Source organism: Pseudooceanicola nanhaiensis (genome assembly GCF_020171315.1).
Classification (GTDB): Bacteria; Pseudomonadota; Alphaproteobacteria; order Rhodobacterales; family Rhodobacteraceae; genus Pseudooceanicola; species Pseudooceanicola nanhaiensis_A.
In genome coordinates this window covers 55,919-156,587 of record NZ_JAIUZP010000012.1, presented here as the reverse complement: position 1 = coordinate 156,587, position 100,669 = coordinate 55,919, and the positions used below count along the sequence as shown (strand labels likewise).

At 67.4% G+C, this 100,669-nt stretch carries 100 protein-coding genes and 1 riboswitch (1 of these 101 only partly in view); of the genes, 43 read left to right on the top strand and 57 right to left on the bottom strand.

From position 1 onward, the window contains the following. Both LCM32_RS19015 and LCM32_RS19010 read right to left on the bottom strand, forming a co-directional pair. The coding region (locus tag LCM32_RS19015) for a GTP-binding protein (RefSeq protein ID WP_263618245.1) at positions 1-125 on the bottom strand (125 nt) is incomplete at its 3' end. A gap of 152 nt (positions 126-277) precedes the next feature. Then, positions 278-1,033, bottom strand: coding sequence for a hypothetical protein (locus LCM32_RS19010; protein ID WP_224822662.1), 756 nt, complete (start codon positions 1,031-1,033; stop codon positions 278-280). Positions 1,034-1,179: 146 nt separating this feature from the next. On the opposite strand from LCM32_RS19010, the gene LCM32_RS19005 reads away from it, so the two are divergent. Next, entirely contained in the window at positions 1,180-2,589 is a 1,410-nt protein-coding gene (locus LCM32_RS19005; RefSeq protein ID WP_224822661.1) for a cytochrome P450, read from the top strand. A 125-nt stretch (positions 2,590-2,714) separates the two neighbouring features. On the opposite strand, the gene trmB is transcribed toward LCM32_RS19005, so the two are convergent. The 10 genes from trmB to miaB form a co-directional block, all read right to left on the bottom strand. Further along, positions 2,715-3,434, bottom strand: a complete 720-nt coding sequence (gene trmB, locus LCM32_RS19000; protein WP_224822660.1) for a tRNA (guanine(46)-N(7))-methyltransferase TrmB — start codon at positions 3,432-3,434, stop codon at positions 2,715-2,717. Positions 3,435-3,791: 357 nt separating this feature from the next. Continuing rightward, positions 3,792-4,973 (bottom strand): methionine adenosyltransferase, encoded by a 1,182-nt coding sequence (gene metK / locus LCM32_RS18995; RefSeq protein ID WP_224822659.1) that lies wholly within the window; start codon positions 4,971-4,973, stop codon positions 3,792-3,794. A gap of 8 nt (positions 4,974-4,981) precedes the next feature. Continuing rightward, positions 4,982-5,030: riboswitch (SAM-SAH riboswitch) on the bottom strand. A 10-nt stretch (positions 5,031-5,040) separates the two neighbouring features. After that, positions 5,041-6,663: an apolipoprotein N-acyltransferase gene (gene lnt, locus LCM32_RS18990; protein ID WP_224822658.1), complete on the bottom strand. Its 1,623-nt coding sequence runs from the start codon at positions 6,661-6,663 to the stop codon at positions 5,041-5,043. 155 nt (positions 6,664-6,818) lie between these two features. Further along, a complete protein-coding gene (locus tag LCM32_RS18985) occupies positions 6,819-7,739 on the bottom strand; it encodes a hemolysin family protein (protein ID WP_224822657.1) in 921 nt (306 codons plus the stop codon). Between the two features lie 26 nt (positions 7,740-7,765). After that, entirely contained in the window at positions 7,766-8,281 is a 516-nt protein-coding gene (gene ybeY / locus LCM32_RS18980; RefSeq protein WP_224822656.1) for an rRNA maturation RNase YbeY, read from the bottom strand. 73 nt (positions 8,282-8,354) lie between these two features. Beyond that, on the bottom strand, positions 8,355-9,359 hold the full coding sequence (locus tag LCM32_RS18975) for a PhoH family protein (protein WP_224822655.1): 1,005 nt from the start codon (positions 9,357-9,359) through the stop codon (positions 8,355-8,357). Positions 9,360-9,520: 161 nt separating this feature from the next. Beyond that, the gene (locus LCM32_RS18970; protein ID WP_224822654.1) at positions 9,521-9,826 is read right to left on the bottom strand and encodes a hypothetical protein; all 306 of its coding nucleotides are present in this window, start codon (positions 9,824-9,826) and stop codon (positions 9,521-9,523) included. A 12-nt stretch (positions 9,827-9,838) separates the two neighbouring features. Further along, positions 9,839-10,399, bottom strand: a complete 561-nt coding sequence (locus LCM32_RS18965) for an OmpA family protein (RefSeq protein WP_412070699.1) — start codon at positions 10,397-10,399, stop codon at positions 9,839-9,841. Between the two features lie 251 nt (positions 10,400-10,650). Beyond that, positions 10,651-10,998, bottom strand: coding sequence for a hypothetical protein (locus LCM32_RS18960; protein ID WP_224822653.1), 348 nt, complete (start codon positions 10,996-10,998; stop codon positions 10,651-10,653). Between the two features lie 247 nt (positions 10,999-11,245). Then, positions 11,246-12,571: a tRNA (N6-isopentenyl adenosine(37)-C2)-methylthiotransferase MiaB gene (gene miaB, locus LCM32_RS18955; protein WP_224822652.1), complete on the bottom strand. Its 1,326-nt coding sequence runs from the start codon at positions 12,569-12,571 to the stop codon at positions 11,246-11,248. Between the two features lie 125 nt (positions 12,572-12,696). On the opposite strand from miaB, the gene LCM32_RS18950 reads away from it, so the two are divergent. Beyond that, a complete protein-coding gene (locus LCM32_RS18950) occupies positions 12,697-13,581 on the top strand; it encodes a hypothetical protein (RefSeq protein ID WP_224822651.1) in 885 nt (294 codons plus the stop codon). 93 nt (positions 13,582-13,674) lie between these two features. Here the strand turns inward: LCM32_RS18950 and LCM32_RS18945 are convergent, their stop codons facing one another. The 4 genes from LCM32_RS18945 to fabA all read right to left on the bottom strand — a co-directional run bounded on the left by LCM32_RS18945 (position 13,675) and on the right by fabA (position 17,285). After that, positions 13,675-14,355, bottom strand: coding sequence for an FAD-binding oxidoreductase (locus tag LCM32_RS18945; RefSeq protein ID WP_224822650.1), 681 nt, complete (start codon positions 14,353-14,355; stop codon positions 13,675-13,677). A gap of 337 nt (positions 14,356-14,692) precedes the next feature. Beyond that, on the bottom strand, positions 14,693-15,481 hold the full coding sequence (locus LCM32_RS18940) for an enoyl-ACP reductase (RefSeq protein WP_224822649.1): 789 nt from the start codon (positions 15,479-15,481) through the stop codon (positions 14,693-14,695). Between the two features lie 6 nt (positions 15,482-15,487). Further along, the gene (gene fabB, locus LCM32_RS18935) at positions 15,488-16,717 is read right to left on the bottom strand and encodes a beta-ketoacyl-ACP synthase I (RefSeq protein WP_224822648.1); all 1,230 of its coding nucleotides are present in this window, start codon (positions 16,715-16,717) and stop codon (positions 15,488-15,490) included. Between the two features lie 55 nt (positions 16,718-16,772). Beyond that, positions 16,773-17,285: a bifunctional 3-hydroxydecanoyl-ACP dehydratase/trans-2-decenoyl-ACP isomerase gene (fabA, locus tag LCM32_RS18930; RefSeq protein WP_224822647.1), complete on the bottom strand. Its 513-nt coding sequence runs from the start codon at positions 17,283-17,285 to the stop codon at positions 16,773-16,775. Between the two features lie 176 nt (positions 17,286-17,461). On the opposite strand from fabA, the gene irr reads away from it, so the two are divergent. Then, positions 17,462-17,878 (top strand): Fur family transcriptional regulator Irr, encoded by a 417-nt coding sequence (gene irr / locus LCM32_RS18925; protein ID WP_224822669.1) that lies wholly within the window; start codon positions 17,462-17,464, stop codon positions 17,876-17,878. A gap of 98 nt (positions 17,879-17,976) precedes the next feature. On the opposite strand, the gene LCM32_RS18920 is transcribed toward irr, so the two are convergent. Beyond that, positions 17,977-18,582, bottom strand: a complete 606-nt coding sequence (locus LCM32_RS18920; RefSeq protein WP_224822646.1) for a hypothetical protein — start codon at positions 18,580-18,582, stop codon at positions 17,977-17,979. 213 nt (positions 18,583-18,795) lie between these two features. On the opposite strand from LCM32_RS18920, the gene LCM32_RS18915 reads away from it, so the two are divergent. The 5 genes from LCM32_RS18915 to LCM32_RS18895 all read left to right on the top strand — a co-directional run bounded on the left by LCM32_RS18915 (position 18,796) and on the right by LCM32_RS18895 (position 22,081). Beyond that, positions 18,796-19,482: a haloacid dehalogenase type II gene (locus LCM32_RS18915; RefSeq protein ID WP_224822645.1), complete on the top strand. Its 687-nt coding sequence runs from the start codon at positions 18,796-18,798 to the stop codon at positions 19,480-19,482. Beyond that, positions 19,482-20,303 carry an alpha/beta fold hydrolase gene (locus LCM32_RS18910; protein ID WP_224822644.1) on the top strand — a complete coding sequence of 274 codons (822 nt, stop codon included), beginning with the start codon at positions 19,482-19,484 and terminating at the stop codon, positions 20,301-20,303. The genes LCM32_RS18915 and LCM32_RS18910 overlap by 1 nt, the downstream gene beginning before the upstream one ends. After that, positions 20,300-21,265: a threonine/serine dehydratase gene (locus LCM32_RS18905; RefSeq protein WP_224822643.1), complete on the top strand. Its 966-nt coding sequence runs from the start codon at positions 20,300-20,302 to the stop codon at positions 21,263-21,265. The genes LCM32_RS18910 and LCM32_RS18905 overlap by 4 nt, the downstream gene beginning before the upstream one ends. 161 nt (positions 21,266-21,426) lie before the next feature. Next, complete coding sequence (locus LCM32_RS18900; protein WP_224822642.1) at positions 21,427-21,693, top strand: hypothetical protein; 267 nt, start codon at positions 21,427-21,429, stop codon at positions 21,691-21,693. Positions 21,694-21,874: 181 nt separating this feature from the next. After that, the gene (locus LCM32_RS18895) at positions 21,875-22,081 is read left to right on the top strand and encodes a cold-shock protein (RefSeq protein ID WP_222492080.1); all 207 of its coding nucleotides are present in this window, start codon (positions 21,875-21,877) and stop codon (positions 22,079-22,081) included. Between the two features lie 100 nt (positions 22,082-22,181). Here LCM32_RS18895 and LCM32_RS18890 read toward each other — a convergent pair whose 3' ends face one another. Further along, complete coding sequence (locus tag LCM32_RS18890) at positions 22,182-22,811, bottom strand: arylesterase (RefSeq protein WP_412070700.1); 630 nt, start codon at positions 22,809-22,811, stop codon at positions 22,182-22,184. Positions 22,812-22,899: 88 nt separating this feature from the next. On the opposite strand from LCM32_RS18890, the gene LCM32_RS18885 reads away from it, so the two are divergent. Both LCM32_RS18885 and LCM32_RS18880 read left to right on the top strand, forming a co-directional pair. Next, positions 22,900-23,589: an ABC transporter ATP-binding protein gene (locus LCM32_RS18885; protein WP_222492076.1), complete on the top strand. Its 690-nt coding sequence runs from the start codon at positions 22,900-22,902 to the stop codon at positions 23,587-23,589. Further along, complete coding sequence (locus LCM32_RS18880) at positions 23,586-26,159, top strand: ABC transporter permease (RefSeq protein ID WP_224822640.1); 2,574 nt, start codon at positions 23,586-23,588, stop codon at positions 26,157-26,159. The genes LCM32_RS18885 and LCM32_RS18880 overlap by 4 nt, the downstream gene beginning before the upstream one ends. A gap of 67 nt (positions 26,160-26,226) precedes the next feature. Here LCM32_RS18880 and LCM32_RS18875 read toward each other — a convergent pair whose 3' ends face one another. The 3 genes from LCM32_RS18875 to LCM32_RS18865 all read right to left on the bottom strand — a co-directional run bounded on the left by LCM32_RS18875 (position 26,227) and on the right by LCM32_RS18865 (position 29,157). Further along, on the bottom strand, positions 26,227-26,934 hold the full coding sequence (locus LCM32_RS18875) for an alpha/beta fold hydrolase (protein ID WP_224822639.1): 708 nt from the start codon (positions 26,932-26,934) through the stop codon (positions 26,227-26,229). 123 nt (positions 26,935-27,057) lie between these two features. Beyond that, positions 27,058-27,813, bottom strand: coding sequence for an alpha/beta fold hydrolase (locus tag LCM32_RS18870; RefSeq protein ID WP_224822638.1), 756 nt, complete (start codon positions 27,811-27,813; stop codon positions 27,058-27,060). A gap of 63 nt (positions 27,814-27,876) precedes the next feature. After that, positions 27,877-29,157, bottom strand: a complete 1,281-nt coding sequence (locus LCM32_RS18865; protein ID WP_224822637.1) for an MFS transporter — start codon at positions 29,155-29,157, stop codon at positions 27,877-27,879. A gap of 151 nt (positions 29,158-29,308) precedes the next feature. Between LCM32_RS18865 and thrS the strand changes: the two genes are divergently transcribed. Further along, complete coding sequence (gene thrS, locus LCM32_RS18860) at positions 29,309-31,255, top strand: threonine--tRNA ligase (RefSeq protein WP_224822636.1); 1,947 nt, start codon at positions 29,309-29,311, stop codon at positions 31,253-31,255. 49 nt (positions 31,256-31,304) lie between these two features. On the opposite strand, the gene LCM32_RS18855 is transcribed toward thrS, so the two are convergent. The 3 genes from LCM32_RS18855 to LCM32_RS18845 all read right to left on the bottom strand — a co-directional run bounded on the left by LCM32_RS18855 (position 31,305) and on the right by LCM32_RS18845 (position 33,027). Then, on the bottom strand, positions 31,305-31,739 hold the full coding sequence (locus LCM32_RS18855) for an EamA family transporter (RefSeq protein ID WP_224822635.1): 435 nt from the start codon (positions 31,737-31,739) through the stop codon (positions 31,305-31,307). Between the two features lie 108 nt (positions 31,740-31,847). Beyond that, positions 31,848-32,501: an NrsF family protein gene (locus LCM32_RS18850; RefSeq protein ID WP_224822634.1), complete on the bottom strand. Its 654-nt coding sequence runs from the start codon at positions 32,499-32,501 to the stop codon at positions 31,848-31,850. Beyond that, positions 32,494-33,027, bottom strand: coding sequence for a sigma-70 family RNA polymerase sigma factor (locus LCM32_RS18845; protein WP_224822633.1), 534 nt, complete (start codon positions 33,025-33,027; stop codon positions 32,494-32,496). Before LCM32_RS18845 ends, LCM32_RS18850 begins: the two co-directional genes overlap by 8 nt. Positions 33,028-33,199: 172 nt before the next feature. Here LCM32_RS18845 and LCM32_RS18840 point away from each other — a divergent pair, with 172 nt between their 5' ends. The 4 genes from LCM32_RS18840 to LCM32_RS18825 all read left to right on the top strand — a co-directional run bounded on the left by LCM32_RS18840 (position 33,200) and on the right by LCM32_RS18825 (position 35,783). After that, on the top strand, positions 33,200-33,508 hold the full coding sequence (locus tag LCM32_RS18840; RefSeq protein WP_224822632.1) for a DUF2282 domain-containing protein: 309 nt from the start codon (positions 33,200-33,202) through the stop codon (positions 33,506-33,508). Positions 33,509-33,583: 75 nt separating this feature from the next. Next, positions 33,584-34,450 carry a DUF692 domain-containing protein gene (locus LCM32_RS18835; protein WP_224822631.1) on the top strand — a complete coding sequence of 289 codons (867 nt, stop codon included), beginning with the start codon at positions 33,584-33,586 and terminating at the stop codon, positions 34,448-34,450. Continuing rightward, positions 34,447-35,214: a DNA-binding domain-containing protein gene (locus LCM32_RS18830; RefSeq protein WP_224822630.1), complete on the top strand. Its 768-nt coding sequence runs from the start codon at positions 34,447-34,449 to the stop codon at positions 35,212-35,214. Before LCM32_RS18835 ends, LCM32_RS18830 begins: the two co-directional genes overlap by 4 nt. Next, positions 35,211-35,783, top strand: coding sequence for a DoxX family protein (locus LCM32_RS18825; protein ID WP_224822629.1), 573 nt, complete (start codon positions 35,211-35,213; stop codon positions 35,781-35,783). Before LCM32_RS18830 ends, LCM32_RS18825 begins: the two co-directional genes overlap by 4 nt. Here the strand turns inward: LCM32_RS18825 and LCM32_RS18820 are convergent. Then, entirely contained in the window at positions 35,734-36,102 is a 369-nt protein-coding gene (locus LCM32_RS18820) for a hypothetical protein (RefSeq protein WP_222492054.1), read from the bottom strand. The two genes, LCM32_RS18825 and LCM32_RS18820, sit on opposite strands and share 50 nt — an antisense overlap. Before the next feature lie 34 nt (positions 36,103-36,136). Then, positions 36,137-36,454: an arsenate reductase family protein gene (locus tag LCM32_RS18815; RefSeq protein WP_224822628.1), complete on the bottom strand. Its 318-nt coding sequence runs from the start codon at positions 36,452-36,454 to the stop codon at positions 36,137-36,139. A gap of 211 nt (positions 36,455-36,665) precedes the next feature. Between LCM32_RS18815 and LCM32_RS18810 the strand changes: the two genes are divergently transcribed. Beyond that, the gene (locus LCM32_RS18810) at positions 36,666-36,872 is read left to right on the top strand and encodes a cold-shock protein (RefSeq protein WP_222492050.1); all 207 of its coding nucleotides are present in this window, start codon (positions 36,666-36,668) and stop codon (positions 36,870-36,872) included. A gap of 68 nt (positions 36,873-36,940) precedes the next feature. Here LCM32_RS18810 and LCM32_RS18805 read toward each other — a convergent pair whose 3' ends face one another. The 4 genes from LCM32_RS18805 to thyX form a co-directional block, all read right to left on the bottom strand. Continuing rightward, entirely contained in the window at positions 36,941-37,276 is a 336-nt protein-coding gene (locus LCM32_RS18805) for a hypothetical protein (RefSeq protein ID WP_224822627.1), read from the bottom strand. Between the two features lie 114 nt (positions 37,277-37,390). Continuing rightward, positions 37,391-37,672, bottom strand: a complete 282-nt coding sequence (locus LCM32_RS18800; RefSeq protein ID WP_224822626.1) for a hypothetical protein — start codon at positions 37,670-37,672, stop codon at positions 37,391-37,393. 100 nt (positions 37,673-37,772) lie between these two features. Then, a complete protein-coding gene (locus tag LCM32_RS18795; RefSeq protein WP_224822625.1) occupies positions 37,773-38,171 on the bottom strand; it encodes a DUF2177 family protein in 399 nt (132 codons plus the stop codon). A gap of 154 nt (positions 38,172-38,325) precedes the next feature. Next, complete coding sequence (thyX, locus tag LCM32_RS18790) at positions 38,326-39,231, bottom strand: FAD-dependent thymidylate synthase (RefSeq protein WP_224822624.1); 906 nt, start codon at positions 39,229-39,231, stop codon at positions 38,326-38,328. Positions 39,232-39,443: 212 nt separating this feature from the next. On the opposite strand from thyX, the gene LCM32_RS18785 reads away from it, so the two are divergent. The 5 genes from LCM32_RS18785 to LCM32_RS18765 all read left to right on the top strand — a co-directional run bounded on the left by LCM32_RS18785 (position 39,444) and on the right by LCM32_RS18765 (position 44,071). Next, positions 39,444-40,538: a hypothetical protein gene (locus tag LCM32_RS18785; protein ID WP_224822623.1), complete on the top strand. Its 1,095-nt coding sequence runs from the start codon at positions 39,444-39,446 to the stop codon at positions 40,536-40,538. A 71-nt stretch (positions 40,539-40,609) separates the two neighbouring features. Further along, the gene (locus LCM32_RS18780; RefSeq protein WP_224822622.1) at positions 40,610-41,995 is read left to right on the top strand and encodes a hypothetical protein; all 1,386 of its coding nucleotides are present in this window, start codon (positions 40,610-40,612) and stop codon (positions 41,993-41,995) included. Between the two features lie 116 nt (positions 41,996-42,111). Beyond that, positions 42,112-42,540, top strand: coding sequence for a VOC family protein (locus tag LCM32_RS18775; protein WP_224822621.1), 429 nt, complete (start codon positions 42,112-42,114; stop codon positions 42,538-42,540). Next, on the top strand, positions 42,534-43,283 hold the full coding sequence (locus tag LCM32_RS18770; RefSeq protein WP_318246203.1) for a DUF1194 domain-containing protein: 750 nt from the start codon (positions 42,534-42,536) through the stop codon (positions 43,281-43,283). Before LCM32_RS18775 ends, LCM32_RS18770 begins: the two co-directional genes overlap by 7 nt. Beyond that, on the top strand, positions 43,280-44,071 hold the full coding sequence (locus LCM32_RS18765) for a DUF1194 domain-containing protein (protein ID WP_224822620.1): 792 nt from the start codon (positions 43,280-43,282) through the stop codon (positions 44,069-44,071). The genes LCM32_RS18770 and LCM32_RS18765 overlap by 4 nt, the downstream gene beginning before the upstream one ends. 135 nt (positions 44,072-44,206) lie before the next feature. On the opposite strand, the gene LCM32_RS18760 is transcribed toward LCM32_RS18765, so the two are convergent. The 3 genes from LCM32_RS18760 to LCM32_RS18750 form a co-directional block, all read right to left on the bottom strand. After that, positions 44,207-44,707, bottom strand: coding sequence for a MarR family winged helix-turn-helix transcriptional regulator (locus tag LCM32_RS18760; protein ID WP_224822619.1), 501 nt, complete (start codon positions 44,705-44,707; stop codon positions 44,207-44,209). Positions 44,708-44,806: 99 nt separating this feature from the next. Then, positions 44,807-45,091, bottom strand: coding sequence for a succinate dehydrogenase assembly factor 2 (locus tag LCM32_RS18755; RefSeq protein ID WP_224822618.1), 285 nt, complete (start codon positions 45,089-45,091; stop codon positions 44,807-44,809). After that, entirely contained in the window at positions 45,088-45,486 is a 399-nt protein-coding gene (locus LCM32_RS18750; protein ID WP_224822667.1) for a helix-turn-helix domain-containing protein, read from the bottom strand. Before LCM32_RS18750 ends, LCM32_RS18755 begins: the two co-directional genes overlap by 4 nt. A gap of 87 nt (positions 45,487-45,573) precedes the next feature. On the opposite strand from LCM32_RS18750, the gene LCM32_RS18745 reads away from it, so the two are divergent. From LCM32_RS18745 to parE, 6 genes are all read left to right on the top strand, one after another. Then, positions 45,574-46,776: a pyridoxal phosphate-dependent aminotransferase gene (locus tag LCM32_RS18745; protein ID WP_224822617.1), complete on the top strand. Its 1,203-nt coding sequence runs from the start codon at positions 45,574-45,576 to the stop codon at positions 46,774-46,776. Position 46,777: 1 nt separating this feature from the next. Further along, positions 46,778-47,191: a hypothetical protein gene (locus LCM32_RS18740; protein ID WP_224822616.1), complete on the top strand. Its 414-nt coding sequence runs from the start codon at positions 46,778-46,780 to the stop codon at positions 47,189-47,191. A 237-nt stretch (positions 47,192-47,428) separates the two neighbouring features. Continuing rightward, positions 47,429-48,079: a DUF1007 family protein gene (locus LCM32_RS18735; RefSeq protein ID WP_224822615.1), complete on the top strand. Its 651-nt coding sequence runs from the start codon at positions 47,429-47,431 to the stop codon at positions 48,077-48,079. Beyond that, positions 48,076-49,182 carry a nickel/cobalt transporter gene (locus tag LCM32_RS18730; protein ID WP_412070698.1) on the top strand — a complete coding sequence of 369 codons (1,107 nt, stop codon included), beginning with the start codon at positions 48,076-48,078 and terminating at the stop codon, positions 49,180-49,182. The genes LCM32_RS18735 and LCM32_RS18730 overlap by 4 nt, the downstream gene beginning before the upstream one ends. Before the next feature lie 246 nt (positions 49,183-49,428). Next, entirely contained in the window at positions 49,429-50,796 is a 1,368-nt protein-coding gene (locus LCM32_RS18725; protein WP_224822614.1) for an MATE family efflux transporter, read from the top strand. A gap of 150 nt (positions 50,797-50,946) precedes the next feature. Further along, entirely contained in the window at positions 50,947-52,905 is a 1,959-nt protein-coding gene (gene parE, locus LCM32_RS18720; protein WP_222492023.1) for a DNA topoisomerase IV subunit B, read from the top strand. A gap of 145 nt (positions 52,906-53,050) precedes the next feature. Here the strand turns inward: parE and LCM32_RS18715 are convergent, their stop codons facing one another. Together LCM32_RS18715 and LCM32_RS18710 are read right to left on the bottom strand one after the other, a co-directional pair. Next, positions 53,051-53,731 carry an ABC transporter ATP-binding protein gene (locus LCM32_RS18715; RefSeq protein ID WP_224822613.1) on the bottom strand — a complete coding sequence of 227 codons (681 nt, stop codon included), beginning with the start codon at positions 53,729-53,731 and terminating at the stop codon, positions 53,051-53,053. After that, complete coding sequence (locus tag LCM32_RS18710; RefSeq protein WP_224822612.1) at positions 53,724-55,010, bottom strand: lipoprotein-releasing ABC transporter permease subunit; 1,287 nt, start codon at positions 55,008-55,010, stop codon at positions 53,724-53,726. The genes LCM32_RS18715 and LCM32_RS18710 overlap by 8 nt, the downstream gene beginning before the upstream one ends. 252 nt (positions 55,011-55,262) lie before the next feature. Here LCM32_RS18710 and LCM32_RS18705 point away from each other — a divergent pair, with 252 nt between their 5' ends. Both LCM32_RS18705 and LCM32_RS18700 read left to right on the top strand, forming a co-directional pair. Continuing rightward, positions 55,263-55,751 (top strand): VOC family protein, encoded by a 489-nt coding sequence (locus LCM32_RS18705; RefSeq protein WP_224822611.1) that lies wholly within the window; start codon positions 55,263-55,265, stop codon positions 55,749-55,751. 376 nt (positions 55,752-56,127) lie between these two features. Next, entirely contained in the window at positions 56,128-57,003 is an 876-nt protein-coding gene (locus LCM32_RS18700; RefSeq protein WP_224822610.1) for a branched-chain amino acid aminotransferase, read from the top strand. An 86-nt stretch (positions 57,004-57,089) separates the two neighbouring features. Here LCM32_RS18700 and LCM32_RS18695 read toward each other — a convergent pair whose 3' ends face one another. After that, positions 57,090-57,809 (bottom strand): GNAT family N-acetyltransferase, encoded by a 720-nt coding sequence (locus LCM32_RS18695; protein WP_224822609.1) that lies wholly within the window; start codon positions 57,807-57,809, stop codon positions 57,090-57,092. A 437-nt stretch (positions 57,810-58,246) separates the two neighbouring features. Between LCM32_RS18695 and LCM32_RS18690 the strand changes: the two genes are divergently transcribed. Together LCM32_RS18690 and LCM32_RS18685 are read left to right on the top strand one after the other, a co-directional pair. Further along, on the top strand, positions 58,247-58,726 hold the full coding sequence (locus LCM32_RS18690) for a hemerythrin domain-containing protein (RefSeq protein ID WP_224822608.1): 480 nt from the start codon (positions 58,247-58,249) through the stop codon (positions 58,724-58,726). Positions 58,727-58,925: 199 nt separating this feature from the next. Continuing rightward, on the top strand, positions 58,926-59,558 hold the full coding sequence (locus tag LCM32_RS18685; RefSeq protein WP_224822607.1) for an MT-A70 family methyltransferase: 633 nt from the start codon (positions 58,926-58,928) through the stop codon (positions 59,556-59,558). An 85-nt stretch (positions 59,559-59,643) separates the two neighbouring features. Here LCM32_RS18685 and LCM32_RS18680 read toward each other — a convergent pair whose 3' ends face one another. The 3 genes from LCM32_RS18680 to LCM32_RS18670 form a co-directional block, all read right to left on the bottom strand. Continuing rightward, on the bottom strand, positions 59,644-60,414 hold the full coding sequence (locus tag LCM32_RS18680) for a BglII/BstYI family type II restriction endonuclease (RefSeq protein WP_224822606.1): 771 nt from the start codon (positions 60,412-60,414) through the stop codon (positions 59,644-59,646). A gap of 108 nt (positions 60,415-60,522) precedes the next feature. Further along, entirely contained in the window at positions 60,523-62,304 is a 1,782-nt protein-coding gene (aspS, locus tag LCM32_RS18675; RefSeq protein WP_224822605.1) for an aspartate--tRNA ligase, read from the bottom strand. Positions 62,305-62,615: 311 nt separating this feature from the next. Beyond that, on the bottom strand, positions 62,616-63,356 hold the full coding sequence (locus tag LCM32_RS18670) for a YebC/PmpR family DNA-binding transcriptional regulator (protein ID WP_224822604.1): 741 nt from the start codon (positions 63,354-63,356) through the stop codon (positions 62,616-62,618). Between the two features lie 269 nt (positions 63,357-63,625). Here LCM32_RS18670 and LCM32_RS18665 point away from each other — a divergent pair, with 269 nt between their 5' ends. After that, positions 63,626-64,267 (top strand): MarC family protein, encoded by a 642-nt coding sequence (locus LCM32_RS18665; protein ID WP_224822603.1) that lies wholly within the window; start codon positions 63,626-63,628, stop codon positions 64,265-64,267. A 97-nt stretch (positions 64,268-64,364) separates the two neighbouring features. Continuing rightward, positions 64,365-66,140, top strand: coding sequence for an SLC13 family permease (locus tag LCM32_RS18660; protein WP_224822602.1), 1,776 nt, complete (start codon positions 64,365-64,367; stop codon positions 66,138-66,140). Between the two features lie 4 nt (positions 66,141-66,144). Here the strand turns inward: LCM32_RS18660 and LCM32_RS18655 are convergent, their stop codons facing one another. The 9 genes from LCM32_RS18655 to LCM32_RS18615 form a co-directional block, all read right to left on the bottom strand. Next, the gene (locus LCM32_RS18655; protein WP_224822601.1) at positions 66,145-67,923 is read right to left on the bottom strand and encodes an SLC13 family permease; all 1,779 of its coding nucleotides are present in this window, start codon (positions 67,921-67,923) and stop codon (positions 66,145-66,147) included. Positions 67,924-68,189: 266 nt separating this feature from the next. After that, complete coding sequence (locus LCM32_RS18650) at positions 68,190-69,002, bottom strand: TIGR00282 family metallophosphoesterase (protein ID WP_222493449.1); 813 nt, start codon at positions 69,000-69,002, stop codon at positions 68,190-68,192. Positions 69,003-69,084: 82 nt separating this feature from the next. Continuing rightward, positions 69,085-69,495 (bottom strand): histidine phosphatase family protein, encoded by a 411-nt coding sequence (locus LCM32_RS18645; protein ID WP_224822600.1) that lies wholly within the window; start codon positions 69,493-69,495, stop codon positions 69,085-69,087. 279 nt (positions 69,496-69,774) lie between these two features. Further along, a complete protein-coding gene (locus LCM32_RS18640; RefSeq protein WP_318246205.1) occupies positions 69,775-70,764 on the bottom strand; it encodes an ABC transporter substrate-binding protein in 990 nt (329 codons plus the stop codon). Positions 70,765-70,812: 48 nt separating this feature from the next. Next, complete coding sequence (locus LCM32_RS18635; RefSeq protein WP_224822599.1) at positions 70,813-71,658, bottom strand: ABC transporter permease; 846 nt, start codon at positions 71,656-71,658, stop codon at positions 70,813-70,815. Further along, the gene (locus tag LCM32_RS18630; RefSeq protein ID WP_224822598.1) at positions 71,655-72,572 is read right to left on the bottom strand and encodes an ABC transporter permease; all 918 of its coding nucleotides are present in this window, start codon (positions 72,570-72,572) and stop codon (positions 71,655-71,657) included. Before LCM32_RS18630 ends, LCM32_RS18635 begins: the two co-directional genes overlap by 4 nt. Before the next feature lie 69 nt (positions 72,573-72,641). Further along, a complete protein-coding gene (locus LCM32_RS18625) occupies positions 72,642-73,424 on the bottom strand; it encodes an ABC transporter ATP-binding protein (protein WP_224822597.1) in 783 nt (260 codons plus the stop codon). A 97-nt stretch (positions 73,425-73,521) separates the two neighbouring features. Further along, positions 73,522-74,982, bottom strand: a complete 1,461-nt coding sequence (gene hydA / locus LCM32_RS18620; RefSeq protein ID WP_224822596.1) for a dihydropyrimidinase — start codon at positions 74,980-74,982, stop codon at positions 73,522-73,524. A gap of 113 nt (positions 74,983-75,095) precedes the next feature. Further along, positions 75,096-76,346: a Zn-dependent hydrolase gene (locus tag LCM32_RS18615; RefSeq protein ID WP_224822595.1), complete on the bottom strand. Its 1,251-nt coding sequence runs from the start codon at positions 76,344-76,346 to the stop codon at positions 75,096-75,098. Positions 76,347-76,583: 237 nt separating this feature from the next. Here LCM32_RS18615 and LCM32_RS18610 point away from each other — a divergent pair, with 237 nt between their 5' ends. Next, entirely contained in the window at positions 76,584-77,204 is a 621-nt protein-coding gene (locus LCM32_RS18610) for a TetR/AcrR family transcriptional regulator (RefSeq protein WP_224822594.1), read from the top strand. Here the strand turns inward: LCM32_RS18610 and truA are convergent. Then, a complete protein-coding gene (truA, locus tag LCM32_RS18605) occupies positions 77,201-77,968 on the bottom strand; it encodes a tRNA pseudouridine(38-40) synthase TruA (protein WP_224822664.1) in 768 nt (255 codons plus the stop codon). The genes LCM32_RS18610 and truA overlap by 4 nt on opposite strands. Before the next feature lie 159 nt (positions 77,969-78,127). Here truA and LCM32_RS18600 point away from each other — a divergent pair, with 159 nt between their 5' ends. From LCM32_RS18600 to LCM32_RS18575, 6 genes are all read left to right on the top strand, one after another. Further along, complete coding sequence (locus tag LCM32_RS18600; RefSeq protein ID WP_224822593.1) at positions 78,128-79,543, top strand: YcjX family protein; 1,416 nt, start codon at positions 78,128-78,130, stop codon at positions 79,541-79,543. After that, positions 79,540-80,034 (top strand): GNAT family N-acetyltransferase, encoded by a 495-nt coding sequence (locus tag LCM32_RS18595; RefSeq protein ID WP_224822592.1) that lies wholly within the window; start codon positions 79,540-79,542, stop codon positions 80,032-80,034. Before LCM32_RS18600 ends, LCM32_RS18595 begins: the two co-directional genes overlap by 4 nt. Next, positions 80,031-81,083, top strand: a complete 1,053-nt coding sequence (locus LCM32_RS18590) for a YcjF family protein (protein WP_224822591.1) — start codon at positions 80,031-80,033, stop codon at positions 81,081-81,083. Before LCM32_RS18595 ends, LCM32_RS18590 begins: the two co-directional genes overlap by 4 nt. Positions 81,084-81,319: 236 nt before the next feature. Beyond that, positions 81,320-84,214 carry an isoleucine--tRNA ligase gene (ileS, locus tag LCM32_RS18585; RefSeq protein WP_224822590.1) on the top strand — a complete coding sequence of 965 codons (2,895 nt, stop codon included), beginning with the start codon at positions 81,320-81,322 and terminating at the stop codon, positions 84,212-84,214. Positions 84,215-84,808: 594 nt separating this feature from the next. Then, complete coding sequence (locus LCM32_RS18580; RefSeq protein ID WP_222493466.1) at positions 84,809-85,048, top strand: hypothetical protein; 240 nt, start codon at positions 84,809-84,811, stop codon at positions 85,046-85,048. A 120-nt stretch (positions 85,049-85,168) separates the two neighbouring features. Continuing rightward, the gene (locus tag LCM32_RS18575; protein ID WP_224822589.1) at positions 85,169-86,368 is read left to right on the top strand and encodes a UbiH/UbiF family hydroxylase; all 1,200 of its coding nucleotides are present in this window, start codon (positions 85,169-85,171) and stop codon (positions 86,366-86,368) included. Positions 86,369-86,428: 60 nt separating this feature from the next. Here the strand turns inward: LCM32_RS18575 and LCM32_RS18570 are convergent, their stop codons facing one another. The 8 genes from LCM32_RS18570 to LCM32_RS18535 all read right to left on the bottom strand — a co-directional run bounded on the left by LCM32_RS18570 (position 86,429) and on the right by LCM32_RS18535 (position 95,918). Next, complete coding sequence (locus LCM32_RS18570) at positions 86,429-88,225, bottom strand: ABC transporter transmembrane domain-containing protein (protein WP_224822588.1); 1,797 nt, start codon at positions 88,223-88,225, stop codon at positions 86,429-86,431. Positions 88,226-88,517: 292 nt separating this feature from the next. Beyond that, positions 88,518-89,180 carry a DUF1236 domain-containing protein gene (locus tag LCM32_RS18565; protein WP_224822587.1) on the bottom strand — a complete coding sequence of 221 codons (663 nt, stop codon included), beginning with the start codon at positions 89,178-89,180 and terminating at the stop codon, positions 88,518-88,520. 416 nt (positions 89,181-89,596) lie between these two features. Further along, positions 89,597-90,349, bottom strand: a complete 753-nt coding sequence (locus LCM32_RS18560; protein ID WP_224822586.1) for an ABC transporter ATP-binding protein — start codon at positions 90,347-90,349, stop codon at positions 89,597-89,599. Continuing rightward, entirely contained in the window at positions 90,346-91,203 is an 858-nt protein-coding gene (locus tag LCM32_RS18555) for an ABC transporter ATP-binding protein (RefSeq protein WP_222493475.1), read from the bottom strand. Before LCM32_RS18555 ends, LCM32_RS18560 begins: the two co-directional genes overlap by 4 nt. After that, entirely contained in the window at positions 91,200-92,135 is a 936-nt protein-coding gene (locus tag LCM32_RS18550) for an ABC transporter permease (RefSeq protein ID WP_224822585.1), read from the bottom strand. The genes LCM32_RS18555 and LCM32_RS18550 overlap by 4 nt, the downstream gene beginning before the upstream one ends. Further along, the gene (locus LCM32_RS18545) at positions 92,132-93,151 is read right to left on the bottom strand and encodes an ABC transporter permease (RefSeq protein ID WP_263618239.1); all 1,020 of its coding nucleotides are present in this window, start codon (positions 93,149-93,151) and stop codon (positions 92,132-92,134) included. Before LCM32_RS18545 ends, LCM32_RS18550 begins: the two co-directional genes overlap by 4 nt. A 51-nt stretch (positions 93,152-93,202) precedes the next feature. Beyond that, positions 93,203-94,804: an ABC transporter substrate-binding protein gene (locus LCM32_RS18540; protein WP_224822583.1), complete on the bottom strand. Its 1,602-nt coding sequence runs from the start codon at positions 94,802-94,804 to the stop codon at positions 93,203-93,205. Between the two features lie 52 nt (positions 94,805-94,856). Continuing rightward, complete coding sequence (locus tag LCM32_RS18535; RefSeq protein WP_224822582.1) at positions 94,857-95,918, bottom strand: dipeptidase; 1,062 nt, start codon at positions 95,916-95,918, stop codon at positions 94,857-94,859. 475 nt (positions 95,919-96,393) lie between these two features. Between LCM32_RS18535 and LCM32_RS18530 the strand changes: the two genes are divergently transcribed. The 3 genes from LCM32_RS18530 to LCM32_RS18520 all read left to right on the top strand — a co-directional run. Then, a complete protein-coding gene (locus LCM32_RS18530; protein WP_224822581.1) occupies positions 96,394-97,521 on the top strand; it encodes a THUMP domain-containing class I SAM-dependent RNA methyltransferase in 1,128 nt (375 codons plus the stop codon). Between the two features lie 204 nt (positions 97,522-97,725). Continuing rightward, positions 97,726-98,889 (top strand): efflux RND transporter periplasmic adaptor subunit, encoded by a 1,164-nt coding sequence (locus LCM32_RS18525; RefSeq protein ID WP_224822580.1) that lies wholly within the window; start codon positions 97,726-97,728, stop codon positions 98,887-98,889. A 1-nt stretch (position 98,890) separates the two neighbouring features. After that, positions 98,891-100,669, top strand: partial view of a MacB family efflux pump subunit gene (locus tag LCM32_RS18520; protein WP_224822579.1) — the 5' portion only. 168 nt of this gene lie beyond the right edge of the window; the window shows 1,779 of its 1,947 coding nt (coding positions 1-1,779); the start codon lies at positions 98,891-98,893; the stop codon falls past the right edge of the window.

Below are 100,669 nucleotides of genomic sequence, written 5' to 3'. Positions count from 1 at the left end.
TAGGCTTTGAATTCGCCGAAGTACTTGGTGATCGCAGCGGTCAGCGTGGTCTTGCCGTGGTCGACGTGACCGATGGTGCCGATGTTGCAGTGCGGCTTGCCGCGTTCAAACTTTGCCTTTGCCATGATGCAAGGAGCCTCTGGTTTGTGGGGCCAGCCCGGCCCGTTTCGTCTCCGGGCGGCATTTATTGGGTCCGAAGGGGAAAATCAAGCGGTCCCAGCGGAGAGAGCGTGCAAATCCGGGGGTGTGACGCTCCGGACTCGCGCCCTGATGCACGTCAGGGAAGGTTGGGACCGAGGACTTCGGGCTCGACCACCGGGGCAAAGACCGCGGAGGCGCCCGGAGTGGCCGCGGGCTGCGCCGCGGGCACCGCCTGCGCCGTCGTCGCGGGGACGGGCGTTGCCGCCGTGGTGGCTGCCGTCGTGGCCGCCGTGGTGGCAGCGGGCGCAGCCGTTGCAGGGGCCGCAGCCGCCGCAGGCGCCTTCAGCGAGGTGGGCGCCACGCTGTCGCCGAACCACTCCCGGTTCTCCAGCAGCCAGCGCTCGATTTCCTTGGCCGCGTTGCGGGCCAGACCGCGCATCTGCTCTTCCGGCTCCATCGTGTAGCCCGAGCCCATGAGCGAGTGGCCGCCGAAGGTCTCGATCACCGAAATCGTATGCGGCTTGTCGTTCAGCTTCTTGCCCAGTTCGTCATCCCAGACGGTGACATTCACCAGCAGGATCGACTTGGGCGAAAGCACCAGCGGAATGCCCGGCTGGGCGAGGACGTAGCCCTCGATGCTGGTGCCGATGTGGTAGTAGTGATCGCCATCGTAGCGGCCGAACCGCTCCTGCATGGCGTCGGTCATCGCCGTCTTCCACTCCTCCTCGGAGGCCGTGCGCGACATCGGGCCTTCCTGGGCCTTGGAGGCGACGACGATGTTGTGTCCCAGAAGAAAATCGCCAAGGTCCGGCGTCGTTCCGTCCATGTCGTTGGGGTTTGTGCAGGCAGCCGCAGCCATGCACAGGGCCAGCGGGATCAGTTTGCGGAACATCCGGGTCCTCCTTTGGGGCATGATCCGGATAGCCCAGCCATGCGTTTCATGCAATCTCCAGCCCGACCTAGGCCTTTTGCAAGGCCCTGCAAGTGGAGCGCCACAGGCGGCTTTGGCCTGTTGCACGCACGCCCTATATACGGCTCATGAGCGATACAGCCCTCCCGCCCCGCGGCGGCCCCGCCGCCCGCACGCCCGCGCCCGAGCAGCCGGGCCCCCTGCCCGTCCGCGCGCCGCTGGTGACGCAGCCGCTGGGGCTCTTCGGTTCGCTCGCCGCCGCGCGGCGCAACGTGCTGACCATCCTGCCCGAGATCGCCACCCGCCAGCCGATCGTCTCTGGCAAGATGGGGGTCCGCTGGCACATGCTGATGGACCCGGACGCGATCCGCCGCGTGCTGCTGGAGAAGGTCGAGAGCTATCCCAAGTCGGACGTGACGAAGATCCTGCTGCGCCCCGCCATCGGCGAGAGCCTCTTCATCGCCGAGGGCGCGCACTGGCGCTGGCAGAGGCGGGCCGCCGCGCCGGTCTTCTCGCACCGCAACGTGGCGGCGCTGGCCCCTGTCATGTCTGCCGCCGCCGAGGCCGCCAGCCGCCGGATCGCCGCCGCCCACGGCAAGCCGCTGGACCTCTACGACCAGATGGTGCGCGCGACGTTCGAGGTGATCTCGGACGTGACCTTCTCGGGCGGCGAGGGCTTTGAACGGGCCGGTGTGCACCGCGCCATCGACGCCTATATCGCCGCGGCAGGGCGCGTCTCGCTGCCGGATCTGCTGGGGATGCCGGAATGGGTGCCGCGCCCCGGGCGGCTGAAGAGCGGGCCCGCCCTGCGCAAGATGAAGAGCGTGGCCGACGAGGCCATCGACCGCCGCAAGCGGCAGGGAAGTTCAGAGGTGCCCGACCTGCTGGACCTGTTGATGCAGGCCGAGGACGGCGAAACAGGACGCCAGATGAACCGGGACGAGCTGCGCGACAACCTGCTGACCTTCATCGTCGCGGGCCATGAGACGACGGCCCTGACGCTGAGCTGGGGGCTCTACCTCTGCGCCTTCGACGAAGACGCGCAGGAGGCCGCCCGCGCAGAGGCCCGCGCCGTTCTGGGTGACCGGGCGGCGACGGCGGAAGACGTGGCGAAGCTGCCCCTCACCCGGCAGATCGTGGAGGAGACGCTGCGGCTCTACCCCGCCGCCGGGATCATCTCGCGTACGGCGCAGGAGGACGACACGCTCTGCGGGCGCGCGGTACGGCGTGGCGATACGGTGATGGTGCCGATCTACGCGCTGCACCGGAACCACCTGCTCTGGGAGGCGCCCGACAGCTTCCGGCCCGAACGGTTCGCAGACCGCAAGGCCATCCCGCGCTATGCCTACCTGCCCTTCGGCGACGGGCCGCGGATCTGCATCGGGGCCTCCTTCGCGCTGCAGGAGGCAGTGATCATCCTGGCCACGCTGCTGGCGCGATATCGCTTCCGGGCCGTGCCGGGGCGGGAGCCCGAGCCGGTGATGATCATCACCCTGCGGCCCGAGGGCGGTGTCTGGCTGACGGCAGAGCCGGTCTGAGTCGCGGAACCGGGGGGCCGCAGCGGCAGACTAACTGATCTGAGCGCGGCGGCCTGAGGCCGGTCTGGCCACGGTTCCTGCGTGACGGGCCCCGCAGTCTGCGGCCCAGCCCGGAGGCCGCAGCCTTAGCTCTCGCGGCGGCGGAAGGTCAGGTAATGGGGCGAGCGATCCTCGCGCAGCGCCTTCTGCTCGTAGCGGGTCGAAATCCAATCGGCCCAGGGCTCACGCCAGTCGGCAGGCCCCTCGGCCAACCACTCGAAGCCCGCCTTGGGCACTTCCTGCAGTGTCTGGCGGACATAGTCGGGAATATCCGTGGCGGCACGGAAGATCGCGCCCGGTTTCAGCACCCGCGCCAGCGGCTCTAGGTGTTCCGCCGTCACGAAGCGCCGCCGATGATGGCGTTTCTTGGGCCAGGGATCGGGGTAGAGCAGGAAGGCACGGGAGATCGAGGCCTCTGGCAGCACGTCGAAGAGATCGCGCGCATCGCCAGGGTGGACGGCAAGGTTGCTCACCCCCGCTTCGCGGATTTTCCCCAGCAGCATGGCCACGCCGTTGATATAGGGCTCGGCCCCGATGATGCCGACATCCGGGTTGCTGCTGGCCTGGTGGACGAGGTGTTCACCCCCGCCGAAACCGACCTCGAGCCAGACATCCCGGCCCCCGAAGAGCGCCTCCAGATCGAGCGGCAGCCGATCGGGGTTCTCCTCCCAGCCGACCTTGCCGGGGGAGAGCTGCGCGAGGTCCTCGTCAAGATAGGCCTCCTGCGACTTGCGCAGGCCCTTGCCCTTGAAGCGGCCATAGAAGTTGCGCCAGGGGGCGCCGGTGGGGTGTCTGTCTTCGCTCATGGGCCGCCCGATAGCCGTGTGAGACGCGGTTTTCAATGGAGAAGCACCGGCAGAGGGCCGGGCAGGAAAATTCTTCGAAGAATTTTCCCAAGAATTTTCGAAAATTCTTGGGCGCGGGTCGGCGAGCAGAGGGACGGGTGTCAGGGGCTGCCCCCGGAACGCGCGCATTTTCCGGAGCGGACGTTTCGAAACGCCCGAAGGCGCTGTCTGCGACAGCGCGGGGCTCTGCCCCCTTGCCCCGCGGGCGGGGCAATTCCCCCGGAGTATTTCGGGAAAGATGAAGGGCGGCCACTGGGAAGGATGCGAAAAGGCCCCGCCGAAGCGGGGCCTTTCGATGTGTCTCGGGGGCCTTGCGGCTCAGATTGCCTTCTTCAGCGCCTCGACGAGATCGGTCTTCTCCCAGGAGAAGCCGCCATCCTCGTCGGGCAGACGGCCGAAGTGGCCGTAGGCTGCAGTCCGCTGGTAGATCGGCTTGTTGAGGGCCAGATGCTCGCGGATGCCGCGCGGGGTCAGGTCCATGCAGCGGGCCACGGCCTTCTCGATCTCGGCCTCGTCCACGTTGCCGGTGCCATAGGTGTCGGCGTAGATCGAGAGCGGCTTGGAGATGCCGATCGCGTAGGAGAGCTGGATCGTGCACTTGTCGGCCATGCCGGCGGCGACCACGTTCTTGGCGAGGTAGCGCGCAGCATAGGCGGCAGAGCGGTCGACCTTGGTCGGATCCTTGCCCGAGAAGGCACCGCCGCCGTGGGGCGCGGCCCCGCCATAGGTGTCCACGATGATCTTGCGGCCCGTCAGGCCCGCGTCCCCGTCAGGGCCACCGATGACGAACTTGCCGGTCGGGTTGATCCACCACTCGGTGTTCTTGGTCAGCCAGTCCTCGGGCACGACCTCGCGGATGTAGGGCTCCACGATGGCGCGGATGTCGGCGCTGGTCTGGCTCTCATCCGCGTGCTGGGTCGACAGCACCAGCTGGGTGATCTCCACCGGCACGCCGTTTTCATAGCGCAGCGAGACCTGGCTCTTGGCATCGGGGCGCAGCGTCGGCTCGGTGCCGTCCTTGCGAACCTCGGCCAGGCGGCGCAGGATCTTGTGGGCGTACTGGATCGGGGCGGGCATCAGCGCCTCGGTCTCGTTCGTGGCAAAGCCGAACATGATGCCCTGGTCGCCGGCGCCCTCGTCCTTCTCGTTCGAGGCATTCACACCCTGCGCGATATGCGCGGACTGCTCGTGCAGCAGGTTGGTGATTTCCACCGTCTCGTGGTGGAACTTGTCCTGCTCGTAGCCGATGTCCTTGATGCACTCGCGCGCGATGCCGTCCACGGCCTCCATGTACTGGTGCAGCTTGTCCTGATCGCTGAGGCCGATTTCACCGCCGATCACGACCCGGTTGGTCGTGGCGAAGGTTTCACAGGCCACCCGGGCTTCCGGCTCTTCGGCCAGAAGCGCGTCCAGGACAGCATCGGAGATCCGGTCGCATACCTTGTCCGGGTGGCCCTCTGAAACGGATTCAGAGGTGAAGATGTAGTTCCGACGTGTCATGATTATGGTGCTCCATTAGTGTTGACCCACCCCGTCAGGAAGCCGTTGGGGCGGCAATTCCTCTTGCCTATGCCCCCTTTTCCGGGGCGTCAACGTCCTTCTCCGACGAATACAGCACAGTTCGGCGGCCCTGCAGGGCCGGGGCGATCAAAAGGCAGATCAGGAACAGCGCCGCGATCGGCCAGTCCCCGGTGCGGCTGTAGAGCGTGGGCGCACCGGCGGAGGGCAGCGGCATGTCGCGCCAGCCTGCCTCGTTCAGCGGCAGCGATCCGGTGACCGCGCCGCTGGCGTCGATCATCGCGGAGACCCCGGTGTTTGCGACCCGCGCCAGCGGCAAGGCCTGTTCCGCCGCCCGCAGTCGGGCCTGCGCAAGATGCTGATAAGGCCCGGAAATATTCCCAAACCAGGCGTCATTCGTGATCTGGAGCAGCATCCGGGGCCGCGCGGGGGCATCGAGGATGTCCTGCGGGAAGACCGCCTCGTAGCAGATCAGCGGCAGCGCGGGGCCGATGCCCGGCAGGTCCACAAGTGCCGGACCCGGGCCGGAGGAAAACCCGTAGCCATCGCGGGTGGCCATGCCCTGGATGCCGAGCGAGCCCAGCAGGTCACCGAAGGGAATGTACTCCCCGAAGGGCACAAGGTGGGATTTATCGTAGATCGCCTGAGGGGTTCCGTCGCGTCCCAAGAGGGCCAAGGCATTGTACCAACGCCCATTTTCGCGTCGGTTCGCGCCCACGACCACGGCAGAGCCACCCGCGTTGCGCATGATCGTGGTGGTCAGCACCTCTGCCACTTCCAGCGGCCAGGCCAGCGCGGTTTCCGGCCAGACCACCACGTCGGGACGGCGCGTCGCGGGCGGGCGGGGCGGGGCGGCGGTGAAATCCACCATCCGGTCGAAGAAGACAGCGACCATCTCGTCGCGCCACTTGTCGCGCTGCGAGGCATTGGGCTGCACGAGGCGCACAATCGGCGCATCTTCCGGGATCGGGAGGTGCGGCCGGATCGCCGTCGCCGTGCCGAAGAGCGCGGCAAGTGCCCCGCCCCAGAGCGCCAGCCGGGGCCAGGGGCGATAGAGCGCAAGGACGAGACCCGCACCCAGGGCCAGCAGCACGAAGGTCAGCCCCCCTGCCCCGGCGATCCGCGCCAGCGGCAGCAGCGGGCTGCCGATCAGCCCGTGCCCGATGGTGGCCCAGGGAAACCCGGTGAAGACATAGGCCCGCAGCAGTTCCGCCCCGCCAAGCGCGCCGGTGACGGCGAGAGCGGAGAGGAGATCGACACCCGCGTAGGCACGCCCGTCTTCCGTCCGCTCCGGTGCGGTCCGGCGCCACAGCAGCGCCTCCCGTGCGAGAAGGGCAGCGGCGCCCCAGAAGAGCGCCAGACCGAAGGCCATGAAGACCAGAGCGAAGGGCGCCATCCAGCCGTGCCGCGCCACGTCGACCATGAAGGGTTCGACGATCCAGCTGAGGGACAGGGCGAAATAGGCCCCGCCCCCGGACCAGCCGGCAAAGAAGGCCCCGCGGCGGCTGGGGGCGGCGGCGATCATCAGGAAGAGCCCGGCGGCCCCCAGCGGCGCCACGGGCCAGAGATCGACCGGCGCCTGCCCGAGCGCCAGCACGAGCCCCGCCCCGGCGGACAGACCGGCGCGGGCGCGGCGGCTGCACCCAGCGATCCAGTGAACGAGTGTCTGCATGATCCCCTGATCCGGCCCAGTTGCGCCCGTCCGTCAGGCGCCTTGCCCGACCTTTAGCAGGCCGCGAAACGGAATGCGCCCCCGGCTATGCGGGGGCGCGGTCGTTTTGGGTTAACCTGTGCGTGATCGGACGCGGTGCCGACCTGGCAGGCAGGTCAGGCCTCGGCGGCTTCAGGCGCCTTCAGCCGGACCCGCAGCCGCTTGATGCGGCGCGGATCGGCATCGACCACCTCGAACTCGTGGCCCGCGGGATGGGGCACGACCTCGCCACGGGCAGGCACCCGGCCCGAGAGCATGAAGACCAGACCGCCAAGCGTGTCGATCTCCTCCTCGTCGATGCCGTCGTCCTCGGTCATCGAGATGCCGGTGGCCGCCTCGAAATCCTCGAGCGGGGTCTTGGCGAGCGCCAGGTAGGAGCCGGAGGCTTCCTTCTGGAACGGCGCAACCTCGTCCACGTCGTGTTCGTCCTCGATCTCGCCGATGACCTGTTCGATCAGGTCCTCGATCGTCACGAGCCCGTCGACCCCGCCATACTCGTCGATCACCAGCGCCATGTGCCGACGCTCTGTCTGCATCTTCTGCAGCAGCACGCCGATCGGCATGGAGGGCGGCACGAAGAGCAGCGGGCGCAGCATCCGCTTCACGGAGAACCGCGAGGCCTTGCCGTTGAACCCGTGTTCAAGCGCGAAGTCCTTGAGGTGGATCAGCCCGATCGGCGTATCCAACGTTCCCTGGTAGACCGGCAGGCGCGTCATGCCGCTTTCGCGGAACACATGCACCAGTTCATCCCGCGTGATGGTCACGGGGACAGCCACGATTTCGGCCTTGGGAATTGCGACATCCTCGACCCGCATACGGCGCAGGTTGATCATCCCATGGGCAGGACGAGGCGAGGTGACTGGACCCGGCTGCGGCAAGCTGCGCGGATCTGTGTGGGACCGTTGGCCCCCAAAAAGCCGGCCAAGCCAGCCCTGTTGCGGTGCCGTGGCAGGCCTTGCGCCTGCGTCGGTCTCTTTCTGGCTCTGAGGCAGCGCGCTTTGCGCTGCGCTAGAAGACCCGTCGGTGGTCTCGCCCATCTTACCTTTCCATGCTGTCCGGGGAATTACCCGGCGTCTCTCGAATATGGGTCAGGGATACCCATCTTGCCAAGTATCCCGGTCTCGATAGTTTCCATCAAAGTGGCATCTTCGTCACGAATGTGATCGTAGCCCAAAAGATGGAGCGTTGCGTGAAGGATCAAATGCGTCAGATGATCCGTCAGCGGAATGCCGCCCGCCTCTGCTTCGCGCAGGCAGGTCTCCCAGGCGATGGCGATATCCCCCAGCGGCGTCGCACCGGGCTCCATCGGATCGGGCGTGGGGGCATAGGGCGCCTCGCCCGCCTCGTCCGGGGCCAGATCCTCGGCCGGCCAGGACAGCACGTTGGTGGGGGTGGGCTTCTCGCGGAACTCGGCGTTCAGCTCGGCGATGCGGGCATCGTTGCAGGCCAGAACGGCAATTTCCCAATCCGCCGGGGCAAGTTCGTGATGCGCGAGCGCGGCGAGGGCCGCACGCTCGGCGATCTCCTCAAGGTCGACGGCCTCCCAGGCCGCCTCTTCGATCATCAGGTCCGTCAGCATCTTTCCGGGTCCGGTGGGGGCTGCCGCCCCCACACCCCCGCGAGTTTTTGCGGAAAGATGAAGGGACGGGCTGTCAGGCTTCGTCGGCCTCGTAAGCCTCGATGATCGCCGCCACAAGGGGGTGACGCACCACATCCTTCGAGGTGAAGTAGTTGAAGCTGATCTTGGGGATCGTCTTCAGCAGGCGTTCCGCGTCATGCAGACCCGAGCTGACCCCGCGCGGCAGGTCGATCTGGCTGCGGTCGCCGGTGATCACCATGCGGGAGCCCTCGCCCAGACGGGTCAGGAACATCTTCATCTGCATCGAGGTGGCGTTCTGTGCCTCGTCCAGCACCACGAAGGCATTCGACAGGGTCCGCCCACGCATGAAGGCCAGCGGCGCGATCTCGATCGTCTTCTCCTCCATCATCTTCTGGAGCTGCTTGCCGGGCAGGAAGTCGTTCAGCGCGTCATAGAGCGGCTGCATGTAGGGATCGACCTTGTCCTTCATGTCGCCGGGCAGATAGCCCAGCTTCTCGCCGGCCTCGACCGCCGGGCGGGACAGGATGATCTTGTCCACAGCCCCTTCGATGAACATCGAGACCCCCACCGCGACGGCGAGGTAGGTCTTGCCGGTCCCTGCAGGGCCGATGCCGAAGGCGAGTTCGTGATTGAAGAGGTTCTGGACATAGGCCTTCTGGGCCTCGGTCCGGGGTTCGACCATCTTCTTGCGCGTCTTGATCTCCACGGTGTCGCCGCGGAACATCTCGAACTGGTTGCCGTCGCGGGTGGGCGCTTCGGGCTTGTTCATGCGCAGTTGGCGGTCGATGTCGCCGGGGCCCACTTCGCGGCCCGCTTCGAGACGGGCATAGAGCGCCTGCAGCGCCTCTGCCGCCTCCTTCGCCGCCAGGCCTTCACCGATGACGGCAAGCTGGTTGCCTCGTCGGAGAATCTGCACCGTGAGCTTCTGTTCGATCTCTGTCAGGTTGCGGTCATATTCGCCGCAGAGCTCGATCAGAAGGAAGTTGTCCGGGAACTCGACCAGGATCTCGGTGAGAGTGTCGAGGCTTGCAGGCGGGGTCAGCACAGTTGCGGTCAATCAGGACTCCTCGCTGTATATGTCCTCAGGGTGCCAAGCACCGCGCGTCATGGCAAGCGCGGATGCCAGACAGGATGTAGTTAGGCGGACTTCGGAATGCAAAATGCCGCAAGCAGAGGCTTGCGGCATTCGGGTCGTATTATGTGCGCGGCGCAGCATCGTCAGCCGTTCGACGGGTCCCAGATGCCCCGCTTGAAATCGCCGTTCGCGGTGTTCGGCTCATAGGCACCGGAGCAGACCGGCTTGCCGTAGGGATCAAGCCGCTGCGACAGGTAGCCTTCGAGGCCGTCGTCGATGATCCAGTGGTCACAACCGTTGGGATCGACCCAGATGCCGGCCTTCAGGTTCGAGACCGGGTGGCTGTCGAAGCCGCGGTCACGGCTCTTGTCGCCCGGAACGGGAATCGGGTGGCAGGCGGTGACCCCGATCAGGAGGGCGGCGCCGGCGAGGACTTTCACGCTGTTCATCTCTCCCCTCCCTTACTGGATGCAGATGATTTCGACGCGGCGGTTCTGAGCCATCCCCGCGGCGGTGTTGTTGGTGGCGCGCGGCATCCGCTCGCCGTAGCCGCGGACATCGGCGATACGCGCCCCGGTCGTGGCCGCGACCTGGGCCACCGCATTGGCGCGGTTGTAGCTCAGGCGCATGTTGTATTCGTCGGATGCCCGGCTGTCGGTATGGCCCGCGATGATGAAGGCCGTCGCCGTGGACTGCTGGAAGAACTCCGCCAGCCGCTGGCGGTTCGCCGGGCTGATGTAATATTTGTCGGTCGCGAAGAACTGATCCGAGTTCATCACGCCGCAGACGTTGCCGCGGCGGCAGACCGGGATCCCCTGACGGTTCACGTGGGGCGTCATGTAGCCCTCCGCGCCATCGTCCATGACCCAATGTTCACAGCCGTCGGGGTCCACCCAGATCCCCGGAATGTACTTCTCCGTCCGGGCCTGCGCCGGGCCAACGGCCAAAGCCGACAGGGCCAGCGCCGCGACGGTCAATCCGCCGGACAGACGACGGAGCGCGTTCAAAATGACTTTTGCCACCAGTGTCGTTCCTTTGTTACCCCCACCGGCTTGCCGCAGCGTCACCCGAAGCCTCCCCTGCGCGCGACCGGCCTGATTAATTGAAATTCAGTTTACCGAATTGTGTCTCGTTGTGAAGAAAATTCCACCAGATATTGTACCGGCTTATCCATGGGGCCGGATGTATTGATGAAAAAACTTCGGCCCCGCAAAACGGGGCCGAGGCAAAGCAAACCGATGTGGCAGCCCCGGCGCCCGGGGTGCCGCCCTCATCAACGCAGGATGTAGTTCGGCGCACCCTTTTCGCGGTAAGCCTGCGACTCATAGTAGATGCGGATCATTTCCTGCTTGAGGCCTTCCTTGTTGAAGACCAGCGCGTCATCGCGGCAGACGCGTTCCGCGATCGCATGGGCGTTCGGGTAGTCGTAGCCAAGCTCCCGCAGGCTGTCGACGAACTTGGCGTTGGGACGGTCCCAGATCACTTCCTTCCACGGGCCGCGGAAGCAGCTGACGTACACGACGTGGCCGGTTTCCGGGAACGTGTAGGCATAGTTGGACTGGGCAGCTGCGGGGGTTGCGAGCCCGAGCGCAACGGCGGCACCGGCGAGGAATTTCTTCATGTCGTGACCTATCTGATCGTGCTGGGGGCGGGTCTCGCCCGGCGCGGCCTTTCCGGCCCCGGTCCGAGCAACCGCCCATCGAAACGGGTTGTTATCAGAAGTTAACACGATCTCAATCACGGCCATAACACCGCCGTGTGAAAAGCGCCTACTGTCCAACCAGTGAGAACAATCACAAACACTCGCCAAATTAGCGCCCCATTTGAGCCACAATTTGAGCGAGTGCCCTGCCCGAAATCCGGGCAGATCAGACCAGAACGCCCGCCAGGGAGTTCGCCCCGGCGTCGATGATTCTCACCCGCGCCAGCGTGCCGGGCGCCAGCCCCTCCGCCGTCACATGCACCGCGTGCAGGTAATCCGACTTGCCCACCATCTGCCCCGGGTGCCGCCCTGCCTTCTCGAAGAGCACGCCGACCTCGCGGCCCACCATCCCCTTCATGAAGGCCAGCTGCTGCGCGTTGAGCAGGGTCTGAAGCTCGATCAGCCGGGCCGAGGCGACCTCGGGATCGACCTGCCCGCCCCGCTCCGCCGCGGGCGTGCCCGGGCGCGAGGAATACTTGAACGAGAAGCAGGCCGCGTAGTTCACCTGCCGCACGAGATCCATCGTCTCGGCGAAGTCCGCATCGGTTTCCTCCGGGAAGCCGACGATGAAATCGCCCGACAGCGCGATATCGGGCCGCGCCGCGCGAATCCGCTCGACCACGCGGAAGTAACTGTCGCGGGTATGGCTGCGGTTCATCCGTTTCAGGATCCGGTCGCTGCCGGCCTGCACCGGCAGGTGCAGGTAGGGCATCAGCTTGTCGCAGTCCCCCAGCGCCGCGATCAGCGCGTCATCCATGTCGTTGGGATGCGAGGTGGTGAACCGGATGCGGGCCAGCCCGTCGATCTCGGCCAGGGCATAGACCAGCCGCGCCAGCCCCCAGTCGCGCCCGTCGGGGCCTTCGCCGTGGTAAGCATTCACGTTCTGGCCCAGCAGGGTGATCTCGCGTACCCCGCGCGAGACAAGGTCACGCGCCTCGGTCAACACGCGGTCCACCGGACGGCTCACCTCTGCGCCCCGGGTATAGGGCACGACGCAGAAGGCACAGAACTTGTCACAGCCCTCCTGCACGGTCAGGAAGGCCGTCGGGCCGCGCTTGGCCTTGGGCCGCGCTGCCAGCTCCGCGAACTTGTCCTCTTCCGGGAAATCGGTGTCGAGCGCCTTCTGCCCGCGCCCGGCCTTCGCCTCCAGCTCCGGCAGGCGGTGATAGCTCTGCGGCCCAACCACCAGATCGACCATGGGCTGACGCAGCATGATCTCGGCGCCCTCGGCCTGCGCGACGCAGCCCGCAACGCCGATCTTCAGGTCCGGCCGCTTGGTCTTGAGCCCCCGCAGGCGGCCCAGCTCGGAATAGACCTTCTCGGCCGCCTTCTCGCGGATGTGGCAGGTGTTCAGCAGGATCATGTCCGCCTCGTCGGGCGAGTCCACGGTCACGTAGCCGTTGGGTCCGAGAGCCTCCGCCATCCGCTCGCTGTCGTAGACGTTCATCTGACAGCCGTAGGTCTTGATATAGAGTTTCTTGGCCTCGGACATCGGGGGCCTCCGCGCGGATACTGGACAGACAGGAAAGTTCGCGCGGGAATACACCGATCGACGGGTCACTTGCAATGTGCGACGAAACCACGGACCTTGGCGGCCTAGGCAGAAGGAACGGCGCAGTGGCGGATATCGAGAGGCGGTTCAGCTCCATCCAGGACTTCCTGAGCCGGGGCCGTTCGGCGCTTGCCAAGGGGCCGGTGGCGATGATCTTCGTCGAGGACGAGGTCGAGATCGACACCACCATCCGTCACCACCAGGTCGCCGGCTTCGCGCAGGTGCTGGTCTTCATGCCCGATGCCTTCGACCTGGCCGAGGACCTGCGTGCCACCACCTGCCGGATCAGCTGCGACGTGTCGCAACCCGGCGCGCTGGAGCGCCATGTGAACGCCGTGATCGCCGCGGCGCCGGGGCTATGGCTCTACTATTGCTTCAACGCGGAGTATCTTTTCCACCCGTTCTGCGAGACCCGCACCGTAGGCGAGATGCTGAGCTTCCACGCGGAGGAACGGCGCGACGCCATGCTGACCTATGTGGTGGATCTCTACACAGGCGACCTCGCCGCCCACCCCGATGCGGTCTCGCTCGACAGCGCGCATCTCGACCGCTCCGGCTACTATGCGCAGGCCCGCCGGGACGAGGCCGCGCAGGGCCACCCGAAGGAACGCCAGCTCGACTTCTACGGTGGTCTGCGCTGGCGGTTCGAGGAACATATCCCCGCCCGCAGCCGCCGGATCGACCGGATCGCGCTGTTCCGGGCCAAGCCGGGTCTGACGCTACTGCCGGGCCACGTCTTCGACGACGAGGAATACAACACCTATTCCTGCCCGTGGCACCACAACCTGACCGCGGCGATCTGTTCCTTCCGCACCGCCAAGGCGCTGAAGCGGAACCCCGGGTCGACCTTCGATATCCAGAGCTTCCGCTGGCACAATTCCGCGCCTTTCGAATGGCACTCGCGTCAGCTGCTGGACCTAGGTCTGATGGAGCCGGGCCAGTGGTTCTGACCCGGCTCGGCTGATCTTTCCGCGCGGAGGGCTCGCGTTCCCGGGGCGCACGACGTCGCACGCCCCATGGACCCGGGCAACTATGACCGACCCTCAGTCGAGGTCTTCAACGACGATCCGATCCTCGGCCACGCCAAGGTCTTCGAGTGCCGCGGTGACGTCCGCGATCATCGGCTCCGGTCCGCAGACATAGTAATGCCCGATGTCGGGCTTGATGCGGGTCGCCAGGAAATCGCGGTCGATCCTCTCGGTCAGGACGCCCTCGCCGGGGTTGGCCTCGTCGGTCACCGTGAAGATCGTCTCCAGCCCCTCCATCGCCTCCAGTTCGCGCCGCAGGATGATGTCGGCCTCGGTGCTGTTGGAGAAGATCAGCGTGCAGCCCGCCAACGTCCCGTGGATCTCAAGCCGCCGGCGCAGCACGGCGAGGAAGGGCGTGATGCCTGCCCCGCCGGCGATGAACCAGCCCGGGCCTTCGTCGTGGATCGCGCCCCAGGGCGAGGAGATGATCACCTTGTCGCCCGGCTCCATCTTGCCAATCTGCTCGGTGACGCCGTCATGCTCCGGGTAGGACTTGATCACGAAGTCGAGGCAGGTCTCATCCGGCAGGCTGACGAAGGTGAAGGGCCGGGTCTCGTCGCGCCAGCCATCCTTGTCGAGCGCCATGTCCACCGCCTGTCCGGGGGTGAAGTCGAAGCCCTCCGGCCGGCGGAAGCGCAGGCGGTGGGTGTCGGGGGTGACAGGTTCGATATGTTGCAGCGTGAGCGTATGGGTCATGGGATGCCTCCTTTGCAGGAAGAACCCGCCGCCGGGCGCCATGGTTCCCGGCCGGACAGGCCCGCGGCCCGCCCGCGCCGTCACATTGCGGAGAGCGCGCCCGGGGCTCTGCCCCGGACCCCGGGATATTTTGAGCAAGAAAATGAAAACTCCCCCGCCCTTTCGGACGGGGGAGCATTTCCTTGCGCGGTCATCGGCGTCCCCGCCTGTACCGCTCTTCCTGTCTAGCGCGAGGAGGTAAAGAAAGGCTTTCGATTTCCGTTTCTCAAATATCCCCGCCGGAGGCCTCGATCTGCCGCGCCTCAGGCCCGGCGCGACGGCCGTGCCAAACGATGGCTCAGAGATTTTCCGGCTGCGGCATGCCAAGCACGTGGTAACCGCCGTCGACGCGGATCGTCTCGCCGGTGGTGCAGGCGCCGGCATCGGAGGCGAGGTAGACGGCGGTGCCGCCCACGGCCTCCAGCGTGGCATTGGCCCGCAGCGGCGCGTTGGCCTCGGTCTGGCGGAAGGTCTTCCGCGCCCCCGAGATGGCGGCACCGGCCAGCGTCTTCATCGGGCCGGGGGAGATCGCGTTCACGCGGATGCCATCGGGGCCGAGGTCGTTGGCGAGGTAGAGCACCGCGCTTTCCAGGGCCGCCTTGGCCACGCCCATGACGTTGTAATAAGGCGTGACGCGGGTCGAGCCCTGGTAGGTCAGGGTCAGGATCGTGCCGCCCTCGGTCATCAGCGGCGCCGCCCGACGGGCAACCTCGATCAGCGAGTAGCAGGAGATCTCCAGCGAGTGCTTGAAGTTGTCGCGCGACGTGTTGATGAACCGGCCGGCCAACTCGTCCTTGTTGGAATAGGCGATGGCGTGGACGAGGAAGTCCAGCTGGCCCCATTCCGATTTCAGCCTGTCGAAGGCAAGATCGAGCGAGGCGTCATCGGTCACATCCACATCGACCAGCAGGTCGACCCCGATGCTTTCGGCCAGCGGTTTCACACGCTTGCCGAAGGCTTCGCCCTGGTAGGTGAAGGCCAGTTCTGCACCGGCTTCGGCCATGGCCTTTGCAATGCCCCAGGCGATGGAGCGATCGTTCGCCACGCCCATGATCAGGCCGCGTTTGCCGGTGAGAGGTCCGGTCATGTCAGGTCACCCGTGATATTTGGACAGCAGCATCGAGCCGTTCGTGCCGCCGAAACCGAAGGAGTTGGTCATCACCGTGTCGAGGCCCGCGTTCTCCTGGAGCGCCGTGGCGATCTCTTCCGGCTTCAGGGCCGGGTCGAGGTTCGCCACGTTGATCGAGGGGGCGATGAAATCATGCTCGAGCATCAGGAGGCAGAAGATCGCCTCCAGCGCACCCGCGGCGCCCTGCGCGTGGCCGGTCATCGACTTGGTCGAGGAAATCACCGGGGTCTGGCCTTCGCCGAAGACGCGGCGGACGGCCTCGACCTCGCCCACGTCGCCGACCGGGGTCGAGGTGCCGTGGGCGTTGATGTAGCCGACCTTGCGGCCTTCCGGCAGGGTCGAGAGCGCGAGGCGCATCGCCCGTTCGCCGCCCTCGCCCGAGGGCGCGACCATGTCGTGGCCATCGGAGGTGGCCGCGTAGCCGGTGACTTCCGCGTAGATCTTCGCGCCGCGTGCGAGCGCGTGCTCCAGTTCTTCCAGCACGACGATGCCGCCGCCGCCGGAGATGACGAAGCCGTCACGGTCCGCGTCGAAGGCGCGCGAGGCGCTGGCGGGATCGTCGTTGTACTTAGAGGACATGGCGCCCATGGCATCGAAGAGGCAGCTGAGCGTCCAGTCCAGCTCCTCGCCGCCGCCGGCGAACATCACGTCCTGCTTACCCAGCATGATCTGCTCCGCCGCGTTGCCGATGCAATGCAGCGAGGTCGAGCAGGCCGAGGTGATCGAGTAGTTGATGCCCTTGATCTTGAAGGCCGTCGCGAGGTTGGCCGAGATCGTGGAGGACATGCACTTGGGCACCGCGAAGGGCCCGATCCGCTTGGGCGAGCCTTTTTCCAGCACGGTCTGGTGCGCGGCGAACATCGAGGAGGTCGAGGGCCCGCCGGAGCCAGCCACGAGGCCGGTGCGCGGGTTGACGACCTGATCCTCGCCGAGGCCCGCGTCGGCAATGGCCTGGCTCATGGCGATATGGGCGTAGGCAGCACCGGGGCCCATGAAGCGCAGGGCGCGCTTGTCCACGTGCTCGGCCACGTCGATCTTGAGCGTGCCGGCGATCTGGCTGCGGAACCCGCGCTCTGCCATCTCGGGCGAAGCCTCGATCCCGGATTTGCCAGCCTTGAGGGAGGCGAGAACCTCCTCGGCGGTATTGCCGATCGAGGAGACGATCCCCAGACCGGTGACGACGACGCGACGCATTAGCTTACTCCCTCTCCCGCCGGGCGCACCCGGGACAGGCGTCTTCCCTACCGGTTCAGGTGGCGGCGGCTGCGAGGCCAACCTTCATGTTCTGAACGGTATAAATTTCCTCGCCGTCCGCAAAGACGCGGCCGTTGGCAACGCCCATCTTCAGCTTGCGGTCGATGACGCGGGTGAAATCGACGACATAGGTCAGCATCTTGCGGGTCGGGGTCACCATGCCCTGAAGCTTCACCTCGCCCACGCCGAGCGCGAAGCCCTGCCCCTGCATGCCGCGCCAGCCGAGGTTGAACCCGGTCAACTGCCACAGGCCGTCGAGGCCGAGGCAGCCCGGCATCACGGGGTTGCCGGGGAAGTGGCACTTGAAGAACCACAGGTCCGGGTGGATGTCGAACTCGGCCACGATATGACCCTTGCCGTGCTCACCGCCGTCGGCGCTGACCTCGGTGATCCGGTCCATCATCAGCATCGGAGGTTCCGGCAACTGCGCGTTGCCCGGACCGAAGAGTTCGCCCCGTGCGCATTTCAGCAGGTCGTCCTTGTCGAAGCTGGTCGGATAATCGGCCATTCAGGCGCGCCCCCTCGTCTCTATCCCAAATTTCACGCCCCCTCTATCATCGCAAAAACCAGCCTTGCAAGGGCGCAAAAATGCCGCGGCGTCAGGGCCACTTCCGGGAATTGGATTGAAATTCCTCTGGTTCCGGCCCTATATATTGCCCTGCAATGGATGGGAAACAAGACAGCATGGCGCCGGAAGCCTCTCTTCGCGGTACGGAATGGCTCAACGGTGCCGGACTGCGTCCGACCCGGCAACGCGTGGCGTTGGCGGCTTTGCTCGTGGGCGATGGCCGCAACCGGCATGTCACGGCGGAAAGCCTCTATGCCTCTGCCATGGACCATGGGCAGTCGGTTTCCCTTGCCACCGTCTACAACACGCTGCGCGCCTTCTGCGACGCGGGCCTGATGCGCGAGATCACGGTGGACGGGTCGAAGAGCTACTTCGACACCAACATGCACGATCACCCTCATTTCTTCTGGGAAGACGACGGGGCGCTGACCGATGCGCCCTCTGACGAACTTGTCATCTCGCGGCTGCCGAAGGCCCCCGAAGGGGCGGAGGTGGCCAAGGTCGACGTGGTCATCCGGCTGCGGCGGCGCTGAGGGGGCTGCCTGCCCCCCGCCGCTGACGCGGCACCCCCCGGGGATATTTCCGAACAGTGGATGAGATGAGGGGCCGCGCGGGCGCCGCCCCTGAGGGCTCAGACCTCGCGGATGCGGTCGCGCTGTGCCTTGACCCCGTCCTCGAACCCCTCCGCATCGCCGTAATCGAGGAAGCCGTCGTAGTGGCGGTGACGGGCCCGCACCCGGGCCGCGTGCTTGATCGGGCACCAGAAGGCCTCGGTCCGTCCTGCGATTTCCGTGACATAGGCCAGCAGCCCGTTGCAGTAGCCACAATAGGCGCAGTTCAGTTTCTGCAGCCCGTTCAGATAGGCGAGGTGATGGCGGTCGATGCGTATGTAGTCGCGGCGCGTGACCTTCGGGATGCCGTAGGCCGGGAAGCAGATCGCCTGGTAGAGCGTCACGAAGAGGTCGAGCAGCGCGAAGGGCACGATCAGGGCATAGATCACCGGTGCGGTGATCACGTAGCGCAGGCGGGTCCGGGCGAGGAAGGTGGAGAGCCGGACACGCAGGGCCCGGTGGTGCCGGCGCACGCCCTCTTCCCAGACGATGCGGCCGTTCTCGATCCGGTAGCGCAGTTCCTCGCGGCGGCGGGCGACGCTCTCCTCGATCTGGTCGTGAAGCTCTGCGATCTGGTGCTGCACCTCGGCGATCTGGGCGCGCAGGCGCTCGGCGGGACGGGACATGGGAACCCTCGTGGATGGTTGAACCGCTGATGACAGCTTAGCCCCCGGACCGGCGCTGTCACGGGGTCTTGCGCCGGGGCCCGGATCACGAGACCGGCAGACCGGGGCTTGGACACACGATTTCGGGGCCTTCCCCCCCTGTCGGCCCCGTGGCAGGGTGCACGCCATGCGGGTGCGGCACGGCACCTGCGGACTGAGCCGAGGGAGGGACTCATGCCGATCACATGCTGCATCTTCGACGCCTATGGCACGCTTTTCGACGTAGCCGCCGCCGCGCGGGACCTGTCTGCCACGGGGCGGTTTCCGGCGCTGGCCGAGACATGGCCCGCACTGGCAGAGCACTGGCGCATCAAGCAGCTGTCCTATTCCTGGCTGCGCGCCGTGTCTGGCGAGCATACCGATTTCTGGCAGGTCACCGGCGAGGCGCTCGACTGGTCGCTGGAGGCCACCGGGCTGGACGGCGACGCCGAGATGCGCGCCGCGCTGATGGCGCTTTACCATGAACTGGCCTGTTTCCCGGAGGTGCCCGCGATGCTGGCCACCCTGAAGGGACGCGGCCAGCGGCTTGGCATCCTGTCGAACGGCAGCCCGCCGATGCTGGAGGGGGCCGTGGGCTCCGCCGGGATCGGCGATCTGCTCGAGGCCGTGCTCTCGGTCGAGAGTGTCGGTGTCTTCAAGCCCGCCCGCGCGGTCTATGACCTCGTGGGGCAGGCCTATGGCGTGCCAAAGGAGGAGGTGCTCTTCGTCTCGTCCAATGGCTGGGACGCCGCCGCGGGCGCCGCCTATGGCTTCACCACCGCCTGGGTGAACCGCAAGGGCGAGCCGCTCGACCGGTTGCCCGGCCGCCCGCACCATGTCCTGACCGATCTTGCCACCCTGCCCGACCTGGAGGTCTTCTGATGCCCCGTTTCACTGCCCCTGACGGCCTGTCCCTGCACTACGAGGACGAAGGCACCGGCCTGCCGCTGCTGTGCCTCTCCGGCCTGACGCGGAACGCGCGCGACTTCGACTATGTCGCTCCGCATCTGGAGGGCGTGCGGATGATCCGCCTCGATTACCGCGGGCGCGGCCAGTCCGACTGGGGCGATTACAAGACCTATACCGTGCCGGTCGAGGCAAAGGACGCGCTCGCCCTGCTCGATCACCTCGGGCTGGAGAAGGTGGCGATCCTCGGCACCTCGCGCGGCGGGATCATCGCCATGCTGCTGGGGCTGCTGGCGAAGGACCGCCTGCTGGGCGTGGCCATGAACGACATCGGGCCCGAGCTGAACCCCGCCGGGCTGGAGGCGATCATGGGCTATCTCGGGAAGAACCCGCCCTTCAAGACCTTCGAGGAGGCCGCGCGCTTCCGCTCCACCCACATGCCCGCCTTCCCGAACGTGCCGCTGGAGCGGTGGCGCAAGGAGGTCACCCATACGAATGTCGAAACCCCCGAGGGGCTGAAGATCAACTATGACCCGCGCCTGCGCGATGCGGTGATCGAGGCGGGCGCCGAGCCCAAGGCCGACATGTGGCCGCTCTTCGACAGCCTGACGGACCTGCCGCTGGCGGTGATCCACGGCGCGAATTCGGACTTGCTGACCCATGCCGCCGTGGAGAAGATGCAGGCGCGCGACCCCGACCTGATCGTGGCCCATGTGCCCGACCGGGGTCACATCCCCTACCTCGACGAGGCCGAAGCCCTCGCCGCCCTCTCCCTCTGGCTGGAAAGACTGAAATGAACTTCGACATGATCACCGCCGCCGCCGGGCGGCTGGCGGGCCACGTGCGCCGCACGCCGCTGCTCCATGCGGCCCTCCTCGACGAATTCGCCGGCCGCCCGGTCTACGTGAAGGCCGAATGCCTGCAGCAGACAGGCAGCTTCAAGGCGCGCGGCGCGTGGTCGGCGATCTCGGCGCTGGAGCCGGAGGTGCGGGCGCGCGGCGTGATCGCCTTTTCCTCGGGCAACCACGCGCAGGGCGTGGCATGGTCCGCGAAGATGCACGGCATTCCGGCAGTGATCGTGATGCCCTCGGATGCGCCGGCGCTGAAGCTGGCCAACACCCGCGCCTACGGGGCCGAGGTCGTGACCTATGACCGCGAGAACGAGGACCGGGACGAGATCGGCGCCCGGCTGGCGGCGGAACGCGGCCTGACGCTGATCAAACCCTTCGATGAGCCGATGGTGATCGCCGGTCAGGGCACCTGCGGGCTGGAAATCGCCGAGCAGGCCGCCGAGGCCGGGATCGAGGAAGCCCCCGTTCTGGTGCCCTGCGGTGGTGGCGGCCTGACCTCTGGCATCGCGCTGGCGCTGGAGACGACCGCCCCGGGCCTGACGGTGCACCCCGTGGAGCCGGAAGGCTTCGACGACGTGGTCCGGTCGCAGGCAGCGGGCGCGATCCAGCGCAACAACCGGCTGTCCGGCTCGATCTGCGACGCGATCATCACGCCGCAGCCCGGCAACCTGACCTGGCCGCACATCCAGCGGCTCTGCGGCGCCGGCCTCGTGGTCAGCGAGGACGAGACGCTGATGGCCATGGCCCAGGCCTTCCTGCGGCTCAAGATCGTGGGCGAACCGGGCGGTGCCGTGGCGCTGGCCGCGGCGCTCACCAAGGCCCCCGGCACCGGCCCGGTGATCGCCGTCATGTCGGGCGGCAACGTCGATCCGGCGATGTTCGCGCGCGCCCTGTCCCTGCTGGACTGAAGGCTCCAGCCGATTCGCCCCGTCGCCGCCCACGCGGCGGCGGGGCGCAGACCAGACGGCGGGCCATCGGCAAAAAAGGGGCTCGATACGCCTGTCCCCCCTCAACCGGGGGTTATCCCCAGCAAAGTGACGCTCATTGGCATCGAATTTGCCACCTTCCCTTGATCTCGAACGAATACCGTCATTTTATGGGGGTGTCAGTGTTCACCGGTCACGCCCGTTTGCCAGACCCCCAAGCCCGAGATCCTGTCGTGCCTGCCGTTGTGATGCTTCTCGCCGCCCCGATTGCCATGGCCCTTCTCCTTGCGGAAACCCATTTGCTTGGATGGGCTTGGTCGACGGTCGGTCTGCTCTACGTTGCAAAAGCCACCCTGCTGCCGCTCGGCCTGTTTCTGGCGATTTCGGCACGGAGTTTGCGGGAAAAATAGGCGGAACGCCCCGTCGCAGGCCTCTTACAAAGCTTGCGCGCAACGATTCGCACCTGTATTCTGAAGGCCGCGACGTCGCCTTTATCGACCACCTGCTCCGACCCGGCTCAGTCACTCGATTTTGTTAAGACTTAGCCGACCTGCCGCAATCCCGCGGGCAGTTTTTGTAAGGAGCACGACGATGGCCACCGGCACCGTCAAATGGTTCAACACCACCAAAGGGTACGGCTTCATCGCCCCCGAAGGTGGCAGCAAGGACGTTTTCGTCCACATCTCTGCAGTCGAGCGTTCGGGTCTGACCGGCCTCGCCGACAACCAGAAAGTGTCGTTCGACATCCAGCCCGGCCGTGACGGCCGCGAGTCGGCTGTGAACCTGGCACTGCTCTGATCCGGCATCTGCCGACAGAGAACGTGATTACGGGCCCCGCGGGGCCCGTTTTCTTTTGCGCTATGCCCTGCATCCCGCCGCGCGGGGCGCGGAGGGCCGCTTATTCTACCTGCTCGATCAGCGCCTGCACCTGCGGCCCGATCCGGGCCACGATCCGCGCCACGCCCTCGCCCGTCGGATGGATGCCATCGGCCTGCATGTAGGGCGCATAGGCGCCGGGATCGGCCTCCTCCGACAGCCCGGCAAAGAAGCTGGGGATCAGGATCGCGCCATAGGCCTCGGCCAGTTCGGGATAGAGCGCGTCGAAATCGCGCTTGTAGCCCTCGCCGTAGTTCCGCGCCGCCTGAAAGCCCACCAGCATCATCGGCAGGCCACGGGCCTGCCCGACCTTGAGGATGCCCTCGATATTGGCCCGCGTGACCGCCGGGTCGATCCCGCGCAGCAGGTCGTTGCCGCCCAGTTCCACGATCATCGCGTCGACCTCGGGCGTCAGAGACCATTCGACCCGCGACAGGCCGCCCGCCGTTGTATCGCCCGACACGCCGCCGTTGATCACCGTCACCTCCGCGCCCTGATCGCGCAGCCAACCCTGTAACTGAGGTACGAAGCCTTCCTCCGGCGGCAGGCCATAGCCTTGGGTCAGGCTGTCGCCCAATGCCAGTATCGTGACCTCTGCCTGCGCTTCACGGGCGGACAAGGGGCTGAGGATTAGGCACAATCCGAGGGAAATCGCGCCCGCAGCGGCCTTGGCCCCGCGGAACCGGCCCCCATATGAGAGGCAGCCCCCGAGGGTGGCGCCAACCGCTGAAAGGACCCCGATGAACGATCCGATCCTGACCCTCGAAGGGGCTGCCCTGTCGCTGGACGGCAACGCCGGACGCGTGGACATCCTGCAGGACATCTCTCTCACCGTCCGTCGGGGGGAAACGCTGGGGCTGGTGGGGCCTTCGGGCTCGGGCAAAAGTTCTCTCCTGATGCTGATGGGCGGGCTGGAACGCGCCACCGGGGGCCGGATCGCGGCGCTGGGGCAGGACCTGACGGCGATGACCGAGGACCAGCTTGCCCGCTTCCGCCGGGAACATATGGGGGTGGTCTTTCAATCCTTCCACCTTATTCCGACGATGACCGCGCTGGAAAACGTCGCCACGCCGCTGGAACTGGCCGGCGTCGCGGATGCCTTCGACCGGGCCGAGGCCGAGCTGGAGGCCGTAGGCCTTGGCCATCGCGGCGGGCATTACCCCAGCCAGATGTCGGGCGGCGAACAGCAGCGCGTGGCCCTCGCCCGCGCCATCGCCCCCCGGCCCGAGATCCTGCTGGCGGATGAACCCACCGGCAACCTCGACGAAAGCACCGGCAAGCAGATCGTCGACCTGCTCTTTGGTCTGCGCGACCGGCACGGGGCGACGCTGGTCATGGTGACCCACTCCAACGAACTGGCCGCCCGCTGTGACCGGGTGATCCGCCTGCGCGACGGTCATGTCAGCCCGCTGGCGGAGGCGGCGGAGTGAGCGCCCCTTCCCGGCCCGCTGCCGCATCGCCCGGGGTCCTCGCCGCCCTCACCCTCGCCGCCCGCTTTGCGCGGCGCGAGTTGCGCGGGGGCTTGCGCGGCTTCCGCATCCTGCTGGCCTGCCTCGCCCTTGGGGTCGCGGCCATCGCGGGCGTCGGCATGGTCCGCGCCTCGATCGAGGCCGGGCTGGGGCGCGAGGGTGCGGCCCTGCTGGGCGGCGATGCGGAAATGTCCTTCACCTACCGCTTCGCCTCCGCCGAGGAACGCGCGTGGATGGAGACCCACGCCGCCGCCGTGTCCGAGATTGCCGATTTCCGCTCCATGGCCGTGGTCGACGGGCCGGAGGGGCCCGAGCGCGGGCTGACGCAGGTCAAGGCGGTGGACGATGCCTATCCGCTGGTCGGCGCGGTCACGCTCTCGCCCGATATCCCATTGGCCCAAGCGCTTGGCGATCAGGACGGCACCCCGGGCGCAATCATGGCGCCGCTGCTGGCCGACCGGTTGCAGATCGCCCCGGGCGATACCTTCCGCCTTGGCGAGACGACCTTCCGGCTGAGCGCCCTGTTGGAAAGCGAGCCCGACAGCGGCGCCGATGGCTTCGGCCTCGGGCCGCGCACGCTGGTGCTGCGGCAGGCTCTCGAGGGCTCGGGCCTGCTGGCGCCGGGCACGCTCTTCGACAGCCGTTACCGGCTGACCCTGCCCGAGGGCACCGCCGTCGCCCCGCTGGCCGATCAGGCGCGGGAGAATTTCCGCGACAGCGGGATGCGGTGGCGCGACAGCCGCAACGGCGCGCCCGGCATTGCCACCTTCGTGGACCGGCTGGGCGGCTTCCTGATCCTCGTGGGCCTCTCGGGGCTGGCGGTGGGCGGCGTCGGCGTCTCCTCCGCCGTACGCGCCTACCTCTCGGGCAAGACCGCCACCATCGCCACCCTGCGCACGCTGGGGGCGGAACGGCGGGTGCTGTTCCTGACCTATTTCCTCCAGATCGGCGCGCTTGCCGTCCTCGGCATCGCGATCGGTCTGGTGCTGGGCGCGGTGATCCCGCTGCTGCTGGCGCCGCTGATCTCGGCGCAGTTGCCGATCCCGGCAGAGTTCGGCCTCTACCCGCGCCCGCTGCTTGAGGCGGCGCTTTACGGGCTGCTCACCGCGCTGATCTTCACCCTCTGGCCGCTGGCCCGGACAGAGGACATCCGCGCCGCCGCCCTCTTCCGCGATGCGCTTGGCGGCGGGCGGGCCCTGCCGCCGCTACGCTACCTCCTCACCATCGCCGCGCTCTTCGCGCTGCTGCTGGGGGCCGCGGGGGCGTTTTCGGGCAACTGGGGCCTCACCCTCTGGACTGCGGGCGGCATCCTCGGCGCGCTTGTCCTGCTGACGCTGGCGGGCCTCGGCATCCGCCGCCTCGCGGGTGCGCTGCGCCCCATCTCGCGGGGCCGCCCGCCGCTTCGCTGGGCACTGGCCGCCGTGGCGGGACCGGGGAACGAGGCGCTGCCGGTGGTGCTGTCTCTGGGGCTCGGCCTCTCCGTGCTGGCCGCCGTGGGGCAGATCGACGGCAACCTCCGTGCCGCCATCACCCGCGACCTGCCCGACCGCGCGCCGAGCTACTTCTTCGTCGACATCCAGCCCGACCAGATGGAGGGCTTCCGCACCCGCGTCGATACCGACCCTGCCGTGAGCCGGGTGGAGGCCGCACCGATGCTGCGCGGTATCATCACCCAGATCAACGGCCGCCCTGCCCGCGAGGTCGCGGGCGATCACTGGGTGCTGCGCGGCGACCGGGGCGTGACTTATTCCGCGGCCCGCCCCGAGGGCACCAAGATCACCGAGGGCGCGTGGTGGCCCGAGGATTACACGGGCCCGCCGCAGATGTCCTTCGCCGCCGAGGAAGCCGCCGAGATGGGGCTGAAGCTGGGCGACGAGATCACGATCAACATCCTTGGCCGCGACATCACCGCGACGCTGACCTCCTTCCGCGAGGTGGATTTCTCCACCGCGGGCATGGGCTTCATCACCGCCATGAACCCCTCGGCCCTCGCGGGCGCACCCCACAGCTGGATCGCCACCGTCTATGCCGAACCGCAGGCCGAGGCAGCGATCCTGCGCGACCTTTCCAACAGCTATCCCAACATCACCGCGATCCGCGTCCGCGACGCCATCGACCGGGTGTCGGAGCTGCTGGGCGGCATCGCCACGGCCACCTCCTATGGCGCGGGGGCAACGCTGCTGACCGGCTTCCTCGTGCTGATCGGGGCCGCACTCTCGGGCGAACGCGCCCGGGTCTACGAGGCGGCAGTGCTGAAAACGCTGGGGGCGACACGGGCCCGGGTGCTGGCGAGCCTCGCGTGGCGATCGGGCATCATGGGGGCCGCGGCGGGGCTGGTGGCGCTGGCCGCCGGGATCGCCGGGGGCTGGGCCGTTTGCCACTACGTGATGGAGACCGACTATGCGGTGATCTGGCCCTCGGCGCTGGCCATCGTGGCGGGCGGGCTGATCGCGAACCTCGTGGCGGGGATGGTCTTTGCCTGGCGGCCGCTGGCCGCGCGTCCCGCGCGGGTGCTGCGATCGCGGGATTGAAGCGACGGTTTTTTGAGTATTTCTGGAAAGATGAAGGAGGGGGCTGCGGTCCCCTCCTTTGTGTGTGTCAGGCCGTGGCGGGCTGTTTCATCCAGTCTTCCAGCACGTCGATCAGCGCCTCGGGGGTTTCCCAGCTGGGCAGGTGACCGGCGTCGGGCAGGATCGAGAGGCGGGCCGTTGGGATCAGCTCGGCCATGAACTCGTGCCGTTTCACCGGGGTCAGCGTGTCGTATTCACCGCAGATGACTCGGGTGGGCACCTTGCACTTGCGCAGCGTGGCCTGCTGGTCGCGGCGGCGTTGCAGGGCGCGGTTCTGCCGCTCGAAGGCCTGCGGCCCGCCATCGCGGGCCATCCGCTGCCAGGCCGCGATGTAATCGGCCCGGCGCGGACCGGGGGCAAGGGCGGCGGCGGGCAGCGCCGCCTTCAGCGCATCGTCGAGCCGCCCGGCACGGGATTTCACGATCCAGGGCTCGCGGGCGGCGGCCTCCTGCGGGGTGTCGGCCAGCGGGGTGCAGGAGATCAGCGCGAGGCGCAGCACGCGATCCGGCGCGCGGCGCAGGATCTCCATCGCCACCGCCCCGCCGAAGCCGTAGCCGCAGAGAGCGAAGCGCGCGGGCAGCTGGCTGAGCAGCTCGGAGGCGATCTCCTCCATCCGCTCGCCCTGTCCCACGGGGGCCACGCTGACCACACGCCTGCGCCCCATCACCGTGGCCTGCTGGGCAAAGAGCCTCAGGTCGCAGCCGAGGCCCGGCACGAACACCAGAGGGTCAGCCATGTCTTCCATCCCGTCCTGCGCCGTCCTGCGGCGATCCCGGCCAGAGGACATGGCGCCGTGAGCAAGGTCAATGGCTTGCGCGGCGTCGCGCGCCTGCGCCAGCGGTGCATCGCCGAAACGTGATCAGCCGTCGGCGCGGCTCAGCACATCGGCGATGGCCGCGGTGATGTGAGAGAGGTTGTCGGGCGAGGAGAAGCGGTGATCCGCGCCCTTCACCAGCGTCAGGCGCATGTCCGGGCCCTCGGCCCGCTCCAGCAGGCGCAGGGCCACGGACATGTCCACATCTACATCGGCCGTGCCCTGCAGGAACCGCACCGGGAAGGGCAGCGGCAGGGCCCCGCGCAGCACGAGATGCTTGCGGCCGTCCTCGATCAGGCGCTTCGTGATCACGTAAGGCTCGCCGTACTCGGAGGGCAGCGCGACCTGCTGCACCATCTCCAGCGCCATGCGCTGCGCCTCGTCGAAGCCCGCCCACATGCTGTCCTCGGTGAAGTCCGGCGCGGCGGCGATGGTGACAAGGCCCGCGATCCGCTCGGGGATGCGCTTGGTCATCAGCAGGGAAATCCAGCCGCCCATGGAGGAGCCGACGAGGATTTGCGGCCCCTCGGTCAGCATCTCGATGGCGATTTCGGCATCCTCGGCCCAATCCCCGATGGCCCCGTCGAGGAAATCCTCCGAGCTCTGGCCGTGGCCGGAATAGTCGAACCGCAGGAAGGCGCGGCCCTCGGCCTCGGCCCAGTCCTGCAGATGCTGTGCCTTGGTCCCGGTCATGTCGGACTTGAACCCGCCAAGGAAGACCACGCCGGGGCCCTTGCCTGCGGTACGGTGGTAGGCCAGCTTGCGGCCCTGCGGCGTTTCCAGATAGCTCGGCTCGGACATGAGATCCCCCTGTTTGGGGAATATCTGGCACGATGCGCCCGGTGGCGCAATCGGCCAGCGGCGTCACATCTGCTCAACCTCGCGCAGGGTCATCGCCAGCGCCCCACCCGCAAGCGCCATGACGGCATATCCGGCAAGCGCCGCCTCGGGCCCGACGATCGAGAGGGCGCCGCCGAGGGCACCCGCCAGCAGCAGCAGCACGCCGATCACCGTGTTGGCCGCCGCGGCATAGGCGGTGCGGCTGTCCTCCGGCGCCATGTCCACGAGGTAGGTGGAGCGCGCCTGCCGCACGCCGTGATAGGCGATCATCAGGCCGAAGAGCACCGCCGGACCGGCCCAGACCGCCCCGATCATCCCCGCCCAGTCGAGCGCCAGCCCGACGGCCAGTGCCACGGCGGCAGCGGCCCCGGAGAGCGCCAGCGTCAACCGCGAGGAATAGTCGGAGAGACGGCCCCAGACATAGGAGCTGAGGAAGGAAGCGGCGGCGGAGGCCAGCAGCATCGCCCCCAGCTGGCCAAGCAGCGCGCCCTCCTGATCCTGTCCCGACAGCATCACGATCCACGGCGGCGCGAGGGAGGTGGAGACCAGCAGCCCGCGCACGAGGATGAACCGGCGCAGGTCGGCGTCATCGCGCAGCGCGGCCCAGAGGGCGAGACCCTCGCCCGCGCCCCGCTCGGCCTCGGGTTCGTCGAGCCCTGCGAAGACAAGGGCCGCCCCCAGCCAGAAGACCCCGGCAAGCGCGATGGCGATCAGCACCGGCCCGCGTTCCTGCAACAGGCCCGAGATCAGCAGCAAGGCGAAGATCACCACGCCCGCAGAGGCGGCGGAACCCGCCAGCCCCGTGACCGCGCCGCGGCGGGTCTTGGCGATCGTGCGGCCCTGCACGTCCTTGTAGGAGACGGAACAGGCCGCCCGCGCGCAGGCCAGAACGGCCAGAGCAAGGCAGATCGCCAGCCCGGCCGCCGCGCCCTCCAGCAGCCAGCCCGCCGCCGCGATGGCCAGCGCCGCGATCCCCTGCAGGGCCGAGCCCGCCGCCCAGACCCACTTGCGGTGGGCCAGCGTCTCGATCCAGTCCGCAAGCAGCACCTGCGGCAGCAGGGCGCCTGCCTCGCGGATCGGCACGAGCGCCCCGGCATAGGCCCCGGGCGCGCCAAGCGCGTTCAGCAGCCACGAGAGCACCAGCTTGGGGTCGATGAGGCCATCCGCGACCTTGGAGAGCGAGAGCGAGGCGATGTGGCGCAGCCCGTTGCGGCCCTCCGTCGCATCAATTTCGTCCGGGTCAACACCGGCGATCCGTGCAAAAGCTGCGGAGGCCGGGCTGTGCTGGATGTCCGTGGTCGTCATCGACGGTCCTTTCTGGCTTGCCCGTTTCAGGAACGGCTGGCGGCGCCAGCGGGTTCCCGCTTGACTCCCCTCCGACGACGATTCAAGTAGGGCGCACACCATAACCCGCAACCGGGCGTTCCGTGGGCGCCAAACTGACGAGGAGGCCGATATGGCACAGATCTCCCTCACATTTCCCGACGGCAATTCGCGCGAGTATCCCGCAGGGATCACCGCTGGCGAGGTTGCTGCGGACATCTCCAAATCGCTGGCCAAGAAGGCCATTTCCGCGACGGTGAACGGCGCGCATTTCGACCTTCAGTGGCCGATCACCGGCGACAGCGCGATCGCGATCCACACGCTGCAGGACGAGGTGCAGGCCAATGAGCTGGTGCGCCACGACCTCGCGCATATCATGGCCCGCGCCGTGCAGGAGCTCTGGCCCGACGTGAAGGTCACCATCGGCCCGGTCATCAAGGACGGCTGGTACTACGACTTCGACCGTCAGGAACCGTTCACGCCGGAAGACCTCGGCGCGATCGAGAAGAAGATGAAAGAGATCATCAACCTGCGCGATCCGGTGAAAACCGAGGTCTGGGATCGCGACGTGGCGGTGAAATACTATGAAGAGCGCGGCGAGCCCTACAAGGTCGAGCTGATCGACTCGATCCCCGGGGACGAGCCCCTGCGCATGTACTGGCACGGCGACTGGCAGGACCTCTGCCGCGGGCCGCACCTGCAACACACCGGGCAGGTCCCGGCGGATGCCTTCAAGCTGATGAACGTGGCCGGGGCCTACTGGCGCGGCGACAGCTCGCGCCCGATGCTGCAGCGAATCTACGGCACGGCCTTCACCTCGAAGGAGAAGCTGAAGGCCCATCTGACCATGCTGGAAGAGGCCGCCAAGCGCGACCACCGCAAGCTGGGCCGCGAGATGAACCTGTTCCACATGCAGGAAGAGGCCCCCGGTCAGGTCTTCTGGCACCCGAACGGCTGGACCATCTACACCGAGCTGCAGGACTACATGCGTCGCAAGCAGCGCCGCGGCGGCTATGTCGAGGTGAACACCCCGCAGGTGGTGAACCGCAAGCTGTGGGAGGCCTCGGGCCACTGGGGCAACTATCAGGAAAACATGTTCATCGTTGAAGTGGACGAGGATCATGCCCGCGAGAAGACGATCAACGCCCTGAAGCCGATGAACTGCCCCTGCCACGTGCAGGTGTTCAATCAGGGCCTGAAGTCCTACCGCGACCTGCCGCTGCGCATGGCCGAGTTCGGCTCCTGCAACCGCTACGAGCCTTCGGGCGCGCTGCACGGGATCATGCGGGTGCGCGGCTTCACGCAGGATGACGCCCACATCTTCTGCACCGAAGACCAGATCGAGGCCGAGACGAAGATCTTCATCGACTTCCTCGCCGACATCTATGCCGACCTCGGCTTCACCGGCTGGACGATCAAGCTCTCCACCCGGCCCGAGAAGCGCATCGGGTCGGAAGAGAGCTGGGACCGCGTCGAGGCGGCGCTTGGCAACGCCTGCAAGGCCGCCGGCTACGACTACGAGATCCAGGAGGGCGAAGGCGCCTTCTACGGTCCCAAGCTGGAGTTCACCCTGACCGATGCCATCGGCCGGGAATGGCAGTGCGGCACCCTTCAGGTGGACCCGAACCTGCCCGAGCGTCTGGATGCGAACTACATCGGTCAGGACGGTGACAAGCACCGCCCGATCATGCTGCACCGCGCCGTTCTCGGCTCGTTCGAGCGGTTCATCGGCATCCTGATCGAGAACTCGGAAGGCAAGCTGCCGCTCTGGCTGGCCCCGCGTCAGGTGGTCGTGGCCTCGATCGTCTCGGACGCCGACGCCTATTGCCTCGAGGTCGTCGAGGCGCTGAAGGCCAAGGGCATCCGCGCCGAGGCCGACCTGCGCAACGAGAAGATCAACTACAAGGTCCGCGAGCATTCCGTCGGCAAGGTGCCCTACATCCTCGCCTGCGGGATGAAGGAAGTGGAAGAGCGCACCGTCTCGACCCGCCGCCTTGGCGAGAAGCAGACCAAGACGCAGACCATGGACGAGATCGTGGCCGAACTGGCCTCGGTCACGACCCCGCCGGACAAGCGTTGAACGCGCATCCGACCGATCAAAGGGCAGCCCTCGGGCTGCCCTTTTCCGTTCAGCCGAGCGCCATCAGCACAGCGCCCGCCCCCACCAGCGTCACGCCGATCCAGCCCGTGGTCGAGAGGCTTTCGCCCAGGAAGAGCACCCCGAACAGCGCGACCAGCACGACGCTGAGCTTGTCCACCGGGGCCACCTGGCTGGCGTTGCCCAGCTTCAGCGCCCGGAAGTAGCAGACCCAGGACGCCCCCGTGGCCAGCCCCGAGAGCAGCAGGAAAAGCGCGCTGCGGGGCGGGATGCCGCGCAGGCTCTCGAATTTGCGGGTGACCACCAGGATCGTGCCCAGCACCACCAGCACCACCAGCGTGCGCAGGAAAGTGGCGAAATCGCTGTTGATGTCGGTGACGCCGAGTTTGGCAAAGATCGCCGTGAGTGCGGCGAAGACCGCCGCGAGAAGTGCCCAGAATTGCCAGCTGAGGCCAAGTGCCTCCATGATCGTCCCTCCGGTTGCGGAAGACCGATGCTAGCACGGCGCGAGGCGTAGAGGGATCACAGCCTGCGGCGCAGGGCCCGCAAGGGCGCCCCGCGCGGCGGCCAGTCTTCACCAGGTCAGCCAGCGGCGCCCGGCCCAGGCGCCCACGCCCGCGGCCATGGCGATGCCGAGGCTGTACCAGACGGAATAGAAAAGCGGCGAATCCTCGGTGCAGAAGGTCGAGTAGACCGTGGTGGCGAGGCCCCCCGCCACCAGCCCGGCCAGCGCCCCGCAGACGGGCGGGTTCAGCGGTGCCCCCCGGCGCAGGATCGAGATCAGCGCCGCCGTCACCGGCAGCGACAGGGTCACGATGGCGGGCATGCAGACCGGGATCGAATGCCCCACGAAGAGCCGCAGCCGATCGGCGGGCGCATGGGTGGCATAGGCCAGCATGAAGAGCGAGAGCGCCGCCATGGGCAGGACCCAGATCGCCTGTGCCTGCCAGCCGCGCGGGGCGGCAGGCCGGGCCGCGTTCAACGCCAGCGGCAGCGCCAGCAGCGCCAGCACGAAGGGCAGCGCCGTCTTGGCCAGCACCACGGGATCGGTCATCGCCAGCCCCAGCTGCGGGCGCGGACCGAGCAGCGTGAAGAACAGGACCAGCGTGCCCCCGAAGCCAAGCGCCATCCGGCGCAGCAACATCGCCTCGGGCGAGGCCGTGGGCGCAGGCGCCGGCTCGGCCGAGAGCTTGGCGATCAGGTCGTCGGTTGTGGTCTTCTCAGTCATCTTCCGCCTCCGCCATCCGGCGCAGTTTCGTCATTGCGCGATGGTAGGCGACACGCACCGCCCCCTCGCTCATTCCAAGGCGCGCGCCGACCTCTCCGGCGCTTTCGCCCTCGACGCCCACGGCGCGCACGATGCCCGCGGCCCGCGGGTCGATCCCGTCCAGCAGGCGGGCAAGGTCCCGCGCCGCGGTCACGTCGCCCGCGGCCTCGTCCTCCAGCGTCTCGACCACGTCCTCGATCGGGACGGCCACCCGCCGCCGGCGCGCGGCATCCGCGGCCTTGTAGCGGGCAATGGCATAGAGCCAGGGCGAGACGGGCTGATCGCTGCGCCACGTGTGGCGCTTGGCATGGACGGCCAGTAGGACCTCCTGAACGATGTCCTCCACCTCGGCCTCCACCGTGCAACGGGCGCGCGCGATCTTGCGGATCACCGGCGTCGCCTCGTGCAGGAAGCGCGCATAGCAGGGACCGTCGCCCGCTAGGGCGCGGCGTAGGAGGTCAGACCAGAGTTCGTCGCGCGTCGTCATCTGAGGGTCCATTCGCGAGGCTCTGCGGAAACGTTACAACCTTTTCGCGAAAATCCGAAATCAGATCACCGATGCGTGATAGTCTGAAATGCCCCGTAACGGTCCGGGAGAGACCGGCGAAGGGTATAGCATGGACGCCACAACGGCGCTCCCAGACATCGGAGGACCGAAGATGACCACCAAGACCACCGCAGTGACCCTTGCCAGCGCCTTCGCCGCGGCCCTCGCCGCCCAGGCCCCTGCAGCGGGTGCCGCCACCATGGAGAAGTGCTTCGGCGTTGCCATGGCGGGCGAGAACGACTGCGCGGCGGGCCCCGGCACCACCTGCGCCGGCACCTCGAAAGTCGACTACCAGGGCAATTCCTGGAAGCTGGTCGAGGAAGGCACCTGCCTGTCCATCGACCTGCCCAAGGACGATCACGGCATGGCGCGCATGGGCTCGCTCGAGCCGCTGGAGCGTGACCACCCGATGGGCGGCTGACCCATCCCGGATCGGGCGCGCCCCCTGCCGGGCGCGCCCGTCCCCACCCGTTGACCACAGCCGGAGGAGACCGCGATGCTGGACCGAAGACAGATGCAAGCCCTGCCCGCCGCCCCCGGCGTCGGCTACAAGGCGCAGCATTACACCGCGCTCGCCGCGGACCCGGGCTGTGTCGGCTGGCTCGAAATCCACGCCGAGAACTACATGGGACAGGGCGGCCGCCCGCTGGCGCAACTGCGCGCCCTGCGCGAGCGCTTCCCGATCTCCGTGCACGGCGTCGGCCTCTCCATCGGCGGGCCCGACCGGCTCGACGCGGACCACCTCGCCCGGCTGCGCGATCTCTGCCACTGGCTCGACCCGCAGAGCTTTTCCGAACACCTCGCATGGTCCACCCATGACGGGGCCTACCTGAACGACCTGCTGCCCCTGCCCTATACCGATGCCACCCTCGCCCGGGTCTGCGACCACGTGGACGAGGTGCAGGCGGTGCTGGGCCGCAGGATGCTGCTGGAAAACCCCTCCTCCTACCTCGCGTTTGACGAGAGCACCTGGGACGAGGTCGGCTTCCTTGCCGAGATCAGCCGCCGGACCGGCTGTGGCCTGCTGCTCGACGTGAACAATGTCTTCGTCAGCGCGGTGAACCTGCGCCTCGATCCCCGCGCCTATATCGAAGGCTTCGCACTGGAGAAGGTGGGCGAGATCCACCTCGGCGGCCATGACGAGGATGCGGACGACCACGGCGCGCCGTTGCTGATCGACAGCCACGGCCGCCCCGTCGCCGATCCGGTCTGGGCGCTCTTGGACCTGACGCTGGCCCGTGGCGGGCCGAAGCCGGTGCTCATCGAATGGGACACCGACGTGCCCGACTGGCCGGTGCTGGAGGCCGAGGCCGCCCGCGCGGCCCGGGCCCTCGACCGGATCGCAAGCGGGGTGCCCTCATGAACGCGCCGCCGCTCTTCCTGCCCGCTGCCTCGGAGGTGGAGGAGGCCTTCCGCGCCGCCCTCCTCGACAGCGACATGCCGGTACCCGCGGGCCTGAGCGACGGCGCAGGCCAGCCTGCCGGGCGGCGCTATGCCGTTTATCGCAACAACGTCGCCGTGGCCCTTGGCGAGGCGCTGGAAAGCGGCTTTCCCGCCGTGGCCGGGCTGCTGGGGCCGCAGAACTTCCGCATGGTTGCGGGCATCTACCTGCGCCGCCATCCGCCGACCTCTCCGGTCATGCCGCTCTATGGTGCAGGGTTCGCCGCCTTCCTCGAGACCGCAGAGGCACTCGCCCGCTGGCCCTACCTCGGAGACGTGGCGCGGCTCGAATATGCGCTGCGGCAGGCCTACCACGCCGCGGACGCAGAGCCCCTGTCGCCAGAGGCGCTGACCTCGCTGGCCACCGGGGACCTGCCGCGCACCCGGCTGCGCCTTGCGCCCGCGCTGCAGGTGGTGCGTTCGCCCTACCCGGTGATCGACATCCGCAACCGTGCCCTCGGACTGGGGCAGAGCATCGGCACCCGTGGCCAATGCGCCCTTGTTACCCGGCCCGAATTTGACCCCGTGGCCGATCCCCTACCGCAGGCCGATGCCGCCCTGCTGGATCGGCTGATGGCGGGCGACACCCTCGGCGCGGCACTGGAGGAGACGGGCACCGACCCGACGCCGCTGCTCTCCCTCCTGATCGCGCGCCGGGCGCTGACCGGACTGGAGACGACCCAATGACCGACACGACCACATCCCCTCCGCTCTTTGCCCGCACCATTGCGACCGCCCTGCCCCTGCTGGCGCGGCTGACCTTTGCCGCGGTGCTGCTGCGCTATTACTGGGGCTCTGCCCTGACCAAGGTGGGCGATGGCCCGCTGGGGTTGTTCAAACCCTCTGCCGGCGCCTATGCGCAGATCTTTCCCAACGGGTTCGAGGCGGCAGGCTATGACCCCAGCCAGCTGACCGTCTTTCACTGGGCCGTGGCCGTGGGGGGCATGTGGGCGGAATTCCTGCTACCGCTGGCCATCGTTGTGGGCCTCTACACCCGGGCGGCGGCGCTCGGCATGATCGGCTTCGTCGCGGTGCAGACCTTTACCGATCTCTTCGGCCACGGGGTTCTGGCCCATGCGCAGACGCTGGGCGCATGGTTCGACCGCGCCCCGGACGGGGCGATCCTCGATCAGAGAATGCTGTGGATCATCCTGCTTCTGACGCTGGTGGATCGGGGCGCCGGGCCCCTCTCCCTCGACGCGCTGCTCAGAAGTGCGCCCGCTCTTCGTCCGGCTTCCCGGCAGCCAGCGCCATAAGCCCGGCCACGCCGCAGAAGAACAGCGGGAAAATGGTGAAGAACCCCATGCCGAAGGCCCAGTACATGCCCCCCGCCGACAGCAGAAGCAGCACCCCGGACCAGAGCGCACGGGCGCGCGCCATCCCGGCCCCGGCGATCGCCAGCATGGGCGAGAGCACGGACATGGTGCGGATCAGCTCCACGTCGTTGACCTGGTAGAACAGCCCGTCGACCTCGCCAAAGACGTCGATGAAGGCGGTGTAGCCGTAGCTGGCCAGCCCGACCACCAGTCCCATGAGGCCCCCGATCAACCCGAGGATCAATGCCGCGTTGCGCATCCGCGCCCTCCTGCGTTACCCGTCCGGCCCCGGATCAGGCGGCGCCGAGAGCCGCCCGCACATCGGGTCCCCATCCCAGATAGAGACGATCCCCGTCGATTATAAGGGGCCGCTTCATGAGCGTGGGGTGATCGGCCAGCAGGTCCAGCGGCGGACGGCTGCGCTCCTCCTCGGCAAGACCCCGCCACGTGGTCGACCGCGTATTGAGCAGAGATGCGCCGAATTCTGCGTGGGCCTTTTGCAGGATCTCCGCGGGCACGCCCTCGGAGCGGACATCGACGAAGTCTGCGCCCTCCAAGGATTTCAGCGCCTTACGGCAGGTGTCGCAGGTTTTCAGACCGTAAAGCTTCATTGCGCGCCTCCTGTTTTGGCCCAAGATTAAATACTGTGCAGGGCCCGCATGGATTAACCAGTTTAGCTTGATTTTTACAATGCCCCATAAAATGCTGGTTGTGCGGCATGGAGAGTGCCGGGCTGCCTGTACGCTGGAACTGCAGGGGGGCCGGAGCCATGGCGCATGATCCCCGCATTTTCGGGGAACGTACGGCAAAAGGAGAGACGGAATGCCGATTGGCACCGTGAAATGGTTCAATACGACGAAGGGCTACGGCTTCATCGAGCCCGAAGAAGGCGGCAAAGACGTTTTCGTGCATATTTCCGCGGTAGAACGCTCGGGGCTGACGGGCCTCGCCGACAATCAGAAGGTCGGCTACGAGCTTCTGGAAGGACGCGACGGCCGCAAGATGGCCGGCGACCTCAAGCTGCTCTGAACATTGGCTGCGGATCGGTCCCGCCGGTCCGCACCCCACAGGGAGGGAGGGCCCGCACGCGCGGTGCCTCAGGCAGGATCCTGTTCGAAGGACTGCCAGTCTTCTCCCATGGCCACGATGCAGGATCGCCCCTCTGCGTAGGTGATCACCATGGTCCAGTCCCCGCGGGGATCGGTCCAGAGCTCGACCAGTTCATCTGGCCCGCGTAGCCCGATGGCGCGCGGCGCGGCGCCGTTGCGGCGCTCCAGCCTGTCCCGCATCCGGTCGGGACTGTCGCAGATCACCTCTGCGATTGGGGATTGCGCGTGCAGCAGGCCCGGCACACCCGACATCACCGTCAGAGAGACGAGCATCAGCGGCGCGATGGCGCGCCCTGCCCTGCGGGTCGTCGTGGTATTTCGCATCTTGTGCCTGTTGTCTGCCTGAACGCAGTGTAACAGTTATATGACGATGACGCGACAACCATGTAAAAAGGGCGCCCTGCGGCGCCCCTCTTTCCTCGTCTTCCTCACGCAGGCTCAATACCCGCCCGGGGACTTCGAACCGTAGAGTTCCGGGTCGATCCGGCGGTAGCTGGTGTAATAGCTGCGACGCTGCACCGGATGACGCTTCATTTCGTCATAGGTCTGCGCCTGATCCGGCACCCCGCAGGAGATATCCCCGCCAACCGCCACGGGCTGAAGCCCCTGCGGACAGTAATTGGCCGAGGCCGGATAGGGATAGGTGTTGATGGATTGCGCCATGGCGGGCGCGGCCAGAACCAGCAGACCAAAACCTGCGGCAGTCAAAGTGCGGAACATCTTCAGCCCCCAATGCAATGAAATCAAAGTCTGGGGAGGAGTGTAGCAGGCTCCGGCGTTCTGACAATCTTTCTGCCGCTCAGGGGCGCTATTGGAGGCCCTATTGGAACGCCCGCACGATCAGGACGCCCAGCGCGGCCGAGACGCCGGTCAGCACCGTGCCCCAACTCACGTCCAGCGCCACCATGCGCAGGTCCCACGCCTTGAGCGTGGCGTAGTTGGTGAACTCGTAGGTCCCATAGGCCAGCGCTCCGAGGATCGCGCCATTCAGCAGGGCCTGCATCGGCGCGCCGTCGCGCAGGGCGGGGAGGGAGACGAACCAGACCACCCCGGCCACGTAGAAGAGATAAAACACCGCCGCCGGCCCGATCCGCAGGTCCTCCAGCAACTGGTCCTGCAGGCGGCTTTCGAAGACCGGGCGAATGACGGTCTTGAGCATGACCGCGTCGAGCCCAAGGAAGAGCACGGCGGTGACAAGGTAGACGGAGAGAGTTTGCATGGGGCCAGGTCCGAGGGTTGTTTGACCGGGATACGGACGAGGCGCCGGGATGGATCATCGGCCCCGCCGAAACGGGACCGAAAAATGCATCATATCGCGATGGGGCGTATTGCCGATTAGGGACGACGGCGAATGCCCAATTCCCGGATCGCGATCACTCGAAGTTTGCGCGGAACTCACGCCATTCGCGTTTGCTCATCCCGCAATTCTCTTCGGTGACCTCTTCGCCGGCCAGCATCCGCTTCATGCAGTCCACCATCTGCGCCGAGAAAGTGACGGCGCCAAGGCGGTAGTCCTCGAAGGCGCGGTAGGCGAAGGGCACCCAGTCCGCCACGACCTTGCAGATCGCATCGGCATAGACGCGGATCTCGTACTGGGCATGGGCATCGGCGCGCAGACGCAGGAAGTGCAGCAGGTTGTGCAGGTCCACCTTCCAGTACCACTGGGTGTAGATGTTGGCAGGCAGGTTCATCCGCGCCAGTTCCCGCGCGAGCCCCTGCTGGTCCTCGGTCGAGATCATTTCCTCGTAGTGATCATAGGCGAGGTTGCTGTCGCGCTTGAGCATCTCCAGCACGCGCGCGGCTTCCTCGCCCTCCAGCACCTCGCCCCGGCCCTGGTTGTTCACCACGGACTGGGCGGCCAGATGCTCGGGCGCGGGGATGTAGAACTCCCGGTCGAGGATCGAGTAGCGGGCCGAGTATTCGTTCACGTTGGCGGTGCGGTGGCGAATCCACTGGCGCGCCACGAAGACCGGCAGCTTCACGTGGAGCTTCACTTCGCACATCTCGAAGGGGGTCGAGTGCCAGTGCCGCATGAGGTAGCGGATCAGCCCCTCGTCGTTCTGCACCGACTTGGTGCCGCGCCCGTAGGAGACGCGGGCCGCCTGACAGATGGCCGCATCGTCGCCCATGTAGTCCACGACGCGGACAAAGCCGTGATCCAGCACCGGGATCGCGTTGTAGAGATGCGCCTCCATCCCCTCCGACACCGCGCGCAGGGTCTGGCGGGGCGTTTCACGCAGGGCGTCGATCTCTGCCTGCTGTTCGGGGGTCACGGCCATGGGGCGAATCCTTCTACCAGATGAATCGAGCACCACCTTATCTGGGGTCGCCAACCGATGGAACGACAAGATCGTGTAGCGGCATTTCCGCCGCACTTCCCCTCGCACCCGCGGGGCGTCCTTCACGAACATTGACTTTTGATCACGCCCTGCGGAAACTTCCACAAAACCGGCAGGATAGCCGGACGACACCAGAGGCACGAGGCAGACAAATGATCCATCGCGTGGTCTTTCCGCTTGCGATTGCGCTTGCCGTTTCGGCATGCAGCGGCGACGGCACCAACCCCTTCGACGACGACACCACCACCGACGATACGACAACGGACGACGACGGCACCACGATCGACGATCGCGGCCTGCCGCCGGGCACAACGAGCCCCTCGCCCAACACGTCGATCACGCGCTCCGAGGCGGAGACCGAGACGGGTGGCGGCACGGCGCTGAACTACGAGTATCGCAACGATTCCGGTCAGGACGAATTCTACGTCGACAACCTGCCCTTCGACGCGGACAACGTCTATTCGCGCGGCACCGCTGTGTCCTCGCTCGGCACGGCCGGGTCCTACGCGGTCTATGAAAGCGCGCCGACGACCACCGACCCGTCGACCGGGACGACCGTCTCGACGATGACCTACCGGGCGATCTACGGCAAAAGCACCAGCGGCCAGACGCAGTTCGCAATCGTCCGCTCGGCCAGCTACAGCGATTACGGCTTCGGCGGCTTCATCTACAAACGGAACGCCACCGACAGCAACGGCGATGCCGTCAGCCTCGTGGTGCCGACCTGCTCGGGCGAATGCACGGCGCAGTACACCGGCGATTACGCGGGCATCCGTGTCTTCAGCGGCTCGGGCGGCCTGGAATACACCCAGGGCGATGCCGAGATGTACATCGACTTCGAGGACTTCAACGACGGCCAGAGCGGCGTCGCCCTCTATGTCTACAACCGCCGGATCTACGACATCAGCGGCAACGACGTGACGGCGGCCTACATGACCGCGCTCGAAGCCGTGGACGACAGCACCACGATCACCAACACCGGTGGCGGCGCCTACATGCCCGCGCTGCGGTCGGTCATCTCGCCCGACAACGCGGATGCGAACGGCGAGATCGTCGGCTCGATCCTGTCGGATGTCCGCAATTCCGATGGCACGGTGACCGAACTCGAATCCGGCAACTACTACGCGATCCTCTCCGGCCAGAACGCCGAGGAAGTCGTGGGTGTGCTCGTGGTCGAGAGCGAAGACCCCCGTATTGACGGCGTCACCGCACAGGAAACCGGCGGCTTCATCCTCTACCGTCAATGACCTTGCCCCCCGTCCCGAACCGCCCCGCCCCCCGGCTGGCCGGCTGGGGCGGGGGTTTGCGCCGTTCTACCATGGCGCTTGGCATCGCGCTTGGCGCGGGCCTTGCCGCGCTGCCGCCGCTGCTTGCCCCCACGCCTGCACGGGCCGAGGGTCGCATCCTGACCCCGGACGAGATGCGCACCACCGCAGGCCAGATGCTGGCCATCGGACAGGACAAGGTCGCCTACGACATGGCGACCGCCCTGCTGAAGCGCGATCCCGACGACGTGCAGGCGCTGTTGCTGCGGTCCCGCGCGGCCCGGAACATCGGGCGCACCGACGAGGCCAAGGCCGATGCGCGGCGGGTCCTCAAGCTGGCCTCCCAGACCCCCGAGCAGGAAGCGGCGCTGCGCCATGCGGCCTCGATGGCCATGGCGCAGGCGCTCAGCACCGAGGGCCGCCGGACATGGGGCCAGCTCTGGCTGCGCCGCGCCGCGCAATCGGCCCCTGACGCGGAATCCCGCGCCCTGGCCGTGCGGGACTTCCAGTACCTGCGCAGCCGCAACCGCTGGTCCACGAACCTGCGCTTCACCATCGCGCCGCATTCGAACATCAACAACGGGTCGGTCAACAACGCGGCCGAACTCTACGGCCTGCCCTTCGAAGTCGCCCTGCCCGGCGCGGCGCAGGCGCTGTCCGGGGTCGAACTGGCGCTTGGCATCACCACCCGCTACCGCGCCTCCGAAAGCCGCCGCCACGCCACCGACCTCTACCTTCAGGCCGACACCCATCAGTACGAGCTGAGCGAAGAGGCCAAGGACCTCGCCCCCGGCGCCAAGGGCAGCGACTATGCCACCAACACCGTCCTCGTGGGGGTGGCACATCGCATGATGCCCGGGACGGGGCGCGTCGAATACAGCCTCGGCGCCGCCGCGGGGGCCAGCACCTATGGCGGCGACCACTACGCCAACTTCCTGCGCGGCAACCTCGGCGCGCGGATCGCGCTGTCGCGGGTCACGGCGCTGTCGCTCGGCCTGCAGGCGGACCGCACCACCGGGCCGCGCGCGCCCCATGCGACGGCCTGGCGGATCAACGGCGGTGTTTCGCACCGGCTGTCCACCGGCGCGGTCGTCGGCCTGTCCGTCAACCTGACCGAGAGCACCAGCAAGATCGACGTCGCCGACTACTCCGAGGTCCGCGTGGGCGTCAGCTTCGCGCCCGACGGGCTCTGGTTCGGGGCCGAGCCGCAGCTGGGTCTCAACTGGCGGTGGCGCGACTACCCGCTGTCGGCCTATGCGCCCGGCGAAGGCCGGCAGGACGAGGCCTATGACCTCTACGCCGATTTCACCTTCCGCAAGGTCGACTACTTCGGCTTCAATCCCAGCGTGACCTTCCGCTCTGCCCAGCAATGGTCGAGCGTCGATCTCTTCGACATCGACAGGATGGGTGTGCAGATCGGCATTCGTACCGCATACTGATCCTGTTCGGGGCCCGGTACGGGGGCAGTACGGGGGCGAGCCTGACCCGAAGGTCCCCTCGACAGCGCCACGGCGGCAGCTATCTTGCCGGGGGAAGCGAACGGAAAGGATGCACGATGCGCGTCAAGTATCTCCACACCATGGTCCGGGTTCTCGATCTTGAGAAGACCATGGCCTTCTTCAGCCTGCTCGGCCTGAAGGAAACCCGCCGGATCGACAACGAAAAGGGCCGGTTCTCGCTGGTGTTCATGGCCGCGGAAGGCAACGAGGATTGCCCGGTGGAGCTGACCTACAACTGGGACGGGGACGAGGGGCTGCCCTCCGACAGCCGTCACTTCGGCCACCTCGCCTACCGGGTCGAGAACATCTACGAGCTGTGCCAGCACCTGATGGACAACGGCGTGACGATCAACCGTCCGCCGCGCGACGGGCACATGGCCTTCGTGCGCTCGCCCGACAACATCTCCATCGAACTGCTGCAGGAAGGCGATGCGCTTGCCCCCGCCGAGCCCTGGGCCAGCATGGAAAACACGGGCCATTGGTAAGTGCCCGCCAGCGCCGCCGCCCCCTTGCGGGCCAGGCGCTGGCAACCGCGCTCGCCCTCGGGCTGATGCTGACGGGCGGCGCGGCGCAGGCCTATTGCCGTCTTGCGCTGGTGCTGGCGGTGGATGTGTCCACCTCGGTGAACAGCGCCGAATATACGCTTCAGCGCGATGGCCTTGCCGCTGCGCTGGATGCGCCGGAGGTCCGGCATGCGATCCTTGCCGGGCTGCCCGACACCGGCGAGGTGATGCTGGCGGCCTACGAATGGTCGGGCCGCTACCAGCAACAGGTGATCCTCGACTGGACCGTTCTGAACACGCCCGCCGCGATCGACCGCGCTGTGGCACGGCTGGCAGGCACCCAACGCTCCCACGATCGGTTCCCCACGGCGATGGGCTATGGCCTCGGCTTTGGGGCCGGGGTGCTCTCGCGTGCGCCCACCTGTGACCGGCGCGTGCTGGATCTCTCCGGTGACGGGATCAACAACGACGGCTTCGGGCCGGATCGGGCCTATGCCAATTTCCCCTTCGAGGGCGTCGTGGTGAACGGGCTGGTGATCCTCGGGCAGGACAGCACCGTGGAAGAATTTTACCGGCGCGAGGTCCTGCGCGGACCGGGGGCTTTTCTTGAAGTGGCCCGGGGCTTTGCCGAGTTCCGTGAGGCGATGACCCGCAAGCTCTATCGCGAGATCAACCTGTTGCAGATGGGCGCCGGAAAGGCGGCCCCTTCGGGAGACCCCGGATGAGCCGCCTGAAACTGCCTCGCACGGCCGATCCGGGGGGGCGATGGCGCAGCCGTCCCGCTCCGCCCCGTCGTGGCAAGACCCCTGCCACGCGCCGCCTGCCTGCCCTGCTGCTGGCGCTGCTCTTTGCCGGCCCGGCCGCGGCGCAGGACTGCCGGCTGGCGCTCGCCCTTGCGCTTGACGTCTCCGGCTCGGTCGATCCGCGTGAATACCGGCTGCAACTCGATGGGGTGGCCGCGGCGCTGCAGAATCCGCAGGTGCGGGCCGCTTTCGCGGCGATCCCCGAAGCACCCGTCGCCCTGGCGATTTACGAATGGAGCGGGCCGGAGTTCCAGCGCCTGCTGGTGGACTGGCGGCGGATCACCGGGCCCGAGGCAGTGGATGCGGTGGCGGCGCAGCTTCGGGCCACCCTGCGGCAACGCAGCGACCCATCCACCGCCATCGGCGCGGCCCTGCAGGCCGGTCAGGCGCTGATGCAGGGCGCCCCGCGCTGCTGGCGCGAGGTGATCGACCTCTCGGGCGACGGCAAGTCCAACACCGGACCCGACCCGCGCCAGATCGGCCCCACGCTTGACCGGGCGGGTATCACGGTCAACGGCCTCGTCATCGGGGATGCGATGGACCCGCCCGATGGATTGCAGGCCTATTTCCGCGCCTACGTGCTGCACGGGCCCGGTGCCTTTGTCGAAAGTGCCATCGGCTTCCAGAGCTTCGAGGCCGCCATGGTGCGAAAACTGCTGCGCGAGATGGAAGTCCTTGCGGTTTCCCGGGCGGAGCCCGCGGCGCGCTGACCACCCTGCGCCGACCGTTCCGCAGCGGCTGCCCCGGGCGCGGCCCTCACAGCACCACCCTGGTCTAGGCCGCGGACATGCACCGCGCGCTCCCCTCTACCCGCCGCTCCGCCTGTCCTTCGCAGGTCGAAGGCGTCAGTAGATGTAGCGGATCTGGTCGGTCCAATAGCGCTCGACACGCTTCAGGGCATGGGTGATCTCCTCGATCCCCTCCGGGCCCAGCACGCCCTTGGACTCCAGCCCGACGGCGTGACGGGCGAAGAGTTCCCGCACCACGTCGCGGATGTCGCGCCCCTGCTGGGTCAGCCGGACCCGGACCGAGCGGCGGTCGATCTCGCAGCGCTGGTGGTGCATGTAGCCCATCTCCACCAGCTTCTTCAGGTTGTAGCTGACGTTGGACCCCTGGTAGTAGCCGCGGCTCTTCAACTCGCCCGCGGTCACCTCGTGATCGCCGATGTTGAAGAGCAAGAGCGCCTGTACCGCGTTGATCTCCAGCACGCCGACGCGCTCGAACTCATCCTTGATGACATCCAGCAGGAGCCTGTGCAGGCGTTCCACGAGGGACAATGCCTCCAGGTAGCTCGTCATGAAGCCCTGCTGCCCGTATCCGGGGGCCACCGGATTGTGCATGCTCATTCTTGTCTCCGTCCGATCTGCTCGGACGGGACATTCGCCCAGAAAGGCGAAAAAAGCGTTAAGCGCTCCTTAGCGAAGCGTGCGCAGGGCGCGACGCTCTCAGGCCTTGCCCATCACCGCGACCATGCGATCGATCATCAGCGTGTAGGGTGCGGGCGCGGGCTCCTTGCCCGTGACCCAGAGCAGCAGGTCCTGATCGTTTTCCCCCAGCAGCTGATCGTAGAGCGTGAGGTCGGCCTCGGACATGGTCTCGAGCTCTGCATCGGCGAAGCGGGTGCAGACGATGTCCATCTCCTTGATGCCCCGCCGGATCGACCGCATGTAGAGCCGCTTGAGACGGTGTTCGCGGGTTTCGTCGGCGGGGGGCTGGGGAACGGGGATCATGCTTCCTCCTTCAAAGCGGTGCGCAGCCGCTTTTCCAGCAGACCGAGGCGGGAGGTCAAGCGGTTCATCTGTCCGCGCACGTCCCGGATCTCCGACAGGATGTCATTCACGCCGGGCGAGATCTCTCCCATCTCCTCCGGTGCGGCCACGCCGTCGCCCTCGCCGTTGAGCAGCCAGGTGAGCGAGACGTTCAGCAGCCCCGCCAGCATCTGCAGCTTGTTGGCGCGCGGTTCGGCCACGTCGTCTTCCCAGCCGCGCAGGGTCGCGAGCTTCACGCCGAGGCGGCGGGCCAGTTCGGGCTGGGTCATGCCAGCAGCTTCGCGGGCCCCGGCCACGCGGTCCCCGAAGGTGGCGTTCTCGGGGCTGTACCAGTCGCTGTCGCTGTCGCTTGTCATCATGGTCCTTTCCGCCGCTCACGGGCTTGAACGGCCTTTGTCTTGAGCCTAAGACATGGGCGCCCCTTATACAAACGGACGCCTCCGATGCCCTTCCTCTCCACCACCCTCGACCGTGTCAAACCCTCGCCCACCGTGGCCGTCACCGCCCTCGCGGAGGAGCTCAAGCGCGGCGGCAAGGACGTCATCAGCCTGGGTGCCGGCGAACCCGATTTTCCCACGCCTTCGAACATCTCCGAGGCGGCAATTGCGGCAATTCATGCCGGGAAAACGAAATACACCGCCCCCGATGGCATCGCCGAGCTGAAGGAGGCGATCTGCGCCAAGTTCGCCCGCGACAACGGCCTGACCTACACGCCCGATCAGGTCTCGGTCTCCGGCGGCGGCAAGCAGGTGCTCTACAACGCCCTGATGGCCACGCTGAACCCCGGTGACGAGGTGATCATCCCCGCGCCCTACTGGGTCAGCTACCCGGACATGGTCCTGCTGGCCGGCGGCACGCCGATCATCATCGAGGGCAAGCTGGAAGACGGCTTCAAGATCACCCCCGAGGCCCTGAAGGCCGCGATCACCCCCAAGACCAAGTGGATCATCTTCAACTCGCCGTCGAACCCGACCGGCGCGGTCTACACCCCGGAAGAGATCAAGGGGCTGACCGATGTGCTGAAGCGCGAGAAGCACGTCTGGGTCATGGCCGACGACATGTACGAGCACCTGCTCTACGAAGACTTCGACTTCGCCACCATGGCGCAGGTCGAGCCCGAGCTCTATGACCGCACCCTGACGGTGAACGGCGTCTCCAAGGCCTATGCCATGACCGGCTGGCGCATCGGCTATGCCGCGGGCCCCGTCGCGCTGATCAAGGCCATGCGCAAGATCCAGTCGCAGTCGACCTCGAACCCCTGCACCATCTCGCAGTGGGCCGCCGTCGAGGCGCTGAACGGCACGCAGGACTTCATCCCCACCAACAACGTCGTCTTCAAGCGGCGCCGCGACCTGATCGTGAAGATCCTGAACGACATCGAGGGCATCGAATGCCCGATGCCGGCCGGGGCCTTCTACGTCTACCCCTCGATCAAGGGGCTGATCGGCAAGACCACCAAGTCCGGCGTCAAGATCACCGATGACGAGACCTTCGTGAAATGCCTTCTGGAAGACACCGGCGTGGCCGTGGTCTTTGGCGCGGCCTTCGGCCTCGCGCCTGCCTTCCGCATTTCCTACGCCTGCTCGGACGAGACGCTGGTCGAAGCGGGCCGCCGCATCGCCGGCTTCTGCGAAGGGCTGAGCTGACATGGCTGGCGATCTGCCCGAGTACTATTTTCGCGTCCGGGACAACGGGGCCTTCGTCTTCCGGATCGACCCGGATGACCGGCAACGCCGGATCGAGATGGAGCAGATCGCCATCGCCAACCTGCGCAACGGCGAGATCCGGGCCCACGGGGATCGCAAACTGACCGAGGCCGACGAGGAGGCCATCCGCGACTGGATGACCGACCGCGCCGAACTCCTCGCCGCGCGGGAGCTGGACGACATCCTGCGCACCGTGGATCACCTGAACCTGACCGCGCAATGGGCGCAGTCCAAGGCAGGCGACCTGCAGCTGGAGGCGGTGACCGACCAGCTTCTCATGGCCATGCACGACCTGCGTTCGGTCCTCGTGCGCCGCAAGGCCGAGCGACTGATGAAGGAACGCCGGGACGAGTGATCCGGCAGCCGGTCCTTGCCCCCCCTGCGCCCGTGGCCGGGATCGCCCCGCCGCGACGCACCCATCGTCCCGGTTCTGTCGTCACGCCTCCCGCGCCCTGCGGGGGACGGCCCGCACGCAGTGCCGGTGCCCTCCCCCGAGGCACCGCCCCCTCCCTATGGGCGGCTTGGCGCCATCGTGATCGGCCCTTGCACTGCGGGGCTTTCTCGGCGCGGGCAGGCGGGCTAGACATCTGCCATGCCTCTTCGCCTGCGCCCTCTCCTGCTTGCCGCCTGTACCCTCTGGCCTGCCATGGCCGGGGCGCATCCTCATATCTTCGTGGACACCGGGCTGACCTTCGTCACCGATGACGCAGGGCGTCTGACCGGGGTCGAGGTGCTCTGGTCCTACGACGAGCTCTATTCCCTGTTGATCCTCGAGGACATGTCGCTGGACGCGGACTACGACGGCGTTTTGACCGAGGCGGAACAGGCGCAGCTGCAGGGCTTCGACATGCAGTGGATGGAGGGCTACGCGGGCGATCTCTACCTCTCGGTGGATGGCACCCCGGTGAAGCTGGGCCCGCCGCAGCCGCTGTCCACCCGGATGGACGGACCGCATATCGAGACCCGGCATTTCCGCCCGCTCGCGGAGGGTCCGCTGGCGCTCAACGGCGCGGCCCTGACCGCCAAGGCCTACGATCCCACCTTCTACACCGCCTATGACCTGACCCGCCCGCTGAGCGCGGGCGCAGGCTGCGCCGTGGCGGTGACCAAGGTGGACCTCGACGCGGCCACGGCCCAGATGAACGCGGCCCTCGACGGGCGCCCCGCCGAGACCGACGATTTCCCCGAGGTGGGCGAGGCCTTCGCCGACACCATCCGCCTGACCTGCGCGGAGGCTTCATGAGCCTGCACGACACGTTCCGCGCGCCCACCTCGCGGCCCCGGATGCGGTGGATGCGGTGGCTCTGGCTGCTGGTGCCGCTGGCCTGCGCCGGTGTCGCGCTCTGGCTCTGGGGCTTTGGCGGGGCGGAGCGGATTTCCCGCTGGGCGGCGGCCAACCAGCGCGACGTCCAGAACGCCATGGCCGGCACGATCCGGCGGCTGAAAGGCGGCGATCCGGCGGCGATGACCGGGCTGATGACGCTCTGCTTTGCCTATGGGTTCTTCCACGCCGCCGGTCCGGGGCACGGCAAGCTGCTGCTCGGAGGCTATGGCCTCGGACGGCCCGTGGCCGCGCTGCGACTGTCGCTGCTGGCCGTCCTGTCGAGCCTCGGGCAGGCCGCCATGGCGGTGCTGGTGGTCTATGGCGCGCTAACCGTGCTGGGCTGGGGGCGAGAGGAAACCGTGGGACTGGCCGAGGACTGGCTCGCCCCCGCCTCCTACGCCGCCGTGGGGATGATCGGCCTCTGGCTGGCGCTGCGCGGCCTGCGGCACCTGTGGCGGAGCCTGCGCGGCGCGCGGAACGCCCACGCCCACGCCCACGCCCACGCCCACGCCCACGCCCACGCCCACGCCCACGCCCACGCCCACGAAGCGCATCCCCCCGAGGCGGCGGAGGCAACGCCCCGTACGTCCCCTCACGCCCATGCGCATGTCCACGATCATGCCCACGACCATACCCATGGCGCGACCTGTTCCTGCGGGCATGTCCACGGCCCCTCCCCCGAGGACGCCGAGAAGGTCCACGGCCTGCGCGATGCCGTCCTTCTGGTGGGCGCGATCGCGATCCGGCCCTGCACCGGGGCGCTCTTCCTGTTGATCCTGACGTGGCGCATGGGGCTGACCGGCGCGGGCATCGCGGGGGCCTTCGTCATGGGGCTCGGCACCGCCAGCCTGACCGTGGCGGTGGCACTGATCTCGGTCGCGCTGCGCGACAGCACCCGCGCCCGGCTGGCCGAGGCCCTGCCCGACGCCCGCCACGGCGCCCGCGCCCTCGCCACGCTGGAACTGGCCGCCGGGCTGATGATCGCCCTGCTGGCGCTGCAGATGCTGCTGCCCTCCCTCTGAGGCCCGAACTGAGCCCCGAACTGAGCCGCGGAGCCACGCCGCGACGACAGGCTGCCCGGCCCACGTGCCGCACCACGACATTGCCCCCGCTGCGGCCGAAGGGTCCCGCCCCTCGTCGGGCGGGACCAGCCCGCCGGCCTCCCTGCCCCATCCGTGCGATAGCGCTCAGAGACGTAGCGGCATGGTGCGCGGCACCGGGCCCGGCGCTCTTGCCCGGATCGGGGCCGGGCTCTATGGCCCTTTCCCATGGGAAGAGACCTCACATACACCCAGCACGCCCGCGCGGTGCTGGTTCTCGGCCTGCCGCTGATCGGCAGCCAGGTGGCGCAGATGCTCATCGGGATCACCGATGCGGCCATGCTCGGCTGGTACGACGTGGCGGCGCTCGCCGCAGAGGTCCTCGCCAACTCCATGTTCGTCGTGCTGCTGCTCTTCGGCTCGGGCTTTGCCTTCGCGCTGTCGCCGCTGGTGGCCGAGGCCGAAGCCCAGGGTGACCTCACCCGCTCGCGCCGGCTGACCCGGATGGCCTTCTGGCTTTCGGCGCTCTACGGCGTCGCGGTGATGCCGCTGCTGCTGACGGCGGACAGCGTGCTGGCGGCCCTCGGCCAGACGCCGGAAGTGGCGCAGGGCGCGGGCGAGTACCTGCGGATCGCCGGCTGGGCGATCTTCCCGGCCCTCGGGGTCACCGTGCTGCGCAACTACCTCGCCGCGCTGGAGCGCACGCGCGTGGTCTTCTGGGTGACGCTGGCCGCCGTCGCCGTGAACGCCTTCGGCAACTGGCTGCTGATCTTCGGCAACTGGGGCTTCCCGGAACTGGGCCTGCGCGGGGCGGCAATTTCCTCGGTCGCGGTCCATGCCTTCAGCTTCCTCGGCCTCATCGTCTACGTGCAGGTCGTGACACCCGAGGCAGAGCTCTTCCGCCGCATCTGGCGCCCCGATGTGGAGGCGCTCGCGGGTGTCTTCAAGCTGGGCTGGCCGATCGGCATCACAGTCGTGGCCGAGGTCGGGCTCTTCGCCGCCTCCGCGGTGATGATGGGCTGGCTGGGGGCCGTGCCGCTGGCGGCCCACGGGATCGCGATGCAGGTGACCTCGATCACCTTCATGGTGCACCTCGGCCTCTCCAACGCCGCCACGATCCGCGCCGGGCGGGCGCAGGGCGCGGGCGACTGGCTGGGGGTGAAACGCGGGGCCGAAGTGGCGCTTGCGCTCTCGGCGGGCTTCGTGGTGCTGACCATCGCGCTCTACCTGCTGCTGCCCGAAACGCTGGTCAGCCTGTTCCTGTCGCCCGACGATCCGCAGCGCGCCACGGTGATCGCCATGGGCAAGGTGCTGCTGGCGGCGGCGGCCTTCTTCCAGCTGATGGACGCGGGCCAGGTCATGGCGCTCGGCCTGTTGCGCGGGGTGCAGGACACGCGGCGCCCGATGCTCTATGCCGCGCTCTCCTACTGGGGGATCGGCGCGCCGATGGCCTACCTGCTGGGCTTCGTGCTGGAGATGGGCGGCGTGGGCGTCTGGCTGGGCCTCGCCTCGGGCCTCGCCTCGGCGGCGGCCCTGATGATGAGCCGATTCTGGCGCACCGTCCTGCCCGCCCGTCAGGCCGGTCTGGCCGCCTGAAAGGCCGCCTGACGGGGCCGATTTCGCGCCTTCCGCCGGGACGGCTACCACCTGCAGTGGTCGATAGCTGTGGATAACCGGGCTGCCCCCTTTTCTCCGGGGCGTGAGCCTGCCATAGTGTCCGGCAATCAAGAGAGACCAGAGCAGCCCATGGCCGACGACCTTCTGGCCGCCACAGCGGCCGATACCTACGACGCATCCTCGATCGAAGTGCTGGAAGGGCTGGAGCCCGTCCGCAAGCGCCCCGGCATGTACATCGGCGGCACGGACGAGCGCGCCCTGCACCACATGGTGGCCGAGATCCTCGACAACTCGATGGACGAGGCCGTCGCCGGCCACGCCAACCGCATCGAGGTCGAGCTTCACGACGATTACTCGATCAGCGTGCGCGATAACGGTCGCGGCATGCCCTTCGACCCGCACCCCAAGTTCCCCGGCAAGTCGGCGCTGGAGGTGATCCTGTGCACCCTGCACGCGGGCGGCAAGTTCGGCGGCAAGGCCTACGAGACCTCGGGCGGCCTGCACGGCGTGGGCGCCTCGGTAGTGAACGCGCTGTCGGATTCGATGGTCGTGCAGGTGGCCCGCGACCGCAAGCTGGTGGAACAGCGCTTCTCGCGCGGCATCCCGCTGGGTCCGGTGCAGGAAATCGGCGCCGCCCCCAACCGGCGCGGCACCACGACGACCTTCCACGCCGACCCCGAGATCTTCGGCTCGCACCGATTCAAGCCGGCGCGGCTCTTCGCCTCGATCCGGTCCAAGGCCTACCTCTTCTCCGGCGTGGAAATCCGCTGGAAGACCGCCATCGACGACGGCCAGACCCCGACCGAGGCGACCTTCCACTTCCCCGGCGGCCTGTCGGACTACCTGAACGAGACGCTGAACGGCGCCTCGACCTATGCCGACGCGCCCTTTGGCGGGCGGGTCGAGTTTCAGGAACGCTTCGGCGTGCCGGGCCGGGTGGAATGGGCGATCAACTGGACGCCGTCGCGCGACGGGTTCATCCAGTCCTACTGTAACACCGTGCCCACGCCCGAGGGCGGCACCCACGTGGCGGGCTTCTGGTCGGCGATCCTGAAGGGGATCAAGGCCTACGGCGAGCTTGTGAACAACAAGAAGGCCCAGCAGATCACGCGGGACGACCTGCTGACAGGGGGCTGTGCCCTCGTCTCCTGCTTCATCCGCGAGCCCGAGTTCGTAGGCCAGACCAAGGACCGGCTGGCCACCACCGAGGCGCAGAAGTTGGTGGAAGGCGCGGTGCGCGACCACTTCGACAACTGGCTGGCCTCCGACACCAAGTCGGCAGGCGCGATCCTCGACTTCCTCGTGCTGCGCGCCGAGGAGCGGATGCGCCGCCGCCAGGAAAAGGAAACCCAGCGGAAGTCGGCGACCAAGAAGCTGCGCCTGCCCGGCAAGCTGACCGACTGTTCCACCAACACCCGCGACGGGACCGAGCTGTTTCTTGTCGAGGGTGACTCGGCCGGGGGTTCTGCCAAGATGGGGCGGGACCGCAAGACACAGGCGCTGCTGCCGCTGCGGGGCAAGATCCTCAACGTGCTTGGCGCGGCCTCGAACAAGATCGGCTCCAACCAGGAGATCAACGATCTGTGCCAAGCCATGGGCGTGGGACTGGGGACCAAGTTCAACATCGACGACCTGCGGTATGACAAGATCATCATCATGACTGACGCAGACGTCGACGGCGCGCATATCGCCGCGCTCTTGATGACCTTCTTCTTCACCCAGATGCGGCCGCTGATCGACCACGGACACCTCTACCTCGCCTGCCCGCCGCTCTACCGGCTGACCCAGGGCGACAAGCGCATCTACGTGGCGGACGACGCCGAGAAGGAGCGCATGATGGAGATCGGCCTTGGCGGCAAGGGCAAGATCGACGTGCAGCGCTTCAAGGGTCTGGGCGAGATGGACGCGAAGGACCTGAAGGAAACCACGATGGACCCCGGCTCGCGCACGCTGATCCGGGTGACGATCGACGAGGACGAACCGGGCGAGACCGGCGACCTCGTGGAGCGGCTGATGGGCAAGAAGCCCGAGCTGCGGTTCCAGTACATCCAGGAAAACGCGCGCTTCGTCGAAGACCTCGACCTCTGAGCGGTGCCCCCGCGGCGGGGCACCCAAGAATTTTCGAAAATTCTTGGCAAAATTCTTCGAAGAATTTTGGCGCTCCGCCTCTGGCGGGGCGCTTCTCTTTGGGCGTGGTGCGCGCCCGGGGCCGGGCCCCGAACAGAAACCCGGATCAGGCCGTGAGGCGGCCGTCCTCCATGCGCAATTGCCGATCCATGCGGGCCGCGAGGTCGAGGTTGTGGGTCGCGATCAGGGCCGAGAGGCCGGTATCCCGTACAAGCGTCATCAGCGCATCAAAGACCCGGTCCGAGGTGGCAGGGTCTAGGTTGCCCGTGGGCTCATCCGCCAGCAGCAGGCGCGGCGCATTGGCCAGCGCCCGACAGAAGGCCACGCGCTGCTGTTCCCCGCCCGAGAGCGCGGCGGGGCGGTGATCCGCCCGTTCCGCCACGCCCACGCTGTCCAGCAAAGCGCGCGCCCGGTCCTGCGCGGCGCGGGGCGCGGTGCCGTTGGCCAGCTGCGGCAGGATGACGTTCTCCTGTGCCGTGAACTCGGGCAGCAGGTGGTGGAACTGGTAGACGAAGCCCACGTCCTGCCGCCGCGCCGTGGTGCGGCGCCGGTCGGAGAGGCCGGTCATCTCCTGCCCGCCGATCTTGACCGAGCCGGCGTCGGCGGTATCCAGCAGCCCCGCGATGTGCAGCAGCGTCGACTTGCCCGAGCCGGAGGGCGCCACAAGTGCCACCACCTCGCCCGGTTGCAGAACGAGGTCGACGCCGCGCAGCACCGCGATCTCGTTCGGCTGGCCGGTGTTGTAGGTCTTCTCGATCCCCGTCAGCTCCAGAACAGGTTCACTCATAGCGCAGGGCCTCCACGGGGTTCATCCGGGCGGCGCGGCGCGCGGGGAAGATGGTAACGATGAAGGACAGCCCAAGCGACAGGCCAACGGCCGAGAGCACGTCGTTCAGCTCCAGCTTGGCGGGCACCTCGTAGATGCCACGGATCGCCGGATCCCAGACCCCGCCCCCGGCGATGTAGTTCACCACGGCAAAGATCTGGTCGATGTAGATCGCGAAGAGGCAGCCCAGCACGACGCCCACCGCCGTGCCGATCAGCCCGGTGAAGGCGCCGCAGATGAAGAAGACCCGCAGGACCGAGCCCTCGGTCAGGCCCATGGTGCGCAGGATGCCGATGTCGCGGCCCTTGTTCTTCACCAGCATGATCAGCCCCGAAACGATGTTCATCGCCGCGATCAGCACGAGGATCGACATGAGGATGAACATTACGTTGTCCTCCACATCAAGGGCGCGCAGGAAGCCGCCCTGCGCATCGCGCCACGTCCAAAGAAGCGCATTGTCCCCGGCCGCGGCAAAGAGCGCGGTGTCGAGCTTGTCGACATCCTCGGGGTCGTCCACCATGACCTCCAGCTCATCGGCCACGCCATCGCGGTTGAAGAAGGTTTGCGCCTCGGCGAAGGGCATGTAGACCCGCGTGCGGTCGATGTCATAGCGCCCGGCGGTGAAGATGTAGGTGACCTCGTAGACCTGCGTCCGGGGCGAGGTGCCAAAGGCCGTCTTGACCCCGTCGGGCGAGATCAGCTTGACCTTGCCCCCCACGTCCACGCCCAGCTCCCGCGCCACGCCGGAGCCGATGGCGATCCCCTCGCCGAAGCGGGAGAAGTCGCCGCGCGACTCCAGAGGTTCGGCGATGCGCGGCACGGTCGAGAGGTTTTCCGGCGTGATGCCGAAGACCTCGACGCCCGCGTTGCGGCCCCGCACATTGGCCATCACCTGGCTGCGCACGAGGGGCGCCACGCGGCTGACGCCCGGCACCGCGCGCACGCGGTCGGCCATCGCCTCGTAGTCATGCAGCGTCCGGTCGATGTAGCCCGTGTCGGAGCGGACCCCGGCGGAATAGACCGTCACATGGGCGTTGGCGCCGAGGATCGTATCGACGAATTCCTCGCGGAAGCCCGAGCGCACTGCCAGCGTGGCAATCAGCGCCCAGACCGCCAGCGTGATCCCGATCAGCGAGATCCATGTCATCACGCTGACACCCCCTTCCGAGCGCCGGGCCCGCAGGTAGCGCCAAGCGATCAGCCATTCGAAGGGGGCGAAGGGGGAAACTCTGCTCTGCATCTGGTCCGTGGCTCCGCCGGGTCTGGTGCTTGATCCGGGCGGAAGGTGTCGCCTGAGGGCCGGAAGGTCAAGCGCGGGCGGGGCTTTGCGGCCTCAAACCGGCGTCATCGGCGCGGGCCCGCTTCGCGCGGTCCTGCACAGAATAGGTCCGGAATTGCGGAATGGTGCCACGGGGGACAGACGCCTACCTTTGCGTCAACGACAGGGCGCCCCCACAGAGGCCGCGGCGCCCGCCCGAGAAAGGACACGACGATGACCACCTATACCGCTCCCGCCGGCGCCCGCGTCGGCCATGTCCACCTCAAGGTCTCGGACCTCGACCGCGCGATTGCCTTCTACGGCGACGTGCTGGGGTTCGAACTGCAACAGCGCTATGGCGCCAAGGCCGCTTTTCTGTCGGCCGGGGGCTACCACCACCATATCGGCCTGAACACCTGGCACAGCGAAGGCAGCGAACCGGCCCCGGTTCACTATCCGGGCCTCTATCATTCGGCCTTCCTCTATCCCACGCGGCGTGACCTCGCCAATGTGCTGAAACAGCTGCGGGCCAAGGGCGTCACCCTCGACGGTGCCTCCGACCACGGGGTGAGCGAGGCGCTCTACCTCCACGATCCCGATGGCAACGGCGTGGAACTCTACTGGGACCGCCCGCAGGCCGACTGGCCCCGGGACGAGGCCGGCGAGCTGGTGATGTTCACCCGGCGCCTCGACCTCGACACGCTTCTGGCCGAGGCGGACTGACGTCAGGTGAGGCACCCGATGGACCGCCCGTGGGCGCCAGCGGGCCAAAAGCCTGACATGAAACGTTCATCTTGCCGTTACCGGTCTGCCACCGATCCGTCATGAAACGCCCCTAGCGTGCCGGTGGCCTGCATGCCTCTGCCCCGCCCTGTCCTGCCCCGCGCTCGTGTCCCCAGCACAAATACGGCAGGGCCCGCAGGTGCTTGCCGGCCCATTCCGGCCGCCGCGCCCGGTGGCCCCCGACCATTCTTGCTGCCGATTTCATCATCGAATGCCCCCGGCCCCGCGCCGGGGGCAATTCGGCCTCCCGCCCGGGGGGCTTTCCCCTGCCGCCGCCTCTTGTCATAAGGGTCGCGCGACAAGAAGGAGCAAGACGATGGCAGCCGGAACCGGTATCCGCACCTACTACAACGGCACCTGGCACGAAGGCGACGTGCGCGTCCTGGGCGCGAGCGATCACGCGATGTGGCAGGGCTCCAGCGTCTTCGACGGCGCGCGGCTCTTCGACGGGCTGACCCCGGACCTCGCCAAGCACTGCGCCCGGGTGAACCGCTCGGCGGAATCCATGTGGATCAAGCCCACCGTCGCCCCCGAGGAGATGGTCGAGATCGCGCTGGAAGGCCTGCGCGCCTATCCAAAGGGTGCCGCCGTCTACATCCGGCCGATGTACTGGGCCACCGATGGCGACGAGACCGTTCTGGTGCCCAAGCACACCGAAGACGCCACCGGCTTTGCCATCGCGCTGGAAGAGATCCCCATGGCGCCTGCCGAGGCCGCCACGACGCTGTGCAAGACCTCCTTCCGCCGTCCCGTGCTGGCCGACGCGGTCTGCAACGCCAAGGCCGGGGCGCTCTACCCCAACAACGGGCGGATGCTGCGCGAGGCCCGCGCACGCGGCTTTGCCAATGCCCTCGTGACCGATGCCATGGGCAACGTGGCCGAAAGCGCCACCGCCAACGTCTTCATGGTGCGCGACGGCGAGGTCTTCACCCCGATCGCCAACGGCACCTTCCTGTCGGGCATCACCCGCGCACGGCACATCGCCAACCTGCGCGCCGATGGCTTCACCGTGACCGAGGCCGTCCTGTCCTACGCCGATTTCGAAGCGGCGGACGAGGTCTTCCTCTCGGGCAACCTGAACAAGGTGACCCCGGTCAGCGCCTTCGAGGATCGCCAGTACCAGATCGGCCCGGTGACCAAACGCGCGCGGGAGCTTTACTGGGACTGGGCGCAGGGCGACCTGAAGGTCTGATCCCGCCCCCTCGACGACAGAACGGCCCACGTCTCGCCAGACGCGGGCCGTTTTCATTTCGTCAGACCGGAGCCTCGGCCCGGCCTCTAGCCCTGAAGCGGATCGCCCGAGACGCGCACGAGGCGGGTCAGATCGCCCAGCCTCTCCTGCTGGCGGCCCTGCGCGTCGAAATTCGCGGGCGACAGCCAGACATCATAGGCCTCCTTCAGCGCGGGCCACTGGTCATCGGTGATGGCGAACCACGCGGTGTCGCGGCTGCGGCCCTTCACGATCAGATGCTTGCGGAAGGTGCCCTCGTAGCTGAACCCCAGCCGCTGTGCCGCCCGGCGCGAGGGCATGTTCAGCGCATCGCATTTCCATTCATAGCGGCGATAGCCCGCGTCGAAGGCCCATTGCATCATCAGCGCCATCGCCTCGGTCGCGGCGCGGGTGCGTTGCAGGGCAGGCGCATAATGGATGTTGCCCACCTCGATGGAGCCCGCCGCAGGCGTGATCCGCAGGTAGGAGGTGACGCCGACGCAGGCCTTCGTCTCGAGGTCCCAGAGCGCGAAAAACTTCGGATCGGTCCCGTCTTCGACCCCGTGCATCCAGCGGTGATAGGCGGCGGCGGAATGGAACGGGCCATAGCCCATGTAGTCCCAGATCCAGTCGTGCCCGTCGAACTGGTCATGCAGCAATGCCGCGTGACGTTCGGCCTGCAGCGGCTCCAGCCGGACGCAATTGCCGTCCAGCACCAGATCGGCAGGCGGGGCGGGTGGTACCTGCCAGCCCTCGACGACCGGCCCGCGGGGGCGCTCCTCGCTCATATGTTCGGCATCCTTCTGCTGGAGGTTCGGGCCCTCGGCGGGCGCATGTCGCGCCACCCTAGCAGCGCCGCGACCGGGCGAAAGGGCCCCGCGTGCCCCCGCCCGCAAAAGACGCGACCCACGGCCCAAATCCTCCCCAATGCCGCCACAATGCACGCCGATAAGCGGCCTGTGATATTAAAAGAGGACCTTGTTATGAAGTATTTTGGCAGCAACTCGCGTCGTCTCCCCCGTATCGGGATCGACACGATCATCCTTGCTGCCGGTGCACTCTCGCTGATCTACGCCATCGTGCTGCTCAGCCAGACCTGACCCGGAGCAAGGCCGGCCTGTTCAGAAGACACCGCGGGCAGAATGCCCACGCCGCGCCTTTTTTTCCGGAACCGAAGACTGCCCTCCCCCGTTGCCCGACAGACAGCAACCGACAGGAGGGGCCTATGCCGTCCATCTACGACGCCATCAAGGAAGACCACGACCGCCATCGCGAGTGGCTGAACAAGATCGCCGAAACCTCCGGTGACAGCAAAGACCGCCGCGAGGCATGGGATGCGTTCTACAACGACATCAAGTCCCACTCGGCCGCCGAGGAAGAGACCTTCTATTCCAAGCTGATGCAGGACACCTGGGGCCAGGATGCCGCCCGCCACTCGGTCCACGAACATGCCGAGATCGACGAGATCCTCGAAGAGCTGCGCGAGATGGACATGTCCTCGCCCGGCTGGCTGACCCGCTTCAAGACCCTCAAGCACGATTATGAACACCACATGGACGAGGAGGAAGACGAGGTCTTCACCCGCGCCAAGAAGGTGATCGGGGCCGAGCACAACGACGCCTTCGGCAAGAGATTCCTCGACCACAAGGCGACCGAGGAGAAGCTCGTCGAAGAAAAGCGCGAAGACGCGCTGCACGACGACTGAGCGGCCGGCCCGCGAACATCTCCGGCCCGCAGGGGCCGGAGGATCGCACTTTGCCGGGCGGATCGGGCGGCGCGCCGAGTTTTCCACTGCTTTTTGCAGGACAAGTGCCCCGCGACGGCCCAAGCCTGTTGCCCGAAGCGACACGTTCCCCTATTGTTCCCGGATGACAGCTTCCCCAAGGCCGGGCTATATCTAGGACATGTCCAGCACCCCCTCTCAAGATTTGCGCGACTTCCTTGGCAAGGATCGGTTCGCCTGCGTCATGGCCGATCCGCCGTGGCGGTTCGCCAACCGGACCGGCAAGGTCGCTCCGGAACACAAGCGGCTGTCGCGCTATCCGACGATGACGCTGGAGGACATCTGCGCCCTCCCGGTCGAGGACTACCTCGAAGACCGGGCGCATTGCTACATGTGGGTGCCCAATGCCCTGCTGCCCGAAGGGCTTCAGGTGCTTTCCGCCTGGGGGTTCGAGTACAAGTCCAACATCGTCTGGCACAAGATCCGCAAGGATGGCGGCTCTGACGGGCGTGGCGTCGGCTTCTACTTCCGCAACGTGACCGAGCTGCTGCTCTTCGGCACCCGGGGCAAGAACGCCCGCACCCTTCCGCCGGGCCGCAGTCAGGTGAACATGCTCCAGACCCGCAAGCGCGAACATTCGCGCAAGCCGGACGAACAGTACGAACTGATCGAGAGCTGCTCCTGGGGGCCCTACCTCGAACTCTTCGGCCGGGGTGTGCGCGACGGCTGGACGGTCTGGGGCAACCAGGCCGATGCGGATTACAAGCCGAACTGGAAGACCTATTCCTACAACTCGGGCGTGGCGGCGGAATAAACCCGCCCGCGCCGGATCACGCTGCCCCGCCTGCGGGGTCGGTGACATGCGCGTATTTCAAGCCCCACAGCACAGAGCCCGGGCCTCAGAACAAGCGCGGCTCTTCTTCCGGGGCCTCGCCCGCGTCGCGCACCGTGCCCTCGGGCAGGCCGATCAGCAGCAGCGGACAGGGATTGCCCACGCCGCGCGCCACCCGGGCCTCCAGCTTGGACCAATGGGTCGAGGACGGCCCGTATTTGTCCATGACGAAGAACCGCGCAAAGGCCGTGGCGAAGTCATCGCCCTGCGCCTGCGCCTTGGCGACGAAGTTGCGCTGCCGGGCGGTGCGTTCCTTCATGCCATAGGCCAGCAGCCCTTCCTCCGAGGTGAGGCCCGCCCGCCTGAGGAAACTCTCCACCGTGCCCGCCATGGCGGCCTGAAGCGCCGCCCCCCGGGTCACGATGATCCCAACCGAGATGATCGACTGCGCGTGCAGCCGCTGGAAGTTCTCGAGGTCGCGGTCAAAGAACGGGTCCTTGTTGTTCCATTCGATCTCCAGCGCCAGCAGCCCCTTGGGTCCGCGGCGGATGTGATCGATCTCGTGGCTGGTGCCATCGCCGACGGGCACGCCGTCCACCGTGGTCTCGATCCGGAAGTTGTGCTTGGCCCAGCCCGCCGCAGACAGCTCGCGCCGCATCCGCTGGGTCGATTTCGCCTCGCCCCCGCCCGAGGCGATCAGCTCCGCCGCCGGGATCGAGACCCGCATCAGGGCACCGATCAGCTCCGCCGTCTCGGTGGGGAAATCCACGCTGAGGATCGCCTCGGCGTGGTTCTTGGTCAGAACGTCGAACCCGGCATCCCGGAGGGCATCGAACATGGGCTGTCCCCGCGCGTGGTGCAAATCCTGTGAAAAAGGCCGACCCGCGAAATCGGGGCCGGCCTTGAGACTTTAATCCTCAACGGGCGCCTGGCGCCACCGCGCGGATCACTCCTGCGGGATGACCCGCAGGTTCAGTTCCATCAGCTGCTCCGGCGTCGGCTCGGAGGGAGCGCCCATCATCAGGTCCTCGGCCCGCTGGTTCATCGGGAAGAGGATCACCTCACGGATGTTCTGCTCCTCGGCCAGCAGCATGACGACGCGGTCGATACCGGTGGCGCAGCCGCCGTGCGGGGGCGCGCCGTACTGGAAGGCGTTGACCATGCCGCCGAAGCGCTTGATCACTTCCTCGTTCGGGTAGCCCGCCAGTTCGAAGGCCTTGAACATGATCTCCGGCTTGTGGTTCCGGATCGCGCCCGAGACCAGCTCGTAGCCGTTGCAGGCGAGGTCGTACTGGAAGCCCTTCACCTCCAGCGGATCGCCCTGCAGCGCCTCCATGCCACCCTGCGGCATCGAGAAGGGGTTGTGCTCGAAGTCGAGCTTGCCGGTTTCCTCGTCCTTCTCGTAGATCGGGAAGTCCACGATCCAGGCAAAGGCGAACCGGTTCGGATCGGTCAGGCCCAGCTCTTCGCCGATGACGGTCCGGGCCTTGCCCGCGACGGTCTGGAAGGACTTCGGCTTGCCGCCAAGGAAGAAGGCCGCATCGCCCACGCCCAGACCCAGCTGCTGGCGGATCGCCTCGGTGCGCTCGGGGCCGATGTTCTTGGCCAGCGGGCCTGCGGCTTCCATGCCGTCGGCGCCGTCACGCCAGAAGATATAGCCCATGCCCGGCAGACCTTCCTTCTGGGCGAAGGCGTTCATGCGGTCACAGAACTTGCGGCTGCCGCCGGTCGGCGCGGGGATCGCGCGGATCTCGGTGCCTTCCTGCTCCAGCAGCTTGGCGAAGATCGCAAAGCCGGAACCGGCGAAATGCTCGCTCACGACCTGCATCTTGATCGGGTTGCGCAGGTCGGGCTTGTCGGTGCCGTACCACAGGGCGGCATCGGCATAGGAAATCTGCGGCCAGCTCTCGGGGGCGTCGACTTTCTTGTCGCCGCCGAATTCCTCGAAGACGCCTGCCAGCACCGGCGAGATCGTGTCGAACACGTCCTGCTGGGTGACGAAGCTCATCTCCATGTCGAGCTGGTAGAAGTCGGTCGGCGACCGGTCGGCGCGCGGGTCCTCGTCGCGGAAGCAGGGTGCGATCTGGAAATACTTGTCGAAGCCCGAGACCATCAGCAGCTGCTTGAACTGCTGCGGTGCCTGCGGCAGCGCGTAGAACTTGCCCGGGTGCAGACGCGAGGGCACGAGGAAGTCGCGCGCGCCTTCCGGCGAGGAGGCGGTGATGATCGGCGTCTGGTACTCGCGGAAGCCCTTGTCCCACATCCGCTTGCGGATCGAGGCGACGACATCCGAGCGCAGGGTCATGTTCTTCTGCATCACCTCGCGACGCAGGTCGAGGTAGCGATAGCGCAGCCGGGTCTCTTCCGGGTACTCCTGATCGCCGAAGACCATCAGCGGCAGTTCCTTCGCGGCGCCCAGCACCTCGATGTCGCGGACGAAAACCTCGACCTCGCCGGTGGGCAGCTTGGGGTTCACGAGGTCCGCGGCGCGGGCCTTCACCTCGCCGTCGATCCGGATGCACCACTCCGAGCGTACCTTCTCCACCTCGGCAAAGACCGGGCTGTCGGGATCGCAGAGCACCTGCGTGGTGCCGTAGTGGTCGCGCAGGTCGATGAAGAGGATACCGCCGTGATCGCGCACCCGGTGCACCCAGCCCGAAAGGCGGACGGTCTCGCCCACGTTGGCTTTGGTCAGAGCGGCGCAGGTATGGCTGCGAAAGGCGTGCATGGTCTCTTCCTTCGGGATGGCGCGAAACGCGGTTCGGAACAGGGGCCGATACACATGGATGCGCGCGGAAAGTCAAGGATTGGCCCTGCGGGCCAAGCCTCCGGCGGGGATATTTGCGGCAAGAAAATGAGGGGAGCCCGCCTCGAAGGGCGCAAGGACGCCGAAATCATTTTCTTGCGTCAAATATCCCCGCCGGAGGCCGCCCGGTCCCTCCGCAGGAGGGGCCGGGCAAAACATCGTGTGCGCCGCAGGCGCGCCGTCGGGTCAGACCCGGCTGCCCCGCGGGGCGACGGGCCGGTCCGGAGCAGCCCTCAGAGCTGCTCCATCACCTCGTCGGAGGCTTCGAAGTTCGCGGTGACGCGCTGCACGTCATCGTCGTCCTCGAGCGCGTCGATCAGCTTCATCAGCTTCTGCATGCTCTCGAGGTCCATGTCGGTGGTGGTGGTCGGCTTCCAGATCAGCTTGGTCGAGTCCGATTCGCCCAGCTGTTCCTCCAGCGCATTGGCCACCGCCGCGAGGTCGGTGTCCGCGCAGTAGACCACGTGGCCTTCCTCGGAGCTTTCCACGTCCTCGGCGCCGGCCTCGATGGCCGCCATCATGACGTCATCGGCATCGCCCACGGAGGCGGGGTAGACCACCTCGCCCTTGCGTTCGAACATGAAGCCGACCGAGCCGGTCTCGCCGAGGTTGCCGCCGTTCTTGGAGAAGGTCGAGCGCACGTTCGAGGCGGTCCGGTTGCGGTTGTCGGTCATCGCCTCGACGATGATCGCCACGCCGTTGGGGCCATAGCCCTCGTAGCGGATTTCCTCGTAGTCGTCGCCGTCGCCCGCCTGCGATTTCTTGATCGCGCGCTCGATCACGTCCTTGGGGACCGAGCTCGACTTCGCTTCCTTCACCGCGAGGCGCAGGCGCGGGTTCTTGTCGGGATCGGGGTCGCCCATCTTGGCGGCCACGGTGATCTCTTTCGAGAGCTTGGAAAAGAGCTTCGACCGGGCAGCATCCTGCCGCCCCTTGCGGTGCTGGATGTTCGCCCACTTAGAATGGCCCGCCATGGCTGCCCTCCGTCGTCTGTTAGATCTGGTATCAGGATTGTCGTGCAGTTCGCGCGTCCATATCCCATGCGGGGGCAGGCCTGCAATATCCCCTGGGCGGCGGAGCGGCCCCGGACCCCGCGAAAACTGACATATTTCGACATGAAACCGGCCCGGCGATCACGCCCGCGTCATACTGCCGGTTCGGTTTGCCGGTGGCCTTGCCTTGGGCTAGGCAGGCCCCACCTGTCCCCTGTCCCTGCAACAATTCACATGAGGCGCCCACGCATATGCACTCCGGCCTGTTCGAGCAATTTGTCCTTCTCTGGGTCGTGATCGACCCAATCGGTACCATTCCCGTCTTCGTCGCGGCCACGGCCGGCCTGACGATCTCAAGCCAGAAACGGATCGCCCGACAGGCCGCGATCTTTGCTGCGGCGGTGCTGCTCTTCTTCCTCGTGCTCGGACAATTCCTGATCGACGCGCTCGGCATCACCCTGCCCTCGTTCCAGATCGCCGGTGGCATCGTGCTGTTCCTCTTCGCGCTGACGATGATCTTCGGCACGGCGCAGGCGCCGAACAATCCCGACAGCCTCAAGCGCGAGAAGGGTGACCGCTCCGACAAGCACGACAGCCCCGCGGTCTTCCCGCTGGCGGTGCCCTCGCTGGCCTCCCCGGGCGCGATGCTGGCGATTGTGCTGCTGACCGACAACAACCGCTTCTCGATCCCCGAACAGGCGGTGACGGCGGCGATGATGCTGGTTGTGCTGGCGGTGGCCTACTTCCTGATGCGCATGGCCGCGCCGATCCTCAAGATCATCAAGCCCAGCGGGGCCGCCATCGTCAGCCGCGTCATGGGCATGATCCTCGCAGCGGTGGCTGTGGACAACATCATCGACGCGATCGCGGGCCTCATGGGCACCATGGGCTGAGCCCCGCCTGCGCGGCCAGCCGCCCTTGCCGGTGGGACGGGCCGCGCTACGCTCTGGATGCCGTCCTGCCGCAGACGGTTGCAATACCAGGGCCGCCATGACCTACGAACAGATCACGCTTTTCGCCATCTTCGCCGCCGTCTTCGCCCTGCTGCTCTGGGGCCGCTGGCGCTATGACCTCGTGGCCTTCACCGCGCTCATGGCCGGGGTGGCCCTCGGCGTGGTCCCGGAGGAAGAGGCCTTCACCGGCTTCGGGCACGAGGCGACCATCGTCGTGGCACTTGTCCTCGTGGTCTCGGCCGGGCTGGTGCGCTCCGGCGCGGTCTACCTGATCACCCGCACGCTGGTGGACAGCTCCCGCCGCCTCGGCACCCATATCGCGATCATGGGGGGCATCGGCGGCGTCCTCTCCGCTTTCATGAACAACGTGGCGGCCCTTGCGCTGCTGATGCCTGTGGACATCCAGACCGCGCGCAAGGCAGGGCGGTCCCCGGGGCTCAGCCTGATGCCGCTCTCCTTCGCCACGATCCTCGGCGGCATGGCCACGCTGATCGGCACCCCGCCCAACATCATCATTGCCTCCTACCGGGAGAAAGCCCTGGGCGAGTCCTTCCGCATGTTCGACTTCGCGCCCGTGGGCGGCATCACCGCGCTTGCGGGCCTCGCCTTCGTGGCGCTGATCGGCTGGAGGTTCATCCCCAACCGCGAAGACGCAAGCGCCGCAGGCAGCGGCGACCTCAAGCCCTACGTGGCCGAACTGACGATCCCCGAGGGCAACAAGCAGATCGGCAAGCGCGTGGCGGAGTTGACCGAGACCGCCGACAAGGCCGACGTGGCCATCATCGGCCTGATCCGCAACGACCGGCGGCTCTATGGCAACGCGCGCCACAACCTGCTGCAGGCCGGTGACGCGCTGGTGCTGGAGGCCACCCCCGGCGCGCTGGAGGAATTCCGCTCGGCGCTGGCCCTGACCTTCTCGGACGAGAAGCGCGAGGAACTGCTGCGCGCCGATGGCGAGGGTCTCGACATGCTGGAGGTCGTGGTCCCTGCCGAGGCGCGGATCAACGGGCGCACCGCGCAGGAGATCGGGCTGAGCTGGCGCCAGCGGGCCGTCCTCCTTGGCATCTCGCGGCAGGGCCGCCGGATCACCGAACAGGTCCGCAAGACCGAGGTGGAGCCGGGCGACATCCTGCTGCTGCTGGTGCCCAAGGACACCGGCCCCGACGTGATCGACTGGCTGGGCTGCCTGACGCTGGCCAGCCGCGGCCTTGCCGTGACGCAGGATCGCATGACATGGGCGGCCATCGGGCTGTTCGCGGGCGCCGTGGCGATTGCCAGCTTCGGCCTGCTGAGCCTGCCCATTGCCCTCGGCCTCGTGGTGATCAGCTATATCCTGCTGCGCATCGTGCCGATCAACGAGCTTTACGACCACATCGAATGGCCGGTGGTGGTCCTTCTGGGGTCGATGATCCCGCTGGGGTCTGCGCTGGAGGACTCGGGCGGCACGCAGCTGATCGCAGGCTGGCTGGTGCAGCTGACGCAGGGATGGCCGGCATGGGCGATCCTGACCGCGCTGATGCTGGTGACGATGACGCTGTCGGACGTGCTGAACAACACGGCCACCACCATCGTCGCGGCCCCCATCGGCATCCAGATGGCGCAGGCGCTGAACGTCTCGCCCGATCCGTTCCTCATGGCGGTGGCGGTGGCGGCCTCCTCGGCCTTCCTCACGCCCATCGGGCACAAGAACAACACGCTGATCCTCGGCCCCGGGGGCTACCACTTCGGGGACTATTGGCGCATGGGCCTGCCGCTGGAAATCCTCGTCGTGGCGGTCTCGATCCCGACGATCCTGCTGGTCTGGGGGTTCTGACCGCTCAGAGCGGCCAGAATACCGGGATCAGCGCCGAGACGACGATGCCCATCGAGAGGTTGAGCGGAATGCCGACCTTCAGGAAGTCCGAGAACTTGTAGCCGCCCGGCCCGTAGACCAGCGTATTGGTCTGGTAGCCGATCGGCGTGGCGAAGGAGGCAGAGGCCGCGATCATCACCGCGACCACGAGCGGGCGCGGGTCGATCCCCATGGCCTGTGCGAGCCCGATGGCGATGGGCGTCACCACCACGGCGACGGCGTTGTTCGACACCAGTTCCGTCAGGACCGAGGTCAGCAGGTAGATCGCCCAGATCACCACCACGCCGGGCAGGTTCGACAGCAGCGGCGCGACCGCGCTCACGATCAGCTCCACCGCGCCTGAGGCATCCAGCGCCGCCCCGATCGCCAGCATGGCAAAGATCAGCGACAGGAGCCGTCCGTCCACGAAGGAAAACGCCTCGTCCGCGTCGATGCAGCGGGTCAGAAGGACAGCCGCCACCGAGAAGACCGCCAGCATCAGGATCGGCGCGACGCCGAAGGCGGCGAGGCCCACGATGGCCAGCAGGGCAATCACCGCGATCGGCGCGTGCCCGCGGCGGAAGGCGCGGACGGTCGGACGGGTCACGTCGACCATGTTCATCTCCTGCGACAGCCGCCGGATGTCCTCGGGAGCGCCTTCCAGCAGAAGCGTGTCGCCCACGCGCACCACGATGTCGTCGAGCTGGCGACCGATGTTCTGGTTCCGCCGGTGCACGGCCAGCGCATAGACCCCGAAGCGGCGGCGCAGGCGCATCGCGCCCAGCGTCCGGCCCACCATCTTGCAATCCGGCGCGATCAGCACTTCCACGGTCGTCGTCTCGACGGCGGACACCTGATCGACCCGCTTGAGGCCCTTGGTGCGCTGAAGGCTCAGCAGTTCGGTGATCCGGCTCCGCAGGACCACGCGGTCACCGACCTGAAGGGTCACGCCCTGCAGGTTGCGGCGCAGGGACTCGTCCCCGCGCACCACGTCGATCAGGCGCACGCCCTCGCGCTTGAACAGCTGGACCGAGGTCACCTCGCGGCCGATCAGGTTGGATTCCGGCGGGATCACGGCCTCGGTGAAGAACTTCATCTTCGACTTGTCCGACAGCAGGTTCGCCATGCTGTCGCGGTTCGGCAGCAGCCAGCGCCCGACGACCATCAGGTAGAGCATGCCCCAGCAGACCACGATGATCCCCAGCGGGGTCACCTCGAAGATCGAGAAGGGCTCCATCCCCTGCCCGCGCGCCACGCCGTCCACCAACAGGTTGGTCGAGGTCCCGATCAGCGTCAGGGTCCCGCCCATGATCGCGCCATAGCTCAGCGGGATCAGGAGCTTCGAGGCCGCCACATCCAGCTTGCGCGCCAGTTGCACGAAGACCGGGATCATCACCACCACGACCGGCGTGTTCGACACCACGGCAGAGGCGGCGACGACAAAAGTCATCATCGCCACGATGGCCAGCCTCGGGTGGGTTTCGGCGTAACGTTCGGTGGTGCGGGTGAAGGCATCCAGCGCGCCGGTCCGCACGAGCGCCCCCATGACGATGAACATCGCCGCGATGGTCCAGGGCGCCGGGTTCGACAGGACGGCCACCGCGTCATCGTAAGGCAGCACACCGGTCAGCATCAGAACGCAGGCCCCGCCGATCGCGACGACTTCGGTCGGATAGACCTCGCGCACGAACAGGACAAACATCGCCCCCACGACAAGCAGGGCGAGGATCGCCTCTCCGGTCTGGGACAATTCGAATAAATTCATGGCAATGCTCCGGAAACCCGCCTGCCGGTTCTATGTTTCACGAGGGGCGATTTTCAAGCGGGCATTTCGGTTGATCGCCAACCGGCACCTTCCCGCGAGGGGACCACGCAACGGTCGCCCAGATGAACGGCGCCCCCTCTCCTGCCGCGCCGGACAGGTGCGATCCCTGCCGAAGGGGGCGCGAACCGGCGGCCTCACGGGCGCGCCGCGACACGACCGGCGCGTCACAGTCACCGCGGGCCGCCGCTGCCATGCCGGCCGGCGCCTCAGGGGCCCGATTGTTCCAGCCGTCCGCCCTGACGCACCATGCAGATGCGCGTGGCCTGGCCGGTCCGGTCGTCGGTCTCGACATAGACGCCCGAAAGGGTCGCCTCGCCCGCGGCGGGGGTGAAGCGGGACTTGGGCATGCCGGTGATGAAGCGGCGCAGGGGCTCTGCCTTCTCCATCCCGATGACGCTGTCGTAATCGCCGCACATGCCCGCGTCGGACAGCAGCGCCGTGCCGCCGGGCAGGATCTGCGCGTCCGCCGTCGGTACGTGTGTATGGGTGCCCACCACGAGGCTCGCCTTGCCGTCGCAGTAGTGGCCCATCGCCATCTTCTCGGAGGTCGCCTCGCAGTGCACATCCACGATGGAGGCCTGCACAAGCCCACCGCGCGGGTGGGTCTTCAACACCGTCTCCATCGCCGAGAAAGGATCGTCGAAGGGCCGCTTCATGAAGACCTGCCCCAGCACCTGCGTCACCAGCACCTTGCGTCCGCCCCGCGCCTCGAAGACGCGGAAGCCCTTGCCCGGTGCGCCCTTGGCGTAGTTCAGGGGCCGGATGATGCGCGGCTCCTTCTCGATGTACTGCAGCATGTCCTTCTGGTCGAAGGCATGATCGCCCAGCGTCAGGCAGTCGGCGCCCGCGTCCAGAAGCAGCTTGGCGTGGTCCCCGGTCAGCCCGGCCCCGTTCGAGGCGTTCTCGCCGTTGACCACCACGAAGTCGAGCCGCCAGTCCTCGCGCAGCTTCGGCAGTCTTTCGACCACCGCCGCGCGGCCTGCCCGGCCCATTACGTCACCCAGGAATAGAAGTCTCATGCCACAGCGTTACGCCGGGCGCGGGGGCGGGGCAAGAACCCCGATGCGCCCTTCCCATGCGTCACCTCGGCGCCCCCTGCCCTCATGGCGCCACCGTCCGGCGCTTGATCGTCATCCGGGCCTGTGCGTCGGTCTCGACGATCGCGAGGTCGCCGTACTCCACCGGCGCGGGCGCGGGCAGGCCAAGGCTCTCCCAGATCGCGGTGAGGTTGTTCTTGTTGCCGACCCAGACCACGCTCTTGCCGGCACCCTGCCGAACAAGATCCGCGGTCGGGTTCTCGACCCCGAGCGTCTGAAGCGTCAGCCCACGGGCCGCCGCCAGCGGCGCGGCTGTCTGTTCATTGCGGTGGATGCCGGGGGTATAGATCGCATCGACCGGAACCCCCTGCAACGCGGGAACCAGCGCCCGGGCCCGGGCCTGGCCCTCCGCGGTCAGTTCGTCCCCCAGCCGGTCGGCGTGGCGGGTCAGGATCAACCGGCTGTCCGGGGCCATCCGGGACGGCCCCGATCCGCTGCATCCCGTGACCCCGACACAGGCCAACGCGGCAGCCGCCACCATTATCCACCGGCGTGAAACCATCGCCCCCTCCCTCGCAAAACCTGAGGCAGCGTAGCGCGGCGGTCGGTTTCGATCCAGTCCCGGGACCCGAAAATGAGACAGGGCCAAGGCACACGGCTCACTTCGGCATCAACGCACGGGCTGCGCGCCTAACATGCAAAACGGGCCGGGAATGCCCCGGCCCGTTCACTCAGCCCCTTAGACGAGACCGGATTACTTCAGCGCTTCGTCGGTGATGTCGAGCGTGTAGGCGCCCTCCGGAGCCTTCGAGATGACCGGGTCCGAGCCGCCCGCCAGCAGCGTGTCGACGGTCCGCTGGTAGTCGTCCACGTCCAGCGCGCCGGTGGAGCCCGCGGTCAGCTTGGCGATCTCACCCATCATCCGGACCTGGTGGGCCTCGGTCTGGGCGCCGGTCTCGTCATATTCGAGCACGATCTCTGCCGCGTCGGTCGGGTTCTCCTCGGCCCATTTCCAGCCCTTCATGGAGGCGCGCACGAAGCGGACCATCTTGTCCTTGAAGGCAGGGTCCGCGAGGTTCTCTTCCAGCACGTACATGCCGTCTTCCAGCGTGGCGACGCCCTGATCTTCGTACTTGAAGGTCACCAGTTCATCCTCGGAGACGCCCGCATCCAGAACCTGACCGTACTCGTTGTAGGTCATGGTCGAGATGCAGTCCGCCTGACGCTGGATCAGCGGATCGACGTTGAAGCCCTGCTTCAGCACGGTCACACCATCGTCGCCGCCGTCGGTCGAGATGCCTTCCTGGCTCATCCACGACAGGAAGGGGTATTCGTTGCCGAAGAACCAGACGCCGATGGTCTTGCCCTTGAAGTCCTGCGGGCCGGTGATGCCGGTGTCCTTCCAGCAGGTCAGCATCAGGCCGGAGGATTTGAACGGCTGCGCGATGTTCACCACCGGCAGGCCCTTTTCACGGGCCGCCAGGGCCGAGGGCATCCAGTTCAGCATCACGTCGGCGCCGCCGCCTGCCAGCACCTGCGGCGGTGCGATGTCGGGGCCGCCGGGCAGGATCGTCACGTCGAGGTCTTCCTCTTCGTAATAGCCCTTCTCCAGCGCCACGTAATAGCCTGCGAACTGGGCCTGGGTGACCCACTGCAGTTGCAGTTTCACCTCGTCGGCGGCGAAGGCCATGCCCGGCGCGGCCAGGGCGAGCGCCGTCGCGGCACCAGTCAGAAACGTCTTCATCATGTTACTCCCATGTTTGGTCTAGTCCCCCGCTCTTGCGGGGTGTCGTTACCCTCTTTGCGAGGGATGCCAGAAGGTGACCCTTTTCTCGATCAGGGCCACGGTCCCGTAGAAGGCAGAGCCGGCAATGGCGGCCACCACGATCTCGGCCCAGACCATGTCGAGCGCGAGCTGCCCCACGGATGTTGAGATGCGGAAGCCCATCCCCACAATGGGAGATCCGAAGAATTCCGCCACGATGGCGCCGATCAGCGCCAGCGTCGATGAGATTTTCAGCCCGTTGAACAGGAAGGGCATGGCCGCCGGCAGGCGCAGCTTGAAGAAGCCCTGCCAGTAGGAGGCGGCATAGGTCTTCATCAGGTCGCGCTGCATGGCAGAGGTCTCGTTCAGCCCGGCGACGATGTTCACCAGCATCGGGAAGAAGACCATGACGACGACCACCGCCGCCTTGGACTGCCAGTCGAAGCCGTACCACATCACGAGGATCGGCGCGGTGCCCACGATCGGCAGCGCCGCCACGAAGGAGCCCACAGGCAGCAGCCCCCGGCGCAGGAAATCGCTGCGGTCCACGAGGATCGCGGTGGCAAAGGCCGCAAGGCAGCCGATGACATAGCCCGAGAGCGCGCCCTTCACGAAGGTCTGCACGAAATCGGCCCAGAGTGTCGGGATCTCGCTCAGGAACCGGGCGGCGATGACACTGGGCGCAGGCAGGATCACCAGCGGGATGTCGAGGCCCCGCACCAGCAGTTCCCAGACCGCCAGCAGGGTCAGCCCGAAGATCACCGGCACGGCCAGCCGCACGCCCGCGCTCTGCGCGCCCGGGCCGTTGGCCAGTTTCACGTTCAGCGCCCAGGCAAGCGCCCAGAGGAGGAAGGCAGCAATCACAAGTGTCATCGGCCCAGCCCCATCCGCTTCAGCGTGCCGCGCTCAAGGCCCGAGATCACCGCCACCAGCAGCGCCGCGAGGATCGCAGTCGCAAAAAGCGCCGACCAGATCTGGATCGTCTGCCCGTAGTAGCTGCCCGTCAGCAGTCGCGCACCGAGGCCCCGCACCGCGCCGGTGGGCAGTTCGCCCACGATGGCACCCACGAGGCTGGCCGCGATGCCGATCTTCAGCGAGGCAAAGAAATAGGGCACCGAGGCCGGCAGCCGCAGTTTCCAGAACACCTCGCCCTTGCTGGCGGAATAGGTCTTGAGCAGATCGAGCTGCATCTGGTCCGGGCTGCGCAGCCCCTTAACCATGCCCACGACCACCGGGAAGAACGACAGGTAGGCCGAGATCAGCGCCTTGGGCAGCAGCCCCTGCACGCCGACGGAGTTCAGCACCACGATGATCATCGGCGCGATGGCGAGGATCGGGATGGTCTGGCTGGCAATAGCCCAGGGCATGACGGACATGTCCATCGCCCGGCTGTGCACGATACCCACCGCCAGCACGATGCCCCCGACCGTGCCGATGGCAAAGCCCAGCAGCGTGGCCGACAGCGTGATCCAGCCGTGGAAGACAAGGCTGCGCTTAGAGGTGATCTTCTTGTCGATCACCGTATCATAAAGCTCCACCAGCACCTGGTGCGGGGCGGGCAGCCGCGGCTTGTCCTGTGCCAGCGTGTCGCCCCATTGATCCGGGTTGCGCAGCGCCAGCCCGATGGCCGAGAGGTCACGCCGCGCGGCGGCCCCCTCAGGTTCGATGACGGCGCCCTCACGCTCGGCCATGGTCAGTGCAAACTTGATGTTCATCGGCACGCAGGCCGCGTACCAGAGCGCGATGATCACCGCCACGACGGTGAGAACGGGAACGATGGAGCGCATCAGCGGCCCTCCATCCCGGCGACACGCAGGCACGCCGCAGGGCGGCCCGGAGGTGACATGACAGCCTGCTTAGTCATAGGCATGCCCCGCGCGCAGGCCCTCGCGGACGCGGTGGGCGATTTCGAGGAATTCCGGCGTGTCGCGGATGTCGAGCGGGCGCTCCTTCGGCAGCGGGCTCTCGATCACGTCGGTGATCCGGCCCGGGCGCGGCGACATGACCACGATCTTGGTCGAGAGATAGACCGCCTCGGGGATCGAATGGGTGACGAAGCCGATGGTCTTGCCGGTGCGGGCCCAGAGCTTCAGCAACTCCTCGTTGAGGTGATCGCGGACGATCTCGTCCAGCGCGCCGAAAGGTTCGTCCATCAGCAGGAGGTCGGCGTCGAAGGCCAGTGCCCGGGCGATCGAGGCCCGCTGCTGCATCCCGCCCGACAGCTGCCACGGAAACTTGCCGCCGAACCCCGAGAGGTCCACGAGGTCGAGGACACGCGCCACGCGCTCCTCCTGTTCGGCCTTCGAGAAGCCCATGATCTCCAGCGGCAACTTGATGTTCTTGGCGATGGTCCGCCACGGGTAGAGGCCCGCGGCCTGGAACACATAGCCGTAGGCGCGCTTGCGCCGCGCCTCGTCCGGGGTCATCCCGTTCACCGTCAGGGTCCCGCCGGTAGGCGTCTCCAGCGCTGCCACGCAGCGCAGGAAGGTGGTCTTGCCGCAGCCCGAGGGCCCGATGAAACTGACGAAATCCCCCTGCGCGATGGAGAGGTTCACGTCCCGCAGCGCCTGCACCGGCCCATCGGCGGTCTGGAACGTCAGGTCGAGATGTTTTGCTTCTATGACAGTGGCTTGGCTCACGCCCGTCTCCCTTGTGCCGGCAATGCCCCTGCGAGTCTGGCCGGTCGGTTCTTGCCGGGCCCGCGCAGGCGGACCCGGATATTGCACTGCGTCCGGCTCAGATACCGGCCGGGATGTTCATCGGGTCGCGCTTCACCGAGCGGGGCGAGTTCAGCTCCTTCCACTTCGACAGCGCCTTGTGCGCCGAGGGGAAGGCCGGACGCGGCACGAAACGGCCCCGGCCCGGCTGCGGCTGCGAGTTCTGGCCCCAGGCCCAGATCACTTCGCCGCGCGAGAGGGTGAACCGCGCCTGCGCCGTGACTTCCATGCCCTCGAAGACGTTGTAATCGAGGATCGAATGGTGGTTCGAGGCCGAGATCGTCTTGGTGATCTTCGGATCCCAGACCACGATGTCCGCATCCGCGCCTTCGACGATCGCGCCCTTCTTGGGATAGATGTTCAGGATCTTCGCCACGTTGGTCGAGGTGACGGCAACGAATTCCTCGGGCGTCAGGCGGCCGGTCTCCACGCCGCGGGTCCAGAGCACGGCGAGGCGCTCCTCCAGCCCGTTGGTGCCATTGGGGATCTTGGTGAAATCGTCGAGCCCCATCATCTTCTGCTTCGAGGAGAAGGCCGCGTGGTCGGTGGCGACCACCTGGAGCGAGCCCGACTGGAGACCCGCCCAGAGACCGTCCTGATGTTCCTTGCCGCGGAACGGCGGCGACATCACCCGGCGGGCGGAATGCAACCAGTCTTCGCTCAGATACTCGTCGTCATCCAGCGTCAGGAACTGCGCCAGCGGCTCGCCGTAGACGCGCATCCCCTTCTGGCGCGCACGCCGGATCGCCTCATGCGCCTGCTCGCAGGAGACATGCACGATATAAAGCGGCACGCCCGCGGCATCGGCGATGGTGATCGCGCGGTTCGCGGCCTCGCCTTCGAACTCGGCGGGACGCGAGCGGGCATGCCATTCCGGCCCGGTCTTGCCCTCGGCAAGGAACTTCTTCTGCATCAGGTCCACGAGGTCGCCGTTCTCGGCATGGACCATGGGCAGCGCGCCCAGCTCCTTGCAGCGCGCGAAGGAGGCGAACATCTCGTCGTCCTCGATCATCAGCGCGCCCTTGTAGGCCATGAAGTGCTTGAAGGAGTTCACGCCCGCGTCCACGGCATCCTTCATCTCGGCAAATATCTGTTCGTTCCAGCCGGTGATCGCCATGTGATAGCCGATGTCGGAACAGATCTGCGGTGCCGACTTGCGGTGCCACTCCTGGATCGCGTTCTTGATCGAGCCGTCCTCGCCCGGCAGGCAGAAGTCGATCAGCATCGTGGTCCCGCCCACGGCAGCGGCCCAGGTGCCGGTCTCGAAGGTCTCCGCCGCCGTGGTGCCCATGAAGGGCATCTCGAGGTGCGTATGCGGGTCGATCCCGCCCGGAATCACATAGGCGCCCGAGGCGTCGATATATTCATCGCCCTTCAGGTCCTCGCCGATCTCCTTGATGGTCTCGCCCTCGATCAGCACATCCGCTGCGCGCTGCCGGTCCGCGGTCAGGACGATACCGCCCTTGATCACCTTGCTCATCACATCTCTCCCACGCTGGGGTCAGGGCACGCGGGCCCCTCCCATTTTCTTGCTCCAAATATCCCGGGGGGCCGCCGTCAGGCGGCGGGGGCAGAGCCCCCTCCCCCGTTCCCTCAGGCGGTGATCTCCGCCGTCTCGACCACCGCGTGCAGCAGCACGTCGGCGCCCGCCGCGGCCCAGTCCTTGCTGATCTCCTCGGCCTCGTTGTGGCTGAGCCCGCCCACGCAGGGGCACATGATCATCGTCGCCGGTGCCACCTTGGCGGCCCAGCAGGCATCGTGCCCCGCGCCCGAGATGATATCCATGTGGCTATAGCCCAGCGTCTCGGCGGCGCTGCGCACGCGGCCCACCAGTTCCGGCGCGAAGGTCACCGGGTCGAAATGCCCGACCGGCTCGATCGCGCAGCCCACGCCCAGTTCTTCGCAGATCGCCGCCCCGCGGGTCTCGATCTCGGCCCGCATCCGGTCCAGCTTGGCCTGATCGGGGGTGCGGATATCGACGGTGAAGACCACCTTGCCCGGCAGCACGTTGCGCGAGTTCGGGGTGAATTTCATCTGGCCGACACCGCCCACGGCGCCGGGCTGGGCGGCCATCGCCACCTCCTGCACCATCTCGAGGATCCGCCCCATGGCGAGGCCCGCGTTCACCCGCATCTCCATCGGGGTCGAGCCGGTGTGCGCCTCTTTCCCGGTCAGGGTGAATTCCAGCCACCAGAGGCCCTGGCAGTGGGTCACGACACCGATGGATTTCTCCTCGGCCTCGAGGATCGGGCCCTGTTCGATGTGGTATTCGAAGTAGGCGTGCATCTTGCGCGCGCCGACCTCTTCGTCACCGACCCAGCCGATGCGCTCCAGCTCATCCCCGTAGGACGCGCCTTCGAGGTCGGTGCGGCCATAGGCATAGTCCATGTCGATCTCGCCCGCGAAAACGCCCGAGGCCATCATCGCCGGGGCGAAACGCGCGCCTTCCTCGTTCGCCCAGTTGGTGATGACGATCGGATGCTTGGTCTGGACTTCCATGTCGTTGAGCGTGCGCACCAGTTCCAGTGCGGCCAGCACCCCCAGAACGCCATCGTATTTCCCGCCCGTGGGCTGGGTGTCGAGGTGGCTGCCCACGTAGACCGGCAGCGCGTCGGGGTCGGTGCCCGGACGCGTCATGAACATGGTGCCCATCTTGTCGACACCCATGGTGCAGCCTGCGTCCTCGCACCATTTCTGGAACAGGGCACGGCCCTCGGCATCCTCGTCGGTCAGGGTCTGGCGGTTGTTGCCGCCCGCGACACCGGGGCCGATCTTCGCCATCTCCATGAGGCTGTCCCACAGCCTGTCAGCATTGATCCTGAAATTCTCACCGGGGGCTGGCATGATCGTCCTTCCTGTCGTTCCGGCCGGTCGCCCGCAAAGGTACGCCAGCCTGTCGCATTTGACCAAACGGTCAAAGTCACGCTATCAAAGGGCAGTAGCCAGTCAAGAAAATCGCCGCCGCGCCCGGCGGAACGTCCCGACACCGGGGGAAGTGATCAATTTGTGATCAGTCTGGACAAGCCCCTCCCCGCCCGGAACAATTGCTCACACTAAGATTAGAAGACGAGACAAGTTTTCATGAACCAAACCGCCGGCACCACGCGTATCCAGCGGCGCAATACAGCGGCCATCACCGAAGCCGCCCTGGAAGTGTTTTCCGCCAATGGGTTCCGCGGCGCGACCGTCGACCAGATCGCCAAGGCGGCGGGCCTGTCGAAGCCCAACCTGCTCTATTATTTCCCCTCCAAGGAGGCCATCCACCAGCACCTGCTGGCCACGCTGATGGACACATGGCTCGATCCGCTGCGCGAGATGGACCCGGAGGGCGATCCGATGGAGGAAATCCTCGCCTATATCCGCCGCAAACTGGAGGCGAGCCGCGACTTTCCCCGCGAATCACGGCTTTTCGCCAATGAGATCGTGCAGGGCGCGCCTCATATCCTGCCCACGCTGGAGGGCGAGCTGAAGGATCTGGTGGACGAAAAAGCCAAGGTTTTGAGCAGATGGATGGAGGAAGGCCGCATTCAGCGGGTGCATCCCTACCACCTGATCTTCTCGATCTGGTCACTGACGCAGCACTACGCGGATTTCGACGTGCAGGTGCGCGCGGTGCTTGGCAGCGGCGACACGGACCCCTTCCCCGAGGCCGAGGAGTACGTGATCACGCTCTTCACCCGGATGCTGGCGCTTAAACCTTAGGCAAAGGGATCGTCGGGGTAGCCCACTCCCGCAAGGTAAAGTCCGTGCGGCGGGCAGACCGGGCCGCAGCGGCTGCGGTCCGCCGCCTCAAGCGCGTCCTTCACCCTGTCCGGCGCCCAAGAGCCCGCGCCCACACGCTCCAGCGTGCCCACGATGGAGCGGACCTGGTTGTGCAGGAAGCTGCGCGCCCTCAGGCGGAAGTGCAGCTCGGGCCCGCACTGGCCCTCGACCTCCTCGATGGTGATCTCGTCCAGCGTCTTCACCGGGCTGGCGGACTGGCAGATGGAACTGCGGAAGGTGGTGAAGTCGTGATGCCCGATCAGATGCGCCGCGCCCGCGCGCATCGCCTGCGCATCCAGCTGCTGCGACACCTGCCACACCAGCCCGTCGATCAGCGTGGCCGGCGCGCGGCGCATCAGCAGCCGGAAGAAATACCGCCGCTCCATGGCCGAGAAACGGGCGTGCCAGTCCTCCTCCACCTCGGCGCAGGCCACGATGGCCACCGGCGCGGGCTTCAGGTGGTAGTTCAGCGCCCCGGCCAGCTTGAAAGGGTCCCAGTCCTTCTGCAGATCGCAATGGGCCACCTGCCCCGTGGCATGGACGCCCGCGTCGGTCCGCCCGGCGGCGGCAATCGTGTGCGGCCCCGGCTCCAGCTTCGCAAGCGCGGCCTCGATCGCCCCCTGCACCGAGGGCTGGTCGGCCTGCCTCTGCCATCCGGCAAAGGGCGCACCGTGGTATTCGACTTTCAGGGCATATCTGGGCATGGCGCCCGATAGCGCGAAGCGCCCCTGCCCGGCAAGGGCCATGGCCCCTTCGGCCCTGCCCATCCCGGCCTCCGGCGCCTGCTGCGGGTCCTGACACTGGTCACGCGGCGGCTGCGCCCCTATCTTGAGATCCATGGACAGGACGGCAGGGTACGGCAAGTGGTGATCGGGGCAATGGCCGAGGGCGTGAGCCGCTCGGTCGAGGCAGTGGGCGACCGGGTCTCGGAGACCTTCTTCGAGCCGGTGATCCGGCTGGGGGTCACGGGGCTGGCGCGCTCCGGCAAGACGGTCTTCATCACCTCGCTGGTGGCCAACCTGCTGGACCGCGGGCGGATGCCGCAGCTGGCCGCCGCCGGTGACGGGCGCATCGCCGCCGCCTACCTGCAACCGCAGCCCGACGACACGATGCCTCGCTTCGACTACGAGACCCATATGGCCGCCCTGACGGGCGCCGAGCCGCACTGGCCCGACAGCACCCGCTCCGTCAGCCAGCTGCGGCTCTCACTCAAGGTGCGCCCCACCGGCCTGCTTGGCGGCCTCTCCGGGCCGCGCACCGTGCACCTCGACATCGTGGATTATCCCGGCGAATGGCTGCTCGACCTCGGCCTGCTGGAGAAATCCTATGCCGAGTGGTCGCAGGAGGTGCTGGACCGGATCGCCTCCCGCCCCGTGGCAGAGGATTTCCGCACGCAGGCCGCCCAGATGTCGGGCCGGCGCGACTGGGAGGAAGCCGATGCGCAGGCCCTCGCCCGCGGGTTCACCGCCTACCTCGAGGGCGCGCGCAAGGCGGGTTTCTCTGACCTGACGCCGGGCCGGTTCCTGCTGCCGGGCGAGATGGAGGGCTCTCCGGTCCTGACCTTCGCGCCGCTGCCGCCCGAACGCGACGCCCCCCGCCGCGGGCTCTGGCGCGAGATGGAGCGGCGCTACGAGGCCTACAAGTCCAAGGTGGTGAAACCCTTCTTCCGCGATCACTTCGCCCGGATCGACCGGCAGGTCGTGCTGGTCGATGCGCTTGGCGCGATCCACAAGGGGCCGCAGACGGTCGAGGACCTGCGGCGCACCATGGCCGACATCCTCGGGGCGTTCCGGCCCGGGCGGAATGCCTTCCTGTCCCGCATCCTCATGGGCAAGCGGGTGGAGAAGATCCTCTTTGCCGCCACCAAGGCCGATCACCTGCACCATTCCCAGCATGGCCGTCTGACCGGGATCATGCAGGCGCTGGTGCGCGATGCCGCGGACCGGGCGAATTTCGCGGGCGCGAAGACCCATGCCATGGCCATCGCCGCCCTGCGCGCCACGGTGGAAGAGACCATGACCTACGAGGGCGAAAGCCTCGACTGCGTGCGCGGGCGGCTGATGGAGACCGGCAAGCTGGCCGCGCTCTATCCCGGTGAGCTGCCGGAGGACCCCGCCCGCCTGCTAAACCCGGCGCGGGCGGGCGAGGCGCAGTGGCTCGACGGAGATTACCAGATCATGGGCTTTGCCCCGGCTCCGCTCAGGCTGAAACCCGGCGAGGGGCCACCGCACATTCGCCTTGATCAGGCGGCGCAGTTCCTGATCGGGGACCGGCTGTGACCCGGCCCGCGCGGCCGCAAGGCGCGTCCAAGGTCCTGCGCGATCCCGGCACGTCGCGCCGCGCGCGGGTCTGGCATACGCCCGCGCTGACCCGCGTGCTGTGGTCCTTCACCCGCGCGACGCCCTGGCTGCCACAGGTGCGCAGCCGCCGGACTGATCTGCGCGTCATGCACAAGATCGTCCGCGACGGCTGGGTGCGCCATATCCGCGACCGCCGTGGCGTGGCCGCCTTCATTGCACGGCAGGGCGAGGTGATCCACGCGCTCTACGTCCATCCCCGCGCCCGCCGCAGGGGTCTGGGCGGGCGCCTGCTGGAGGAGGCCAAGCGCGAGAGCGACCGGCTGATCCTCTGGACGCTGGAGGCCAATGCCGCGGCGCGCGCCTTCTATGCCGCCCATGGGTTCACCGAGGCCGGGCGCGGCAATGGCGAGGGCAATGACGAGGCGCTGCCCGACATCAAGATGGTCTGGACGAGGGAGGCGCAGGAATGAGCCCCGAGAAGCGTGACGACATGAGCGACGATACCAGCGACCGCGAGACGCCGCGCCGCGCACCGCGACTCTTCGAGCTGGACGAGGGCAAGGCCCGGCCCGGCCCCGACAGCGCGCCGCCGGTGCCCGACCCCGTGGCCCCCGCCCCTGAGGGCCGCGCGATGCAGACCGTCGCCACGCTGGCCGCGCGGCGTCCGTCACGGCTGGCGCGCTGGTTCTGGTCGCTGCTGGTCTCGCTGGTCGGCGTCGTGATCTCGGTCGCGGCGTGGAACTTTGTCACCGGGCTGATCGCACAGGTGCCCCTGCTCGGCATGGCGGTGGCGGTGCTCTTTGCCGCCTTCGTGCTGGTGCTGCTGGCGATCGCGGTGAAGGAAGTCGCCGCCTTCTCGCGCCTCGCGCGGATGGACCGGCTCCACGAGGAGGCCGTCGCCACGCTGGCCGAGGCCGATCTGGGCCGCGCCCGCAAGCTGGTGAAACAGCTGGAAGGCACCTATGGCCACCGGCCCGAGCTGAGCCTCGCCCGTGAGACACTCGCCCGGCAGGGGCCGGAACAGTTCGATGCCGCCGCCCTGCTGGGGCTGGCCGAGGCGCAGCTGATGGCCCCGCTCGACGCCGCCGCCCGGCGCGAGGTCGAGGCCGCGGCACGTCAGGTCGCCACGGTGACCGCGCTGCTGCCGCTGGCACTGGCCGACGTGGCGACGGCGCTGACCGCGAACCTGCGGATGATCCGGCGGATTGCCGAGATCTATGGCGGGCGGTCGGGTACGCTGGGCTCGCTGCGGCTGACGCGGGCGGTGATGACCCATCTGGTGGCCACCGGCGCCGTGGCGGTGGGCGATGACCTGATCGGCTCGGTCGCGGGCGGGCACCTGCTGACGAAACTGTCGCGCCGCTTCGGCGAGGGCGTGGTGAACGGCGCGCTGACCGCCCGCGTGGGCATCGCCGCCATGGAGGTCTGCCGCCCGCTGCCCTTCGACAGGCTGCGCAAGCCGCGGGTGACGAACGTGCTGCAACGGGCGCTGACCGGGCTTTTCGACCGGGACACCTGAGGCGGGCTCCCCCGGAGGATTTGGGGAAAGATGAAGGGTTGCCCCTATGCCCCCCGCTGGGTGCTGGACCATCGCAGGGGCTTTGCCTATAAGGCGCCCATGACACGGATACCGGCGCTGATCATTCGAATTAGTCGCCCGGCGCTCTGAGACCTCGGAGCGGCCGGGACAAGGCGCATGGGCTGCCGCGCCGCCCTCATCCTCATTTTCCCAATTCGACGAAGGACAGACCATCCATGTCCGCCGAGACGCCTGACTACAAGACCACGCTGAACCTCCCCGAAACCGACTTTCCGATGCGCGCAGGGCTTCCCAAGCGCGAGCCGGAATGGCTGGCCCGCTGGGCCCGGATCGGCGTTTACGACCGCCTGCGCGAGAAGGAGGGCCGCACGCCCTTCACGCTGCACGATGGCCCGCCCTATGCCAACGGCCACCTGCACATCGGCCATGCGCTGAACAAGACGATCAAGGACATGATCGTCCGCTCGCACCAGATGATGGGCCACGACAGCCGCTATGTCCCCGGCTGGGACTGCCACGGCCTGCCCATCGAGTGGAAGATCGAGGAGCAGTACCGCGCCAAGGGCAAGAACAAGGACGAGGTGAACATCGTCGACTTCCGGCAGGAATGCCGCAAGTTCGCCGAGGGTTGGGTCGAGATCCAGCGCGAGGAGTTCAAGCGCCTCGGCATCACCGGCAACTGGGACGATCCCTATCTGACCATGGACTTCCATGCCGAGCGGGTGATCGCCGAGGAGTTCATGAAGTTCCTCATGAACGGCACGCTCTACCAGGGCTCGAAACCCGTGATGTGGTCGCCGGTCGAAAAGACCGCGCTGGCCGAGGCCGAGATCGAATACCACGATCACCAGAGCCACACGATCTGGGTGCCGTTCGAGGTGGTCTCGGGCCCGCTCTCCGGCGCCAAGGCCGTGATCTGGACCACGACCCCTTGGACCATCCCGTCCAACAAGGCCGTCGCCTACAACCCCAAGATCGCCTATGGCCTCTATGAGGTCACCGGCACGCCCGAGGAATGCTGGTGCGCCGTGGGCGACCGCTACCTGCTGGCCGATGCGCTGGCCGAGGAGACGCTGGGCAAGGCGCGGCTGGAAGCAGGCCAGTGGACCCGCGTGGGCGATGTGGCGGTCGAGGACCTCGCCTCCTCGGTCATGAAGCACCCCTTCGCCGGGATCGAGGGCGCGGACGGCTTCTGGGACTACGAGGTCCCTATGATCGACGGCGACCATGTGACCGATGACGCGGGTACGGGCTTTGTCCATACCGCGCCCAGCCACGGTGCCGACGACTACGAGTGCTTCGTCAAGCGCAACTGGATCGACCGGATGACCCACAACGTGGGTGAGGAATCCGAGTTCCTGCCCCATGTGCCCTTCTTCGCGGGGCTTCAGGTGTTCGATCACAAGGGCAAGGAAGGCAAGGCCAACACCGCCGTGATCGCCAAGCTGGTCGAGGCCGGTGGCATCATCGCGCGCGGCCGGGTCAAGCACTCCTACCCGCATTCCTGGCGTTCCAAGGCGCCGGTGATCTTCCGCAACACGCCGCAGTGGTTCGCCTCGATCGACCGCGACGTGAACGACGGGCAGGACCAGAACGGCAAGACGATCCGTCAGCGGGCGCTGACCTGCATCGATCAGGTGAAGTGGACCCCGCAATCGGGCCGCAACCGCCTCTATTCGATGATGGAAAGCCGCCCCGACTGGGTGCTCTCGCGCCAGCGGGCCTGGGGCGTACCGCTCACCTGCTTCACCAAGAAGGGCGCGCTGCCGACCGACGCGGACTTCCTGCTGCGCGATCCGGCGGTCAACGCCCGCATCGCCGAGGCCTTCGAGGTCGAGGGCGCGGATTGCTGGTACGAGGACGGCGCCAAGGCCCGCTTCATCGGCGATGCCGCCGATCCCGAGGCCTATGAGCAGGTCTATGACGTGCTGGACGTGTGGTTCGACAGTGGCTCGACCCACAGCTTCGTGCTGCGCGACCGCCCCGACGGGACCGAGGATGGCATCGCGGATGTCTACATGGAGGGCACCGACCAGCACCGCGGCTGGTTCCACTCCTCCCTGCTGCAATCGGTGGGCACCACCGGCCGCGCGCCCTATCGCAACGTCGTGACCCATGGCTTCACGCTGGACGAGAAGGGCAACAAGATGTCCAAATCGCTCGGCAACACGATCGTCCCCGAGGAGGTCGTGAAGCAATACGGTGCGGACATCCTTCGGCTCTGGGTCGCGCAGGCCGATTACACCGCCGACCAGCGGATCGGCCCGGAGATCCTGAAAGGGACCGCCGACAGCTACCGCCGCCTGCGCAACACGATGCGCTTCATGCTCGGCTCGCTCAACGACTTCCGCGAGGAAGACCGCGTGGCCGCCGCCGACATGCCGGAACTGGAACGCTGGGTGCTGCACCGCCTGTCGGAGCTCGACGAGGTCGTGCGCCAGGGCTACCGCAGCTTCGACTTCCAGGGCGTGTTCCAGGCGGTGTTCAACTTCTGCACCGTGGAGCTGTCGGCCTTCTACTTCGACGTGCGCAAGGACGTGCTCTACTGCGACGGCGAGACGACCCGCGCCCATGCGGCCCGCACCGTGCTGGACCTGCTGTTCCACCGCCTGACCACCTGGCTGGCGCCGGTGCTGGTCTTCACGATGGAGGACGTCTGGCTGTCCCGCTTCCCGGGCGAGGACAACTCGGTCCACCTGCAGGACATGCCCGAGACGCCCGCCGACTGGCGTGACGATGCACTGGCGGCGAAATGGGCCAAGGTCCGTGCCGCCCGCCGCGTGGTGACCGCCGCGCTGGAGGTGCAGCGCACCGACAAGGTGATCGGCGCCTCGCTGGAGGCCGCCCCGGTGGTCCACGTCGAGGAGGCAGAGATGCTGGCGGCGCTGAAGTCGGTGTCCTTCGAGGACATCTGCATCACCTCCGCCCTGTCGCTGACGGGCGACGCGGCCCCGGCCGAGGCCTTCCGCCTCTCCGAGGTGCCGGGCGTCGGCGTGGTCTTCGAGAAGGCCGATGGCGAGAAATGCCAGCGGTGCTGGAAGATCCTGCCGGACGTGGGGACCCACGCCCACGCCCATGTCTGCAAGCGCTGCGACGAGGCGCTCGGCTGACAGGGCCGGTGACCGGGACCAGTGATCAGGGCCCGCAATCGGGCCCCTCGCAAAGGACCGATCAGACGAGATCGAAAACCCCGCTTCGGCGGGGTTTTTCTTTTTAGCCCACGTGCCTTCCCCTTCCACGGCCCGCATTGCCACGAAGGGCAGCGCCGTCCCGCGGGGTGGCGCATAGCGCCGCCCCATGGGGGCGGGACGGCGCTGCCCGGCCTGCGGCCGGGCGGGACCTCTAGAGGGGACGGCACCTTGACCGGCAACGCTGGCGGGAGTGCGGGTGCCGAAGCAAGCGAGCCTTATCCCAGGAACGCATCTCACATCCGGCGGGCCACCTCGCCCGCGCGGGGTCTCGGGGTTTCGGGTTTCGGGTCTCGGGGTCTCGGGGTCTCGGGGTCTCGGGGTCTCGGGGAGACATGTCGCTCGACGCCCGGGGCGTCCACAGCCAGATGGCGCAGCCTCGCCCCCCACACCGGCAAACCTCCGCCCACGTCCTCGCCTCCCTGCGGCGCGCCGCCGCAGCGGGACGGAATGTCGCTTTGCACGACGCGGCGGAAACACCCATCTCTCCCACACCTTCTCATTCCGGAGCCCTCAATGACCGACGCCTCCCGCCCGGCCCCCCGTGGCCTCGTCTATTCGATCCCCGTCATCGGCTGGTTCGCCCGTGACCTCGCCCGCGACTTCAAGGGCAATGCGCCCTACCTGCTCGTCATCCTCGCGACGCTGCTGATCCTCGCGATCAAGACCTGGGGCCTCGTCGCCCTCGGGCTCACCGCGCTCGCGATGGTGCCGGTGATGTTCACGATCCTGATCCTCATCACCGTGGGCAAGTAGCCCGCGCCGCTTTGCCGCTTTCCCCTCCCCGCCCCGCGCCCTAGATAGGGGCCAAGCCGCCCCGTCAGGGGGCGGGGCCACCTGCGCCCGCATCAGGGGCGCCAAGCGGAGGCAGCGCCGATGGACCAGCGTTACGACATTCTCATCTCCGGCGGCGGCGTCGCGGGCCTGACCGCGGCCTGCGTCATGGGCGCGGCCGGGTTCTCCGTGCTCTGCGTCGATCCCGCCCCGCCCGTCACCGATGGCGGGGCCGAGGGCGCGGACCTGCGCACCACCGCCTTCCTGCAACCCGCACGCTCCCTGCTGGAAGAGGCGGGCCTCTGGGCCCGGCTCGATCCCCATGCGGCGGCCTTGCAGATCATGCGCATCGTGGATGCCGGCGGCGCGGAGCCGACGGCCCGCCTCGTGCGCGACTTCGAGGCTTCGGACATCGGCGACCTGCCCTTTGGCTGGAACCTGCCCAACTGGCTGCTGCGGCGCGAGATGCTCGCCCGGATCGAGGACCTCGACAGCGTCACCTTCCGCCCCGGCACGGGAACCGAGAGCCTGCTGACCCGCGAAACGGAAGCCTTCGTGCGCCTGACCGACGGCAGCCGCATCCGCACGAAGCTGGTGCTGGCCGCGGACGGGCGCAACTCGCCCATGCGGCAGGCGGCAGGCATCGGCGCGAAGACGATCCGCTACGGGCAGAAGGCCCTCGCCTTCGCCGTGTCGCATCCCATCCCGCATGAGAATGTCTCGACCGAGGTGCACCGCTCCGGCGGGCCGTTCACGCTGGTCCCCCTGCCTGACCGCGACGGCGGCCCCTGTTCGGCCATTGTCTGGATGGAGGACGGGGCCGAGGTCGACCGGCTGGCACAGCTGCCGGTCGAGGCCTTCGAGGCCTCGATGATGGAACGCTCCACCGGCATCCTCGGGCCGCTGACGCTGCTGACGCGGCGCTCGGTCTGGCCGATTATCTCTCAGGTGGCGGACCGCATGTCGGGCCAGCGGGTCGCCCTGATGGCCGAGGCCGCCCACGTGGTGCCGCCCATCGGGGCGCAGGGGCTGAACATGAGCCTCGGCGACCTGCGCTGCCTGCGCGACCTTGCGGTGGCGCGCCCGGCGGGTCTGGGCGACCGGCAGATGATGGAGGACTACCACAACGCCCGCCATGGCGAGGTGACGCTGCGGGCGGCAGGCATCGACATGCTGAACCGCGCGTCGCAGATCCACGCGCAGCCCCTGCGCGACCTGCGGGCGGCGACGCTGGGGGCGCTCTATGGCGCGGCCCCGGTGCGGCGCATGCTGATGCAGATGGGCCTTGGCGCAAAAGGCTGAGGGTCTCCCCTCAGCCTCTTTTCACGTCTTCGATGGCAGGATCCGGCAGGGCGCCGGGGATCACTCCGCGGCGATACCGTCGGTGAACTGCAGCCGCGCGAGCCGGGCATAGAGACCGTCCTGCGTGACCAGCTGATCGTGCGACCCCTGCGCCACGATGCGGCCCTCTTCCATCACCACGATGCGGTCGGCCTTCTTCACCGTTGCGAGGCGGTGCGCGACGATCAGCGTCGTGCGGCCCTTCGACAGTTCGTCCACCGCCTGCTGCACCAGCCGCTCGCTCTCCGCATCCAGTGCCGAGGTCGCCTCGTCCAGCAGAAGCACCGGCGCATCGCGCAGGATGGCGCGCGCGATGGCGATGCGCTGCTTCTGGCCGCCCGACAGCATCACGCCGCGCTCGCCCACCGGGCTGTCGTAGCCTTGCGGCAGGGCCACGATGAAGTCATGGGCCGCGGCGGCCTTGGCAGCGGCCTCGACCGCCTCGTCCGAGGCGCCGGGCTTGCCGAAACGGATATTCTCCCGCGCGGAGGCGGCAAAGATCACCGGGTCCTGCGGCACCAGCGCCAGAGACTGGCGCAGATCGTGGCGGGTGATCTCGGAGATGTCGGTGTCGTCGAGGGTGATGCGCCCTGCCGCCGGATCGTAGAAGCGCAGGATCATCTGGATGATCGTCGACTTGCCCGCCCCCGATGGGCCGACGAAGGCCACCGTCTCGCCGGGCTGGATCGTCAGGTCGATGTCCTCCAGCGCCGATTGCGTCGGACGCGAGGGGTAGCGGAAGCTGACATTCTCGAACCGCAGGCCGCCGCGCACCGGCGCGGGCAGCGAAACGGGGGCCACCGGATCGGTGACGCTGTCCTGCGCGCGCAGCAGTTCCACCAGCCGCTCGGTCGCACCGGCGGCGCGCTGCAACTCGCCCCAGATCTCGGAAAGCGCGCCGACCGCGCCCGCGACCATGACCGCGTAGATCACGAATTGCACCAGCGCGCCCGAGGACATGGTGCCCGCGCGCACGTCATGGGCCCCGATCCAGAGCACGCCGACAACGCCGGTGAAGATCAGGAAGATCACGATCACCGTCATCAGCGCCCGGGTCGAGATGCGGCGGCGGGCGGCGTCGAAGCTCTGCTCCGTCACCGTGTCGAAGGCCGTGCGCGTGGGCGCCTCGTGGGTGAAGGCCTGCACCGTCTGCACCGACAGCAACGCCTCGGAGGCATTGCCGGAGGATTGCGCGATCCAGTCCTGGTTCTCGCGGCTGAGCGCCCGCAGGCGACGGCCGAGCACGAGGATCGGCACGATCACCAGCGGCACGATCAGCAGGACCAGCCCGGTCAGCTTGGCCGAGGTGAAGAGCATCAGAACCATGCCGCCCGCGAAGATCAGCATGTTGCGCAGCGCGATCGAGACGGAGGAGCCGATGACCGACTGGATCAGCGTCGTGTCCGTGGTGATCCGGCTGAGGACCTCGCCGGTCATGTGGCTCTCGTAGAAGGTGGGGCTCATCGAGATGACCCGGCCGAAGACGGCCTTGCGGATATCGGCCACCACCCGTTCGCCCAGCCGGGTGACAAGCGCGTAGCGCAGCCCGGTGCCAAGCGCGAGAAGCGCGGCGATGCCGATGGCCGCGCCGAAGTAGATGTCGAGGATCTGGGTCTCGCCCGCGCCGAAGTTGTCGATCACCCGGCGCACGGCCATGGGCAGGATCAGCGAGACACAGGCCGTCAGCACGAGGGCGAGGATCGCGCCGGCCATCAGGCGACGATAGGGGGCAAGGTAGGGCCAGAGCTCGCGCAGCGCGCCCACGTTGCGGGACTTGTCCCGGTCAGCTGCGGCCGGGTCCACGGGTCTGCGCGCCATATTCACTGTCTCCCCTGCTACTGGGCACAGGAGGACGCCCCCGCCCGCCTGTCCGCGGCTGTCATGCAGGGCGGGGCCACGCGGGTCAAGGGGACAGCATGCCGCTCACGCGGGTTTGCCCGGCGGCAACACGGAACCGGCATGGGGCTGGATGGACAAAGGCCCGGCCCGCGATGCGGACCGGGCCACGCGCGCCATCCGGGAGGGACGCGCGGGTCGTCGGGGTCAGGCTATCGCGAGGGCCGGGCGCGCTGTGCGCAGGGCCGCCCCTCATTCGGGCCTTCGCGGGTCGTTAGCGGACGACCTGAACCACCGTCCGGTCCGCCGGGTTCACGATCGCCGGCACGCCGTTCATGTAGACGTAGGAATAATCGCTCTCCGGCACCGGCTGGAGGGTGACTTCCTGCGGCACGCCTGCGCCCACGACCACTTCACCGTTCAGGTAGACCGGCTGGGTCGGGTTCTGGCGAACATAGGTCGTCACCTCGTCACCGGGCTGCGAGGCGGAGCCCGCCACGGCACCGGCGATGGCGGCACCGGCCACGCCAATCGGGCCTGCGGCCAGCGAGGCGGCAAGTGCACCGGCTGCGGCACCGCCGACAAGCGCGCCTTCTTCCTTGGTGCCTTTCTTCTCGACCGTCTGAATGTCGAGCGCCTGACGGTTGTCATAGACCACCACGGGCTCGGGCGTGCCGCTCAGGGCTGCGGTCAGATAGGGGCTGTAGGCCCAGCCTTCCTGACCGTTGTAGCTGACCTCGCACCATTCGCCGGTGCCATAGCATTCGGTGATCGACACCGCGGACTGGTTCGGGATCACGCCGATGACGGCGGATTGCGTCGAGGGGCCTGCACGCAGGTTCAGGTCGGTGACGGCGGTCGCATCGGTGGCTGCGAAGGCTGCGGTGGTCGTCGCCAGAACGCCGGCGGTGGTGAGGGTAACGAGTTTACCGAACATGGGTGTCTCCTCTTCAGACAAGTCTTCGTTGGCTGGCCGGGGCCTCCTCGCCGCCGGCATCGTGGGGAGAGAACCGCGAGGGGCGAGGTCTGTTCCCCCCTTTTTCGGCGGGAAGGGCGCTCAGGCGGGGAGACGCTGACGGGAAGGGCGAAAACAGGCGGGAGTGCGCGCAGGCGAATTTTGCGTGGAACTTTAGGAGGTTCGGCTATGCGCTGCCGCGCGGCCCGCTAGAGCGGGGTAGATGGCCCTAGGTGCAGGGCCCGGCGGGCCGTGTCCGGACAGGAACAGGCAGGAAGGGGTCAGGCGGCAGGCCTGTAGCGGAGGAGGACCTCACATGTCGCGCCACAGGCCACGACGCCAAAGCAAAAGGGCCGCCCGGTTTCCCGGACGGCCCTTTCGGTGTCTCTCTGCGCCGCTCAGCGGACGCTGCCGAGCGAGCTTTCCAGCAGGTGCTTGGTATAGGCGTGGGTGGCGCTCAGCTTGCGCATGTTCTCCACGTCCAGTTCCTCGACGATCTCGCCGAACTGCATCACCGCGATCCGCTCGCACATGTGGCCGATCACGCCGAGGTCGTGGGAGACCATCAGGTAGGTCAGCCCGAACTCGGCCCGCAGGTCGGTCAGCAGGTTCAGGATCTCCGCCTGCACCGAGACGTCCAGCGCCGAGGTCGGCTCGTCCAGCAGCAGGATGCGCGGCTCGGGCGCCAGTGCCCGGGCGATGGCCACCCGCTGCCGCTGCCCGCCGGACAGCTGGTGCGGATAGCGGAAGCGGAACCCGCCGCCGAGGCCCACCTGCTCCAGCAGGCGGTTCACCCGGTCGTTCACGTCCTTGAAGCCGTGGAGCTTGAGCACTTCGCTCAGCACCTGGTCCACGGTCATGCGCGGATGCAGCGAGGCGTAGGGGTCCTGGAAGACCATCTGTACGGTCTTGTAGAAGGCCCCGTCCCGCTTGCGGCCCAGCACCTTGCCGTCGACCTCCATCCGACCGTCCCAGTCATCCACGAGGCCGACCAGCGTGCGCAGCACGGTGGACTTGCCCGACCCGGATTCGCCCACGAGGCCGAAGCTCTCGCCCTTGGCGATCTTGAGGGAGACGTTCTTGACCGCGTGGTTGCGGTCGTCGCCTTCGCCGAACCAGACGTTCAGCGCGTTGATGTCGATCGCACTCATAGCAGGGCACTCACCGATGGGGCCTCGCGCCACGCCGGATCGCGCGTCAGCACCTCCAGCCGCGGGCGGGGATGGACGAGATCGGGCACCGAGTTCAGCAGACCCTGGGTATAGGGATGCTTGGCCTCGTGCAGCTTGGAGGCCTCGCAGACCTCCACGATCCGCCCGGCATACATGATCACGACACGGTCGCAGAACTTGGAGACAAGGTTCAGGTCATGGCTGATAAAGATCAGCCCCATGCCCCGGTCCTTCACCAGCTTGTCCATGATCTCGAGCACCTGAAGCTGGACCGAGACGTCCAGCGCCGAGGTGGGTTCGTCCGCGATCAGGATCTCGGGGTTCGGGATCAGCATCATGGCAATCATGATCCGCTGCCCCATCCCGCCCGAGACCTCGTGCGGGTAGAGGCCCATGACACGCTCGGGATCGCGGATCGCCACGGCGTCCAGCATCTCCAGCGCGCGCTTGCGGGCTTCCGCTTGCGAGACCTTCTCGTGGGTGCGCAGGGCCTCGATGATCTGCTGGCCCACGGTCATCACCGGGTTCAGCGAATACTTCGGGTCCTGCATGATCATCGAGATATGGCGGCCCCGGATCTTGCGCATCGCCTTGTCGGAGGCGCCCAGCAGGTCGGTGCCGTTCATCTCCATCCGGTCGGCCTCGACCCGGCCCGGCTTGCGGATCAGCTGCAGCACCGCCCGCCCGGTCATGGACTTGCCCGAGCCGGACTCCCCCACGATGCCGAGGCGCTCGCGCCCCAGCGAGAAGGAGATGCCGCGCACCGCGTCGAAGACGCCGTTGCGGGTGGGGAATTTCACCCAGAGGTTTTCAACGTCCAGAAGATGGCTCATCGTCCGGCCTCCTTCGGGTCCAGCACATCGCGCAGACCGTCGCCCAGAAGGTTGAAGGCCAGCGAGATCGAGAAGATGGCGAGACCGGGGATCGTGGCGACCCACCAGTAGTCGAGGATGTACTTGCGCCCCTCGGCGATCATCGCGCCCCATTCCGGGCTCGGCGGCTGTGCGCCAAGGCCGAGGAAGCCGAGGCCCGCCGCGGTCAGGATGATGCCTGCCATGTCCAGCGTGACGCGGATGACGAGCGAGGAGATGCAGAGCGGCCAGATGTGGCGCGTGATGATCCGCACCGGGCCCGCGCCCTGCAGGCGCACCGCGTGGATGAAGTCCGAGTTGCGGATGGTCAGCGTCTCGGCCCGGGCGATCCGCGCATAGGGTGGCCATGCGGTGAGCGAGATCGCCAGCACGGCATTCTCGATCCCGGCGCCGAGCGCGGCCACGAAGGCCAGCGCAAGGATCAGCCGCGGGAAGGCGAGGAAGATGTCGGTGAACCGCATCAGGGTCACGTCGACCCAGCCGCCGGCATAGCCCGCGATGGTGCCCACGATCAGCCCCAGCAGCGGCGCCACGAGGGCCACCAGCAGCACGATGTAGATCGAGATACGGGCCCCGAAGAGCAGCCGCGAGTAGATGTCGCGGCCAAGGCTGTCGGTGCCGAAGATATGGCCGTCCGCGCCCGGCGGCTGAAGCCGGTTGCCGAGGTTCTGCACGAAGGGATCATGCGTCGCCAGCAGCGGCGCGAAGACCGCGCAGAGGATGATGAAGAGCAGGATGATCAGGCCGACCATCGCCAGCGTGTTGGACCGGAAGCGGAGCCAGCCGTTGAACCAGGCCGCCGCCCGCGCCTGCGCGCGAGAGGCGGGCACATCCGCCGTCAGCCAGGCACGCCAGCCGAGGGTCTCTTGGGGTTTTGCTGTGGGCTGTGTCATTTCGCCCTCGGATCGAAGAAGCGGTACAGCAGGTCGGAGAAGATGTTCAGCGCCACGAAGACCGTGCCGATGACCACCGTGCCGCCCAGCACCGAGTTCATGTCATTGGAAAGCAGCGAGGTGGTGATGTAGCTGCCGATGCCGGGCCATGCGAAGATGATCTCGGTCAGGACCGAGCCTTCGAGCAGGTTGGCGTAGGCCAGCGCGATCACCGTGATCAGCTGGATGGAGATGTTGCGGAACGCGTGTTTCCAGACCACGTCCCATTCGCTCAGGCCCTTGACCCGCGCGGTGGTGACGTATTCGGCGTTCAGCTGTTCCAGCATGAAGGACCGCGTCATCCGGCTGATGTAGGCCAGCGAGTAATAGCCCAGCAGGCAGGCCGGCAGGATGATGTGCGACAGCGCGTCCTTGAAGACGGTCCAGTCGCCCGCGATCATCGCGTCGAGCAGCAGCAGCCCGGTCCGGTCCGGCACGAGGCCCTGGTAGAAGACGCCCAGACGGCCCGGTCCCGCGACCCAGCCGAGGATACCGTAGAAGATCAGAAGACCCATCATGCCCAGCCAGAAGATCGGCATGGAATACCCGATGAGGCCGACGAAGCGCGAGATCTGGTCGATCCAGCTGCCGCGGTAGACCGCGGCCAGCACGCCCAGCGGAACGCCGAGGACGACGCCGATCAGCGTGCCCAGCGTGGCCAGTTCCAGCGTGGCGGGGAAGACCCGTGCGATGTCCTCGCTCACCTGCTTCCCGGTGCGGATCGAGGTGCCGAAGTCACCGTGGAGCACATCGGTCACATAGATGCCGAACTGCACCAGCAGCGGCTTGTCGAGCCCGAGCGCGAGGTAGGCCTCGTCGTATTGCGCCTGTGTGGCCCGTTCGCCGATGACGGCGAGAACCGGGTCGATCGGCATGACGCGCCCGATCATGAATGTCACGAAAAGAAGACCGAGCAGCGTGATCGCCACGGTCGCGAACGTGGTCAGCGTCTTGCGGAGCCACGAGGGGACGGGCAGCCTGCGCTGCCCGCCCTTCTGGGATGTTGTCTGTGCCACTATCTCTGCGACTTACTTGGTGATGACCCAGTAGGAGACGGCGGTGGTTGCCCCACCGGCCACGAAGTTCTCGACGCTCGACGCCATGGCGTTCTGTTCGATCTGCTGGAACATGACGCCGAAGGGGCTGACCTGCTGGAACTCCTTCTGAAGCGCGAGATACATCTCTTTCCGCTTCTCGGTGTCGTTCTCGACCACGGCGGCGAGGGTTTCTTCGCTCATCTCGGGGATGCCCCAGGCGTTCCGCCAGGCCAGCAGGCCGGTGGCGCCAGCCTCGTCGGAGTTGTCGGGGTTGTAGGCGAAGGTGCCCGCGTTGGTGTTGGGGTCGGGATAGTCCGGGCCCCATGCGCCGACGTAGATGTCGTGCTCACGCGCGCGGTAGCGGTCGAGGGTCTGGGCGCCGGTGCCGACGATCAGTTCCACGTTGATGCCGATCTGGCCCCAAGTGTTCTGCAGCGACTGCGCGATGTCGATCCGCTCCTGTGCTTCACGCACCGAGATCTTCAGGTCGAAGCCATCGGGATAGCCGCTTTCGGCCATCAGCGATTTCGCCTTCTCGATGTCGAAGGCGAAGGGCTTGTCTTCCAGCGCGCCGAGGAAGGTCAGCGGCAGGAAGGCCTGCTGGACGGTGTACTGCCCCTTGAGGAAGCTGTCCGCCATGCCCTTGTAATCGACGGCGTATTTCATCGCCTCGAGGACCTTGGGATCGGTCAGCGCCTCGACCTTCTGGTTCGCGGACCAGTACATCAGGCGGCCGCGCAGCTCGTCCACGACCTTGACGTCGGCGTTGCCTTCGAGGCCGGCCACGTCTTCGGGCGAGAGGTTGCGCGCGATGTCGATGTCACCGCGTTCCAGCTGCAGACGCTGGGTGGCGGATTCCTGGATGTGCTGCACGATCACCCGCTTCATCGCCGGCTCGTCGCCGCCGTAGTTCGGGTTCAGGTCCATCATGACCGACTCGTTCGGCTTCCAGTCCAGCACCTTGTAGGGGCCGGAACCGGCGGTGTTGGTGCGCAGCCACGCGTTGCCCATGTCGCCGTCGGTCTCGTTCGCCATGACGGTTTCGCTGTCGACGATGCCGCCGATGGTGGCGGTCAGGCAGTTCAGCACGAAGGACAGCGCGTATTGCTTGTCGAGCGTGATGACGAGGGTCTTGTCATCGGTCGCCTTGATCGTGTCCTCGACGTTGTCGGCGGTGAAGCCGAACTGGGTCAGGATGAACGAGGGGGTCTTGTTCAGCAGCACCGCGCGGCGCAGCGAGAATTCGGCGTCCTTGGCCGTCACCGGGTTGCCGGAGGCGAAGACATGGCCATCCGCCATGGTGAAGGTGATGGTCTTGCCATCCTCGGAGACGTCCCAGCTGGCGGCCAGCTGAGGCGCATAGCCCGCGTCGAGGTCGAGCGGGTCAAAGTTCACCAGCTTCTCGTAGACGTTGCGCGACACGTCGGCGCCCGCGAATTCGAAGCTTTCCGCCGGGTCGAAAGTCTTGATGTCGTCGATCCGGTTCGCGATCACCAGCATGTTCGGCGGCGTTTCCGCGAAGGCCGGCAGTGCGACGCTGCCGAGCAGCGTGGCGACCAGCGCCGCCTTGCCGAAATTGGTAAACGTTTTCATTGGTACTCTCCCTGTGGTTGGTCGGGTTATGGGTGAAACCTTGTCGGTTTTCTCATGCGCCCCAGGTTTTCCTAAGAACGCGCATCCAGTTGCCGTAGCAAAGCTTGTCCATCAGTGCCGCATCGACACCGTGGCTCCGCATCGCATCGCGCAGGGCAGGCAGCCCCGCGATGTCCTTGATCCCCTCCGGAATGGTGGCGCCGTCAAAGTCCGAGCCCATACCGACCCGGTCCTCGCCCAGCATTTTGATCAGATGGTCAAGATGCTGCATCATCACGTCAAGGGAAAAGTCGCCATCCATCTGGCCGTCCGGGCGCAGGAAGCCGGAGGCAAAGTTGATGCCCACCATTCCGTCGCTTTCCGCGATGACCGAAAGCTGCCGGTCTGTGAGGTTGCGGGCATGGGGGCAGATCGCCCAGGCGTTGGAGTGAGTCGCCACCAGCGGCGCATCCGACAGGGCCGCCACGTCGTCGAAGCCCTTTTCGTTCATATGCGACAGGTCCAGCATGATGCCGAGCGTGTTGCATTCCTTCACCAGCGCCTTGCCGGCCTCGGTCAGTCCGCCGCCGATGTCCGGCGAGGACGGGTAGCGGAAGGGCACGCCCTCGGCGAAGATCGTCGGGCGGCTCCAGACCGGGCCCAGCGACCGCAGGCCGCGGGCGTAAAGCTGGTGCAGCGCCTCCATGTCGGGGCCGATCGCCTCGGCGCCCTCGATGTGGCGCACGCAGGCCATGGCGTCGCCCGGCAGCGCGGCTTCCAGTTCGGCCACGGTGGTGCAGGTCTTAATGACACCCGCCGCTTCCAGCGCGTCGAAGTGATCGAAGCCCTTCAGCGTTTCGGTCAGCGCCATCTGCTGGTCCAACATCGCGGGCAGCGGCAGGTCGTATTCCGCCGCGCGCATCGCGTCCTTGGCCAGCGAATTGTCCGCCGGGCTGGGGACGAAGATGGCAAAGAAGCCCCCCGCGAACCCGCCCGCGCGGCTGCGCGGCAGGTCGATATGGCCGTCTTCGAGGCCCTCGGCGACCTGCGCGGCGGTGACCTTGCCGGTCAGCAGGCGCAGGACGAGGTCGTTGTGGCCGTCGAAGATGAGGGGGTGAGTGGCGTCGTTGGTCATTGTGTTAACTTTCACGTGATGGAGGAATGTGGCACCGGCCTTTTGACCGATGCAAAGATGACGTCGCGGCCCCGGGCCGTGTGACGTGCAGGAAAACCCTGATGTCGGGCCGGATCAGGTGGAAAAGCGGCGCGCGGCCGATCGAGACGGGGCGCGAGGCGGCGCGTGAAACGGGGCAGCATACGGCCCGGAGGCAGGCCTGCGCCCGGTTCCGGCGCTCCGTTCGCCCCAGTCGTCGCCGCGTCAGGGAGGCCGGCAAAGAGGATTGTCATGTGGTTCTCCTGCGCGGGGTCGATGGGACGGTCGCCGGGGCACGGGTCGCGGATCGGGGGACTCGCTGCGCGCCAGCCTATCTGCGCGGACTGCATTGCCAAGGGGGCCGGGCCAAAAAACATGCGAAAAGCATGCAACCGCGCCCGATCCGGGCAGGCGGTTTCCCTCTCGCCCCCTGCCCCGCAACCGGATAGAAGGCCCCATGACCCAGACCGCCACCGCCCCGACCGATTTCGAGATCTTCCTCTCCTGCCCGCCGGGGCTGGAGGCGCTTCTGCTCGACGAGGTGCGCGAGGCCGGGTTCAAGGGCGCCACGCAACTGCCCGGCGGTGTCACCTGCCGCGGCGGCTGGCCCGATGTCTGGCGCGCCAACCTCGAGCTGCGCGGCGCCAGCCGTGTGCTGGTGCGGATCGGCGAGTTCCGCGCCTTCCACCTTGCCCAGCTCGACAAGCGGTCGCGGAAATTCCCGTGGTCGGACGTGCTGCGCGCCGATGTGCCGCTGCGGGTCGAGACGACAACGCAGAAGTCCAAGATCTACCACGCCGGGGCCGCGACCCAGCGGATCGAGACCGCGCTGAAGGAAAGCCTCGGCGCGACGATCTCGCCCGAGGCGTCGCTGGTGCTGAAGGTGCGGATCGACGACAACCTCGTGACCTTCAGCGTCGACACCTCCGGCGAGGGGCTGCACAAGCGCGGCCACAAGACGGCGGTGGTGAAGGCGCCCATGCGCGAGACCATGGCCGCCCTGCTGCTGCGCGGCTGCGGCTATACCGGGGACGAGCCGGTGCTGGACCCGATGTGCGGCTCGGGCACCTTCCCGATCGAGGCGGCGGAAATCGCGCTTGGCCTGCAACCCGGCCGGGCCCGGCGCTTCGCCTTCGAGGACCTCGCCACCTATGACGCCGCTGCCTGCGAGGCCCTGCGCCGCAGCGGCCCGGCGCGCGAGACGGCGCAGATCTTCTACGGCTCCGACCGGGATCAGGGCGCGGTGCGCGCCTCCACCGCCAATGCGGAACGGGCGGGCGTGGCCGGGATCACCCGGTTCCATTGCGCGCCCCTCAGCGAGGTGCAGCGCCCCGACGGCCCGCCGGGCCTCGTCATGATCAACCCGCCCTACGGCACGCGGATCGGCAACCGGAAGATGCTCTTCGCGCTCCATGGCGCCATGGGCACGGTGCTGAAGGAACGGTTCAGCGGCTGGCGCGTGGGCATCGTGACCTCGGACGCGGGGCTGGCCAAGGCCACCGCCCTGCCCTTCCTGCCCACGCAGGCGCCGATTGCCCATGGCGGGCTGAAGGTCACGCTGTTCCTCACCGATCCCCTGCCCTGACGCCTGCCTGATCCGGGCCTGATCCGGGCGCGACCCGGGCCCCATCCGGCTCAATTCGGCCACGTCACAGCCCGACCGTTCAGCACTCCACCCCCGCCGCGTCCCGTGACGCCGCGTCACGGTTGCGACGGAAACCACCCCGCCGCGCGTGTCACGTCACGATGGAACCGGAACGCGGGGAAAGGCTGCCGGATGCCCAAATACTTGAAAATCGCGATCGTGCTGCTGCTTCTCGGGGGCGGCGGCTATGCCGTCTGGACCCAGTTTTTCAAGCCTGAGCCGCCGGCGCAGCTGACCACCGCGCCTGTCGCCCGGGGCACCGTCGAGGAAACCGTCCTTGCCTCCGGCATCATCGAGGCGCAGCAGCTGATCTCGGTCGGGGCGCGGGTCTCCGGTCAGGTCGATACGCTGGCCGTGACACTGGGCCAGCAGGTGCAGGAAGGCGACCTGATCGCCCAGATCGACAATCAGGACCAGCAGAACGACGTGCTGGAGGCCAAGGCGGACCTCGCCCAGATCGAGGCCCAGATCGCCGCGAACGAGGCCAACCTGCGCAAGGCGCAGCTGTTGCTGGAACGGGCCGAGAAGCTGCAGGCGCAGAACTACACTTCTCAGGTGGACGTGGAGAGCGCGACCGCCGACGTGCAGGTCTACAAGGCCGATCTCGCCGCGCTCGCCGCCCAGAAGGACAAGGCCGAGGTCACCGTCTCCACCGCGCAGATCGCGCTGGACCGCACCCGGATCACCGCGCCGATCACCGGCACCGTCGTGGCCATCGTGGTGAACGAGGGCCAGACGGTGAACGCCAACACCGATGCGCCCACGATCGTGAAGCTGGCCAACCTCGACCAGATGGTGGTGAAGGCCGAGATCTCGGAGGCCGACGTGGTCCATGTGCGCGCCGGTCAGGAGGTGCGCTTCACCATCCTCGGCGAGCCGGAGCAGCAGTTCACCGCCACCGTGCGCGACGTGGAGCCTGCCCCCTCCGAGATCAAGGACAGCGACACGATCTCGACCGACGAGGCGATCTATTACAACGGGCTCTTCGACGTGGAGAACCCGGACCATACCCTGCGGATCGGGATGACGACGCAGGTCTCCATCGTGCTGGACCGGGCGGAGGGCGTGCTGACCCTGCCCGCCGCCGCGCTGAAGGGCTCTGCCCGCAGCGGCTATACGGTGCAGGTGGTGGACTCGGCGACCGGCGCGCCGCGCAGCGTGGCGGTCGAGGTCGGGCTGAACAACAAGGTCACGGCGCAGATCACCTCTGGCCTTTCCGAGGGCGACCGCGTGGTGACCGGCGCGGCCGTGGCAGCGGCCAGCAGCACATCGTCGAGCCGCGGGGGCCCGCCCCCGATGGGGTTCTGACATGACCGATCCGCTGATTTCCGTCCGCGGCATCACCCGCAGCTTCCAGGCGGGATCGGAGACGATCACCGTGCTGCGCGACGTGGACCTCGACATTCATCCGGGCGAGCTGGTGGCGATCATCGGCGCCTCAGGCTCAGGCAAGTCGACGCTGATGAACATCCTCGGCTGTCTCGACCGCGCCACCAGCGGCACCTACCATTTCGACGGGCAGGATGTGTCCCGGCTGGAGCCCGACGAGCTGGCCCGGCTGCGGCGCGAGCATTTCGGCTTCATCTTCCAGCGCTACCAGCTGCTGCCCGATCTCGACGCCGTGGGCAACGTGGAGGTGCCCGCGATCTATGCCGGCGAGACCCGCGCCAGCCGCCGCGACCGCGCCGCCGACCTGTTGGCGCAACTGGGGCTGGAAAGCCGCCTCGACCACCGCCCCTCGGAGCTGTCGGGCGGCCAGCAGCAGCGGGTGTCCGTCGCGCGGGCGCTGATGAACGGCGGCGAGGTGATCCTCGCGGACGAGCCCACCGGCGCGCTCGACACCAAGTCGAGCGCCGAGTTGATCGCCCTGCTGCTGGACCTGAACGCCCGCGGCCACACGATCGTCATGGTGACCCACGACCCCGAGGTCGCCGCCCATGCCCATCGGGTGATCGAGATCAGCGACGGCCGCATCACCGCGGACACGCGCAAGAAGGCCGACGCCCCGGCCCAGCCCGAGCGCCTGCCCCAGCGGCCCCAGAAGACCGGCCCGATGGCCGGGCTGCTGCGCCTGAAGGAAGCCGCGACCATGTCGCTGCGCGCCATGCTGGCGCATCGGCTGCGCAGCTTCCTGACCATGCTGGGGATCATCATCGGCATCGCCTCGGTGGTGCTGGTGGTGGCGCTCGGCACCGGGAGCCAAGAGAAGATCCTCGAGGATATCTCCTCGCTCGGCACCAACACGATCACCGTCCGGGCGGGCAGCGGCTTCGGCGCACGGGGCGCCAGCCGGATCAAGACGCTGGTGCCGGCGGATGCGGATGCGCTGAGCCTTCAGGACTATGCGCTCGGCGTCTCGCCTGCGGTCTCCTCCTCGGCCTCGGTGATCTATGGCAATACCGAGGCCACGGCCACGATCAACGGGGTCAGCGGCGATTATTTCGACGTGCATTCCTACCAGACCGTCACCGGCAGCGTCTTCGACGCCGTGCTGGTGACCGACCGGGCGCAGGTCGCGGTGATCGACGAGGACACACGCGACACCTTCTTCGAAAGCGGGCAGGACCCGATCGGCGAGGTGCTCCTGCTGGGCCGGGTGCCGGTGCGGGTGATCGGGGTGGTGCGCTCCTCCGGGGCCAGCTTCGGCCCCTCCTCGCTGAACGTCTGGGTGCCCTATACCACCTCGATGTCGCGGATCACCGGGCAGGACAACGTGGACAGCATCGGCGTCCGGGTGTCGGACGATTACGACATGGCCACCGCGGAGGCGCAGATCGAGGCGCTGATGTTGCAGCGGCACGGGACCAAGGACTTCTTCCTGCAGAACTCCGACACGATCCGTGAGACGATCACCTCCACCACCCAGACCATGACGCTGCTGGTGGCGATGATCGCCGTGATCTCGCTGATCGTGGGCGGCATCGGGGTGATGAACATCATGCTGGTTTCGGTGACCGAGCGGACGAAGGAGATCGGCGTGCGCATCGCCATCGGCGCGCGGCGCTCGGACATCGTGAGCCAGTTCCTGATCGAGGCGGTGCTGGTCTGCCTCGTGGGCGGGGTGCTGGGGGTGCTGGCAGCACTTGCG

What these genes read in the sequence shown, in the direction of transcription:
- LCM32_RS19010 (WP_224822662.1), bottom strand. Translation starts at nt 1,033, where the DNA reads ATGTTCCGCAAACTGATCCCGCTGGCCCTGTGCATGGCTGCGGCTGCC.
- LCM32_RS19005 (WP_224822661.1), top strand. Translation starts at nt 1,180, where the DNA reads ATGAGCGATACAGCCCTCCCGCCCCGCGGCGGCCCCGCCGCCCGCACG.
- trmB (WP_224822660.1), bottom strand. Translation starts at nt 3,434, where the DNA reads ATGAGCGAAGACAGACACCCCACCGGCGCCCCCTGGCGCAACTTCTAT.
- metK (WP_224822659.1), bottom strand. Translation starts at nt 4,973, where the DNA reads ATGACACGTCGGAACTACATCTTCACCTCTGAATCCGTTTCAGAGGGC.
- lnt (WP_224822658.1), bottom strand. Translation starts at nt 6,663, where the DNA reads ATGCAGACACTCGTTCACTGGATCGCTGGGTGCAGCCGCCGCGCCCGC.
- LCM32_RS18985 (WP_224822657.1), bottom strand. Translation starts at nt 7,739, where the DNA reads ATGGGCGAGACCACCGACGGGTCTTCTAGCGCAGCGCAAAGCGCGCTG.
- ybeY (WP_224822656.1), bottom strand. Translation starts at nt 8,281, where the DNA reads ATGCTGACGGACCTGATGATCGAAGAGGCGGCCTGGGAGGCCGTCGAC.
- LCM32_RS18970 (WP_224822654.1), bottom strand. Translation starts at nt 9,826, where the DNA reads ATGAACAGCGTGAAAGTCCTCGCCGGCGCCGCCCTCCTGATCGGGGTC.
- LCM32_RS18960 (WP_224822653.1), bottom strand. Translation starts at nt 10,998, where the DNA reads ATGAAGAAATTCCTCGCCGGTGCCGCCGTTGCGCTCGGGCTCGCAACC.
- miaB (WP_224822652.1), bottom strand. Translation starts at nt 12,571, where the DNA reads ATGTCCGAGGCCAAGAAACTCTATATCAAGACCTACGGCTGTCAGATG.
- LCM32_RS18945 (WP_224822650.1), bottom strand. Translation starts at nt 14,355, where the DNA reads ATGACCCATACGCTCACGCTGCAACATATCGAACCTGTCACCCCCGAC.
- LCM32_RS18940 (WP_224822649.1), bottom strand. Translation starts at nt 15,481, where the DNA reads ATGACCGGACCTCTCACCGGCAAACGCGGCCTGATCATGGGCGTGGCG.
- fabB (WP_224822648.1), bottom strand. Translation starts at nt 16,717, where the DNA reads ATGCGTCGCGTCGTCGTCACCGGTCTGGGGATCGTCTCCTCGATCGGC.
- fabA (WP_224822647.1), bottom strand. Translation starts at nt 17,285, where the DNA reads ATGGCCGATTATCCGACCAGCTTCGACAAGGACGACCTGCTGAAATGC.
- irr (WP_224822669.1), top strand. Translation starts at nt 17,462, where the DNA reads ATGGCGCCGGAAGCCTCTCTTCGCGGTACGGAATGGCTCAACGGTGCC.
- LCM32_RS18920 (WP_224822646.1), bottom strand. Translation starts at nt 18,582, where the DNA reads ATGTCCCGTCCCGCCGAGCGCCTGCGCGCCCAGATCGCCGAGGTGCAG.
- LCM32_RS18915 (WP_224822645.1), top strand. Translation starts at nt 18,796, where the DNA reads ATGCCGATCACATGCTGCATCTTCGACGCCTATGGCACGCTTTTCGAC.
- LCM32_RS18910 (WP_224822644.1), top strand. Translation starts at nt 19,482, where the DNA reads ATGCCCCGTTTCACTGCCCCTGACGGCCTGTCCCTGCACTACGAGGAC.
- LCM32_RS18905 (WP_224822643.1), top strand. Translation starts at nt 20,300, where the DNA reads ATGAACTTCGACATGATCACCGCCGCCGCCGGGCGGCTGGCGGGCCAC.
- LCM32_RS18895 (WP_222492080.1), top strand. Translation starts at nt 21,875, where the DNA reads ATGGCCACCGGCACCGTCAAATGGTTCAACACCACCAAAGGGTACGGC.
- LCM32_RS18885 (WP_222492076.1), top strand. Translation starts at nt 22,900, where the DNA reads ATGAACGATCCGATCCTGACCCTCGAAGGGGCTGCCCTGTCGCTGGAC.
- LCM32_RS18875 (WP_224822639.1), bottom strand. Translation starts at nt 26,934, where the DNA reads ATGGCTGACCCTCTGGTGTTCGTGCCGGGCCTCGGCTGCGACCTGAGG.
- LCM32_RS18870 (WP_224822638.1), bottom strand. Translation starts at nt 27,813, where the DNA reads ATGTCCGAGCCGAGCTATCTGGAAACGCCGCAGGGCCGCAAGCTGGCC.
- LCM32_RS18865 (WP_224822637.1), bottom strand. Translation starts at nt 29,157, where the DNA reads ATGACGACCACGGACATCCAGCACAGCCCGGCCTCCGCAGCTTTTGCA.
- thrS (WP_224822636.1), top strand. Translation starts at nt 29,309, where the DNA reads ATGGCACAGATCTCCCTCACATTTCCCGACGGCAATTCGCGCGAGTAT.
- LCM32_RS18855 (WP_224822635.1), bottom strand. Translation starts at nt 31,739, where the DNA reads ATGGAGGCACTTGGCCTCAGCTGGCAATTCTGGGCACTTCTCGCGGCG.
- LCM32_RS18850 (WP_224822634.1), bottom strand. Translation starts at nt 32,501, where the DNA reads ATGACTGAGAAGACCACAACCGACGACCTGATCGCCAAGCTCTCGGCC.
- LCM32_RS18845 (WP_224822633.1), bottom strand. Translation starts at nt 33,027, where the DNA reads ATGACGACGCGCGACGAACTCTGGTCTGACCTCCTACGCCGCGCCCTA.
- LCM32_RS18840 (WP_224822632.1), top strand. Translation starts at nt 33,200, where the DNA reads ATGACCACCAAGACCACCGCAGTGACCCTTGCCAGCGCCTTCGCCGCG.
- LCM32_RS18835 (WP_224822631.1), top strand. Translation starts at nt 33,584, where the DNA reads ATGCTGGACCGAAGACAGATGCAAGCCCTGCCCGCCGCCCCCGGCGTC.
- LCM32_RS18830 (WP_224822630.1), top strand. Translation starts at nt 34,447, where the DNA reads ATGAACGCGCCGCCGCTCTTCCTGCCCGCTGCCTCGGAGGTGGAGGAG.
- LCM32_RS18825 (WP_224822629.1), top strand. Translation starts at nt 35,211, where the DNA reads ATGACCGACACGACCACATCCCCTCCGCTCTTTGCCCGCACCATTGCG.
- LCM32_RS18820 (WP_222492054.1), bottom strand. Translation starts at nt 36,102, where the DNA reads ATGCGCAACGCGGCATTGATCCTCGGGTTGATCGGGGGCCTCATGGGA.
- LCM32_RS18815 (WP_224822628.1), bottom strand. Translation starts at nt 36,454, where the DNA reads ATGAAGCTTTACGGTCTGAAAACCTGCGACACCTGCCGTAAGGCGCTG.
- LCM32_RS18810 (WP_222492050.1), top strand. Translation starts at nt 36,666, where the DNA reads ATGCCGATTGGCACCGTGAAATGGTTCAATACGACGAAGGGCTACGGC.
- LCM32_RS18805 (WP_224822627.1), bottom strand. Translation starts at nt 37,276, where the DNA reads ATGCGAAATACCACGACGACCCGCAGGGCAGGGCGCGCCATCGCGCCG.
- LCM32_RS18800 (WP_224822626.1), bottom strand. Translation starts at nt 37,672, where the DNA reads ATGTTCCGCACTTTGACTGCCGCAGGTTTTGGTCTGCTGGTTCTGGCC.
- LCM32_RS18795 (WP_224822625.1), bottom strand. Translation starts at nt 38,171, where the DNA reads ATGCAAACTCTCTCCGTCTACCTTGTCACCGCCGTGCTCTTCCTTGGG.
- thyX (WP_224822624.1), bottom strand. Translation starts at nt 39,231, where the DNA reads ATGGCCGTGACCCCCGAACAGCAGGCAGAGATCGACGCCCTGCGTGAA.
- LCM32_RS18785 (WP_224822623.1), top strand. Translation starts at nt 39,444, where the DNA reads ATGATCCATCGCGTGGTCTTTCCGCTTGCGATTGCGCTTGCCGTTTCG.
- LCM32_RS18780 (WP_224822622.1), top strand. Translation starts at nt 40,610, where the DNA reads ATGGCGCTTGGCATCGCGCTTGGCGCGGGCCTTGCCGCGCTGCCGCCG.
- LCM32_RS18775 (WP_224822621.1), top strand. Translation starts at nt 42,112, where the DNA reads ATGCGCGTCAAGTATCTCCACACCATGGTCCGGGTTCTCGATCTTGAG.
- LCM32_RS18765 (WP_224822620.1), top strand. Translation starts at nt 43,280, where the DNA reads ATGAGCCGCCTGAAACTGCCTCGCACGGCCGATCCGGGGGGGCGATGG.
- LCM32_RS18760 (WP_224822619.1), bottom strand. Translation starts at nt 44,707, where the DNA reads ATGAGCATGCACAATCCGGTGGCCCCCGGATACGGGCAGCAGGGCTTC.
- LCM32_RS18755 (WP_224822618.1), bottom strand. Translation starts at nt 45,091, where the DNA reads ATGATCCCCGTTCCCCAGCCCCCCGCCGACGAAACCCGCGAACACCGT.
- LCM32_RS18750 (WP_224822667.1), bottom strand. Translation starts at nt 45,486, where the DNA reads ATGACAAGCGACAGCGACAGCGACTGGTACAGCCCCGAGAACGCCACC.
- LCM32_RS18745 (WP_224822617.1), top strand. Translation starts at nt 45,574, where the DNA reads ATGCCCTTCCTCTCCACCACCCTCGACCGTGTCAAACCCTCGCCCACC.
- LCM32_RS18740 (WP_224822616.1), top strand. Translation starts at nt 46,778, where the DNA reads ATGGCTGGCGATCTGCCCGAGTACTATTTTCGCGTCCGGGACAACGGG.
- LCM32_RS18735 (WP_224822615.1), top strand. Translation starts at nt 47,429, where the DNA reads ATGCCTCTTCGCCTGCGCCCTCTCCTGCTTGCCGCCTGTACCCTCTGG.
- LCM32_RS18730 (WP_412070698.1), top strand. Translation starts at nt 48,076, where the DNA reads ATGAGCCTGCACGACACGTTCCGCGCGCCCACCTCGCGGCCCCGGATG.
- LCM32_RS18725 (WP_224822614.1), top strand. Translation starts at nt 49,429, where the DNA reads ATGGGAAGAGACCTCACATACACCCAGCACGCCCGCGCGGTGCTGGTT.
- parE (WP_222492023.1), top strand. Translation starts at nt 50,947, where the DNA reads ATGGCCGACGACCTTCTGGCCGCCACAGCGGCCGATACCTACGACGCA.
- LCM32_RS18715 (WP_224822613.1), bottom strand. Translation starts at nt 53,731, where the DNA reads ATGAGTGAACCTGTTCTGGAGCTGACGGGGATCGAGAAGACCTACAAC.
- LCM32_RS18710 (WP_224822612.1), bottom strand. Translation starts at nt 55,010, where the DNA reads ATGCAGAGCAGAGTTTCCCCCTTCGCCCCCTTCGAATGGCTGATCGCT.
- LCM32_RS18705 (WP_224822611.1), top strand. Translation starts at nt 55,263, where the DNA reads ATGACCACCTATACCGCTCCCGCCGGCGCCCGCGTCGGCCATGTCCAC.
- LCM32_RS18700 (WP_224822610.1), top strand. Translation starts at nt 56,128, where the DNA reads ATGGCAGCCGGAACCGGTATCCGCACCTACTACAACGGCACCTGGCAC.
- LCM32_RS18695 (WP_224822609.1), bottom strand. Translation starts at nt 57,809, where the DNA reads ATGAGCGAGGAGCGCCCCCGCGGGCCGGTCGTCGAGGGCTGGCAGGTA.
- LCM32_RS18690 (WP_224822608.1), top strand. Translation starts at nt 58,247, where the DNA reads ATGCCGTCCATCTACGACGCCATCAAGGAAGACCACGACCGCCATCGC.
- LCM32_RS18685 (WP_224822607.1), top strand. Translation starts at nt 58,926, where the DNA reads ATGTCCAGCACCCCCTCTCAAGATTTGCGCGACTTCCTTGGCAAGGAT.
- LCM32_RS18680 (WP_224822606.1), bottom strand. Translation starts at nt 60,414, where the DNA reads ATGTTCGATGCCCTCCGGGATGCCGGGTTCGACGTTCTGACCAAGAAC.
- aspS (WP_224822605.1), bottom strand. Translation starts at nt 62,304, where the DNA reads ATGCACGCCTTTCGCAGCCATACCTGCGCCGCTCTGACCAAAGCCAAC.
- LCM32_RS18670 (WP_224822604.1), bottom strand. Translation starts at nt 63,356, where the DNA reads ATGGCGGGCCATTCTAAGTGGGCGAACATCCAGCACCGCAAGGGGCGG.
- LCM32_RS18665 (WP_224822603.1), top strand. Translation starts at nt 63,626, where the DNA reads ATGCACTCCGGCCTGTTCGAGCAATTTGTCCTTCTCTGGGTCGTGATC.
- LCM32_RS18660 (WP_224822602.1), top strand. Translation starts at nt 64,365, where the DNA reads ATGACCTACGAACAGATCACGCTTTTCGCCATCTTCGCCGCCGTCTTC.
- LCM32_RS18655 (WP_224822601.1), bottom strand. Translation starts at nt 67,923, where the DNA reads ATGAATTTATTCGAATTGTCCCAGACCGGAGAGGCGATCCTCGCCCTG.
- LCM32_RS18650 (WP_222493449.1), bottom strand. Translation starts at nt 69,002, where the DNA reads ATGAGACTTCTATTCCTGGGTGACGTAATGGGCCGGGCAGGCCGCGCG.
- LCM32_RS18645 (WP_224822600.1), bottom strand. Translation starts at nt 69,495, where the DNA reads ATGGCCCCGGACAGCCGGTTGATCCTGACCCGCCACGCCGACCGGCTG.
- LCM32_RS18640 (WP_318246205.1), bottom strand. Translation starts at nt 70,764, where the DNA reads ATGAAGACGTTTCTGACTGGTGCCGCGACGGCGCTCGCCCTGGCCGCG.
- LCM32_RS18635 (WP_224822599.1), bottom strand. Translation starts at nt 71,658, where the DNA reads ATGACACTTGTGATTGCTGCCTTCCTCCTCTGGGCGCTTGCCTGGGCG.
- LCM32_RS18630 (WP_224822598.1), bottom strand. Translation starts at nt 72,572, where the DNA reads ATGCGCTCCATCGTTCCCGTTCTCACCGTCGTGGCGGTGATCATCGCG.
- hydA (WP_224822596.1), bottom strand. Translation starts at nt 74,982, where the DNA reads ATGAGCAAGGTGATCAAGGGCGGTATCGTCCTGACCGCGGACCGGCAG.
- LCM32_RS18615 (WP_224822595.1), bottom strand. Translation starts at nt 76,346, where the DNA reads ATGCCAGCCCCCGGTGAGAATTTCAGGATCAATGCTGACAGGCTGTGG.
- LCM32_RS18610 (WP_224822594.1), top strand. Translation starts at nt 76,584, where the DNA reads ATGAACCAAACCGCCGGCACCACGCGTATCCAGCGGCGCAATACAGCG.
- truA (WP_224822664.1), bottom strand. Translation starts at nt 77,968, where the DNA reads ATGCCCAGATATGCCCTGAAAGTCGAATACCACGGTGCGCCCTTTGCC.
- LCM32_RS18590 (WP_224822591.1), top strand. Translation starts at nt 80,031, where the DNA reads ATGAGCCCCGAGAAGCGTGACGACATGAGCGACGATACCAGCGACCGC.
- ileS (WP_224822590.1), top strand. Translation starts at nt 81,320, where the DNA reads ATGTCCGCCGAGACGCCTGACTACAAGACCACGCTGAACCTCCCCGAA.
- LCM32_RS18580 (WP_222493466.1), top strand. Translation starts at nt 84,809, where the DNA reads ATGACCGACGCCTCCCGCCCGGCCCCCCGTGGCCTCGTCTATTCGATC.
- LCM32_RS18575 (WP_224822589.1), top strand. Translation starts at nt 85,169, where the DNA reads ATGGACCAGCGTTACGACATTCTCATCTCCGGCGGCGGCGTCGCGGGC.
- LCM32_RS18570 (WP_224822588.1), bottom strand. Translation starts at nt 88,225, where the DNA reads ATGGCGCGCAGACCCGTGGACCCGGCCGCAGCTGACCGGGACAAGTCC.
- LCM32_RS18565 (WP_224822587.1), bottom strand. Translation starts at nt 89,180, where the DNA reads ATGTTCGGTAAACTCGTTACCCTCACCACCGCCGGCGTTCTGGCGACG.
- LCM32_RS18560 (WP_224822586.1), bottom strand. Translation starts at nt 90,349, where the DNA reads ATGAGTGCGATCGACATCAACGCGCTGAACGTCTGGTTCGGCGAAGGC.
- LCM32_RS18555 (WP_222493475.1), bottom strand. Translation starts at nt 91,203, where the DNA reads ATGAGCCATCTTCTGGACGTTGAAAACCTCTGGGTGAAATTCCCCACC.
- LCM32_RS18550 (WP_224822585.1), bottom strand. Translation starts at nt 92,135, where the DNA reads ATGACACAGCCCACAGCAAAACCCCAAGAGACCCTCGGCTGGCGTGCC.
- LCM32_RS18540 (WP_224822583.1), bottom strand. Translation starts at nt 94,804, where the DNA reads ATGAAAACGTTTACCAATTTCGGCAAGGCGGCGCTGGTCGCCACGCTG.
- LCM32_RS18535 (WP_224822582.1), bottom strand. Translation starts at nt 95,918, where the DNA reads ATGACCAACGACGCCACTCACCCCCTCATCTTCGACGGCCACAACGAC.
- LCM32_RS18530 (WP_224822581.1), top strand. Translation starts at nt 96,394, where the DNA reads ATGACCCAGACCGCCACCGCCCCGACCGATTTCGAGATCTTCCTCTCC.